This window comes from Mesorhizobium sp. M1406 (assembly GCF_040317555.1).
In the GTDB taxonomy this organism is placed as follows: domain Bacteria; phylum Pseudomonadota; class Alphaproteobacteria; order Rhizobiales; family Rhizobiaceae; genus Mesorhizobium.
In genome coordinates this window covers 1-113,173 of sequence record NZ_JAMYKW010000007.1, presented here as the reverse complement: position 1 = coordinate 113,173, position 113,173 = coordinate 1, and the positions used below count along the sequence as shown (strand labels likewise).

General features: G+C 64.0%; 109 protein-coding genes, 2 pseudogenes and 1 riboswitch (1 of these 112 cut by a window edge). Of the genes and pseudogenes, 57 read left to right on the top strand and 54 right to left on the bottom strand.

What is annotated here, in order from left to right:
- Together NKH03_RS09355 and NKH03_RS09350 are read right to left on the bottom strand one after the other, a co-directional pair.
- Positions 1-369, bottom strand: the 5' portion of a protein-coding gene (locus NKH03_RS09355; RefSeq protein ID WP_352867165.1) for a TetR/AcrR family transcriptional regulator. It extends 237 nt beyond the left edge of the window; 369 of the gene's 606 nt are visible here — the first part of the coding sequence; the start codon lies at positions 367-369; the stop codon falls past the left edge of the window.
- Between the two features lie 188 nt (positions 370-557).
- On the bottom strand, positions 558-2,198 hold the full coding sequence (locus tag NKH03_RS09350; RefSeq protein ID WP_352968170.1) for an acyl-CoA synthetase: 1,641 nt from the start codon (positions 2,196-2,198) through the stop codon (positions 558-560).
- A gap of 188 nt (positions 2,199-2,386) precedes the next feature.
- On the opposite strand from NKH03_RS09350, the gene NKH03_RS09345 reads away from it, so the two are divergent.
- The 4 genes from NKH03_RS09345 (at position 2,387) to NKH03_RS09330 (ending at position 6,153) form a co-directional block, all read left to right on the top strand.
- A complete protein-coding gene (locus NKH03_RS09345; protein WP_352968169.1) occupies positions 2,387-3,352 on the top strand; it encodes a sugar-binding transcriptional regulator in 966 nt (321 codons plus the stop codon).
- A gap of 90 nt (positions 3,353-3,442) precedes the next feature.
- On the top strand, positions 3,443-5,497 hold the full coding sequence (locus NKH03_RS09340; RefSeq protein ID WP_352968168.1) for a bifunctional aldolase/short-chain dehydrogenase: 2,055 nt from the start codon (positions 3,443-3,445) through the stop codon (positions 5,495-5,497).
- Positions 5,498-5,612: 115 nt separating this feature from the next.
- Positions 5,613-5,873, top strand: a complete 261-nt coding sequence (locus NKH03_RS09335; RefSeq protein ID WP_502913498.1) for a type II toxin-antitoxin system ParD family antitoxin — start codon at positions 5,613-5,615, stop codon at positions 5,871-5,873.
- Positions 5,866-6,153, top strand: a complete 288-nt coding sequence (locus tag NKH03_RS09330; RefSeq protein WP_352968166.1) for a type II toxin-antitoxin system RelE/ParE family toxin — start codon at positions 5,866-5,868, stop codon at positions 6,151-6,153. The genes NKH03_RS09335 and NKH03_RS09330 overlap by 8 nt, the downstream gene beginning before the upstream one ends.
- Before the next feature lie 15 nt (positions 6,154-6,168).
- Here NKH03_RS09330 and NKH03_RS09325 read toward each other — a convergent pair whose 3' ends face one another.
- From NKH03_RS09325 to NKH03_RS09310, 4 genes are all read right to left on the bottom strand, one after another.
- The gene (locus NKH03_RS09325) at positions 6,169-7,014 is read right to left on the bottom strand and encodes an acyl-CoA thioester hydrolase/BAAT C-terminal domain-containing protein (protein ID WP_352968165.1); all 846 of its coding nucleotides are present in this window, start codon (positions 7,012-7,014) and stop codon (positions 6,169-6,171) included.
- Positions 7,015-7,118: 104 nt separating this feature from the next.
- A complete protein-coding gene (locus NKH03_RS09320) occupies positions 7,119-8,171 on the bottom strand; it encodes a substrate-binding domain-containing protein (protein ID WP_352968164.1) in 1,053 nt (350 codons plus the stop codon).
- 49 nt (positions 8,172-8,220) lie between these two features.
- Complete coding sequence (locus NKH03_RS09315) at positions 8,221-9,216, bottom strand: ABC transporter permease (protein WP_352968163.1); 996 nt, start codon at positions 9,214-9,216, stop codon at positions 8,221-8,223.
- An 80-nt stretch (positions 9,217-9,296) separates the two neighbouring features.
- Positions 9,297-10,808 carry a sugar ABC transporter ATP-binding protein gene (locus NKH03_RS09310; protein WP_352968162.1) on the bottom strand — a complete coding sequence of 504 codons (1,512 nt, stop codon included), beginning with the start codon at positions 10,806-10,808 and terminating at the stop codon, positions 9,297-9,299.
- A gap of 135 nt (positions 10,809-10,943) precedes the next feature.
- Here NKH03_RS09310 and mtnK point away from each other — a divergent pair, with 135 nt between their 5' ends.
- Positions 10,944-12,218 carry an S-methyl-5-thioribose kinase gene (gene mtnK, locus NKH03_RS09305; protein WP_352968161.1) on the top strand — a complete coding sequence of 425 codons (1,275 nt, stop codon included), beginning with the start codon at positions 10,944-10,946 and terminating at the stop codon, positions 12,216-12,218.
- Positions 12,215-13,309: an S-methyl-5-thioribose-1-phosphate isomerase gene (gene mtnA, locus NKH03_RS09300; protein ID WP_352968160.1), complete on the top strand. Its 1,095-nt coding sequence runs from the start codon at positions 12,215-12,217 to the stop codon at positions 13,307-13,309. Before mtnK ends, mtnA begins: the two co-directional genes overlap by 4 nt.
- Before the next feature lie 18 nt (positions 13,310-13,327).
- Here the strand turns inward: mtnA and NKH03_RS09295 are convergent, their stop codons facing one another.
- A complete protein-coding gene (locus NKH03_RS09295; RefSeq protein WP_352968159.1) occupies positions 13,328-13,867 on the bottom strand; it encodes an Lrp/AsnC family transcriptional regulator in 540 nt (179 codons plus the stop codon).
- A gap of 48 nt (positions 13,868-13,915) precedes the next feature.
- Here NKH03_RS09295 and NKH03_RS09290 point away from each other — a divergent pair, with 48 nt between their 5' ends.
- The 3 genes from NKH03_RS09290 (at position 13,916) to fba (ending at position 17,135) form a co-directional block, all read left to right on the top strand.
- On the top strand, positions 13,916-15,091 hold the full coding sequence (locus NKH03_RS09290) for an MFS transporter (RefSeq protein WP_352968158.1): 1,176 nt from the start codon (positions 13,916-13,918) through the stop codon (positions 15,089-15,091).
- Between the two features lie 66 nt (positions 15,092-15,157).
- Positions 15,158-15,357, top strand: a riboswitch (FMN riboswitch).
- A 76-nt stretch (positions 15,358-15,433) separates the two neighbouring features.
- On the top strand, positions 15,434-15,907 hold the full coding sequence (locus tag NKH03_RS09285) for a 6,7-dimethyl-8-ribityllumazine synthase (protein ID WP_352968157.1): 474 nt from the start codon (positions 15,434-15,436) through the stop codon (positions 15,905-15,907).
- Between the two features lie 163 nt (positions 15,908-16,070).
- Complete coding sequence (fba, locus tag NKH03_RS09280; RefSeq protein ID WP_352968156.1) at positions 16,071-17,135, top strand: class II fructose-bisphosphate aldolase; 1,065 nt, start codon at positions 16,071-16,073, stop codon at positions 17,133-17,135.
- A gap of 123 nt (positions 17,136-17,258) precedes the next feature.
- On the opposite strand, the gene NKH03_RS09275 is transcribed toward fba, so the two are convergent.
- The 7 genes from NKH03_RS09275 to ftsZ form a co-directional block, all read right to left on the bottom strand.
- Positions 17,259-18,581, bottom strand: a complete 1,323-nt coding sequence (locus NKH03_RS09275) for an amylo-alpha-1,6-glucosidase (protein ID WP_352968155.1) — start codon at positions 18,579-18,581, stop codon at positions 17,259-17,261.
- 21 nt (positions 18,582-18,602) lie between these two features.
- Positions 18,603-19,643 (bottom strand): ABC transporter ATP-binding protein, encoded by a 1,041-nt coding sequence (locus NKH03_RS09270; protein WP_352867195.1) that lies wholly within the window; start codon positions 19,641-19,643, stop codon positions 18,603-18,605.
- Between the two features lie 21 nt (positions 19,644-19,664).
- Positions 19,665-20,510 carry a carbohydrate ABC transporter permease gene (locus tag NKH03_RS09265; protein ID WP_352968154.1) on the bottom strand — a complete coding sequence of 282 codons (846 nt, stop codon included), beginning with the start codon at positions 20,508-20,510 and terminating at the stop codon, positions 19,665-19,667.
- The gene (locus NKH03_RS09260) at positions 20,507-21,358 is read right to left on the bottom strand and encodes a carbohydrate ABC transporter permease (protein WP_502913497.1); all 852 of its coding nucleotides are present in this window, start codon (positions 21,356-21,358) and stop codon (positions 20,507-20,509) included. The genes NKH03_RS09265 and NKH03_RS09260 overlap by 4 nt, the downstream gene beginning before the upstream one ends.
- 82 nt (positions 21,359-21,440) lie before the next feature.
- The gene (locus tag NKH03_RS09255) at positions 21,441-22,709 is read right to left on the bottom strand and encodes an ABC transporter substrate-binding protein (protein WP_352968152.1); all 1,269 of its coding nucleotides are present in this window, start codon (positions 22,707-22,709) and stop codon (positions 21,441-21,443) included.
- A gap of 39 nt (positions 22,710-22,748) precedes the next feature.
- A complete protein-coding gene (locus tag NKH03_RS09250; RefSeq protein WP_352875547.1) occupies positions 22,749-23,792 on the bottom strand; it encodes a substrate-binding domain-containing protein in 1,044 nt (347 codons plus the stop codon).
- Positions 23,793-24,017: 225 nt separating this feature from the next.
- Positions 24,018-25,055, bottom strand: a complete 1,038-nt coding sequence (gene ftsZ, locus NKH03_RS09245; protein ID WP_352968151.1) for a cell division protein FtsZ — start codon at positions 25,053-25,055, stop codon at positions 24,018-24,020.
- 459 nt (positions 25,056-25,514) lie between these two features.
- On the opposite strand from ftsZ, the gene NKH03_RS09240 reads away from it, so the two are divergent.
- Both NKH03_RS09240 and NKH03_RS09235 read left to right on the top strand, forming a co-directional pair.
- Positions 25,515-26,213, top strand: coding sequence for a GntR family transcriptional regulator (locus NKH03_RS09240; protein ID WP_352968150.1), 699 nt, complete (start codon positions 25,515-25,517; stop codon positions 26,211-26,213).
- Positions 26,214-26,433: 220 nt separating this feature from the next.
- Positions 26,434-27,789: a glutamine synthetase family protein gene (locus NKH03_RS09235; protein ID WP_352968149.1), complete on the top strand. Its 1,356-nt coding sequence runs from the start codon at positions 26,434-26,436 to the stop codon at positions 27,787-27,789.
- Between the two features lie 104 nt (positions 27,790-27,893).
- On the opposite strand, the gene NKH03_RS09230 is transcribed toward NKH03_RS09235, so the two are convergent.
- Both NKH03_RS09230 and NKH03_RS09225 read right to left on the bottom strand, forming a co-directional pair.
- Positions 27,894-28,583 carry an SDR family NAD(P)-dependent oxidoreductase gene (locus tag NKH03_RS09230; protein ID WP_352968148.1) on the bottom strand — a complete coding sequence of 230 codons (690 nt, stop codon included), beginning with the start codon at positions 28,581-28,583 and terminating at the stop codon, positions 27,894-27,896.
- Positions 28,584-28,737: 154 nt separating this feature from the next.
- On the bottom strand, positions 28,738-29,598 hold the full coding sequence (locus NKH03_RS09225; protein ID WP_352968147.1) for a MurR/RpiR family transcriptional regulator: 861 nt from the start codon (positions 29,596-29,598) through the stop codon (positions 28,738-28,740).
- Between the two features lie 180 nt (positions 29,599-29,778).
- Between NKH03_RS09225 and murA the strand changes: the two genes are divergently transcribed.
- The 9 genes from murA (at position 29,779) to NKH03_RS09180 (ending at position 40,558) form a co-directional block, all read left to right on the top strand.
- Positions 29,779-31,035, top strand: a complete 1,257-nt coding sequence (gene murA / locus NKH03_RS09220; protein ID WP_352968146.1) for a UDP-N-acetylglucosamine 1-carboxyvinyltransferase — start codon at positions 29,779-29,781, stop codon at positions 31,033-31,035.
- Entirely contained in the window at positions 31,032-31,913 is an 882-nt protein-coding gene (locus NKH03_RS09215; RefSeq protein ID WP_352968145.1) for a glucosamine kinase nucleotide-binding domain-containing protein, read from the top strand. The genes murA and NKH03_RS09215 overlap by 4 nt, the downstream gene beginning before the upstream one ends.
- 172 nt (positions 31,914-32,085) lie before the next feature.
- Entirely contained in the window at positions 32,086-33,009 is a 924-nt protein-coding gene (murQ, locus tag NKH03_RS09210) for an N-acetylmuramic acid 6-phosphate etherase (protein ID WP_352968144.1), read from the top strand.
- 98 nt (positions 33,010-33,107) lie between these two features.
- Positions 33,108-34,628 carry an ABC transporter substrate-binding protein gene (locus tag NKH03_RS09205; protein ID WP_352968143.1) on the top strand — a complete coding sequence of 507 codons (1,521 nt, stop codon included), beginning with the start codon at positions 33,108-33,110 and terminating at the stop codon, positions 34,626-34,628.
- Positions 34,629-34,662: 34 nt separating this feature from the next.
- A complete protein-coding gene (locus NKH03_RS09200) occupies positions 34,663-35,622 on the top strand; it encodes an ABC transporter permease (protein ID WP_352968142.1) in 960 nt (319 codons plus the stop codon).
- On the top strand, positions 35,622-36,461 hold the full coding sequence (locus NKH03_RS09195) for an ABC transporter permease (RefSeq protein WP_352968141.1): 840 nt from the start codon (positions 35,622-35,624) through the stop codon (positions 36,459-36,461). The genes NKH03_RS09200 and NKH03_RS09195 overlap by 1 nt, the downstream gene beginning before the upstream one ends.
- On the top strand, positions 36,458-38,206 hold the full coding sequence (locus NKH03_RS09190; protein ID WP_352968140.1) for an ABC transporter ATP-binding protein: 1,749 nt from the start codon (positions 36,458-36,460) through the stop codon (positions 38,204-38,206). Before NKH03_RS09195 ends, NKH03_RS09190 begins: the two co-directional genes overlap by 4 nt.
- A 229-nt stretch (positions 38,207-38,435) precedes the next feature.
- Positions 38,436-39,443, top strand: a complete 1,008-nt coding sequence (locus NKH03_RS09185; protein ID WP_352968139.1) for a serine hydrolase domain-containing protein — start codon at positions 38,436-38,438, stop codon at positions 39,441-39,443.
- The gene (locus tag NKH03_RS09180; protein WP_352968138.1) at positions 39,443-40,558 is read left to right on the top strand and encodes an anhydro-N-acetylmuramic acid kinase; all 1,116 of its coding nucleotides are present in this window, start codon (positions 39,443-39,445) and stop codon (positions 40,556-40,558) included. Before NKH03_RS09185 ends, NKH03_RS09180 begins: the two co-directional genes overlap by 1 nt.
- Positions 40,559-40,625: 67 nt before the next feature.
- On the opposite strand, the gene NKH03_RS09175 is transcribed toward NKH03_RS09180, so the two are convergent.
- From NKH03_RS09175 to NKH03_RS09165, 3 genes are all read right to left on the bottom strand, one after another.
- On the bottom strand, positions 40,626-41,051 hold the full coding sequence (locus NKH03_RS09175) for a GNAT family N-acetyltransferase (RefSeq protein WP_352968137.1): 426 nt from the start codon (positions 41,049-41,051) through the stop codon (positions 40,626-40,628).
- 67 nt (positions 41,052-41,118) lie between these two features.
- A complete protein-coding gene (locus tag NKH03_RS09170) occupies positions 41,119-42,507 on the bottom strand; it encodes a sigma-54-dependent transcriptional regulator (protein WP_352968136.1) in 1,389 nt (462 codons plus the stop codon).
- Positions 42,504-44,315: a sensor histidine kinase gene (locus tag NKH03_RS09165; RefSeq protein ID WP_352968135.1), complete on the bottom strand. Its 1,812-nt coding sequence runs from the start codon at positions 44,313-44,315 to the stop codon at positions 42,504-42,506. Before NKH03_RS09165 ends, NKH03_RS09170 begins: the two co-directional genes overlap by 4 nt.
- Before the next feature lie 316 nt (positions 44,316-44,631).
- Between NKH03_RS09165 and NKH03_RS09160 the strand changes: the two genes are divergently transcribed.
- Positions 44,632-45,960, top strand: a complete 1,329-nt coding sequence (locus tag NKH03_RS09160; protein ID WP_352968134.1) for a dicarboxylate/amino acid:cation symporter — start codon at positions 44,632-44,634, stop codon at positions 45,958-45,960.
- A 77-nt stretch (positions 45,961-46,037) separates the two neighbouring features.
- Here the strand turns inward: NKH03_RS09160 and NKH03_RS09155 are convergent.
- The 13 genes and pseudogenes from NKH03_RS09155 to NKH03_RS09095 all read right to left on the bottom strand — a co-directional run.
- Positions 46,038-46,160 (bottom strand): annotated as a pseudogene (locus NKH03_RS09155) (ABC transporter); the annotation flags it as partial.
- Entirely contained in the window at positions 46,153-47,175 is a 1,023-nt protein-coding gene (locus tag NKH03_RS09150) for an ROK family protein (protein ID WP_352968133.1), read from the bottom strand. The gene NKH03_RS09150 and the pseudogene NKH03_RS09155, both read right to left, overlap by 8 nt.
- Positions 47,172-47,894 carry a ribulose-phosphate 3-epimerase gene (locus NKH03_RS09145; RefSeq protein WP_352968132.1) on the bottom strand — a complete coding sequence of 241 codons (723 nt, stop codon included), beginning with the start codon at positions 47,892-47,894 and terminating at the stop codon, positions 47,172-47,174. Before NKH03_RS09145 ends, NKH03_RS09150 begins: the two co-directional genes overlap by 4 nt.
- Before the next feature lie 8 nt (positions 47,895-47,902).
- Positions 47,903-48,724 carry an alpha/beta fold hydrolase gene (locus tag NKH03_RS09140; RefSeq protein ID WP_352968131.1) on the bottom strand — a complete coding sequence of 274 codons (822 nt, stop codon included), beginning with the start codon at positions 48,722-48,724 and terminating at the stop codon, positions 47,903-47,905.
- Positions 48,724-49,542 (bottom strand): sugar phosphate isomerase/epimerase family protein, encoded by an 819-nt coding sequence (locus NKH03_RS09135; protein ID WP_352867276.1) that lies wholly within the window; start codon positions 49,540-49,542, stop codon positions 48,724-48,726. Before NKH03_RS09135 ends, NKH03_RS09140 begins: the two co-directional genes overlap by 1 nt.
- Positions 49,542-50,618 carry a Gfo/Idh/MocA family protein gene (locus tag NKH03_RS09130; RefSeq protein ID WP_352968130.1) on the bottom strand — a complete coding sequence of 359 codons (1,077 nt, stop codon included), beginning with the start codon at positions 50,616-50,618 and terminating at the stop codon, positions 49,542-49,544. Before NKH03_RS09130 ends, NKH03_RS09135 begins: the two co-directional genes overlap by 1 nt.
- Before the next feature lie 11 nt (positions 50,619-50,629).
- The gene (locus tag NKH03_RS09125; RefSeq protein WP_352968129.1) at positions 50,630-51,451 is read right to left on the bottom strand and encodes a sugar phosphate isomerase/epimerase family protein; all 822 of its coding nucleotides are present in this window, start codon (positions 51,449-51,451) and stop codon (positions 50,630-50,632) included.
- 203 nt (positions 51,452-51,654) lie between these two features.
- Entirely contained in the window at positions 51,655-52,497 is an 843-nt protein-coding gene (locus NKH03_RS09120) for a carbohydrate ABC transporter permease (protein WP_352968128.1), read from the bottom strand.
- Between the two features lie 5 nt (positions 52,498-52,502).
- The gene (locus NKH03_RS09115) at positions 52,503-53,399 is read right to left on the bottom strand and encodes a carbohydrate ABC transporter permease (protein ID WP_352968127.1); all 897 of its coding nucleotides are present in this window, start codon (positions 53,397-53,399) and stop codon (positions 52,503-52,505) included.
- Positions 53,400-53,537: 138 nt separating this feature from the next.
- Positions 53,538-54,785, bottom strand: a complete 1,248-nt coding sequence (locus NKH03_RS09110; RefSeq protein ID WP_352867289.1) for an ABC transporter substrate-binding protein — start codon at positions 54,783-54,785, stop codon at positions 53,538-53,540.
- Positions 54,786-54,894: 109 nt separating this feature from the next.
- Positions 54,895-56,040: an ABC transporter ATP-binding protein gene (locus tag NKH03_RS09105; RefSeq protein WP_352968126.1), complete on the bottom strand. Its 1,146-nt coding sequence runs from the start codon at positions 56,038-56,040 to the stop codon at positions 54,895-54,897.
- Positions 56,041-56,130: 90 nt separating this feature from the next.
- Positions 56,131-57,081: a PfkB family carbohydrate kinase gene (locus NKH03_RS09100; protein ID WP_352968125.1), complete on the bottom strand. Its 951-nt coding sequence runs from the start codon at positions 57,079-57,081 to the stop codon at positions 56,131-56,133.
- Positions 57,082-57,084: 3 nt separating this feature from the next.
- Positions 57,085-57,885, bottom strand: coding sequence for a beta/alpha barrel domain-containing protein (locus tag NKH03_RS09095; protein ID WP_023756676.1), 801 nt, complete (start codon positions 57,883-57,885; stop codon positions 57,085-57,087).
- 161 nt (positions 57,886-58,046) lie between these two features.
- Between NKH03_RS09095 and NKH03_RS09090 the strand changes: the two genes are divergently transcribed.
- From NKH03_RS09090 to NKH03_RS09080, 3 genes are all read left to right on the top strand, one after another.
- Positions 58,047-58,808 carry a DeoR/GlpR family DNA-binding transcription regulator gene (locus NKH03_RS09090; protein ID WP_027036118.1) on the top strand — a complete coding sequence of 254 codons (762 nt, stop codon included), beginning with the start codon at positions 58,047-58,049 and terminating at the stop codon, positions 58,806-58,808.
- 267 nt (positions 58,809-59,075) lie between these two features.
- Positions 59,076-60,224, top strand: a complete 1,149-nt coding sequence (locus NKH03_RS09085; protein ID WP_352968124.1) for a Gfo/Idh/MocA family protein — start codon at positions 59,076-59,078, stop codon at positions 60,222-60,224.
- Positions 60,225-60,234: 10 nt separating this feature from the next.
- Entirely contained in the window at positions 60,235-61,224 is a 990-nt protein-coding gene (locus NKH03_RS09080) for an alpha/beta hydrolase (RefSeq protein ID WP_352968123.1), read from the top strand.
- Here NKH03_RS09080 and NKH03_RS09075 read toward each other — a convergent pair.
- Positions 61,184-62,218, bottom strand: coding sequence for a LacI family DNA-binding transcriptional regulator (locus NKH03_RS09075; RefSeq protein WP_352968122.1), 1,035 nt, complete (start codon positions 62,216-62,218; stop codon positions 61,184-61,186). The genes NKH03_RS09080 and NKH03_RS09075 overlap by 41 nt on opposite strands.
- Positions 62,219-62,475: 257 nt before the next feature.
- On the opposite strand from NKH03_RS09075, the gene NKH03_RS09070 reads away from it, so the two are divergent.
- The 3 genes from NKH03_RS09070 to rsgA all read left to right on the top strand — a co-directional run bounded on the left by NKH03_RS09070 (position 62,476) and on the right by rsgA (position 66,004).
- The gene (locus tag NKH03_RS09070) at positions 62,476-63,429 is read left to right on the top strand and encodes a tagatose kinase (protein ID WP_352968211.1); all 954 of its coding nucleotides are present in this window, start codon (positions 62,476-62,478) and stop codon (positions 63,427-63,429) included.
- Positions 63,426-64,709: a D-tagatose-bisphosphate aldolase, class II, non-catalytic subunit gene (locus NKH03_RS09065; RefSeq protein WP_352968121.1), complete on the top strand. Its 1,284-nt coding sequence runs from the start codon at positions 63,426-63,428 to the stop codon at positions 64,707-64,709. The genes NKH03_RS09070 and NKH03_RS09065 overlap by 4 nt, the downstream gene beginning before the upstream one ends.
- Before the next feature lie 257 nt (positions 64,710-64,966).
- Positions 64,967-66,004 (top strand): ribosome small subunit-dependent GTPase A, encoded by a 1,038-nt coding sequence (rsgA, locus tag NKH03_RS09060; RefSeq protein WP_352968119.1) that lies wholly within the window; start codon positions 64,967-64,969, stop codon positions 66,002-66,004.
- 32 nt (positions 66,005-66,036) lie between these two features.
- Here rsgA and NKH03_RS09055 read toward each other — a convergent pair whose 3' ends face one another.
- The gene (locus NKH03_RS09055; protein WP_352968118.1) at positions 66,037-66,570 is read right to left on the bottom strand and encodes a sterol desaturase family protein; all 534 of its coding nucleotides are present in this window, start codon (positions 66,568-66,570) and stop codon (positions 66,037-66,039) included.
- A gap of 172 nt (positions 66,571-66,742) precedes the next feature.
- Here NKH03_RS09055 and NKH03_RS09050 point away from each other — a divergent pair, with 172 nt between their 5' ends.
- Positions 66,743-67,213 carry an NUDIX hydrolase gene (locus NKH03_RS09050; protein ID WP_352968117.1) on the top strand — a complete coding sequence of 157 codons (471 nt, stop codon included), beginning with the start codon at positions 66,743-66,745 and terminating at the stop codon, positions 67,211-67,213.
- A 10-nt stretch (positions 67,214-67,223) separates the two neighbouring features.
- On the opposite strand, the gene pobA is transcribed toward NKH03_RS09050, so the two are convergent.
- Genes pobA through pcaD form a run of 6 tightly spaced genes read right to left on the bottom strand, consistent with a single transcriptional unit; the run spans position 67,224 to position 72,036 of the window.
- Positions 67,224-68,396 (bottom strand): 4-hydroxybenzoate 3-monooxygenase, encoded by a 1,173-nt coding sequence (gene pobA / locus NKH03_RS09045; RefSeq protein WP_352968116.1) that lies wholly within the window; start codon positions 68,394-68,396, stop codon positions 67,224-67,226.
- Positions 68,396-69,448, bottom strand: a complete 1,053-nt coding sequence (locus tag NKH03_RS09040) for a 3-carboxy-cis,cis-muconate cycloisomerase (protein ID WP_352968115.1) — start codon at positions 69,446-69,448, stop codon at positions 68,396-68,398. Before NKH03_RS09040 ends, pobA begins: the two co-directional genes overlap by 1 nt.
- Positions 69,449-69,467: 19 nt before the next feature.
- The gene (gene pcaG, locus NKH03_RS09035) at positions 69,468-70,082 is read right to left on the bottom strand and encodes a protocatechuate 3,4-dioxygenase subunit alpha (protein WP_352968114.1); all 615 of its coding nucleotides are present in this window, start codon (positions 70,080-70,082) and stop codon (positions 69,468-69,470) included.
- Positions 70,082-70,837 carry a protocatechuate 3,4-dioxygenase subunit beta gene (gene pcaH / locus NKH03_RS09030; RefSeq protein ID WP_352968113.1) on the bottom strand — a complete coding sequence of 252 codons (756 nt, stop codon included), beginning with the start codon at positions 70,835-70,837 and terminating at the stop codon, positions 70,082-70,084. Before pcaH ends, pcaG begins: the two co-directional genes overlap by 1 nt.
- Complete coding sequence (pcaC, locus tag NKH03_RS09025; protein ID WP_352867322.1) at positions 70,827-71,234, bottom strand: 4-carboxymuconolactone decarboxylase; 408 nt, start codon at positions 71,232-71,234, stop codon at positions 70,827-70,829. The genes pcaH and pcaC overlap by 11 nt, the downstream gene beginning before the upstream one ends.
- Positions 71,227-72,036 carry a 3-oxoadipate enol-lactonase gene (gene pcaD, locus NKH03_RS09020; RefSeq protein ID WP_352867324.1) on the bottom strand — a complete coding sequence of 270 codons (810 nt, stop codon included), beginning with the start codon at positions 72,034-72,036 and terminating at the stop codon, positions 71,227-71,229. Before pcaD ends, pcaC begins: the two co-directional genes overlap by 8 nt.
- Before the next feature lie 93 nt (positions 72,037-72,129).
- Between pcaD and pcaQ the strand changes: the two genes are divergently transcribed.
- The 9 genes from pcaQ to NKH03_RS08975 all read left to right on the top strand — a co-directional run bounded on the left by pcaQ (position 72,130) and on the right by NKH03_RS08975 (position 80,398).
- Positions 72,130-73,047 (top strand): pca operon transcription factor PcaQ, encoded by a 918-nt coding sequence (pcaQ, locus tag NKH03_RS09015; protein WP_352867327.1) that lies wholly within the window; start codon positions 72,130-72,132, stop codon positions 73,045-73,047.
- A gap of 128 nt (positions 73,048-73,175) precedes the next feature.
- On the top strand, positions 73,176-74,492 hold the full coding sequence (locus NKH03_RS09010) for an ABC transporter substrate-binding protein (protein ID WP_352968112.1): 1,317 nt from the start codon (positions 73,176-73,178) through the stop codon (positions 74,490-74,492).
- An 18-nt stretch (positions 74,493-74,510) separates the two neighbouring features.
- Positions 74,511-75,254: an ABC transporter ATP-binding protein gene (locus NKH03_RS09005; protein WP_352968210.1), complete on the top strand. Its 744-nt coding sequence runs from the start codon at positions 74,511-74,513 to the stop codon at positions 75,252-75,254.
- Positions 75,251-75,979 carry an ABC transporter ATP-binding protein gene (locus NKH03_RS09000; RefSeq protein ID WP_352968111.1) on the top strand — a complete coding sequence of 243 codons (729 nt, stop codon included), beginning with the start codon at positions 75,251-75,253 and terminating at the stop codon, positions 75,977-75,979. Before NKH03_RS09005 ends, NKH03_RS09000 begins: the two co-directional genes overlap by 4 nt.
- Complete coding sequence (locus NKH03_RS08995) at positions 75,976-76,872, top strand: branched-chain amino acid ABC transporter permease (RefSeq protein ID WP_352875623.1); 897 nt, start codon at positions 75,976-75,978, stop codon at positions 76,870-76,872. The genes NKH03_RS09000 and NKH03_RS08995 overlap by 4 nt, the downstream gene beginning before the upstream one ends.
- On the top strand, positions 76,869-77,924 hold the full coding sequence (locus NKH03_RS08990; RefSeq protein ID WP_352968110.1) for a branched-chain amino acid ABC transporter permease: 1,056 nt from the start codon (positions 76,869-76,871) through the stop codon (positions 77,922-77,924). Before NKH03_RS08995 ends, NKH03_RS08990 begins: the two co-directional genes overlap by 4 nt.
- A 2-nt stretch (positions 77,925-77,926) precedes the next feature.
- On the top strand, positions 77,927-78,712 hold the full coding sequence (locus NKH03_RS08985) for a coniferyl-alcohol dehydrogenase (RefSeq protein ID WP_352968209.1): 786 nt from the start codon (positions 77,927-77,929) through the stop codon (positions 78,710-78,712).
- Positions 78,713-78,752: 40 nt separating this feature from the next.
- Entirely contained in the window at positions 78,753-80,198 is a 1,446-nt protein-coding gene (locus NKH03_RS08980; protein WP_352968109.1) for an aldehyde dehydrogenase, read from the top strand.
- Positions 80,199-80,224: 26 nt separating this feature from the next.
- Positions 80,225-80,398: a hypothetical protein gene (locus NKH03_RS08975; RefSeq protein WP_352875628.1), complete on the top strand. Its 174-nt coding sequence runs from the start codon at positions 80,225-80,227 to the stop codon at positions 80,396-80,398.
- 83 nt (positions 80,399-80,481) lie between these two features.
- Here the strand turns inward: NKH03_RS08975 and NKH03_RS08970 are convergent, their stop codons facing one another.
- Positions 80,482-80,733: a hypothetical protein gene (locus NKH03_RS08970; RefSeq protein ID WP_352968108.1), complete on the bottom strand. Its 252-nt coding sequence runs from the start codon at positions 80,731-80,733 to the stop codon at positions 80,482-80,484.
- Positions 80,734-80,788: 55 nt separating this feature from the next.
- Here NKH03_RS08970 and NKH03_RS08965 point away from each other — a divergent pair, with 55 nt between their 5' ends.
- From NKH03_RS08965 to NKH03_RS08930, 8 genes and pseudogenes are all read left to right on the top strand, one after another.
- Positions 80,789-81,580 (top strand): FadR/GntR family transcriptional regulator, encoded by a 792-nt coding sequence (locus NKH03_RS08965; RefSeq protein WP_352867342.1) that lies wholly within the window; start codon positions 80,789-80,791, stop codon positions 81,578-81,580.
- Positions 81,577-83,290: pseudogene (locus NKH03_RS08960) on the top strand (IlvD/Edd family dehydratase). The gene NKH03_RS08965 and the pseudogene NKH03_RS08960 overlap by 4 nt, the downstream one beginning before the upstream one ends.
- 11 nt (positions 83,291-83,301) lie before the next feature.
- Positions 83,302-84,078 carry an SDR family NAD(P)-dependent oxidoreductase gene (locus tag NKH03_RS08955; RefSeq protein WP_352875633.1) on the top strand — a complete coding sequence of 259 codons (777 nt, stop codon included), beginning with the start codon at positions 83,302-83,304 and terminating at the stop codon, positions 84,076-84,078.
- Between the two features lie 32 nt (positions 84,079-84,110).
- The gene (gene araD1 / locus NKH03_RS08950) at positions 84,111-85,109 is read left to right on the top strand and encodes an AraD1 family protein (RefSeq protein ID WP_352968107.1); all 999 of its coding nucleotides are present in this window, start codon (positions 84,111-84,113) and stop codon (positions 85,107-85,109) included.
- A gap of 52 nt (positions 85,110-85,161) precedes the next feature.
- On the top strand, positions 85,162-86,187 hold the full coding sequence (locus NKH03_RS08945) for an ABC transporter substrate-binding protein (protein WP_352968105.1): 1,026 nt from the start codon (positions 85,162-85,164) through the stop codon (positions 86,185-86,187).
- A gap of 75 nt (positions 86,188-86,262) precedes the next feature.
- Positions 86,263-87,366, top strand: coding sequence for an ABC transporter ATP-binding protein (locus tag NKH03_RS08940; protein WP_352968104.1), 1,104 nt, complete (start codon positions 86,263-86,265; stop codon positions 87,364-87,366).
- Positions 87,363-88,235: an ABC transporter permease gene (locus NKH03_RS08935; RefSeq protein ID WP_352875639.1), complete on the top strand. Its 873-nt coding sequence runs from the start codon at positions 87,363-87,365 to the stop codon at positions 88,233-88,235. The genes NKH03_RS08940 and NKH03_RS08935 overlap by 4 nt, the downstream gene beginning before the upstream one ends.
- Positions 88,232-89,032 (top strand): ABC transporter permease, encoded by an 801-nt coding sequence (locus tag NKH03_RS08930; RefSeq protein ID WP_352875640.1) that lies wholly within the window; start codon positions 88,232-88,234, stop codon positions 89,030-89,032. The genes NKH03_RS08935 and NKH03_RS08930 overlap by 4 nt, the downstream gene beginning before the upstream one ends.
- 15 nt (positions 89,033-89,047) lie before the next feature.
- Here NKH03_RS08930 and NKH03_RS08925 read toward each other — a convergent pair whose 3' ends face one another.
- From NKH03_RS08925 to NKH03_RS08895, 7 genes are all read right to left on the bottom strand, one after another.
- Positions 89,048-90,451 carry an FAD-binding oxidoreductase gene (locus tag NKH03_RS08925; protein WP_352968103.1) on the bottom strand — a complete coding sequence of 468 codons (1,404 nt, stop codon included), beginning with the start codon at positions 90,449-90,451 and terminating at the stop codon, positions 89,048-89,050.
- Between the two features lie 146 nt (positions 90,452-90,597).
- Positions 90,598-91,857 carry an ABC transporter substrate-binding protein gene (locus tag NKH03_RS08920; protein ID WP_352968102.1) on the bottom strand — a complete coding sequence of 420 codons (1,260 nt, stop codon included), beginning with the start codon at positions 91,855-91,857 and terminating at the stop codon, positions 90,598-90,600.
- Positions 91,858-91,906: 49 nt separating this feature from the next.
- Complete coding sequence (locus NKH03_RS08915; RefSeq protein WP_352968101.1) at positions 91,907-92,335, bottom strand: DUF4440 domain-containing protein; 429 nt, start codon at positions 92,333-92,335, stop codon at positions 91,907-91,909.
- Positions 92,332-93,387, bottom strand: a complete 1,056-nt coding sequence (locus NKH03_RS08910; protein WP_352968100.1) for an aldo/keto reductase — start codon at positions 93,385-93,387, stop codon at positions 92,332-92,334. Before NKH03_RS08910 ends, NKH03_RS08915 begins: the two co-directional genes overlap by 4 nt.
- Positions 93,384-93,737, bottom strand: coding sequence for a TIGR04076 family protein (locus NKH03_RS08905; RefSeq protein WP_352968099.1), 354 nt, complete (start codon positions 93,735-93,737; stop codon positions 93,384-93,386). Before NKH03_RS08905 ends, NKH03_RS08910 begins: the two co-directional genes overlap by 4 nt.
- Position 93,738: 1 nt before the next feature.
- Entirely contained in the window at positions 93,739-94,221 is a 483-nt protein-coding gene (locus NKH03_RS08900; protein WP_352968098.1) for a DUF3830 family protein, read from the bottom strand.
- Entirely contained in the window at positions 94,218-94,952 is a 735-nt protein-coding gene (locus NKH03_RS08895; RefSeq protein ID WP_352968097.1) for a GntR family transcriptional regulator, read from the bottom strand. Before NKH03_RS08895 ends, NKH03_RS08900 begins: the two co-directional genes overlap by 4 nt.
- Before the next feature lie 127 nt (positions 94,953-95,079).
- Here NKH03_RS08895 and NKH03_RS08890 point away from each other — a divergent pair, with 127 nt between their 5' ends.
- From NKH03_RS08890 to NKH03_RS08870, 5 genes are read left to right on the top strand one after another with little or no spacing between them, the layout of a single operon-like run.
- Positions 95,080-95,880, top strand: coding sequence for an ABC transporter ATP-binding protein (locus NKH03_RS08890; RefSeq protein ID WP_352968096.1), 801 nt, complete (start codon positions 95,080-95,082; stop codon positions 95,878-95,880).
- Entirely contained in the window at positions 95,877-96,626 is a 750-nt protein-coding gene (locus NKH03_RS08885) for an ABC transporter ATP-binding protein (protein WP_352968095.1), read from the top strand. Before NKH03_RS08890 ends, NKH03_RS08885 begins: the two co-directional genes overlap by 4 nt.
- Positions 96,623-97,531 (top strand): branched-chain amino acid ABC transporter permease, encoded by a 909-nt coding sequence (locus tag NKH03_RS08880; RefSeq protein ID WP_352968094.1) that lies wholly within the window; start codon positions 96,623-96,625, stop codon positions 97,529-97,531. The genes NKH03_RS08885 and NKH03_RS08880 overlap by 4 nt, the downstream gene beginning before the upstream one ends.
- Positions 97,528-98,511, top strand: coding sequence for a branched-chain amino acid ABC transporter permease (locus tag NKH03_RS08875; protein WP_352968208.1), 984 nt, complete (start codon positions 97,528-97,530; stop codon positions 98,509-98,511). The genes NKH03_RS08880 and NKH03_RS08875 overlap by 4 nt, the downstream gene beginning before the upstream one ends.
- A complete protein-coding gene (locus tag NKH03_RS08870; RefSeq protein ID WP_352968093.1) occupies positions 98,508-99,812 on the top strand; it encodes an NAD(P)/FAD-dependent oxidoreductase in 1,305 nt (434 codons plus the stop codon). The genes NKH03_RS08875 and NKH03_RS08870 overlap by 4 nt, the downstream gene beginning before the upstream one ends.
- Before the next feature lie 8 nt (positions 99,813-99,820).
- Here the strand turns inward: NKH03_RS08870 and NKH03_RS08865 are convergent, their stop codons facing one another.
- The 4 genes from NKH03_RS08865 to NKH03_RS08850 are packed head-to-tail and all read right to left on the bottom strand — an operon-like array spanning position 99,821 to position 104,152.
- Positions 99,821-100,477: a GntR family transcriptional regulator gene (locus NKH03_RS08865; RefSeq protein WP_352968092.1), complete on the bottom strand. Its 657-nt coding sequence runs from the start codon at positions 100,475-100,477 to the stop codon at positions 99,821-99,823.
- Between the two features lie 13 nt (positions 100,478-100,490).
- Positions 100,491-101,795 carry an aspartate aminotransferase family protein gene (locus tag NKH03_RS08860; protein WP_352968091.1) on the bottom strand — a complete coding sequence of 435 codons (1,305 nt, stop codon included), beginning with the start codon at positions 101,793-101,795 and terminating at the stop codon, positions 100,491-100,493.
- Positions 101,796-102,842 carry a phosphotransferase gene (locus NKH03_RS08855; protein WP_352968090.1) on the bottom strand — a complete coding sequence of 349 codons (1,047 nt, stop codon included), beginning with the start codon at positions 102,840-102,842 and terminating at the stop codon, positions 101,796-101,798.
- An 8-nt stretch (positions 102,843-102,850) separates the two neighbouring features.
- Entirely contained in the window at positions 102,851-104,152 is a 1,302-nt protein-coding gene (locus NKH03_RS08850; protein WP_352968207.1) for an ArgE/DapE family deacylase, read from the bottom strand.
- Between NKH03_RS08850 and NKH03_RS08845 the strand changes: the two genes are divergently transcribed.
- Positions 104,075-104,260 (top strand): hypothetical protein, encoded by a 186-nt coding sequence (locus tag NKH03_RS08845; protein WP_352968214.1) that lies wholly within the window; start codon positions 104,075-104,077, stop codon positions 104,258-104,260. The genes NKH03_RS08850 and NKH03_RS08845 overlap by 78 nt on opposite strands.
- Positions 104,261-104,363: 103 nt before the next feature.
- On the opposite strand, the gene NKH03_RS08840 is transcribed toward NKH03_RS08845, so the two are convergent.
- Both NKH03_RS08840 and NKH03_RS08835 read right to left on the bottom strand, forming a co-directional pair.
- A complete protein-coding gene (locus NKH03_RS08840; RefSeq protein WP_352968089.1) occupies positions 104,364-106,010 on the bottom strand; it encodes an acetolactate synthase large subunit in 1,647 nt (548 codons plus the stop codon).
- Positions 106,011-106,223: 213 nt separating this feature from the next.
- Positions 106,224-107,132 carry a LysR family transcriptional regulator gene (locus tag NKH03_RS08835; RefSeq protein ID WP_352968088.1) on the bottom strand — a complete coding sequence of 303 codons (909 nt, stop codon included), beginning with the start codon at positions 107,130-107,132 and terminating at the stop codon, positions 106,224-106,226.
- 102 nt (positions 107,133-107,234) lie between these two features.
- Between NKH03_RS08835 and NKH03_RS08830 the strand changes: the two genes are divergently transcribed.
- The 6 genes from NKH03_RS08830 to NKH03_RS08805 all read left to right on the top strand — a co-directional run bounded on the left by NKH03_RS08830 (position 107,235) and on the right by NKH03_RS08805 (position 113,055).
- A complete protein-coding gene (locus NKH03_RS08830) occupies positions 107,235-108,224 on the top strand; it encodes a zinc-dependent alcohol dehydrogenase family protein (RefSeq protein WP_352968087.1) in 990 nt (329 codons plus the stop codon).
- A 271-nt stretch (positions 108,225-108,495) separates the two neighbouring features.
- The gene (locus NKH03_RS08825; RefSeq protein ID WP_352866913.1) at positions 108,496-108,789 is read left to right on the top strand and encodes a TFIIB-type zinc ribbon-containing protein; all 294 of its coding nucleotides are present in this window, start codon (positions 108,496-108,498) and stop codon (positions 108,787-108,789) included.
- 71 nt (positions 108,790-108,860) lie between these two features.
- Entirely contained in the window at positions 108,861-109,853 is a 993-nt protein-coding gene (locus NKH03_RS08820; RefSeq protein WP_352968086.1) for a Tim44 domain-containing protein, read from the top strand.
- Positions 109,854-110,183: 330 nt separating this feature from the next.
- The gene (locus NKH03_RS08815; protein WP_352968085.1) at positions 110,184-110,735 is read left to right on the top strand and encodes a MaoC family dehydratase; all 552 of its coding nucleotides are present in this window, start codon (positions 110,184-110,186) and stop codon (positions 110,733-110,735) included.
- 2 nt (positions 110,736-110,737) lie between these two features.
- Positions 110,738-111,898 (top strand): CaiB/BaiF CoA transferase family protein, encoded by a 1,161-nt coding sequence (locus NKH03_RS08810; protein ID WP_352968084.1) that lies wholly within the window; start codon positions 110,738-110,740, stop codon positions 111,896-111,898.
- Positions 111,895-113,055, top strand: coding sequence for an extracellular solute-binding protein (locus NKH03_RS08805; protein WP_352968083.1), 1,161 nt, complete (start codon positions 111,895-111,897; stop codon positions 113,053-113,055). Before NKH03_RS08810 ends, NKH03_RS08805 begins: the two co-directional genes overlap by 4 nt.
- The last annotated feature ends 118 nt before the right edge of the window (positions 113,056-113,173 follow it).

Sequence of the window (113,173 nt, the reverse complement as noted above, 5' to 3'; positions counted from 1 at the left end):
CCGTTCGAGTGCGACGACGACCATCTCGTGGACCTTCTGCTCGTCGAGCATGACCTCCATGGTCATCTTGTATTGGGCGTGCACGTAGCGCCGAAGGCGCTCCTCGGCGCTGATCGGCAGGTGGGCAATCTCGTAGGCCATCTTGTAGCTCGCGCCGAGCATCCGGCCGCAGACTGCCTGGTGGATTTCCACCTTGGAGGCGAAGAAGCGGTAGATGTTGGCCGGCGACATGCCGAGTTCGCGGGCGATGTCGGCGACATTGGTCTTGCCGTAGCCATAGTGGCGGAACAGGCGCTCGGCGCAATCGAGAATGCGCGTCACATTTTCCTGTCGGGCGGCGTCGGCGACGATGGTGGCGGCTTCGGACATGATCCTCTATCGATTTACGAGTGACGAATTTCAATTTTCATCACTCGTAAATCGAAATGGGCGGCCTGTCAATGCGATTTCAACGTACTTGTACGATTGGTGACAGATGGTGACATTCGATAGACGTCACGAAGGCACCCGAGGATGCGGACTGCTGAAAATATTTTCCGCGAGAGGCCGTCGGCGTTTCAGGCGACCTTTGCCATTTCGCGCAGCCGGAACTTCTGGATCTTGCCGGTCGAGGTCTTCGGGATTTCGGCGAAGATCACCGCCTTCGGCACCTTGAAGCGGGCAAGCAGCGCGCGGCAATGCTCGATGATTTCGGCTTCGGTCGCGGCCCTGCCGGGTTTCAGCTCGACATAGGCGACCGGCACCTCGCCCCATTTGTCATCGGGCCTGGCGACAACACCGCAAGAGCCGACGGCAGGGTGTTTGTAGAGCGCATCCTCGACCTCGATCGAGGAGATATTCTCGCCGCCCGAGATGATGATGTCCTTGGAGCGATCCTTGAGCTGGATGTAGCCATCGGGATGCATGACGCCGAGATCGCCGGAATGGAACCAGCCACCGGCAAAGGCTTCGTCGCTGGCCTTGCGGTTCTTCAGATAGCCCTTCATGACGATGTTGCCGCGGAACATGACCTCGCCGATGGTCTGGCCGTCCGCTGTCGTCGGCTGCATCGTCTCCGGATCCATGACGGTCAGGCCTTCGAGTGCCGCGTAGCGTACGCCCTGCCGTGCCTTCTTGGCGCTGCGTTCGCCCTTTTCGAGATCGTCCCAGGCGCCGTGCCATTCGTTGACGACCGCCGGGCCATAGGTCTCGGTCAGGCCGTAGAGGTGGGTGACGGCAAAGCCGGCATCGGCCATCCCCGACAGCACGGCTTCCGGCGGTGGTGCGGCGGCCGTGTTGAAGGTGACCGTCTGCGGGAATTCCCGCTTGTCCTCGTCCTTCGCATTGATCAGCACCGACATGACCACGGGCGCGCCGCAGAGATGGGTGACGCCGAGATCGGCAATCGCATCGTAGATCGGCTTCGGCCGCACCCAGCGCAGGCAGACATGGGTGCCGGCCTGGACGGCGAGCGTCCAGGGAAAGCACCAGCCATTGCAGTGGAACATCGGCAGCGTCCACAGATAGACGGCGTGCTTGGCCATGCCGGCATGGATGGTGTTGGTGTAGGCCATCAGGGCGGCACCGCGATGATGGTAGACGACACCCTTCGGATTGCCTGTGGTGCCGGAGGTGTAGTTGAGCGAGATGGCGTCCCATTCGTCGTCGGGCATCGACCAGGCGAAGTCCGCGTCGCCGCCGGCGACAAACGCCTCATAGTCGAGCGTGCCGATCCGCTCGCCTTTGGGATAGGGCGCATCGGCGGCATAGTCGGGATCGTCGTAATCGATCAGCAGCGGCCTGACCTTGGCCAGCGTCAGCGCTTGCCGAACCACGCCGGCGAATTCGCGGTCGACGATCAGCACCTTGCTTTCGGCATGATCGAGCTGGAAGGCGATGACCGCGGCATCGAGGCGTGTGTTGAGCGAATGCAGCACCGCCTTGGTCATCGGCACGCCGAAATGCGCCTCCAGCATCGGCGGCGTGTTGGACAGCATGACCGTGACCGTGTCGCTCTTGCCGATGCCGCGCTTCTGAAGCGCCGAGGCGAGCTTCAGCGACCGCTGCCAGAAATTGCGATAGTCGATGCGCTGGCGGCCATGGATGATGGCGATATGATCGGGATAGGTCCTGGCCGCGCGCTCCAGGTAGGTGAGCGGCGTCAGCGGCTGATGGTTGGCCGCGTTCTTGTCGAGATCCTGTTCGTAAGGATTGCCCATCCCATGCTCCCCGCGTTTTCTTTAGACCTTCTAATCTCAGGCTCGGGCCGCGTCACCATCAACGATGCCCCGTTGAAGCGCATTTGGCGCAATGATGATCCAGATTTGCCGCGCCAAAGGGCATCGCATACCCTTGTCCAGTTTGACTTTTGTCGAGAGCCGTGAATAATGTCAGCCGAGGAGACGGCATGGCGATCAGACCGGCAGAACAACTTATCCACAAGGCCGCCTGGCTCTATTATGCCCATGGCCTGCGGCAGGACCAGGTGGCAAGCCAGCTTAACATTTCCCGTGCCTCGGTCGCCATGTATCTGCGCAAGGCGCGCGAGACCGGCATCGTCAACATCTCGACCTCCACCCAACTTTTCACCGACGATGTGCTGGCACGTAAGGTCGAGGATGTGCTGGGTCTCGACGCCGTCTGGATCGCGCCGGAAAACGACCATATCGCCGACCCATCGACGGAAATCGCCGTGCTGGCGGCAAGCGTCTTTCTCGAACTGGTCAAGAAGGGCGACCGGATCGGCGTCGCCTGGGGCCGCACCGTCTACATGATCGCCGACATCATGTCCTATGCCGACCTGCAGGATGTCACGGTGGTGCAGCTCTGCGGCAATCTCGGCGCGCCCTATTCCTATCGGCCCGATCAATGCACGATGGAGATCGCGCGGCGCCTCAACGCCAAGGGGCTCAACTTCTACGCACCGCTGGTGCTGTCGACGGAAGAGCTGGCACGCGCGCTGCGGGCCGAACCGGTGATCCGCGAACAATTGTCGGGCGTCGGTGAATGCGATCTGGCGCTGTACTCGGTCGGCGCGGTCGACGCCGACAGCCACCTCGTCAAATGCGGCGCGCTGACACGAAGTGAAATGACGGAGTTGCGCGGCCGAGGCGCCGCCGGCGTCATTGCCGGGCAGATCATCGACGCCGACGGCAAGGTGCTCGACTGCAGTTATAACAGGCGGGTGATTTCCGCCGAGCTTGCCTCGCTGCGTGCCATCGCCCGGCGGCTGATGGTCGTGCAGGAGGACAGCAAGTTCGAACCGCTGCTCGCGGCGATCGCCGGCGGCCTTTGCACGCATCTGGTGGTCGGCGCGCGCATGGCGCAGCGGCTCTTGGATCATGCGGCCGCCGCGACAGAAAAGGCCTCCTAGGAAACACCATCTCCGCCGCCGGCGCATTGTCATCAAAGCGTCGCGGCATTCCTGTTTCACCATCAAAGACAGCAACCGGACGAAGCGAACATGAAGAACCTGTGGAATGACGAAGCCGCCGAAAGGCTCGTTGCCGACTATGCAAAGAAGGGTGTCGGCCGCGACCTGGCCTTGCGCGTCTACACGACCCGGCTGCTGGGCGGCGAACCAAGGCTGGTCCTGCATGGCGGCGGCAACACCTCCTGCAAGACGACGGCCACCGATCTTGTCGGTGACGAATGGGATGTGCTGTGCGTCAAGGGCAGTGGCTGGGACATGGGCGTCATCGAACCGCAGGGCTTGCCGGCGGTCAAACTCAAGCCGCTGCTCAAGGCGCGCGCGCTGAACAGATTGGCCGACGAGGACATGGTTGCCCTGCAACGCGTGAACCTGATCGATCCGTCATCGCCCAACCCCTCGGTCGAGACGCTGCTGCATGCCTTCCTGCCGCACAAATTCGTCGACCACACGCACTCGACCGCCATCTTGGCCATCGTCGACCAGGAAGATTCGAAGCCGCTGGTGAAGACGGTGTTCGGCAGCAAGATGGGCTATGTGCCCTACATCATGCCCGGCTTCGACCTCGCCAAGGCGGCGGCCGACATCTTCGACGCCGACCCCACGGTCGAGGGCCTGATCCTCGACAAGCACGGCATCTTCACCTTCGGCGACGATGCCAAACAAGCCTACGACCGGATGATCCATTATGTGAACGTCGCCGAGGACTTCATTGCCGCAAGTGGCAAGCCCAAGGCAGCAAAGCAGCCCCTGCCGGCAAGGCTCGCGACACCAGCGTCCATTGCGCCGACGCTTCGCGGCGCCGTCGCCGTGGCACGCGGCGAAGGCCGCTTCGACCGCATGATCAGCGACTTCCGCACTTCGGACGCAATCGTCGATTTCATCAATTCGGCCGAGATTGCCGACTATGCCGGACGCGGCGTGTCGACGCCCGATCTGTCGATCCGCATCAAGACGGGACCGATGGCGCTGCCGGCGCCCGATGCCGACAAGGCCGACGACTACAAGGCCGTGATCAAGGACCACGTCGAAGCCTTCGCCAAGGACTACCGCGCCTATTTCGAAACCAATGACGCGCTCGACGACGTCAAGCGCACCATGCTCGACCAGATGCCACGGCTGACGCTGGTGCCGGGCCTCGGCATGTTCGGCCATGGCCGCACGCTGAAGGACGCGAAGATCGCGTCCGATGTCGGCGAAATGTGGATCGAGGCGGTACGCGGCGCCGAGGCGGTCGGGCGATTTCATCCGCTCTCCAAGGCCGATCTGTTCCCGCTGGAATACTGGTCGCTGGAACAGGCCAAGCTCGCCTCCAACAAGCCGAAGCCGCTGACCGGCCAGGTGGTGCTGATCACCGGCGGCGCCGGCGCGATCGGTGCGGCGACAGCAAAACTGTTCGCCGACAATGGCGCCCAAGCCGTCGTCGTCGATCTCGACGCCGAAAAGGCCACCGAGGCCGCCAAGAAAGCCGGCAACAATTCGATCGGCGTCGCCGCCGACATCACCGATCCGGCACAGGTGCGCGCCGCCTTCGACAGAGCGGTCGCCGTGTTCGGCGGTGTCGACATCCTGGTGTCAAATGCCGGTGCCGCTTGGGAAGGCCGCATCGGCGAGCTCGACGACGCGCTTCTGCGCAGGAGTTTCGAACTCAACTTCTTCGCCCACCAGTCGGTGGCGCAGAACGCCGTGCGCATCATGCTCGAACAGGGCACCGGCGGCGTGCTGTTGTTCAACACCTCAAAGCAGGCGGTCAATCCCGGCCCGAAGTTCGGCGCCTATGGCGTGCCGAAGGCGGCGACGCTGTTCCTGTCCAGGCAATACGCGCTCGACTATGGCGCGCACGGCATCCGTTCCAACGCCGTCAACGCCGACCGCATCCGCTCGGGCCTTTTGACCGACGCCATGATCGCCAGCCGTTCGGGCGCGCGCGGCGTGTCGGAGAAGGACTACATGTCCGGCAATCTGCTCGGCCAGGAAGTGACGGCACAGGACGTGGCGCAGGCGTTCCTGCATCACGCGCTGGCTGATCGCACCACCGCCGACGTGACGACGGTCGATGGCGGCAACATCGCGGCGGCACTGCGGTAGGGAATCTTGTCTTAATCACCCTGCTGCCTCGAGGCAGCGGGGTGAGCCCGAATCCTAACAAATATTGTTAGTTCTTGTGATCCGTGATACATTGGTTGGCATGAAAACCGAACCGATGCGTACCCTTACCATATCCCTCACCCCTCAGCAGGTTGCTCGCCTGCAAAGCGCCGTCGAAGGCGGAGGTTATGCCTCCAACAGCGAGATTGTTCGCGACGCCCTTCGTCTGTGGGAGCAGCGCGAAGAATTGCGAGCCTTGGAACTTGAACATTTGAAACGGGCCTATGCCGACGGCATGGCCAGCGGCAAGCCGGTGGAAGTCGAACCCGCTGAGTTTATACGCGGCCTGAAGGCAGAACGCCGCGCTCGTGGCTAGATATCGGCTCACACCACGCGCCTCGCAGGATTTGCGAGATATCTGGCACACCATAGCAATCGACAATGAAAAAGCGGCGGACAAGCTGCTGATGCGCATTTTTGACAAGCTGGGATTGGCGGCTCAACACTCCAAGATGGGCACCGCCCGGCCCGAATTGAGCGCAACGGCCCGTGTGCTCATAGAAGGCCGTTATGTCGTCATTTACGAACCGCAATCGGATGGCATCCTAGTCGTGGCGATTGTCCACGGGATGCGCGATCCGGAACACTGGCTGTAGCCCGAAACCGGTCTGCTACAGCAGTTCCCGGATGCCTTCCCAAGCCTTTCTGCCAAGCCTTGAATCAGCCTCGTCATTGCCGCCATGCGCATGCAGTGCCGAGCGTGGAGTGTTTTCGCCTGGCAGGAGAATGCGGTGACCCGCATCCGGCGATGAAACGAGACGGGTGACCTTACCGGCTTCGCCGCGCCGCCGAACAATCTCCGTGGCGAACCACAGGGAGGGCCACAGCGCGTCATCGCCACCTGCGACAAGCAGAATCTCGGCCGATGCGGTCTCAACGGGGATGGTCGCCGCCTTTGCTTCCCGTTCGAAGGCTTTCAAACAATGCTCGAAGTGTTCTCGGTAGGACACAAGGCCATCCACATACTCTCGGCCCCAATTCGGGTCCGTCGGCACAAACGGCAGGGGAATACCGTCGAGCGACCATGAGGATCGTTCAGGCCAGCTGACGCCATCCCGGCCCGCACCGATATTTCCCCAAACCACCGATGACGGGCTGATAGCGACCACAGCGTTGATGCGCTGGTCATGGACCGCCGCAAGCAGTGATGCCTCGGCACCCTTGGATGTGCCGACATAGACGATGCGTCGGCATCCTGTTTCAATGAGATAATCGGTTGCCGCAAAGAAGGTTTCGAGGGGAATTTCGCATATTCCGGGAGCCTGGTCCTCACCGCCAAACCACTGCAAAGCCAAGGCTGAAGAACCCTCGTTTGCAAAGAGCCGTGCGCGCCCGACATCGACGCGGCCGCTCGATCCACCCAACACCACGACACCGGTGGTGGCCTGCGGGCATCGAAGCAATGTTCCGGCGACGGCGCCGGACAGGTCTTCCTCGATTACCGCCTGTGCTTCCATATACGCACCGAACCTTGGGCCGGCACCTACGAGCCAGCTCTACAAATATTCGGCAAGAAGGCCACCTGCAACAAGCTGCTGCAAGCGGCCTTCGATAGCGACGCCTACTTCGCGTTCGGGTTCGGCATCCAGGCCGGCATCGCGACATCGGCATGGGCGAACTGCGGCAGCTTGGCCGACAGGTCCTCCATGTTCTTGATGTCCTTGTCGATGAGGTCCTTCTGCGTGATCAGCGTTGGCGGCACAACGACGTTGTGGCCGGGGTCCTCACCGGCCAGCAGCTGTGCCAGCGCGCGCACCGAGACCTGGCCAACGACGGCCGGGTTGGTGGCGGCCGTGGCAGCCCAGGCGCTGTCGGGCTCGCGCATCGCTGATATATCGGACGTCGAGATATCGGCCGAATAGATCTTGATGCCCTTGTTGAGGCCCGCCTCGTCGACGGCGATCTTCACGCCCTTGGCGAATTCGTCATAGGGCGCGAACATCACCTTGATGTCGGAGTGAGCCGACAGCACCGAGCGCGCCTGGTTGGCGACCGAATTGGCGATCGGATTGTCGAGCGTGCCGAACATCGCGACTTCCTTGATGCCGGCATACTTCTTCTTCACGTCGACCCAGGTCTCGTTGCGGCGGTCGAGCGGCGCAATGCCGGCGACATAGACATAGCCGGCATTCCAGCTCTCGCCATTGTCCTTGACGGCCTGTTCGAGGGCGAGGCGCGCCAAGTCGCGGTCGGACTGTTCGACCTGCGGGATCTTGGGGTTCTCGACGTTGACGTCGAAAGCCACCACCTTGATGCCTGCGTCGACCGCACGCTGCGCGGCGTCCTTCATCGATTCCGTCAGACCGTGCTGGATGATGATGCCCTGCACGCCGAGCGCGATGGCCTGATCGACCATATCGGATTGAAGGGCAGCATCCTGGCGGCTGTCGAGCACGCGCAGGTCGATGCCGAGCGCCTTCGACTGTGCTTCGACGCCCGAGAGATAGGCCTGGAAGAAATCACCGGTCGAGAGATAACGCACCAGCGCGATCTTGACGCCGGGCTTGTCGAATGGCGCCGGCTTGTCCGCGGCAAAAGCCGGGACCTGCATCAGCATGGTCGCGCCGGCCAATCCGAGCGCCACCTTCCCTAGAAGTCTTCTTGTAATGCTCACTTTGTTTTCCTCCACTCTTGTTGAACCCAAAATCCTGTTCCGGTCGAAACTACCTCCTGCCCCTGCCCGAGAGCGCAAAGGTGAAGACAAGGGCGACGACCAGAACCACGCCCTTGACGAAATCCTGCGTGTAGTAAGGCGCGTTCATCATCGTCAGGCCTTGCAGCAAGATGCCGACGAACAGCGCGCCGATGGCGGTGCCGAAGGCGTTCGGCTTGGCGGCGCCGAGCACCGCGTAGCCGATCAGCGCCGCGGCAACCGCATCGAGCAGCAGATTATTACCCGAGGCGATGTCGCCGCGTCCAAGCCGGGCGGCGAGCAAAATGCCGCCGATCGAGGCAAAAACTCCTGAAATAACGTAGGCCCAGATCTTGTATGCCTTGACAGGCGCGCCGGCGAGTTCGGCGGCGCGCTCGTTGCTGCCGACCGCATACATCATGCGGCCGAAGCGGGTGTATTCGAGGAAGAACCAGATCAGCACGGCGAGCACGAGCAGCACGACGACCGACACCGGAATGAGGTTGGGAATGAAGAAATCGAAGCGGTGGCGGCCAAGCGCCAGGAAGGCGTCGCTGAACTTGCCATTGGCGACCGAACCGTCCGGCATCGTCATGCCGGTTGCGATCGAGCGGCCTTCGGTCGGGATGCGCTGCAGGCCGACGAGCAGGAACATCATGCCGAGCGTCGCCAGGAGATCGGGCACGCGCATATAGACGATCAGCCAGCCGTTGATCAGGCCGACAATGGCGCCGATCAGCAGGCAGACGACGACCGCGACGAGAGCGTTCTGCTCCAGCACCACCATGACATAGGCCGCCGCCATCATGGCTGATGTGGCGACCGAGCCGATCGACAGGTCGAAGCCGCCGACGACGAGCGTGGCGGTGACGCCGAGCGCCAACACGCCGGTGATGGCAACCGACTGGAAGATGAAGACGGCACTTTGCGGCGAGACGAAACCGCCGGCGGCGATCGCGAAATAGGCGACGAGCCCGAACAGGAGCACGATGAAGCCGTAGCGGATGGCGTGGTCGCGCAACGTCATTCAGCGCTCCCGCGCGCTGGTGCCGTCTTTACCCAACTCGAACCCATGGTCTCTCCGTTCCAATTCATATTACGCGCTCTTCAGGCGGCGCTGTGCAGCGGTCCGCCGGCGACCTCGGCCAGCAGGCGATCGAGATCGACGTCGGCATTGCGGTGCTCGCCGACGATGGTGTGCTCCGACATCACCAGGATGCGGTCGGCGGTCTCCAGCGCCTCGTCGAGTTCGGTGACGAACAGCAGCGTGGCGCGGCCGTTTGCACTGGCCCTGAGCTTGGCGGCAATGTCGCGCCTGGCGGAAATGTCGACGCCCTGAAACGGCTCGTCCAGAATGAACAGTCTGGCATCCTGGGCCATCCAGCGGGCGACCATCACCTTCTGCTGGTTGCCGCCGGACAACTCCGACATTTCGTCCTTCTCGGAGCGGCAGACGATGCCCAGTTCCTGGATTTGCCGGCGCGCGGTAGCGCGTTCCAGACGGCGCCTGAGAACAGCGAAACGTGACATGCGCTTGTGAAACGGCAGGCTGATATTTTCCTGGATGTTGAAGCCGCCGACGATGCCGTTCTCGCCGCGATCCTTGGCGACGAGGAACACGCCGGCGGCGATCGCCTCGCCGGCCGATCGCGGCGCATAAGGCTTGCCGTTCATACTCATGGTGCCGGCGAGCGGCTTGCGCACGCCAAACAGTGTCTCGGCGAGCGCCGTCTTGCCAACGCCGACGAGGCCGGTGATCGCAACGACCTCGCCGTCGCCGAGCGTCAGCGAGATCGGCTTGGCACCCTGCGCGATGCGCAGGCCCTCGATGTTCAGGATTGCCTTGGCCGAATTCCTGACAACGATCTGGTCGAGATGGATCTTGCGGCCGAGCATGGCGTTGACCGCGCCTTCATAGTCGAGCGGCTTCTTGTCGAAAATGCCTGAGATGATCCCGTCGCGCATGGAGACGATGCGGTCGGCAAGCCGCCTGATATCCGACATGCGATGCGAGATGTAGAGGATCGCCACGCCTTGCTCGCGCAGCCTGTCGATCAGCGCAAACAGCCGATCGGCCTCGGTGCTGGAGAGCGATGAGGTCGGCTCGTCGAGGATCAGCACTTTCGGCTGGTGCGCCAGCGCGCGGGCAATCGCCACCATCTGGCGATCGGCCAGCGAAAGATCGCTCACCCGCGCCTTCAAATCGATGGCCAACCCCATGCGGTCGGCGACTGTCTTGGCCTCCCGACGCACGCGGACCGGATTGAACAGGGTCGGCGCGCCTTTGCCGCTCAGCCTGTCGAGGGTCAAATTGGTGGCGACGTCGAGATCGGCGACGACACCGTCGTTGATGTTCTGGTGAACGGTGACGACGCCGGCGCGGATCGCCTCAGCCGGGGTTTTCGGTGCAAAATCCTGGTCGGCGAGCGCCATCGTGCCGCCGCCGCGCTCGTAGACGCCGCTGATGATCTTGACGAGGGTGGACTTGCCGGCGCCGTTGGCGCCCATCAGGACGGTCGCTTCGCCCGCATGCAATTCGAGCGAGACGCCGCCAAGCACCTCGTTATGGCCAAAGGATTTCCTCAGTCCCTCTACGCGGAACACGGCATTGCCGACCATGCGTTCCTCCCTGACATGACGCTATGGGCTACATCGGCAATTGTCAACACGATTGACAATTGCCAGATCGCTTCCTAGCTTGGCCCGGCCGCCATGCCTCAATTATATTCGGAGGGCATATGCGGGAGGATCACGATGACTGAAGAATTGCCGTTCGAAGCACTGTCGGTGGAGACCTTGGCGGCCCGCCTCGGCATGAACGAGGCGCTGTGCGCGAAGATCGGCAAGGACACGACACGCTGGAAGGTCCGCGAGGTCGGTGACGGCAATCTCAACCTGGTGTTCATCGTCGAAGGCGCCAGCGGTGCCGCGGTGGTCAAGCAGGCCCTGCCCTATGTCCGCCTGGTCGGCGACAGCTGGCCGCTGCCGCTGAAGCGCTCCTTCTTCGAATATCATGCGCTGACAAGGCAAGAAGCACGCGCGCCCGGATCGGTGCCGGCCATCCATCATTTCGATGAACGCCAGGCGCTGATCATCATGGAATATCTTGCGCCGCCGCACGTCATCCTGCGGCGGGCGCTGATCGAAGGCCGGCAGCTGCCGAACATTGCCCGAGATATCGGCCTGTTCATGGCTCGCACGCTGTTTCGCGGCTCCGACCTGCACATGGCGGCCAAGGACCGCAAGGCGGACCTGGCGCTGTTCGCCGACAATGTCGAACTCTGCGACATCACCGAGAACCTGGTGTTTTCCGACCCCTATTTCGACGCCAAGATGAACCGGCATACCTCGCCGCAGCTCGACGGCCTCGTCGCAGAACTGCGCGCCGACCGCGACCTCAAGGTCGAGGCGCAGCGGCTGAAGCACATCTTCGCCGCCAATGCCGAAACGCTGCTGCATGGCGACCTGCATTCCGGTTCGATCATGGTCACCGATAGCGAAACCCGGATGATCGATCCGGAATTCGCTTTCTATGGTCCAATGGCCTTCGACGTCGGCATGCTGCTCGCCAATTTCTGGATGTCATTCTTCTCGCAGCGCGGCCACGAGCAGGAGGGCAAGCGCGATGCCATGCGCGCCTATCTGCTCGGTGTGACAGTCGAGACTTGGTCAGTGTTCCGCGCCGAGTTCTCCCATCTGTGGCGCACCGAACGCACCGGCATGCTCTACCAAAAGAGCCTGTTCGAGGATCAGGGCGACAGGCTCGGTGCCGAGCAGGCGCTCGACCATGTACTGCACCAGATCTGGACCGACCTGCTCGGCTTTGCCGGCATCGAGGTTCACCGGCGCATCCTCGGCCTCGCCCACAATGCCGATTTCGAGACCATTGCCGACGAGGATTTGCGCGCCAGTTGTGAGGCAAAGGCGCTAAAATTCGGCCGTCACATCGCCGTCAACCGGCGCCAGATCCACAGCATCGACGAGGTCAACAATCTGGCCGCGCTGATCGAACAGGAGAGCAGCATTTGAACGTCGGCGACCGCCACTATCGCACCATCTGGCTGAGCGACGACGGGCGTTCGGTGGAGATCATCGATCAGCGCTGGCTGCCGCATGATTTCCGCATAGAGACGATCGGCACGGTTGCCGGCATCGCCACCGCCATCCGCGATATGTGGGTGCGCGGCGCGCCGTTGATCGGCGTCACCGCAGCCTATGGTGTCGCCATGCAGATGGCCGACGATGCGTCGGATGCAGCGCTCGACGCCGTCTGGGAGACCTTGCACGAGACGCGTCCGACAGCGATCAATCTGCGCTGGGCGCTGGACGAGATGCGGCGCTTCCTCAAGCCGCTGCCAACGGAACAACGCGCCGAAGCCGCCTATCGCCGCGCCAAAGAAATCGCCGACGAAGATGTCGGGCTCAACCGCGCGATCGGCGAGAACGGTCTCGCCATCATCAAGGCGATCGCGGCGCGCAAGCAGCAGGGCGAGCCGGTCAACATCCTGACCCATTGCAATGCCGGCTGGCTGGCCACCGTCGATTATGGCACCGCCACCGCGCCGATCTACCTGGCCACGGAGGCCGGGATTCCGGTCCACGTCTATGTCGATGAAACACGGCCGCGCAACCAGGGCGCCCAGCTGACCGCCTGGGAGATGGCCGGCCACGGCGTGCCGCACACGCTGATCGTCGACAATGCCGGCGGCCATCTGATGCAGCGCGGCGAGATCGACATGGTCATCGTCGGCACCGACCGCACCACCGCCGACGGCGATGTCTGCAACAAGATCGGCACCTATCTCAAGGCACTCGCCGCCGCCGACAATGATGTGCCGTTCTATGTCGCGCTGCCGTCGCCGACCATCGACTGGACGGTGCATGACGGTCTGGCCGAAATCCCGATCGAGCAGCGCTCGGCCGACGAAGTGTCGCTGGTCTGGGGCAAGACCGCTGCCGGCGAGATCGCTCAGGTCCGCATTTCGCCGGAGACGACGCCGGCGGCGAACCCGGCCTTCGACGTGACGCCGGCGCGGCTGGTGACCGGGCTGATCACCGAACGCGGCGTCGCCAAGGCGTCGCGCGAGGGCCTGAAGGCGATGTTTCCCGAGCGCGGGTAAGAGCCGACCGTCGAACCCCTAATACAGCGGCTTGGCCATATGCCTTGGCGTTGGCCACTCTGTGGTGGTGCCGGGCTGCACCGGCCGCTCGAGATAGGTCGACAGCACCACGTAACTGCGCGTCGAGGTGACGCCAGGCGTTTCGTAGAGGCGCGACAGCAACCCTTCGAGCGCCCTGGTGTCTTCGGTGCGGACCTTGAGCAGCATGCAGCTGTCGCCGGCAACCGAATGGATCTCCTCGACTTCCGGATACTCCGAGACTGCCATCAGTTCCGGGGTCTTTCCCCAGCCCTTGGTGTCGATATGGACAAAGGCAAGCAAAGGCTTTTTCACCGCCCGGGGATCGATGATCGCCGCGGTGTTGCGGATGGCGCCGCTGCGCCGAAGGCGTTTGACCCGCTCATGCGCGGCAGGAGGCGACAAGCCCACGCGATCGCCGAGTTCGGCGTAGCTGATCGTGGCGTCATCGACCAGGACGCCTAATATTCTTCGGTCTATCGCGTCGAGGTCGCGGGCCACAGCCTTGTTCTGCGGAATACCATCTGTTTCTTCATCCATGGCTAATTTCCCGATTGCAGCTGAATAAAATACGGCGATTATGACGATATGTCGAACGCGGATCAAGTTGCACCATTGGCGCCAAGCGCCCGAGCCCCTATCCCGGCGCTTGCTTACCTGCTGACCGGATGCATCGCCGTCATCGGCTCGAACTCGCTTGTGCTGGGCCCGATAGCCCCAGCCGTGGCCGCGTCGTTCGGTACCAGCGTGCCGGCCGTGATGATCGCGGCGGCCGCGTTCGGCCTCGGCACCTCCGCAAGCGCCCTGTTCCTTGCCCGCTACATCGACCGGCTCGGCGCACGCCGGATGCTGCAGGGCCCACTGTTGCTGTTGGCACTGGCGCTTGTCGCAAGTGCCGCGGCGCCAACAGTGATGATGCTGGTCGCGGCACAGTTGCTTGCCGGCATCGCTGCCGGTATCGCCATGCCGGCGATCTATGCCAGCGCCGCCGCCATCGCACCGCCGGGCAGAGAGAGCGGCACGATCGGCGTCGTGTTGACCGGATGGACGCTCAGCATGGTGGCCGGCGTCTCGCTGTCGGCCGTGCTTGCCGATCTGGTGCATTGGCGTGCCGTTTTCGCCGCAGTCGCGTTGCTGGCAATGCTTGCATGGGCGGGGCTTACAATGACGTCGCTCAGCGACATCAGGAAGGCCGGGCCGGCGCCCGCCCCGCTGGAAGCGCTCGGCATTCCCGGCATCGTGCCGCTTCTGATCGCTTGCGCCGCCTTCATGACCGCCTTCTACGGTGTCTATGGCTATCTCGGCGACCATCTTCATGTCGGGCTGGGAGAGCCGGTCAGCGCCAATGGCCTGGCGGCACTTGCCTATGGCATAGGCTTCGGCACGGCTGCTCTCCTCGATGGTGTCATCGACCGGCTGGGCGCGCGGCGCGTCATGCCATTCGCCTATCTTCTGGTCGCCGTCGTCTATGTCGCCATGGCCGCGACGAGCGACAGTTTCGGGCTAACCTTGACCATGGTGGCGGTCTGGGGACTGGCCAATCATTTCGGATTGAATGTCCTGGTGACGCGCCTGTCGGCGCTCGATCCGTCGCGGCGCGGCACGATCATGGGTTTGAACAGCGCGGTGACCTACCTCGCGGTCTTCGTCGGCACCACCAGCTTCGGGCCGCTTTATTCCAGCTTTGGTTTTGCGACATGCGCGGCCGTTGCAGCACTGCTCATGCTGATCGCCGCATCGGCGGCGGCGTGGCGCACGAGGTAGTCGAACGGGCTTGGCCCAACCTTCTCACGGTTGACAGCAGCGCCCCGCCCTTTCATACAAAGCCGTTAATGTTCTCAGGGCGGGGTGAAAGTCCCCACCGGCGGTAAGGACTCTTAGTTGCGCATGATTCCTTTCCGAAAGCCGTTCCGGTTTTCGGGGTCATGCGCGGGACCCAAGCCCGCGAGCGCTTTCCGGTTTCGGAAAGGTCAGCAGATCCGGTGTGATTCCGGAGCCGACGGTTAGAGTCCGGATGGAAGAGAACGAACGGAAGATGGACCGCCTCGGCGGGCCGGCTTGCGTATCGTGCGTCCTGATTCTGGTTCGAAACGGAAGGATGGACCCATGAATCAGCATTCCCATAAAGACTACGGAACTGTTCGCATCGCCGTCATTCGCGCGCGCTGGCATGCCGACATCGTCGACCAGTGCGTACAGGCCTTCGAGGCGGAACTGGCTGACATCGGAGGCGACCGCTTCGCCGTCGATGTCTTCGACGTGCCGGGCGCCTATGAAATTCCCCTGCATGCCAAGACCCTGGCCGGGACCGGCCGCTATGCCGCGATCCTCGGCACCGCCTTTGTCGTCAATGGAGGCATCTACCGGCATGAGTTCGTCGCCAGCGCGGTGATCGACGGCATGATGAACGTGCAGCTGTCGACCGGCGTACCGGTGCTGTCGGCGGTGCTGACCCCGCACAACTACCACGACAACGCCGAGCATCACCGCTTCTTCTTCGAACACTTCACCGTCAAGGGCAAGGAAGCGGCCAATGCCTGCGTGCAGCTCCTGGCGGCGCGGGAGTTGATCGCGGCCTAAGATCGCCAAACAGGCCGGATTTCAGCCCTGCAACAAGAATTGCGATCAAGAAGAACTCAGAAGGTTGCGGTTCCGCTGAAATCCGGCCAGAAGCATCAAGGGCCGGCCGGCGAACGGCCGGCCCGCGACGTTGCGCTTGAAACCAGATACGGGAGACTATTGGGTGGCTCGCATAACACTGAGACAATTGCTCGACCACGCCGCCGAATACGGCTACGGCGTGCCCGCTTTCAACATGAACAATATGGAACAGGGCCTCGCCATCATGGAGGCCGCCGAGGAGACCAAGTCGCCGGTCATCCTGCAGGCAAGCCGCGGCGCCCGCGCCTATGCCAATGACGTGGTGCTGGCCAACCTGATCGACGCGCTGGTCGAAATCCACCCCGACATTCCGGTCTGCATGCACCTCGACCATGGCAACAATGAAGCCACCTGCGTCACCGCCATCCAGTACGGCTTCACCTCGGTCATGATGGACGGATCTCTGAAGGAAGACGGCAAGACGCCGGCCGACTACGCCTACAATTCGGGCATCACCAAGCGCGTCGTCGACATGGCGCATTGGGGCGGCGTGTCCGTCGAAGGCGAGATCGGCGTGCTCGGCTCGCTGGAGAGCGGCGGCGGCGAGCAGGAAGACGGCCACGGCGTCGAAGGCGCCATCAGCCACGACCAGTTGCTGACCGATCCCGAGCAGGCCGTGGAATTCGCTAGGGATACCCATGTCGATGCGCTGGCGGTGGCCATGGGCACCAGCCATGGCGCCTACAAATTCTCGCGCAAGCCGGACGGCGCGGTGCTGGCCATGAACGTCATCGAGGAAATCCACCGCCGCCTGCCGAACATGCATCTGGTCATGCACGGCTCGTCCTCGGTGCCGGAGGATCTGCAGGAGATCATCAACAAATATGGCGGCCAGATGAAGCCGACCTGGGGCGTTCCGGTCGAAGAGATCCAGCGCGGCATCAAGCACGGCGTGCGCAAGATCAACATCGACACCGACAACCGCATGGCGCTGACCGGCGCGATCCGCAAGGTGCTGACCGAGAACCCGAGCGAGTTCGATCCGCGCAAATATTTGACACCAGCCATGGCTGCCATGCGCAAGCTGTGCAAGGAGCGCTTCGAACAGTTCGGCACCGCCGGCAACGCGCAGAAGATCAAGCCGCTGCCCGTCGCCGAAATGGCCAAGCGCTACAAGTCGGGCAGTCTCGATCCGAAGTTCGGGTGAGTGGCTGACGCGGCCTTCCCTTCTCCCCTTGTGGGAGAAGGTGTCACCGCAGGCGACGGATGAGGGTGTTCCAGGGAACACTAACGCCTCACTCCGCTGGAAGACCCCTCATCCGTCTCGGCGCTATCGCGCCGATCCACCTTCTCCCACAAGGGGAGAAGGCAAGAGAGGTGCCCCCCTCAAAAACTCGATCACCATCGCCGCCGTCCAGGTGAAGCGGCCGCCGCCGAGGGGCTCGCCGGTGAGTGGATCGTAATATTCGGCAAAGCCGCTTTCCCGGATCAGATCCAGGCTGGATTGCGTAATGCGCCGTGCCGCGTCATCGTGACCAGCGACGGCAAGGCCGTCCGCGATCATGTAATTGACGACCAGCCAGACAGGGCCGCGCCAGTAGCGTTTGGCGTCGAAACGTGGATCGTCGGGATCATGCGACGGCACGACGTAACGCGCCTTGGCGGCTAGGCGTTCGACGGTTGCGGCCAGCGCAGCAGTGCGAGGCCCGGGAATGGCCGCGAAGGCCGGCAGGATGCCGCCGACGGAGGCGCTGTCGACCAGTCTGCCGGTGACGCGGTCGAGGCAGAGATACTGGCCTCGCGCATCGCTCCACAGCCGCTCCATCGCCGCCAGGCCCTTTTCAGCACGGGCACGATTGGCGCGAGCAATCCCGGTTTCGCCCAGCGCCTCCGCAAGATCGGCAAGATCGGTCGAGGCGCGGATCAAAATGGCGTTGAAGCCGGGATCGACGACCTGGAATGGCGAGGCGTCATGCAGCCTGGCATTGTCCCAGCCAAGCCCGCGAAAAAGCTGCAGCAGCCAGATGTAGCGGTCGTACTGCCCTTGTGTCGGACGGTGCGCAGGGTCGGCATGCAGGATGTCGCGGCGCGTGTAGGGCTCGACACCTTCGGTCGGCACGCGCTCGAAGGCATCGTCCCAGTCGATGGAATTGTCGCGGCCGGACTCCCAGGGATGGATGATAGCGACCAGCCCCTCGCCTCTCGGGTCGCGGTTTTCGTAGAACCAGCGGTGCCAGGCGTCGATTTTCGGCAGCAGCGCGCGGGCCCGCTCCGCAGCCAATTTCTTGTCCTTTGCCCGGTCGAACAGGCGGCGTATGGCAAAGCCTGCAACAGCCGGCTGGGTTATGCCTGAAGTGGCCGTCGGGCGGCCGGTCTGCCAGACCTCCGGCCCGGGAAAATAGCCGTCACTCCAGACATGGAAGACGATGTGCGGCACCATGCCGTCCGGCCACTGATGCGCGAACAATGTCTCGATCTCGGTCCAGGCGCGCGTTTCGTCGTAGTGGGCTAGGCCGAGCGCGGTGAGGCAGGAATCCCAGTTCCACTGGAACGGATAAAGACCCTTTGTCGGGATGGTGTAGTTGCCCTGGTCGTTCTCCTTCAGCACCTCGATGGCACGGGCAATGATGTCACTAGTGGCGGAAGCGGTCATGGCAGTTCAGGGCTTTCGGTATCAAAGGGCATTGGTGGTTTCGGGATCGAACCAGCGGATGCGGTCGGGTTTGGGCGCGAGCCGCAGGTGATCGCCGACCTGGACGCCGGCATTCGAGTCCAGGATGGCGCGGAACAGGCCGCCCTCGACATCGCAGGTGACCAGCGTGTGCGGGCCGAGCGGCTCGATGACGCGCACGGTGGCGTGCAGACCCTCGCCGCCGGCATCGACGTCCTCGGGGCGGATGGCGAACTCTATTCTCTGCTTGTCCGATTTGGGGCCGGGCAGCGTCAGCCCGGCTACGGTCCAGTCTCCATTCGCGGCCTTGGTCGCCGGGATAAAATTCATCGGCGGATTGCCGATGAAGGAGCCGACGAAGCGCGCGGCCGGATTGCGGTAGACCTCGACCGGCGATGCGGCCTGGACGATGCGGCCCTGATGCATGACGGCGATGCGGTCGGCGAGACTCATCGCCTCGACCTGGTCGTGGGTGACATAGATGGTGGTGGTCTTCGAGGCGGCAAGCACGCCCTTGAGCTCGGCACGCATCTCCAGCCGCAGCAGCGCGTCTAGGTTCGACAGCGGCTCGTCCATCAGGATGACGTCGGGCTCCATGGCGAGCGCACGGGCGACGGCAACGCGCTGGCGCTGGCCGCCGGACAGCTGGCCCGAATAGCGTTTCAGCAATTGCTCGATATGCATGAGTTCGGCGGTGCGGGTGACACGACGCTCGACATCGGCCTGCGGCAATTTCTTCATGCGCAGACCGAAGGCGATGTTCTCGAACACGGTCAGGTGCGGAAAGACGGCGTAGTTCTGGAACACCATGGCGATGCCGCGGTCGCGCGGCGGCAGATGATCGACGCGGCGGCCACCAATCCAGACCTCGCCCTGGCTCGGTGTCTCCAGCCCGGCGACGATGCGCAGCAGCGTGGTCTTGCCGCAGCCAGAGGCGCCAAGCAGCACCATGAATTCCTGGTCTGATATGGTGAGGTCGACCTGATGCAGGGCGGTGAAACCGCCGAAGCGTTTTGCCACGCCCTTGATCGCTATTTCAGCCATGAGCGGTCTCCATGTCACGCGTCATCGGTTGGCGATCCCCCACATGGCGAACAGGTATTTTCGAACGGCGAAGATGAAGATCAGCGCTGGCACGACCAGTGCGGCGCCACCGGCGAATTTGAGATAGAGCGGCGATTCGCCGAGGCTTTGCAGCAGGAAGGCAGTCAGCGTGCGGTTCTCGATGGTGAGCACAGCGGCTGCGAATACCTCGTTCCAAGAGATGGTGAAGGCAAACACCGCCGAGGCGGCGATGCCCGGCAGCGCCAACGGCAGAATGACCTTGCGAAAGGCCTGCCATCGTGTGCAGCCGAGCGTCCAGGCGGCCTCCTCTAGCTCGACCGGAATGCCCGAGAACAGCGAGAAAGTGATCAGGACGGCGAACGGCAGCGCCAGCGTGGTATGGACCAGCGCCAGCCCGATGGCGGTGTCGTCGAGGCCCGTGCGGATAAACATCACCGCCAGCGGCAATGCCAGCAGCGGCAGTGGAAAGGCGCGCGTCATCAGCACCAGGAAGCGGAAGGCCTCCTTGCCCGGAAAGTCGAAGCGCGACAGCGCGTAGCCGGCCGGAGCGCCGAAGCCGATGGACAGGATCATCGTCAGGGTGGCGACGAGGACCGAGTTCCACAGTGCCCTGGCGACGCCGGCGAATTCGATGAAGAAAGACAGGCTGCCGAGATCAAAGGACGGCAAGAAGCGCTTGGGAAAGGCGGTGACCTCATCCGGTGACGACAGCGCGTTGACGATCAAGAGATAGATCGGCAGCAGCACCCAGACGCAAAGCAGGATGGCGGTGGCGATCAGCAGCCAGTCGCCGGCCTTGCGCGCATCGGTGGTCGCGGCAACCGGTGCTTGCGTGACCGCGCTCATATCCGGGCCTCCTTGGGCACCCGCAGCACACGCAGGAAAAACAGCGTGAAGCCGATCGAGATGGCGAGGATGAGCAGCGCCGAGGCGGCGGCGACATTGCGATCCTGCAGCGTGAATTGCCAGTTGTAGGTCTCGCCCATCAGCACTGGCAGATTGGTGCCGCCAAGGGCTGCGACCACGGCGAAGACCTCGAAGGCGAGGATGACGCGCAGAATGATCGCCGTCTGCAGGCTGGGGCGCAGCAATGGCAGCGTGATGCGCACAAAGCGCTGCCATGGGCTGGCGCCAAACACCTCCGCCGCCTCATAATATTCCTTGGGGATCAGGCCCATGCCTGCGACGAGGATGACCATCATGATCGCGGTGGCCCGCCAGATCTCGGCCAGCGCCACGGCGATGAAGATGGTCAGCTTGCTCTGGTAGCCGAGGAACATGATTGGCTTGTCGACGACGCCGAGGCTGGAGAGCAGCGTGTTGAGGAAGCCGGACTGGTCGAAGATAGCGAGCCAGATCAGCCCGGCGGCGAGATCGGAAATGCCGAGCGGGATGGCGAAGACATAGAGCGCGGCACTGCGCCCGGTCTCCAGCCGCGACACCACGCTCGCCATCATCAGCGCCATGCCGAGTTGGATCGGTACGACGATGGCTGCCAGCAGCAGCGTGTTGCGGACCGTGACCGGGAATTTCCAGCTGCCGGCCATGGTGCGGAAATTGTCGAGGGTGAAGGCGCCGTCGCGGGTGATCGCCTCGAAGGCGACCAGCGCGAACGGGTAGAGGAAGAAGATGCAGAGGAACAACGTCGCCGGCATCAGCAGCAGATAGGGCAGAGCCTTGCCGTGCATGGTGATGTCCTTTGCGTGCGGTGGCCATGTGCGTGCGGGTCTGGGCGCCCGAAGTGCAACAAACTCCGGGCGCCCCCTCGGGAGGATTTTAGTCGACGGGGCAAGCGCCAGTGGATGGCTTGTCGGGCGCCCAGCATGGCGCCTTGGCCTGGTCGATGAGAGCCTTGAGCACTGTTGCTTCTTCGCCGAGCACGCCATGCACGTCCTCGCCGCCGAGCACGATGCGCTCGAAACTGTCGGTATAGACCTGGTTGAATTTGCCGCCGAGGTCGCCGAGCCCCATCGGCAGCAACGCCGGCAGTGCATCGGGCGCACCGGTCATGGTGGCGATCGCCGGGCCGAAGGCCTTCACCGAGGCCGGCATGTCGTCTGGCAGTTTGACGTCGACGACCGGGAAGAAATTGGTTGCCTTGAGCGTCGCGATCTGGGTTTCCGGCTTCAGCATATAGGCGACCAGCGCCTTGGCCTTGTCGATGTCGGGCGAGGTCTTCGGAATGGCGACGCCAGCCACGACAGGCATGAAGCCGCGACCGGCGGGGCCGGCCGGCGCCGGGAAGGCAACGAATTCGTCCGGCTTCTTGTTGAAGGCGTCGGCAAGGCGCGCGACATGGTCGAACGCCACCCAGACCTCACCTGAAAGCAACGGCTCCTGCATGAAGGCGTAGTTGGTCGAATTCGGGTTGGTGTACTGCCAGAGTTCCCTGAACTTGTTCCAGGCGACCTCGGCTTCCGGTGAACGGAACTTGGTCACCATCGAGCCGGTGTAGGACGGATAGAGGAACCCCTCGAAGAAGCGGTGCTTGAGCCCCTTGGGACCGGCGGGAAAGCCGAATTTCGGCGAGCCGGTCTTCTCGGCGATGTTCTTCGACCATTCGATAAGCTGATCGTAGGTGATGGTGTTGAGATCGACGCCTGCCGGCAGATATTGCAAGGCCTGCTTGTTGGCCGCCATCAAATAGGTGGCCTGCATCCAAGGCAGGTATTTCTGCTCGCCGTTGCCGAGCATGCCGAGCTTCTTGTAGGCCTCGTTGACCTTGACGCCGCCGATATCGACGCCGGACAGATCGGCAAGGTTCGCTCCGACCGTCGAGAAATCGCCGTGCAGCCCACCCAGCAGGCCGATGGTGCCGGTGCCGGCCTGCAGTTCAGCCTGAAGGCGGGTGAGCCAGGGACCGTCCTCGGCGACCTGATAGTCGACCGGGCCGTCAAAACCTTTCAGCACCTCGTCGCGCATCTTCTGGGTTTCCTCGACCGGACGCGCCTGCGTCGACCAGAACAAAACCTGCTGGGCCTGCGCGCCGCCCGAGGCGATCGTTAACGCCAGCGCGGCGCCGATCAGTGTCTTCAATGCTTTCATCACGGTCTTCCTCCCTGGATAGGCGCCATCATTTCGGCGTCAGCTTGTTGTCCGCGGTGCGGGTCCATGGCTTGCGCGCGCAACCAGCGTCGGCCGGATCAGCCGCGTCAGCGGCTCGGCGGGCTTCTCGGCGATCACGGTGAGCAGCATGTCGGCGATCTCGCGCGCGCATTGGCGGATCGAGGCATCGAACGTGGTCAGGCCCGGTGGCGCGTAGCCCGAAGCGGCAATGTTGTCGAAACCGATGACGGAGAGGTCGCGCGGCACGCCGAGGCCCGCGCGGGCGGCCTCCTCCATCACGGTCAGAGCCAGTTCGTCGAACAGAGCGACGATGGCGGTCGGCCTGTCAGGCCGCTGCAGCATGCGGTTGACGGCCTGGATGCGGGCCTCATGGTCGAAGCGCGGCGCCGTCACCACGTCGAGCCGCACCGACGGATCGCCCCGACGGGCAATGGCTGCGGCAAGGCCGTCTTGCCGCAGATGCCGGAAGGTCATCAGCTCGGAAATCGTCACCAGGCCGAAATGGCGGTGGCCGAGATCGTAGAGCATGTCGAAAGCCTCGCCGAAGGCGTGCGCGCCGTCGGTATCGAGCCAGTTGTAGCCGAACTCGCTGTCGAGAAGCCGGCCGTGGGCAACGAATGGAAAGCCACGCTCGCGCAGATAGGCGAGCCGCTCGTCAACCTCGGCGATACGCGTGACGACAACGCCATCGGCCCGCCCGGATTCGACGACATGGCGCAGCACCGACAGTTCCGAATGGCCGAAGGCCGCGGTGGCCAGGATCAGGTCGGCGCCGTGCGACACCAGCCCTTCGCCGAGCCCGGTGACGAATTCGCCAAGGAAAGAATCGACAAGGTTCGGCCCGCGGATCGGTAGTACGAGGCCGACGAAACCACTGCGGCCGGAGACAAGCGTGCGCGCCGCGGTGTTGGGCACGTAGCCAGCCTGACGCGCCGCTTGCGCGACACGCTCGCGCGTCTTCAGCGCGATCTGTTCATGGCCGGCAAGCGCCCGCGACACCGTCGTGATCGACAGGTCGAGGCCTGCGGCAAGCTCCTTGAGCGTGATGACGCGGGTCGTCATCGCTCCTCCCTCGAACAAGTTTGAAACGTTTGTAATTGTCTTTCGCAAAATTGCAAACGTTTTAAATTTCTGGCCCTTGGATTGATCCGAGGCTAGCCTGCCTTCCACCCTGCGGTGCAGTTTCGGTCAAGTTGCAATCGAGATAAAGCTTGGCAGCGGCCACCATGCGGCCAGCCCAGGCCTCCGTGCGGTGCTACTATCGCTCCGCACTCCGAGCGGCGGATCCTACTGAAGCGTTCGCGCCGGCGGCTGGCCGGCATGGTCCCGGGGGGTGCCGGCATCGCCATCCTCTGCTCCAGAAGCACGGTCGAGGCCTGTCGCCACCACCGAGACCCTGAAGCGGCCTTCCATGCTCTTGTCGAAGATCGCGCCGACGATGATGTCGGCGTCCTCGTAGACCTCTTCGCGGATACGAGTAGCGGCCTCGTCGACCTCGAACAGGGTCATGTCCCTGCCGCCCGATATCGAGACCAGGACACCCTTGGCGCCCTTCATCGACACTTCGTCGAGCAGGGGGTTGGCGATCGCGGCTTCCGCCGCCTTCATCGCCCGGCCCTCACCGGAGGCCTCGCCGGTGCCCATCATGGCGCGGCCCATGTCGCGCATCACCGATTTGACATCGGCGAAGTCGAGATTGATCAGGCCTTCCTTGACGATGAGATCCGTGATGCAGCTGACGCCGGCATAGAGCACCCGGTCGGCGATGACGAACGCATCGGCGAAGGTGGTCTTGGCATCGGCGATCCTGAACAGGTTCTGGTTCGGGATGACGATCACCGTGTCGGCGCTCTCGCGCAGCCGCTCGATGCCCTCTTCGGCCATCTGCATGCGGCGCCGGCCTTCGAAGGTGAACGGCTTGGTGACGACACCCACCGTCAGGATGCCGGCCTTGCGCGCCGCCTGGGCGATGATGGGAGCAGCACCGGTTCCGGTGCCGCCGCCCATTCCGGCGGTTACGAAGCACATATGCGTGCCGGCCAGATGATCCATGATCTCGTCGAGCGATTCCTCGGCCGCGGCCCGGCCGATCTCGGGAAGCGATCCGGCGCCCAATCCCTCGGTGACATGAGAGCCAAGCTGGATCAGCCGCGTTGCCTTCGACATGGTCAATGCCTGGGCGTCGGTGTTGGCGGCGATGAATTCCGTGCCCTGAAGCTGCTCCGCGATCATATTGTTGACGGCATTGCCGCCGCCGCCGCCAATGCCGATGACGGTGATCTTGGGTCTCATCTCGGAGATTTCGGGCTTCTTGAACTCGGCCATGCCTGTTTCTCCTTCGCCAATTGCGCGCGCTTCACGACCCACCCTCGGACTGCCTTGGGAACATTGCAATCGAGCGGCATGACGCGAATCAGTCCGTTCGCATGGGTACCCCAAAAAGCCAGAGAGCGGCCAGAGGTGCAAGTGCGCGCAAGGTCAAGATTTGTGATGACGGTTTTGCACAGTGGAATTGTGGAGGTGTTCGAGAGCCGGCGCGATACACCAGACCGAATCCCGATGCGGTTGCGATAGCGCCGGAAGAACCGCGACCGTGTCTGGAAAAGTTTGCTGGCTGCAATGGCCGGCAGGGTGACGAGCCGGCTTGCCGCAACGATCGAAGCGTCTATCATGCGTCGATAAATCGCTGACTTGGCGTTCTCGCCGCGATCGGCCAGGCAGGATTATCCGCGGCTGTTGTCGTCAGGGTAGATTTCAGAACGAGTGAAGCAGCGCCCCCCGCCAATGGCCGACAAAACACAATTCGGGTTGACCGCCGTCGACACCGTTCCCTTACATGAGAAAGTCTATCTGGAACTCGTGCGGGCGCTGATGTCGGGCCAGTTCACGCCGGGCCAGAAGCTGACTTCACGCAAGCTCGCCAAGGAACTCGGCACCAGCGACATGCCGGTGCGCAGCGCCTTCATGCGGCTTCAGGCACTGCGGGCGCTCAGCCCCATGCCGAACGGCAGCGTCGAAGTGCCGGTCATTTCGGCCGAACGGTTTTCACAGCTGACCGCCGTGCGCACGATCCTCGAAGGCTCGGCGACCGAGCTTGCGACAAAACGCATCAACGGCAACAATCTGCGGACGATCCGACGCCACTGCACCGACCTGACCCTGGCGGCGCGCAAGGGCGATATCGACGATTACCTGCGCAAGAACCACGACTTCAAATTCTCGATCTATCGCCATTGCGGCAACGAGCAGATGATCTTCCTGATCGAGACCGTCTGGATGCAGGTCGGCCCGTTTCTCAGGAACCTTGCCATGGGCTTCGAGGATGACCTCGCCTCCATTCTCGACATCGACCATCACGAGGAAGTCGTCGCGGCGATCGAGGCCCAGGATGGCGAGCGAGCGCGTGCGGCCATCGTGCGTGACATCGATGAAGGCGCCGCGCACATCCTGCAGCAGGCCAGATTTCCGGAAATCAGAACCTGAAGTCGCCCCTTGGCTTTCCGCCCTCTTACCTCTATGTTGCGATCGCAGATCGCGCAATTGGTTTTGAAATGCCTCCCGACATCCCAGCTAGTGAATTGAAAAAATAAGGAAAAAGCCCTTGGCGGCAGCCAGGTCTGTTTTCCAAAACTCACAAGCTATCTTTACCAGGGACAGTGCAGCCGATGAGGCTGCGGCACCTTCAAAAACCAGAGGTTATAAATTGAGCGATGCAATTGCGGACGTTTTGAACTGGCTTGAAAGCAGGACCGACATCCAGAGTCTGAGGGCGGCGGTGTGCGACCTCAACGGCATCATGCGTGGCAAACGCATTCCGGTCGAGCAGGCAAGGAAGGCGCTGGAAGGCAAGCTGCGCATGCCTTATTCGCTGATCGGGCTCGACATCTGGGGCGAGGATATCGAAGGCAACACCCTGGTGTTCTCGACCGGCGATGCCGATGGACTGTGCCAATGGACGGGGCGCGGCATTCTGCCGGTCGCTTGGACGGCGCATCCGACGGCGCTCATCCCGCTCTGGCTTGCCGACGAAACCGGCGCGCCCTATCTCGGCGACCCGCGACGGGCGCTGGCCCGAATCCTCGATCGCTACAAGGCTTTGGGCCTGACCCCGGTCGCGGCAACGGAACTCGAATTCTACCTCGTCGATCCGCAATCGCAGCGGCCGGTCGGACCTGTCTCGCCGGTGACCGGGCGCCGTCTCGATTCCGACGCGGCGCTGTCGATCGACGAGATCGACGACTTCGAATCCTTCATCCATGACGTCTACGAGGCTTGCCGGACGCAAGGCATTCCCGTCGACACGGCCATCGCCGAGAACGGTGTCGGTCAGTTCGAGATCAATCTGAACCATGTCGCGGACGCCTTGCGGGCTGCCGACGATGCGGTGCTGTTCAAGCGCACGGTGAAGGGCATTGCCCGCAAGCACGGCTTTGCCGCCTGCTTCATGGCCAAGCCGTATGGCGACCGGGCCGGCAACGGCTTTCACGTCCATTTCAGCCTGGTCGACGCCGAAGGGCGCAACGTCTTCGACGACGGCACCGACCAGGGCTCGGAGATCATGCGCCATGCGGTCGGCGGCCTGCTTGCGGCGATGGCCGAGAGCACGCTGGTGTTCGCACCACACTTCAATTCATACCGCAGGCTACGCCCACGATCCTATGCGCCGACCGCCGTCGCCTGGGGTTATGAGAACCGCATGGTGGCGATCCGCATTCCCGGCGGACCGACCGGTGCGCGCCGTATCGAGCATCGCGTTTCGGGAGCGGACGCCAATCCCTACCTGGTGCTTGCCGCCATACTGGGCGCCGCACTGACAGGCATTGAAAGACAAATATCGCCAGGCGATCCGATCCGCAGTGACGGTCAGGGACTTCCCCCGGCAAAGCTGCCGCCGGACTGGGCGTCGGCGATCGCCGCCTTTGAAAGCGGGGCGCATGTGGCGGAGATCTTTCCGGCGATCCTGCGCGACTCCTTCGTTGCCTGCAAACGCCAGGAGCTGAATACGTTCGCGCTGAATGTCAGCGATTTCGAGATCGAGACCTATCTCGAAAGCGTTTAGGTCCGACTGACCGAAAGCGCCGGCATTCGGTCCGGCCACCCTCCGAGTCGCTGAAAAGCAAGTGCTTGCACGACGCGGTCGCCCCTGGGCGATCCGCTGAATCGTCAAAACGTCTCGACCCAGGGCCGCAGCTCGAGCTCCGAGCTCCAGGCGCTGCGATGCTGGCGATGGGTCGCGAGATAGGCCTCGGCGATGGCGTCCGGCGACAGGCGGCGGTCCGGCCGGTCGGGATCGGCTGCCTGACCGGGCGGCTCGATCACCCCGTCGATGATGAAGTGGGCGACGTGGATGTTCTTCGGGGCGAGTTCGCGGGCCATGGACTGCGCCAGGCCGCGCAGGCCGAATTTCGGCATGGCAAAGCCGGCCGAGCCGGAAAATCCCTTCACACTGGCTGTGGCGCCGGTGAACAGGATCGATCCGGAACCCCGGACCAACAGCCGGCGCGCCGCCTGCTGGCCGACCAGGAAGCCGCCATAGGCGCCGACCAGCAATGCCTGTTTGACCGCTTCGGTATCGAGTTCGGCGATCGGGCCGCGCGTGCGCGCGCTGGCATTGAAAACCACGAGCGCCAGCGGGCCGGCCTTGTCGGCGGCGTCGAACAGCTTGGCGACGGACGCGGCGTCGGCGACATCCGTCTCGACGGCCAGCGCACCGGTCTCGTCGACCAGAGCGCTCAGCTTCTCCACGTTGCGGGCGGCCAGAACCACGCGAAAGCCTTCCCGGGTGAGAAGGCGCGCAAGCGAAGCGCTCAGACCAGCGCCGGGGCCTGCAATGACGGCCACATCGGATGTCATGATTTTTCTCTCCCTGCGGATTTCGGCGGATGCGTTTCGCCTGATCAGGCAGGGTCGCGCCTTTGCGGGTGACAGGCAAGAGATGGCATTGCTGCAGCTGTTGCGCCAGACGGCCGCAGGACCGGCGTTGCGCGGTCCGGTATCGTCTATGGCGTTACGAAGGCCGTTCCGCCTTCAGCACCGAAACCGCCACTTCGCTGTTGTGAACGTACTCATTGGCATCCGGCTGCTTCTGTACCAGCAGGATGAACAACAGGTCCGTCAGCGTCAGCTGTGCGTCGCGCGCGGTGATGGAGGAGGAGCGCGCACGCTCCTCGTCGGCGATGGTGTAGAGGCGGATGTCGGCGACCCGGCTCAGCGGATTGTCGTGCAGGCCGGTGACGGCGATCACCATCGTGCCGCGCTTGCGGGCAAGCTCGGCGATGCGCAAGGTTTCGATGCTGGCGCCGGAATAGGAGAGTGCGAACAGCACGTCATCAGGCCCGAGCGTCGAGACATTGGCCATCTGGATGTGGCTGTCGCTGTCATGCATGACATTGCGGCCGAGCTTCATCAGCTTGTAGGAGAAATCGCGCGCCACCAGCGAGGAAGCGCCGACGCCGACCAGATGGATGCGGCGCGCGCCATCCAGCAATTCCAACGTCCTGGAGATGATGCGCTCGCTGTTGGCGACGATCGTCCGCTGCATCGACAGGAGCTTGCTGCCGATCAGCTTCTTCAAAATGACCTGATGGTTGTCGCCGACCTCGATCGAGCCGTGGATCATGCCGGCCGGCACCTGCCACTCCCGCGCCTTGGCCTCGCTGACGGCGAGCTTGAGCTCCTGATAGCTGGCATAGCCGAGCTTCTGGCTGAACTTGACGACGCTCGACTGGCTGCGTCCGATCTCGGCCGCGAGGGCGGCCGTCGACAGGCGCAGCATCTGGTCGGGATTGTCGACGATGTACCGGCCGATCTCACGATCGCCGGGCGCCATGCCGTCGAGCTTCACATTGATCCTGTTCAGGACGGACACGGGATTTCCTCGCGCTTTCAGGTGCCGGCTCAAGGAATAAAATATTCCAATTCCGATTGACAGCCAAGAACGTAGAATTAATTCTCGAACTGGGCCGAGCCAACATCCGGGATTCGGAGCAGTATCTCCGGAGAAAGCCGCCCGAGTATGGCCGGCTTTCGTCGCACAAGGTTTCAGCCCATGGACAGATTGCGGATCGTCGGCGGACAAAGATTGGAAGGCGCGGTCACCATATCCGGCGCCAAGAACGCCGCCTTGCCGCAGATAGCGGCGGCGCTGCTCAGCCCCTACCCGCTCGAACTGACCAATCTGCCTGATGTGACCGATGTCGAAAACATGCTCGGCGTGGTGCGGCTTCATGGCGCCGAAGTGACACGATCGGCGCATGCCGCGACGATCGACACCAGTGCCGCCGTTTCCAAGGAGACGTCCTACGATACGGTCAGGAAGATGCGGGCGACGGTGCTCGTCCTGGCGCCGCTGCTGGGCCGGTTCGGCCATGCCCGGGTTTCGCTGCCGGGCGGCTGCGCGATCGGCGCGCGGCCGGTCGACATGCATGTCGCGGCACTCGCCGCACTGGGCGCTGGGATTGCCATCGAGAACGGCTCGATCGTCGCATCAGCGCCGAACGGGCTGACCGGCACGCGCATTGTCCTGAGCTCACCGTCGGTCGGCGCGACGGAAACCGCCATGATGGCCGCGACCACGGCCAAGGGAGAAACCGAGATCCTCAACGCGGCGCGCGAACCCGAAGTGGCTGATCTCGCCGCTTGCCTCAACGCGATGGGCGCCAGCATCGAAGGCGCCGGTACGCACCGCATCCTGATTGCCGGCGACACGATTTGGCATGCGGCCAGGCACGACATCATCCCGGACCGGATCGAGGCCGGCACCTATGCCATCGCCGCTGCGATCACCGGCGGCCAGCTCGAACTGACCCATGCCCGGCTCGAGCATATGGCCTCGGTGGTGCAATTGCTCGAGGCCACCGGCGTCAGCGTCTGGCCTGGCGACCGCGGGCTTATCGTCTCGCGCGATAGGCCGCTCAAGGCTGTCGATCTCACCACGGAACCCTATCCGGGGTTTCCGACCGACCTCCAGGCGCAGTTCATGGCGCTGATGTGCTGCGCCGACGGTGCTTCGCTGCTGCGTGAAACCATCTTCGAGAACCGCTTCATGCATGTTCCCGAACTGATGCGGCTTGGCGCCAACATCAAGCTGCAAAGCACCACGGCGCTGGTGCGCGGCGGCGAGAAACTGCATGGCGCGCAGGTGATGGCCACCGATCTGCGCGCATCGGTGTCGCTGGTGCTGGCGGCGCTTGTTTGCGAAGGCGAAACCACCATCAACCGGGTCTATCACCTCGATCGTGGTTATGAACAGCTGGACCGCAAGCTGCGCCTGTGCGGCGCCGACATCGAGCGGCTGAGCACATGAGCAGCGGCGCGGATTATTTCCTCGGCGTCGACGGCGGCGGTACCGGTTGCCGCGCCCGCATCGAGGACTCGGATGGAACCGTGCTGGGACATGGACTGTCGGGCCCGGCAACGACGCGGCTCGGCATAGACGTCGCCTGGGCGTCGGTCGCGAAGGCGTTTGGCACGGCGGTCGAAGAGGCGGGTTTCGGGGCTGCGGAGATCGCCCGGACCCACGCCGGCATCGGCCTTGCCGGCATCGGCCGCAAGGGCGCGCTGGAAGCCCTCAGGGCAATCTCGCATCCCTTCGCCAGCATCGATTTCGTCAGCGACGGAGTCGGCGCCTGCCTCGGCGCGCATTCGGGCCAGGACGGCGCCATCGTCATTGCCGGAACGGGCTCGATCGGCCTTGGCTTTGTGGAGGGCCGCGACCTGCGTGTCGGCGGCTACGGCTTTCCGATCTCCGACGAAGGCAGCGGTGCCGATCTCGGCCTGAAAGCCGTGCAGCTGGCGTTGCGCGCCCATGACGGCCGGCATGAGCGGACGGCACTTCTGGCCGAGGTAATGCAGCGTTTCGAGGACGATCCGATGGAAGCCGTCGCCTGGATGGACCGCGCCAGTCCCACGGACTATGCCGCGCTGGCGCCGATGGTGATGCGCCACGCCGACCAGGGCGATCCGGTCGGACGGCGCATCGTGCAAAGTGCGGCCGAGCAGATCGATACGCTGGTGCGGGTGCTGTTCGAGAAAGGCGCGCCGCGTGTGGCCTTGCTCGGCGGCCTCGCCAGCCCGCTCGAGCCCTGGCTCTCCCCCGATGTCCGGCGTCGCCTGAAGCCCGCCGACGGCGACGCGGTGTCGGGCGCGATCATCCTTGCCAAAAGACTCCTCGACGGACGGTAGTGTCTTGTCAGCGAAGGAATAAAATATTCCCAATTTCTGTTGACGATATGAATATTCAATTCTAAAAAGTTAACAGAGAAAACAGGGTAGCGACGACGGGTCCGTGTGCGTTTGCGCCGATCAGCGAGCCATGCTCATCCGGCTGTGCCGCATGGTTTTTGAAAGCATTGGGATGACCGAGCAAGGGTTGATGTCCGAGCTGGACCGGCTGGTTTCCGAGGGCCGGAACTCGAGGACGATGGACATCGATCTGCTGCCGACCGTCGACGTGCTGCGCAAGATCAACGACGAGGACAGGGCCGTCCCGGCGGCTGTCGAAAAGGTCGTGCCTGAAATCGCTGCCGCGGTGGACCGCATCGTGCTTGCCTTCAAGAAAGGCGCGCGTCTGATCTATATCGGCGCCGGCACCAGCGGCCGGCTGGGCGTTCTCGACGCCTCGGAATGCCCGCCCACCTTTGGTGTGCCCGAAGGCATGGTCGTCGGTCTGATCGCCGGCGGTCCCGACGCTCTGGTGCGGTCGACGGAAGGCGCCGAAGACGATCCGAAGATGGGCGCCAGGGCATTGCAGGACATTGACCTCACATCAGACGACGTCGTGGTCGGCATCGCGGTCAGCGGACGCACGCCCTATGTCATCGGCGGGCTGAACTATGCCCGGCAGGTGGGCGCAACGACGGTTGCCCTGTCCTGCAATCCGGCCTCGACGATTGCCGGCATCGCCCACATCGCCATCTCGCCGGTCGTCGGCCCGGAAGTGCTCACGGGCTCTACCCGGCTGAAGTCGGGAACCGCGCAGAAGCTGGTGCTCAACATGCTGACCACCGCTTCGATGATCCGCATCGGCAAGAGCTATCAGAACCTGATGGTCGACCTTAACCCGTCGAACAAGAAGCTTGTCGCCAGGGCGATCAGGATCGTCATGCAGACGACCGGCTGTGGGGCGCAGCAGGCCAAGCAGGCGCTCGGCCAGACCGGCAACGATGTGAAGCTGGCGATCCTGGTGACGATCACCGGCATGGGTGTCGAGGAGGCGCGAGCGGCTCTCGGCAAGGCCGGAGGCTTCCTGCGAAAGGCAATCAGCGACAAGACAGCGTGAAGCCGCATAGACTGGGCCGATAGTCCAAAGCATGAGTGTCTTGGAAGCAGTCGGCGGAAACCGCAAGGCATCGAGTTCAAACAAAATGGGAGACGAGAATGGTTCATCTCACAAGAAAGCTGCTGTCGGGCATTACGCTGGCCGCGATGCTCGGCGTGGCCGCGGTCTCAACGCAAGCGAGTGCTGCAACGCTGCATATGGCCTGGTCGCAGGACGCAACCGGGCTTGACCCGCACAAGCAGACGGCGTTTTCGTCGCTGCGGCTCTTGGAGCTGATCTATGAGCCGCTGGTGCGTGTCGATGCCAGCCTGCGGATCATCCCCGCCATCGCCACCTCCTGGGAGTTCTCCAAGGACGGCAAGGAGCTGACCTTCAAGCTCGACCCCAAGGCAAAATTCCAGGACGGCGCCGCCGTGACCTCGGCCGACGTCAAGGCATCGTTCGAGCGTATCCTCGACGAGAAGACGGGGGCTGCGGCACGTGCCAACTTCCTGTCGATCGCCAGCATCGATACGCCGGATGCGGCGACCGTCGTGTTCCAACTTTCGCAGCCGGATGCGCCGATCCTGACGGCAATGAGCGACGTCAACGCGGCCATCGCCCCGGCAAGCGAAATCAAGGCCGGCTCGATCGGCACCAAGGCTTTGGGCTCCGGACCCTTCAAGCTCGACAAATGGGACCCCAATGCCAAGGAAGTCTTGAGCGCCAACAAGGATTGGGCCGGGGGTGCGACCGGCGTCGACGGCATCGAGATCAGCGTGCTGCCGGACGAAGCGGCGATCCTGGCCGCCATGCGCACCAAGCAGATCGATTTCGCGCTGCTCAACGACCCGCTCGTCGCCACGCTGGTGCCCAGGGAACCCAGCCTGCAACTGAACCGGGTGCCGGTGCTCGCCTACCACGTGCTGCAGCTCAACCCGTCGCGCAAGCCGATGACCGAGCTCAAGGTGCGCCAGGCCATCTCCTGCGCCATCGACCGGCAGGAGGTGCTGGATACCGCTTCGCTCGGCGAAGGCAAGGTGACCGGACCGCTGACCATCCCTGCTCTGGCGACCGACCCAAGCCAGTTGTTCTGCTACAAGCGCGACGTCGAAAAGGCCAAGAAGCTGATGCAAGAGGCCGGCTATGCCGACGGCTTTTCGGCGACGGTGATCGGCGCGACCGGCGAACCGCCGACGGCGGCGGCGGAAGCCCAGGTCATCCAGTCGCAACTGGCTGAAATCGGCGTCAAGCTGGACATCAAGATGATGGAGCTCAACGTCTATGTCGACGCCTGGCTGAAGGGCGACTTCGACATGGCGATCGCCTTGAACGGCGGCCGCGCCGATCCCTACACCATGTACAACCGTTACTGGACCAAGGCGGGCAATCTGCAGAAGGTGGCGAACTACATCGACGACACGCTCGACAGCCAGATGCAGCAGGGCCGCGCCGAGACCGATCCGGCAAAACGCAAGGCGATCTTCGCCGCGTTCGAGAAGCACCTCGCGGAAATGTCGCCGTGGATCTGGCTCTACACGTCCTACAGCTATACGGCCCAGCAGAAGAACATCGCCGGGTTCGTGCCGACGCCAACGGGTACGCTGTTCAGCCTGAGCAAGGTTACCATCCAGCAGTAGCCGCCGCAGGCATTGGACGAGAGGACTTCTTCGCGTGAACTATCTGATGCGACGACTGGCGACGTTTCCTCTCGTCCTGCTTGGCGTGTCCATCCTGGTCTTCGTGGCGATCCGGATGGTGCCGGGCGATTCGATCACGGCGATGCTGGGGACCGAAGCCGGGCTGCTGACGCCGGCACAGCGCGACTCGCTCGCCGCCTATTTCGGCATCGACCAGCCCTGGTTCGTCCAGTACTGGCGCTGGATAGGCGGCATCCTGCATGGCAATCTCGGCATCTCGGTCACCTATGGCAGGCCGGTGCTCGACGTCATCATCGAACGCTTCCCACTGACGCTCGAACTGGCCGTTCTGTCGATGGTCATCGCGCTCGCGGCCGGGCTGCCGGCCGGGATCTATGCCGCCACACACAATGAGAAACTGTCCGATCTGGGCGTGCGCATCGTGGCCATGATCGGCCAGTCGACGCCGAGCTTCGTGCTGGGCCTGCTGATCATCTACACGCTGTCGGCCGGCTTCGGCGTGCTGCCGGCGATGGGCGAATTCGCGCCGCTCTGGCAGGATCCCTTGCGCAATCTCAGCCAATTGATCCTGCCCGCCATCACGCTCGGCTTCGCCTTCGCCGCGTCGGTCACCCGTATATCGCGTTCGGCCATGCTCGACGTGTTGAGCGACGACTATGTGCGGACCGCGCGCAGCAAGGGCGCCTCGGCGCGCAGCGTCATCTGGCGGCACGCTCTGCCCAACGCGCTCATCCCGGTCGTGACGCTGAGCGGCATCGAGTTCGGCTACCTCCTGGGCGGCGCCGTCATCGTCGAGCAGATCTACGCCCTGCCCGGCCTCGGTCGCATGGTGCTGGATGCGATCCAGCAGCGCGACTACGCGCTGGTGCAGGGCAGCGTGCTGTTCATCGCCTTGAACTTCATGATCGTCAATCTCCTGGTCGATCTCGCCTATGTCGCGCTCGACCCGCGCATCCGGCTGGGAGAGTCCTGATGCGCATCCTGCGCGCCATCTTCGGCCATGGCAGCGGTCGCATCGGCGGCGTCATCGTCGGCGTCTATCTCACGGTCGCCATCCTCGGCATGCTGGGGCTGACGCCGCACAATCCCATCACGCAGTATCGCGTCGACCGGCTGCATTCGCCCAGCGGCGCCTATTGGATGGGCACCGATTTGTTCGGGCGTGATGTGGCCAGCCGGCTGATGGCAGGCGTCGGCCAGTCCTTCACGGTCGCCTTCTTCTCCGTGGCCTTCGCCACCCTTGCCGGCACCGTGCTCGGGCTGGCCGCCGCCTGGCTCGGACGCCGCTGGGACGGTGTTGTCATGCGGATCATGGACGTGCTGCTCGCCTTCCCGGCCATCCTGCTGGCGCTGCTCATCGTCACCGTCGCCGGACCCGGCACCTGGACCAGCATCGTTGCCATCGGCATCGTCTACACGCCGATCTTCACCCGCGTGGTGCGCGGCCCTGCTCTGTCGCTCAAGGCGCGCGAATTCGTCGATGCCGCACGCACCTTCGGCAGCAGTTCGAGCTACATCGTGACGCGCCACCTGCTGCTCAATCTGGTGGCGCCGTTGACCGTGCAGGTGACCCTGGCGCTGGCGTGGTCGCTTCTGACCGAAGCAGGCTTGAGCTTCCTTGGCCTTGGCACGCAGCCGCCGGCGGCCTCGCTCGGCCTGATGCTGAGCGACAGCCGCAATCTGATGGAGACCGCGCCCTGGCTGATGATCTTCCCGGGGCTGACGATCATGATCAGCATTCTCGGCTTCAACCTACTGGGCGACGCCTTGCGCGACATCCTCGACCCTAGGATGCGGAGGGCGCCGGCATGACCCCGCTGCTCTCCGTTCGCGACCTACGCGTCGGCTTTGGCCGCAATCCGCAAGCCAATGAGGTGGTGCGCGGCGTCAGCTTCGATCTCGCCGATGGCGAGACGCTGGCGATTGTCGGCGAAAGCGGCTCGGGCAAGTCCGTCACCGCGCTCTCGATCAATCGGCTCATCGATTTCGGCGGCGGCCGCATCACTGGCGGCGCCATGAAACTGAAACGCGCCGACGGCAGCCTTTTCGACCTGATGACCGCGACCGAGCCGCAACTGACCGGCATTCGCGGCGCCGAGATCGGGATGATCTTCCAGGAACCGATGACCTCGCTCAACCCGGTGCTGACCATCGGCTGGCAGATCGAGGAATCCTTTCGGCTGCACCGCGGCCTGACCGGAAGACAAGCCACGGCGGCGGCCAAGGATGCGCTCGACCGCGTGCGCATTCCCGATGCCGCGCGGCGGCTGAAATACACGCCCAACCAGCTGTCGGGCGGCATGCTGCAGCGGGTGATGATCGCCATTGCGCTGGCCTGCAATCCGCGCCTGCTGATCGCCGACGAGCCGACGACGGCACTCGACGTGACGGTGCAGGCGCAGATCATGGCGCTGCTTGCCGAACTGAAGCGCGAAACCGGCATGTCGATGATCTTCATCACGCACGACATCGGCCTGGTGGCCGGCATCGCCGACAAGGTGATGGTGATGCAGAACGGCCAGGCCGTCGAGCAAGGCGAGTTGAACCAGATCCTCGACAATGCGCGGCATCCGTATACGCAGCATCTGCTGCAGGACGTGCCGCATTTCACCAATGGCAGCACGACGCGTTCGGACGGACGGCGCGACAAGGGCGCGAGCCACGAGCCGGCCTTGAAGGTCGACGGCCTCGTGGTGCGGTTTCCGCTCAGGAGCAATTTCTTCAGCCGCGCCACGGGCGCGGTGCATGCCGTTGACGGCGTCGATTTCGACCTGATGCCAGGCGAGACGCTGGCCATCGTCGGCGAAAGCGGCTCGGGCAAATCGACCACCGCACGTGCGGTGCTGGGGCTGGTGCGGTCGACGCGCGGCAGCTTCTCGGTTGGCGCAAGAGAAGCTTCTGCGCAACAAAGCGCCCTGCCCGTGCAGATGGTGTTCCAGAATCCCTACGCCTCGCTCAATCCGAGGCTCAGCATCGAGAGCATTCTGGCCGAACCGGTGATCGCGACCGGCGGCCGGGTGGATGCCGGAACGCGGGCCAGGATGGCGAGCCTGCTGGAACGCGTCGGCCTGCCAAAAAACAGTCTCGAACGCTATCCCCATGAATTCTCCGGTGGCCAGCGGCAAAGGCTGTGCATCGCCCGCGCGCTGATGCTCAACCCTTCCGTCGTCGTTCTCGACGAAGCCGTGTCCGCCCTGGATGTCTCGGTACAGGCGAAAGTGCTGGAGCTTCTGGTCGACCTGCAGCGCGAGTTTGGGCTGGCCTACCTGTTCATCTCGCACGACATGGCGGTCGTCGAGCGGATCGCCCATCGCATTGCCGTCATCTATGCCGGCCAGATCGTCGAGATCGGCGACGCGACCTCGGTGCTGTCGAAGCCGAAGCATTCCTATACGAAGAAACTGATCGCCGCCGTTCCGACCATCGACCGGCGCCACGAACATTTCGAGCTCGACACGCGCCAGGTTCCCTCGCTCGTGCGCCCGCAGGGGTATGAGCCGGCACCGGCGAGGTGGGAGCAGTTTGGGCTGGATCATATGGCGAGGGTGGAGGTGTGATGAGTGGTGCGCAGGCACTTCTAAACTCGGAGGGACAGCACCCCCCTCTGCCCTGCCGGGCATCTCCCCCGCAAGGGGGGAGATCGGATGTCGCCACGGCTTTCGCCAATCTCCAACATTGGAAGGTTGGCGGAACATCAACGCTGCCAATCTCCCCCCTTGCGGGGGAGATGTCCGGCAGGACAGAGGGGGGTGTGACGGATCGCGGCCTCTCGGACGGAGGCCGACATTGAGCGACCTCCCCGAGCTCTTCAATCGCGCCTTCCAGCCCCTCGCAGCAGCGGTTTCCGCCAAGCGCATCCCCGGCGGCGTGCTCGGCATTGTCGACAAACATGGCGAACGCATCATCCGATCGATCGGCTCGGCGCAACTCGTGCCGAAGCCCCGCCCCATGCAGGACAACACCTGGTTCGACCTGGCATCGCTGACCAAGGTCATCTTCACCACACCGCGCATCCTGACGCTCGCGCAACAGGGCGTCATCGATCTCGATGCGCCGCTTACTTCCGCCCTGCCCGACCTTCGCCAGTATGATGCAAAGGCCTGGGAGCGGAACGTGACGTTTCGCCAGTGCCTCGGCCACCAGACGCCCTTTCCGGCTGTCGAGCCGATCTACACTTACGGGCGCGATCCCGACCTGCTGCGCGCCTTCATCCTGCAGCGCGAGTGGCGGGCCCGCGACCCCGTCTATTCCGACATCAACTTCATCCTGCTCGGTTTTGCGCTGGAGCGGCTGTCGGGAAAGACGATCCGGGAAATGGATCCCGGCCCCGGCTTTGCGTTCTCCGCCGACGCCGATGCGTCAGCGGCGACCGAGGACTGCACCTGGCGCCACCGCGTGCTGTCCGGCGAGGTCCACGACGACAATTGCTCGGCGCTGCAGGGCGCGGGTCACGCCGGCCTGTTCGGAACGGCCGCTTCGGTGCTGGATTTCGCGCAAGGACTATTGGATGGCAACGGCGCGTCCGAGCGTTCGATCGCGCTGATGCGCACGCCCTTGTCCGCCACCCGCACCCATGGCTGGGAGCGCCCCTATGCGGGCTGGTCCGGCGGGGCCTTGTGCAGCCCGGGAACCATCGGCCACACCGGCTTTACGGGCACCGGGCTGTGGATCGACTTCGACAGTGGCAAGGCCTGGACCTTGCTCACCAACCGGATCCATCCGACACGTCATTTCGATAGCGGCATCGTTTCGCTTCGGCAGGCGGTCGGCGATCTCGTCAATGGAGCTCAATAATGGAACCAATCTGGGCCGTCGGCCTGATGACCGGCACCGTGCTGGACGGAAACATCGACGTCGCGCTGATCAAGACCGATGGCGAACGGATCGACGATTTCGGCACCTATCGGCTGATGCCTTATCCCTCGTCGATCCGCACCCTGCTGGAAGAGACGCTGAAGCAGGCACGGGCCTGGAATTTTGTCGGGCCGGAGCCGGCGATTTTTCGCCAGGCGGAGGAAGCCCTGACGCGTGCCCAGTCGGCGGCGGTCAAGGAGCTGGTCGAAGGCTATGGCATGACGATGGCCGATATCGGCGTCGTCGGTTTTCACGGTCAGACCGTGTTGCATCGTGCGCCGCAGGTTGGACGTCTCGGCCAGACCCGGCAGCTCGGCGATGGCGAGCTGATGCACGCCCTGTTGGGCACCAAGGTCGCCTATGACTTCCGCTCGGCCGACATGCGCGCCGGCGGGCAAGGCGCGCCCTTGGCCGCGGCCTATCACACCGCGCTGATGCGCAGCGCCGGCGCCAATGGCGAGGTGGCGGTGCTCAATCTCGGCGGCGTCGCCAATATCACCTGGTGGGACGGAGCCGACAATGTCGTTGCCTTCGACACCGGCCCCGCCAATGCGCCGCTCAACGATTTCATCAAGTCGAAGGGACTGGGCGAAATGGACCGTGACGGCACGCTTGGCCAGGCGGGAACGGTGGACGAGGCAAGGCTCGCCAGGCTGTTGGAGCACCCCTATCTGAGCAAAGCCTATCCCAAATCACTGGACCGTTTCGACTTCGGCGCCGCGATGGCCGACGGCCTGGGCGCCGAGAATGGCGCGGCGCTGCTCACCGCCTTCACCGCCGCCGCCGTCGGCAAGGCGCTCGACCTTTTGCCGCACCGGCCGAAAAAGCTCGTGGTCAGCGGTGGCGGCCGTCACAACCCGACGATGATGGCGATGCTGGCCAGCCGAGCCGGCGTCGAGGTGGTGCAGGCGGAAAGCCTGGGCTGGAGCGGTGACGCGGTGGAGGCGGAGTGCTTCGCCTTCCTCGCGGTTCGCGTGCTGCGCGGCCTGCCGATCAGTTTTCCAAGCACCACCGGTGTGCCGCAGCCGATGCGCGGCGGAAAGCTTGCCGGATAAAGTCTTTTTGTTTGACGCAATTCCCAAGGGAAGGCCGCTTTACACTTTTCCTGGAATTGCTGATCAATCAGCCAACCAGCTTCTTCTGCAGGAAAATGCGGCTGCGGCCGACGGGAAAATCGGCAAGCGCGCCAAACGGCTGATAACCCTGGCGCTGATAAACCTTGGCGGCATTCGGATTGAAGGTATCAATCCAGGCGTTCTGGCAGCCGCGCACCATCGCTTCCTGCTCAGCCGCGTCGAGCATCTTGCCGGCCATGTGCTGGCCGCGCAGCCTTTCATCGACCCACAGCCATTGCACGTAAAGCCAGCCCCAGGCGGTGTAACCCGAAATGCCGGCGACGACCGCGCCGGCGTCGTCGCGCACGAACACCGCCAGGGCCTTCCTTTCGGAAGCGCCGATATCGCTGTCGTTGAACGCCGTCAGACGCTCGCCGAGAAAGGCGAGTTCTTCCGGCAAGGGGTTTGCCGTCGTTTCAAGTGTCGTGTTCATGGCTCTTTCCGAAATGCGCGACGGGATAAAAACTAGCGTTACGAAGGGCAGCGCACTTGCGCAATTTCTATATCTGTCCGCGAGGTTGCGCATCCGCGTCGCCGCCATTGCGGAATTCAGACGCGGCGATGCCGTAGCGCTTGAGCTTGTCGTAGAAGGTCTTGCGCGGTACGCCGAGTGCGTCGATGGCGCCGCGCACATCGCCGCCATGGTCGCGCAGCGCATCGCGGATGAGTTGCGCCTCATAGTGACCGACCCGTTCGGGCAGTGTTGCCGCGAGCTCCGGCAAGTGTGCGGAGGCCGCTTTCGTCTCATCCTCTGGACCAAAGCCGAGTGCGACGCGATCGGCAAAATGGGCAAGCTCGCGCACATTGCCCGGCCAGGCGTGCGACTGGAGATGATCGCTGACCGCGGCGTTCACCTTGGCGATTGGCCGGCCGAACCGTTCCGAGGCCTTGCCGAGGAAATGCCCGAACAGCATCGGGATGTCGCCGCGCCGCTCGCGCAGGGGCGGGATGCGCAGCGTCACCACGTTGAGGCGAAAATACAAATCCTCGCGAAAATCGCCGCGCTGGTCCGGCCGGCCGAGATCGACCTTGGTCGCCGCGACAACCCTGAGGTCGACGCGGCGGGTCTCGTTCGAGCCAAGCGGGGTGACGCTGCGCGTTTCGAGGACCCTCAGCAGCTTGACCTGGAGGGCCGGCGGCATGGATTCAATCTCGTCGAGAAACAGCGTGCCACCGCTGGCATGCTCGATGCGGCCTATCCGCCGCCGCTGCGCGCCGGTGAACGCGCCGGCCTCATGGCCGAACAGTTCGCTTTCGATGACTGTCTCCGGCAGCGCGCCGCAATTCAGCGCCACGAAGGGTTTTGCGCGCCGCCGCCCCCATCTGTGCAGGAGGTCCGCCACCACTTCCTTGCCGGTTCCGGTCTCTCCTTCGACCAGCACGTCGACATCCATGTCGGCGATCTGGCGCAAAGTCTCGCGCAGGCGGCGGATGGCAGGCGCTTCACCGATCAGCGGCAGACCGTCGGCGGCTTGTGCGGCGGCCTCGCGCAGGCGCCGGTTCTCCATCACCAGCCGCCGCTTCTCCGATGCCCGTTTCAGCGCCTCGACAAGGCGATCTCCGGCATAGGGTTTCGGAATGAAATCGTAGACGCCGTCCTTGAGCGCGGCGACCGCAAGATCGACATCGCCATGCCCGGTGACCAGGATCACGGGTATGTCCGGATCGATCGCCTTGATGCGGTCGAACAGCTGCAGACCGTTCATGCCCGGCATGCGGATGTCGCTGACGACCACGCCTTCGAAATTCCTGTCGACGACACCAAGCGCGGCCTCGGCGGCATCGAGCGCGACCACGGTGAAGCCGGCAAGCTCCAGCAATTGCGTGGTGGCGTGAAGCAGATCCGCATCGTCGTCGACGAGTGCCACTAGCCCTGATCGGTCCGTCATTCTATCCGCCTCAGGTCGATGGTGAAGGATGCGCCGCTGGCGCTGGCGGGATCGAGCCGCAGCGTGCCGCCCAGTTCCTGGGCGATCTCCTGCGAAATCACCAGCCCGAGACCGAGCCCCTTCTCCTTCGTGGTCTGGAACGGCATGAACAGATTGCCGGCCGCCTCTGGACCGAGACCAGGGCCGTTGTCGCGCACCGAAATCAGCACCCGATCGTCGCGCTCGGCCAGTTCAATCTCGATGCGGGGATCAGGCTGGTCCTTCATGGCGTCGAGCGCATTTTGCAATAAATTGACCAGGATCTGCTCCAGCCGGATGCGGCTCGCCATGACGACCGGCGACGCGTTGCCGCGCGGCTTGACGATGGTCACGCCGGAATCGCGGATGCGGCCGGACAGCAGCGACAGCGCGCCGTCGATCGCCTCGCGCACCGGTAAGGGCGAGGCAGCGACACCCGGCCGGCGGGCAAAGGTGCGCAATGTGCTGGTGATCGCGCCGATGCGTTCGGTCATCGACACGATCGACGTCAGATTGCCGCTGGCCGGTTCGGTCTTGCCGCTGTCGAGAAAGCGGCCGGCATTCTCGGCATAGGTGCGGATGGCGGCGACCGGCTGGTTGATTTCGTGCGCCACGCCGGCCGCGATCTGGCCGAGAATGGAAAGCCGGTTGGCCTGGGCGAGATCGTCGCGCAGCCGGCGGACCTTGGCTTCGGCATTCTCGCGCTCGGCGATTTCGCCGGCAAGTGCGGCGTTGGAGCGCGTCAGCTCGGCCGTCCGCATGCTGACCCGGCTCTCCAGTTCGACATTCATCCGCGCCAGCGCTTCCTGTCTCAGCAGGCGGGCGCGCCGGCGCCGGGTCAGCACGAAGGTTAGCAAGCCCATCAGCAGCAAGCCGAGCAGCGTGGTGAGGCGCGCCGTGTTGGCGGCGGCGGAGAGTGCCGCATCGGCGGGCGTCAGCAGCCAGAGACGCCAACCGGGGACAGCACCGGGCAGGTCCTGCACCACCTCAACGAACCGACGCTGCTTGCCGGCGCTGTCGATCGTGGCCAGACCGTCACCAGCGCCGCGTCGGATCGGCAAGGGTTCGAAGCCGGCATCGGCCAGCTGAAGCTGCTCGTGGGCAGCGGCCGCGTCCTTCGCCGACAGTGGCGCCAGAGCATGAAACCGCCAGTCGGGCTGGCTGGTGGCCAGCACCACGCCGCGTTCATCGGTGACGAAGACGAGAAAGCCGCTGGATCGCCAATTGGCTTCGACGCGGTCTAGCTCGACCTTCAACACCGCAACGCCAAGCGGCTTGCCGCCATCGTCGACCCGGCTGGCTAGGTAAAGGCCTGGCTTGCCACTGATCGTGCCGAGGCCATATTGGCTGGCGGCACCCTTCGCCATGGCCTCCTGAAAATAGTGCCGAAAATTATAGTCGATGCCGACAAAGCTGGTCGGCTCACCGGCATTGCTGGCTGATATGGCGATGCCTGCCGTATCGATGACATAGATGGCGGACGCCGAGGCATCGCCGGCAATCGCCTTGAGCTTGTCGTCGAGGGCCTTTTCTTGCATTTTTCCGGCTCGGCGCAGAGCGCCCCGCACAGCGTCGTCTCGTGCCAGCACCAACGGAACCAGACGCTGCTTTTCGATTTCGCCGGTCAGCGTCCCCGCCGCCAGCGGCAGGGCCGCAAGCGCTGTGTCGCGCAGATTGCCTGCCGCTTGGCCGGAGGCAATGCTCCCGGCAATTGCGATCGCGCCGGCCAGAAATACGAGGGCGACGACCACGACAAGCCAGCGGCCATCGCGCGCGGCCTCGCGCAGCAATTCACGGCCGGCAAATCCAGGGGAGCCACTGTCGGTACCTGCTTGCGACGTCTGCCCTCTCCTCTTCCTCCCAGCCCTCCGGCTTCGCGGCCAGTGTAATGCGAAAATCCGCCCAGGCAAACGCTGCTTGTGCGGAAATCCGCACAGGCATTGCCCGCATGGCCTCTGACAAAGGCGGAAACCCTGGGATTCCGGCCTTTTCCCGATCTGGCACGACGCTTGCAAAAGTCCTTGCAGCGGCGTGCGACCGGAGCGCCGCGATGGGAGAAGTCACGCAGGGCGGTCCATTTTCGCCCATCCGGCCAGGGAGAGTTCGATGCACATCGCAGATCATTCAGGCGCGGCTTCCGCGCGGCGCAAGCCTTTCTATGCCCAACTCTACGTGCAGGTGCTCGTCGCGATCACCGTCGGCATCCTGCTCGGTCACTTCTCTCCGTCGGTCGGCGAGAGCATGAAGCCGCTCGGCGACGCCTTCATCAAGCTGGTCAAGATGATCATCGCCCCGGTCATCTTCCTGACGGTGACGACGGGAATTGCCGGCATGAGCGACCTGCAGAAGGTCGGGCGTGTCGCCGGCAAGGCGATGCTCTACTTCCTCACCTTCTCGACGCTGGCGCTTGTCATCGGCCTTGTCGTGGCCAATGTCGTGCAGCCGGGCGCCGGCTTCAACATCGACCCGGCGACGCTCGATGCCTCGACCGTAAGCACCTATGCCGCAAAGGCGCACGACCAGTCGGTCACCGGCTTCCTGATGAACATCATCCCGACGACGATCGTCGGTGCCTTCGCCGACGGCGACATCCTGCAGGTATTGTTCTTCTCGGTGCTGTTCGGCATTGCGCTGGCGCTGGTCGGCGACAAGGCAACGCCCGTCCTCAATTTCCTGCAAGCGCTGACGACGCCGATCTTCAAGCTGGTCAGCGTGCTGATGAAGGCAGCCCCTATCGGAGCCTTTGGCGCCATGGCATTCACCATCGGCAAATACGGCATCGGCGCGGTCATCAACCTCGCCATGCTGGTCGGCACCTTCTACGTGACGTCGTTTCTGTTCGTCTTCGTCGTGCTGGGTGCTGTCTGCCGCTACAACGGGTTCTCGATCCTGGCGCTGATCCGCTACATCAAGGAAGAGCTGCTGCTGGTGCTGGGCACCTCCTCGTCCGAGGCAGCCCTGCCCTCGCTGATGGAGAAGATGGAGAAGGCCGGCGCCAAGCGCTCGGTGGTCGGTCTGGTCATTCCGACCGGCTATTCCTTCAACCTCGACGGCACCAACATCTATATGACGCTGGCTGCGCTGTTCATCGCGCAGGCAACCAACATTCACCTGTCGATGGGCGACCAGATCCTGCTGCTGCTGGTTGCGATGCTTTCGTCCAAAGGCGCCGCCGGCATCACCGGGGCAGGCTTCATCACGCTTGCCGCCACGCTTTCGGTGGTTCCGGCGGTGCCGGTCGCCGGCATGGCGCTGATCCTCGGCGTCGACCGCTTCATGTCGGAATGCCGGGCGCTGACCAACTTCGTCGGCAACGCCGTCGCCACGCTGGTGGTGGCGCGCTGGGAAGGCGAACTCGACGAGGCCAAGCTGGCGAGAGCCCTGGCGGGCACGGCGGACGACAGCCTTCCGGCGGACGTCGTTCCCGCCGAGTAATCCGTGCGGTTTGATACCAGCAATGGCCGGAGGCATGCTGCCTTCGGCCGTTGTCGTTCAGGTCGCAGCGTCGACTATCCGCAGCCCGACGGGCCGACGAAGACGACGAACTCGCGGTCGCCGACATCGAGGTCGACACCCTTGAACACCTCGGCATTGCCATAGGACTTGCGCACGCCGCGCAGCTTGAGCTCAGCCATTGAAGTCCCTCCTCGTGTCCGGAAATGTGCTTGGGCCGACAGGCATGCGGGCGGCAATCGTGCCCACATCATCGAACAGGATGAGGCTGGCGGCGCCGACCAGCCCGGCATGGCGGCCGAGCTGAGCCTGAACGACCGGCACGTCGCGATAGGCGCGCATGGCGCGCTGCCTGATAGTAGCCTCGATGGTCGGCAGCATCAAGTCGAGCCCATTGGCAATGCCGCCGCCGACGACCAGCACATCGGGCGAATAGAGATGCAAGAGGTTGGTGAAGCCAATGCCCAGCCAGCGAGCTTCCTCGTCCAGCAAGGCCGAGGCAAGACCGTCCCGCAGCCGTGCCGCCTCGACGACATGGCGGCCGGTCACCTCGGCGTCGCCTGAAAGGTGCCGCAAGCTCGAGCCATCGCCGGCGGTTGTCGCAGCGGTGGCGCGGCGGCCGAGCGCTGTGCCCGAGGCGATCGCCTCGAAGCAGCCGACGACGCCGCATATACAGCGTTCGCCTTCATTGGTGATGGTCATATGGCCGATCTCGGCGGCAAGGCCACGGCGGCCATGCAGGATGCGCCCGTTGACGACGACACCGCCGCCGATGCCGGTAGAAACCGTGACGAAGACCAGCGAGCGCGCGCCATGGCCGGCGCCGAAGCGCCATTCGCCGAGTGCGGCGGCATTGGCGTCGTTCTCCAGCCGCACCGGCAGGCCGAGCCGCCGTTCGAGGATGTCGGCAAGCGGTACGTCCAGCCAGCCGGCGAGTGTCGGCGGGCCAACGGCGATGCCGGCCAGCGGATCGAGCGGTCCCGGCGCGCCGACGCCGACGCCGACGACTGCAAGCGCCGGCGCCTCGGCATGGACGGTTGCCGCCAACGCCTCGATCTGGCCGATCACCACATCGGGGCCGGCCTGCGCCTGCGTCGGCACCGCCGCGAATGCCAGGATCTTGCCTTCGCGGTCGACCAGGGCGGCGCGAAGCTCCGTCCCGCCAAGATCGATTGCAAGGGCGGCTTGTATCGTCATGCCGCGACCTTCAGTCCGTGCAGCCAGCGGATGCGGCCGGCGAGATCCTTGTCGCCGAAGGCGAGCGAACCGAGAACCACGGTTTCGGCGCCGGCGGCACGCAGCAGCGGCACGGTCTCATGGCGGATGCCGCCGTCAGCCGCCAGAACCACTCCCGCCTCGCGGTCGGCCTGCCTCAGGATGGCGCGGGCAGCGCCCAGCCTGTCGCAGGCCTTGTCCGACAGGCTCTGCCCCTTGACGCCGATCGCCGTTCCCAGAAGCGTGACGAACGCGACCTCCGAGACGAAAGGCGTCGCCGCCTCGACCGGCGTCTCCAGCCTGAGCACGACACCGGCCTCGGCGCCGAGTTCCCGCGCCAGCCGCACGGCGCGCAATCCCGCTTCGCCATTCTCGGCATGGACGCTGATCATGTCGGCGCCGGCCTCGATGAACTGGCGCGTCTGCGCCTCGACGATTGCTTCATCGACCATCAGATGGACATGGATAGGCTTGGCCGTCAGCCTGGCGATGCGGGCGACGAGATCGGGGAAGAACAGGAAGGACGGGGCGAAATGCCCATCCGCCACATCGATGTGATGAAGATCGACATAGGGCTCGATGCGCCTGAGATCGCTCTCGAAATTGACGAGGTCGGCGGACCACAGCGAGAATTCGGCGATCATGCGATCGCGTGGCAATGCGGCGATAGCGGCCGGGCCTGAGACGAGTTTCGAGATCATGACTGGTCCTAGTTGTTGAAATTTGTGTCGAGAAAGTCCGCGATAGCAGCGCGGATTTCGGCGAAATGGCGATCCTTGTCGGTGGCCTTCGGCGTCACCTCGACAAAGGCGGCGTTGGGAATAGCGTCGGCAAGGCTGCGGGCGGTCGCCAGCGGATGGACGAGATCGACACCGCTGCCGATGACGAGTGTCGGGATTGCAAGGCCGGCGGCCGCCACCCGCGTGACGCTAGGCCCATCCTCTGCGATCGCCTGCATCACCTCGGCGAAGACGGCCGCATTCTCACGCGCGAAGAAGCCAAGCAGCGAGGCGAGATTATCCGGCGCCTCTTTGCGAAAGCGGGCGGCAGTCGCGGAAGCCGCGAAGATATCTCGTGCTTCATCCAGTGGACGGTCGCGAATGAGTTCCGCCACTTCCACATAGGGACGCATGTTTTGCGGCGCCGCATCGAAAGCCCAGGCCGGGCGCACAAGCACGAGACCTGTGACCCTATCGGGATGCCGGGCGGCAAGCTGCAAGGCGATGGCCGCGCCCATCGAAATGCCGCCGACGACGAAGTGCTCGACGCCAGCCGCATCGGCGGCGGCCAGCACGTCATCGGCGAACATCGCGATCGAAAAGGGCCGTTTGGTGCCGGCGCCGGAATCGCCCTGCGCGCGGCATTCGACGGTGAGCCGGCGGTATGAGGGCCTGTTGGGAAAATTCTGCGCGACCTGCGCTGCATCACCGCCAAGGCCATGCTGGAAGATGACGGGAAGCCTGCCCTGCCCCGTGTCGAAGACACGAAGCGATGCATCATCGCGCAGCAGGATCGACGGTGCGGCGCCCATCAGAGCAGCCCTCGCAGGAAGGCAGCGACGCCGGGGGCTTCTTCCGCGGACAGGCCGTGGGTGACGAGCGGGCCGTCGAAGCCCGCTGCCTTCAGCCGCGCGACAAAATCCGGGAAGTCGACGATGCCTTGTCCTGCGGTGGCAAAGCGGCCGTCGCCAAAGCGGTCCTTGGCGTGCGCCATGGCGATGTGGCCGGCGGCCCCGTCGATCGCGGCGGCGACGATGGCGCGCGCCTCGTCGGGCGTGGCTTGTTCGAACAGGTTTGCCGGATCAAGCACGATCTTCAGGTGTTTCGATCCCATCTCGGCGATCAGCCTTGTCGCGTCCCTGGCGGAAGTGACGATGTTGGCTTGCTCAGGCTCGATGCCGAGATCGACGCCGGCCTCTTCGGCCAGCGCCAGCGCCTTCGCCATCTCGATGGCCATGTCGGACCACGCGGCCGGCGTGGCATTGTCGGGGTGATACGCCCACTGATCGGCTGCGTTGCGCGAGCCGGTGCAGAGTGTGACCAGCGGGATGTCCAGGGCAGCAGCAACCTCGATGACGACGGCGAGACGCCGAAGGCCATCGTCGCGCACTGCCTTGTCGGGATGCGCCATGTTGTAGGTGCCGGAAAGTGCTGCAAGTGAGACGCCGCTCGATTGCGCGGCAGCGCGGATGGAAGCGACGGCATTTGCCGGCATCGCATCCGGCATCGACGGCAGGCCGGCGCAGGCGAGATTGAATTGCGTCGTCTCATAGCCCGCTTGCCGAACGGCCGCGAGCACCGCGGCCGGCTCGGTACCGGGAAAGGTCTTGGCGAAGATGCCGAGACGCATCAGACCGCTCCCGAAACCGAAGCGAGTTCGAGCCGCTCGCCAGTCTCCACCGAACGCGCGATAGCGACCATGGCGCGGATCGACGCGATGCCGTCCTCGACATTGGCGCCGCGCATCGGCGTGCCTTCCAGTACGGTTTGGGCAAGACCTTCCAACTGGCGGCGGAAGAAATGGCCGTCGGCGCCGAGCGGCTTGTGGGCAGTGGCGGTCTTCTCGTGAAAGATCTCAACCTCACTGGCACGGAAGTACCAGGGGTTGAATGTCTTGGCGATGACCGAACCGTTCTCGCCATAAAGCTGAAAACCTTCGTGCCAATCCATCCGTACGGCGACGGTCAGGTCGAGATGGCCGAGCGCGCCGCTGGCGAACTCAGTCTCGACGAACCAGCAATAGGCACCGAAGCGTTCGTTGAGCCGGGCGCGCACGGCGACGATCTCGCCGCACAGGAACCGCGCCGTGTCGACGAGATGCGAGCCGTGCGCCAGCATGAAATACTGCCGCAAATCGGCCTTCGGATTGCCTCCCGGTTTGCGCGCCAGCTTGCTGGTCACGGGCAGCGGCTGAACGGCGTCGGTGTTGGTGTAGCGATGGGTGGAATCGCAGTACCACGCCTTCAGCGCCAACACCTCGCCGATCTCGTCGCGGACAAAATCGCGCGCGGCCTCCAGCGCCGGGTCGAAGCGCTTCATGTGGCCGACCTGCAGCACCTTGCCAGAGCGCCTGACTGCTTCGGCCAGCGCCTCGCCTTCTTCCACCGAGGTGCCGATCGGCTTTTCGCACAGAACATGCTTGCCGGCGTCGAGCGCCTTGATCGACATCGGCACGTGATAGGCGTCCGAGGTGGCGACGACCACCGCCTCCAGTTCCGGATCGGCGAGCATCTCGTCATAGTCGCCATACATTTTTTCGGGCTCGTAGGTGGCGCCCATGCGCGCGAGCAGGTCGGGTGCCGCGTCGCAGATGGCGTAAAGGTCGGCATTGCCGGCTTTGACGCAGGATTCCAGATGCGCGAACTGCGCGATGGGGCCGCAGCCGAGCACGCCGACCCTGAGGCGTCTGTCCTGTTTCTTGATCATCGTCTCGTTCTTCAGGCGCCGTAGGAGCGCATTGTCTGGCGGTTGGTCTTCACCGCGCCGGCGGGATCGGCGGCGGCCGTGTCGGATTCTTCCTCCAGCACCAGCCAGCCGTTGAAGCGTGGCGCGGTGCCGGCAATCTCGATGACATCTGGCGTGTCGCAGACGCCCTTGCCGAGCATCGCCCAGGTGCCGTTGGCATCGACGTCCTTGAGGTGGATGTAGCGGATGCGGTCGCGATAGGTGCGCAGCGTGTCGGACATGTCCTTGTGACCACGCAGGATATGGCCGGTATCCGGCACCCAGCCGACCAGATCGCGGTCGAGCAAGGCAAAGATCGTGTCGTAGTCGGCGCGGTCGAACAGCAGCGTGTTGTGGTGCGAACTCGGATGCACCGCGACATCCACACCGGCCTTGCGGCCGATCTCGGCGGCGCGGTTGTAGAATTCGGCTGCGATGGCGAACTTATCGTCGCGCGGGCCGTCGGACACCACGGTTGCCGAGCCCATCGAGACCAGCGCATTCGGGAAGGTGGCGGCGAAGTCGATCCAGACTTTGGCGGTCTCGAGATCGGCGCCGATTTTCTCCTTCAGCGTAAAACCGCTCTTCGAACCGAAGGCGAAGGAGACCAGCGTCAGCCCGGACGACTTGAGTGCCGCGGCGAATTGCGACGGCCTGTCGGCATAGTGGCCGATCATGGTGTCGGTGATTTCGATGCCGGCGTAGCCGCCATCGGCGATCGCCTTCAACAGATCGTCCGGGCCGCCGGTGAACCGGTCTCCCAGCATTTCCCAGGTGAAGGTCTGGCAGCCGACTTTGAGGTCTTTCACGTTCATCCTTTCATTCCTTGCCTATTCCTTGATGCGCCCTGAGTCAGCCGTTCGATGATGTGGCGCGGGAAGAGAGCAGCACGAGCACGATCGGCGGAACAGTGACGACGGCCGCGGCCGCGGCGATGCCGCCTGCCAGCAGACAGGGCCCAATCATCGATTGAGATAGGCGGAGGCCTGCTCCTTCGGTTCTCCTTGGGATGGACATCCTACTTGACCGAGCCTGCGGTCATGCCGGCGAGGAAATACCTTTGGGCAACTAGGTAGATGAGCAAGAGCGGTAACGAGCCGAGCACGCTCATCGCCATCATCTGGTTCCATTCGAAGGCGTGCTGCCCCATCAACAGCTGGATGCCGATCGGGACGGTGCGCATGGACGTTGACTTCGTCAGCGTCAGCGCAAAGAGAAATTCGTTCCAGCACAACAGGAAGGTGTAGACCGACGTCGCCACGATACCAGGCAGTGAAATCGGGACGATCACCCGCCAAAGCGCTGTCCAACTGGTGCCGCCATCGACAGCCACGGCTTCATCGAGATCGCGAGGCAAGGTGTTCAGATATCCCGTCATCAGCAGGATCGCGTACGGCAGTGTAAACACCAGGTAAGTCAGGATCAGTGCGACGTAGGTATCAAAGATACCGTATGAGACGACAAGCCCGAAGAAGGGGATCAGAAGTGTGATAGGCGGAATCGTCTGCGTGCTGATGATGAGTGTGTTCAGGCTGCCCTTGCCGCGGAAGTCGAAGCGGCTGAACCCGTAGGCTGACAGCAAGGCGATCAGCACCGTCAGCACGGTCACCGCTCCCGCCACGAAATAGCTATTGAAGAAGAAGCGCAGTTTTACCGGGTCGCCAAGGATGGCTGCATACGCTTCCAGGGTGAAGGCCTTTGGCAGGATGGTTGGTGGCAGGGCAAAGATTTCGGTATTCGATTTGAACGAACTGCTCAGCATCCAGTAGATCGGGAATGCCGCGAAAAAGAGCCCCGCAGCAAGCGCTAGATGGAGCGCGACGGTGATCAGCCTGTCTTTCGGCGTATGCCTTTTCCTCATGGTGACTACCGAGCCTTTTGATAGCGAATATAGAACAGCGTCAGGCCGAGAGAGATCAACAAGATGACCACAGCGCTCGCCGAAGCCTGCGACAGGTTGTAGCTCGAAAACGCCAGCTTGTACGTGTAGGTGCTGAGGACCTCGGTCGAGTAGATCGGGCCACCGCCCGTCGTTATCCAGATTAACGGGAAGACCTGCATGGTCCAGATGAAGTCGAGCAGCGAGATGCTGATGATGATCGGCATCAGCATCGGAATGGTGATGAAGATCAGCTTCTGGTAGGCTTTCGCCCCGTCGATATCGGCGGCCTCGTAGAAATCCTTGGGAATGCCCTGCAAACCCGCGAGCAGGCTGACCATGAAGAGCGGATAGCCCGCCCAGATATTGGCGAAGGTGACGGCGTGCAGCGCGGTCTCAGGCGAGGAAAACCATTCGACCTTGGAACCGATGATGCCAATTTGCATGAGAATGCTATTCACGACACCGTTCGGCTCAAGCAGGAGGCGCCAGATCACGGCGATAATCACCGCGGTGAACAGCCAGGGCAGTATGTAGAGCACGCGCAGAATATTGCGCAGCGTCGGATTGATGCGGTCGCTGTTCAGCATGAGCGCGAAGACCATGCCGATGGTCATGTGGAAAATGACACTCATGCATGTGAAGTAGAGCGTGTGCCACAGCGAAGCCCAGAACACGGGATCGTCGAAGATCGCCTGGTAGTGTTTCAGTCCGGCAAAGGATGGGTCACGACGCAGAACCGCGCTGTTCTGGAACGAGTAGGCAATCACCGTCACCATCGGCAGCAGCATCAGAAGCCCGATTATGAGCAGCGAGGGCGACAGATAGAGGTAGGGTGCGACCGCTCGTTTCAGCTTGTGGTGGGAGCGCTTTTGCCGGGTCATGTGCCAACCTTGGGATACGCCTTCAAGAGAAGGCAAGCTTCGGAAACAGGTCCAACTCGAATTGCCGATCCGTTGTTGCCGGGTGGCCTGCCCGAAGTCAGGTCACCCGGTCGAAGATAGCAAACGGGAACTGGCCGATCAGAATTTCGCCATCCAGCCCTTCTGAGCGGTGGCTGCGGCCTGTTCCGGAGACTGCTCGCCGGCGAGCATCTTCTGGGCTTGCACGTCGAACTGGGTCATCAGGTCTTCAGCCACCGGCAGGCCCGTGAACTCATTGGCGAGATAGCCGGTCTTGAAGATTTCAAAAGCCTTGCCGAAAGCCTTGTCCGAGGTCACGAAATCGGGCTTGGCGTTGACGTTGCCCGGGAAGGCGTTTGCAAGCGACACGAGCTTGGCGTTCACCTTTTCACTCATCAGATATTGGACGAGTTTCCAGGCCTCTTCCTGATGTTTCGAGGCAGCAGAGATGCCGATGCCCCAGGAGGCATAGGGAAGGCCGCGCTTGCCGGTATAGTTCTCCACGACCGGGACCGGGATGAGGTCGAAGTTCAGCTTGGGATTGCGCTTGCGTATGAGGTTCACATGCGCGAGCGAGTCGATCATCATCCCGACGCGGTCGTTGACGAATTCCTCGACCTTTTCCTGCTCGGTCTTGGTGGCAATGCCGGGCGAGATGGTGCCGGCGTCGTTGAGTGATTTGACGAAGGCGAGCATATCCACCACCGGTTTGCCCTCAAGGTCCGGCTTGCCGCTCGCCATCATCGACTGACCCGAAGCCCAAACCCACGACATCATGTCGTTCTGGACGCCGGATGGCGTTTGCAGCGACAGGGGCAGCACCCAGCCATACTGGTTCTTGTCGGCGTGCGTCATCTTCTTGGCGGCTTCGAGAAACTCCGCACGGGTCGACGGCAGCTTGGTCACGCCTGCCTGGGCGGCGAGGTCCAAATTCACGAAGACCGGATAGACGAAGGAAGCCACGGGAAACATCACCGCCTTGCCGTCCACCTTGATGATGTCCGCGACCTGGCTCTTGTCGAAACCGCTCGCATCCATCATCGGATTCATGTCGGCGAGCGCGTTCTGCGCATTCAGATTGTTCACCCAGGCACCGTCGAGGCCGACGACGTCGCTGAGCGTTCCGGTTGCCGCACCAACCGAGATCTGGTCTCGCGTGGTCGCATAGGGACCGCTGACCAGCGTCACCTTGATACCGGGGTTTGCGGCCTCGAAGTCATCCATGATTGCCCTGAGCGAGCCAGCCGGCAATTCGGGCTCCCACCATTGGGTGAATTCCAGCGTCGTATCCGCCATGGCTCCGGTTGCGCCAAGCAACCATGCGGCCGCGGCTATTTTCAGCATCGTGGGCTTTATACGAAACGTCATTTTCTCCTCCTTCTTTATATTCGACCGCACAATGCGGCCGATCGTCTGTTATTCAGAAGTCTTCTTATGCAGGCGCCTCACCCTCGCCCGCGGGTCTTGTCGCGGATATTCAGATCGCCAGATGCGTCTCGGGATCGAAGAAATGGAGCTTGGCGTCATCCAGGGCCAACCTGATTTCCTCGCCGGAGCGGACTGTGCTGACCGGTTCGAATTTCGCCACCGCATTCGACGCCAGGCCGAAATCCTGCACCGCGTCAGGGTCGCCGGAGTCCACCCGGACCGCGTCGATGTTGAGATGGACGATATGTTCGGATCCGAGTTCTTCGATCGAGGTCACCTTTGCCGGCATCGTCTGATACTTGCGGCCGGATTCGAGGCTGCTGTCATAGAGATCCTCCGGTCGTATCCCGAACACGACCTTGCGCCCCGCATACGACCTCAAGCCCGGCCTGCGGACGAAGGCTGCATCCTGCAGCCGGATGGCTAAGGCGCCGGACATCAGTTCGTCGCCCGTCAGGGTCGCCTCGAAAAGGTTCATCGAAGGAGACCCGATGAAGCCGGCAACGAAGGCGTTCACCGGCGATTCATAGAGCCTCTTGGGTGTGTCGACCTGCTGCAGCACGCCGCCTTTCAACACCGCGACCCTGTCGCCCATCGTCATGGCTTCGGTTTGGTCGTGGGTCACATATATGGTCGTCACGCCGAGCTGCTTTTGCAGACTGGTGATTTCGGCGCGCATTTGAACACGCAGTTTCGCGTCCAGATTGGAAAGGGGTTCGTCCATGAGAAAGGCTGCCGGCTCGCGCACCATGGCGCGGCCCATGGCAACCCTTTGACGCTGTCCGCCTGAAAGGTTCGCGGGTTTGCTGTCCAGCAGAGACGTCAGTTGAAGGGTTTTGGCGATCTCGCCCACGCGCTTTTTGCGCTCGGCCTTCGGCTTGCCTGCCAGCCGCATCGAAAAGCCGATGTTTTCGAACACCGTCATATGCGGATAGAGGGCGTAGCTCTGGAAGACCATCGCGATGTCGCGGTCCTTGGGCGGCATGTCGACAACGTCGACTCCGCCGATTCGAAGGCTGCCGCTGGTGACGTCCTCCAGTCCCGCGATCATCCGCAACGCGGTGGATTTGCCACAGCCGGACGGCCCGACGAGAATCAAAAACTCGCCGTCCTCGACCGACAGGTTCAATTGGTCGATTGCGTGAAAATTGTTCCCGTATGTCTTGCAGATATTCTCAAGAACGACTTCTGCCATATTCCTCCCTCTCACAAGTCTAAGCCACTGATTTTTATGATTGTCCTCTGCTTATGTTCACCTGCGAAATATTTCCTCGGATAGTTCGGGCTATGTTCCGGTATGGAGCCGCGCATACTTCAGTTCGACTGCCGACGGCGCGTTCGTCGATGCCAGGAGTTCCGTGACCTGGTCGTTGTTCGGAAGCGCCTCGCGCCCGCCCCGCCCCGTTATCGAAAGGGCCGCCGCCGCGGCCGCGAATGCGACCCGGCCTGCGGTGTCGGCCCCGCGCGTCAATGCAAGGGCATAGGCGCCATGAAAGCAGTCACCGGCGCCGGTCGAGTCGACGACGGCAACCCGGTACGGAGGCAAGTGCCAGAGCCCTGTCTCGCCGCGTCCGCGATAGAAGACACCCCTGCCGCCATCCGTCAGAACCACGGCGGACCGCGACGGCAACCACAATGCATCTAGTATCTCGGCCGGCGAGCGGCGGCCCGTGGCGGCCCGCGCAAAGCCGAGCGGAAGAATGACATGGTCGCAGAGCCCGATCAGTCTCTCGGTGGCTGGGCCGCGGCTCCATTCGACATCGCCGAGGATCGCAAGGCCGAGATCGCGAGCCCGAGCCACGACATCCAGCGACCCGATCCCGTAACTATCGACGATCAGGACGGTCGCGCGGCTGAGAACCTCGTCCGGAAAGTCCGGCGCGGTGCCCAGCATCGCTTCGTCGTCATACGCGATGAACCGCTCCCCATCCGAACCGACGGTGATCCGCGAGCGCACCGGGCGCGCGTGCGGGTGGCGCGGCGCGAACGCGGTTTCAACGCCGCTCGCAACGAGATCGCACAACACGGCGTCGTCGGCGGCGCTGCCCAGCCATCCGACGAAGCCGGCGGTTCCGCCGAGCCGCGCGACGGCGGCAAGTGCCGTCGCGACATTTCCCCCGAAAGCTCGGGCACTTTGCAGAACCTTCCCCTTGCCCGCCGACAACGGCTGATCGACATAGACGATGTCGTCGATCGCAATAGCTCCGAAGCCGAGGATTGAAGGGACGGTGGGCATCGTTCAGGCACCCGCCTTCGCCAAGGCGTCTTGCGCCGAAAGGCCGTCGTGGATGACGCCCCGAAAGGCAATCGCTGCCTTTTCCGGATCGCCATGCCCCCAGAGATTGCGGCCCACCACGGCACCGCGTGCGCCGGCACGGATGGCGTCCGCCGTCTGCTGAAGGGCGCCGAGCAGCGTGTCGGTCTTCGGACCACCGGCGATCACAACCGGCACCGGACAGGTCCGAACGGTCTCTCGAAAGGACTCGAAATCGCCCGTGTAACCGATCTTGATCACGTCGACGCCGGACTCGTAGCCGATGCGTGCCGCATAGGCGATCTCGTCGGGGGTGAAGACGATTTTTGCCCCGTCGGTGAAATCACGAGGGTAGATGTGCGCCACCACCGGCATGCCGTAACGGGCCGCCGCATTCACCGAATCGGTCAGCCAGCGTATGTATTTGCCCTCGGTCGCGCCACGCACCGGAATGGCCACGGCCAACGCATCGGCGCCAGCGCGCACCGCATCCTCGGGCGTTGCAATCAGTTCACTGATGCGATCGTCTGGGGTGAAGCAGCCGGCCTGGATCACCAGGGAAGCCTTGCCCGCGTATTGCGGCCACAGATGGCGCGCGGTGCCAGGCTGGATGCTGACGTAGTCGGGTTTGCCTACCATGACGCGTGCAAGCGCGCCCGGCAGGTCGGCAAGACCTCCTTTGCGCACGTCGCCATAGCCGACAAAGTGGTCGACCGCGCCGCCAAAAAGATTCCCAGATGGATGTGAGAAGAGGCGCGCCAGGCGCACCTTGGTTCCGAGGCTCATGAGTCCAAAACTCTCCAATCGATTGATTTCAAAATCCTGGACCAGTGTTTGCGAAAGAAAGGATAAATGCAATCTTTCGAAATCTTTCGAATTCGCGTATTTTTGGTAGAGTGAACCGAGGCCAGGGCGATCGCCTGGCACATGGAGGCAAGGACAGGGCAATGTTGTCAGAGCAGAGACGCCAATCGATCCTGGGTGAAGTGCAACGCAGCGGACAGGTTCGCATCAAGGACCTGTCAGACGATTTTGGCGTGTCGGAAGTCACGGTGCGCTCCGACCTCGAGATACTGGACCGCAAGGGACTGCTGACCAAGACCCGTGGCGGCGCGGTGACCCGGACCACAGATTCGACCACGGCCGCGTTCGCCAGGCGGATGCAAACGAACCTCGATGCAAAGAAACGCATCGCCCGGGCAGCGATAGAACTGTTCGAGGACAACCAATCGGTCATCTTCGACGGCGGCTCGACATTGATGCAGGTTGCCATGCTGTTACCGCCGCTCAGCAATGTCGTGGTCGCGGCCACGGCGATGAATATCGTGCAGCATCTGATGCATCGGCCCGGGCTCGACGTTCACATGATCGGTGGTCGGGTGTATCCAGACACGGTGAGCACGCTGATCACCGATGCCGACACGGCTCTCGGCGGCTTGGTAGCGCATCAGGTCTTTGTTGGAGCGCATGCGATTGACTCGTCACTGGATGTGGTCGACGTGAACGAAGACATGGCGCGAACGAAGCGCAACCTCGTGCGCATGGCCCGGCGCGTTGTCCTTCTTGCGGATTCGAGCAAATGGGGCGTCAGCGGGACCTCCAAGGCCTTTTCGCTGTCGAGCGTCGATGTTGTGATCACCGACGATGGCCTGTCCGGCCCGATACGCAGCCAGCTTGATAGGACCGGGGCCAAGGTGATCTATGCCTGACCCCGTCGCCGTCCCTGGCCGCGACGGAAATATCCAATGCGCTCATGACCCACGGGCTTAGTACCGGCGGTCGGCCGTTTTTTCATGTCTGTCATTTTCTCCTCCTAGGGCTGGCAGCCTCCCGGTATCGCGCCAGCATTTTCGCATGTTGTATAAAAATTTTACGCGCGTCAATATTTAAAATGTTGTATAGCCCTTGAGAAGGCGATCCGTGGCCGGCTGGGCGGATCCGGCAGACCATGACCGCGTCGGGAGGTACGATCGAAAATGCACGGGAAAACAAAGACGAAACTCGGGATCGGCGTCGTCGGATGCGGCAATATCTCGATGACCTACCTACGCAACGCCGCCCTCTTCGGCGGGATCGAATTGCGCGCCTGCGCCGATATCTCGGCCGACATGGCGGCATTGCGCGCGAAAGAATATGGCATCCGGGCGCTCGGCGTCGATGCGCTGCTGGCCGACACCGAGATCGATCTTGTCCTCAACCTGACCATTCCGGCGGCGCATTTCGACATTTCGTTTTCAGCACTTTCCGCCGGCAAGCACGTCTTCACCGAAAAGCCGCTCGCCACCTCGGCCGCCGACGGACAGCGCCTGGTCAACGAGGCGAGGTCGCGCGGCCTGCTGCTCGGCTCGGCGCCCGACACCTTCCTGGGTGCCGCCGGACGCCGGGCGCGCCGCCTGATGGACGAGGGTGCCATCGGTCGCCCGGTCACCGGCACCGCCTTCATGATGGGCCGCGGCATGGAGCACTGGCATCCCAACCCGCAATTCTACTACCAACCCGGTGGCGGTCCGGTGTTCGACATGGGCCCCTACTATCTGACCATGCTGGTCAATCTGCTCGGTCCAGTCGAGCGCGTCATGGCGATGGCGACACGCGGCCAGGAGGAGCGGCTGATATCCGCCGAAGGGCCATTCAAGAACACCACATTCAAGGTCGGCACGCCGACCAACGTTTTGTCGCTGCTCGAATTCCGCTCCGGCGCGACTGTCACCTTCGGCGCCTCATGGGATGTCTTTCGCCACTCCAACCATCCGATCGAGCTGCACGGCACGGACGGCTCGCTGCGCCTGCCCGACCCCGATACGTTCGGCGGCACCGTGTCGCTGTCCGAACGCGGCGCCGGGTGGAAGGATTTCGCCAGCGAAGGCGAGTTCTATGGCGCTCGCAACTGGCCTTATGCGGCACCCGATCGCGCCAACTATCGCATGCTCGGCGTCGCCGATCTGGTGCGCTCGCTTCAAACCGGCAACACGCCACGCGCCTCTGGCAGCCTCGCGCTGCATGTGCTGGAGATTATGGAGGCGATCCTGCGCTCCGGTGAAACACAGGGCTCGGTCGCCGTCTCGGGCGATGTCGTCCAACCGGCCCTGCTGACCGAGGAAGAGGCAAGCGACCTGCTGGCCTGAGGACATGACCATGACACTCGATCCGGATGCTCGGCGCGTCCTCGAAATCGGCCGCGCCGCCGGCGGCGAGCCGTTCGAGAACGGCAGCGTGGCGGCGGCGCGCGCCGCGTACAACGCCTCCTTCCCGACACTGCAGGGCGAGCATGAGCCGGTCGCCGCGACCTTGGAACAGCAGATCGACGGGCCGAACGGCGCCATCACTGTCCGCATCCATCGCGGCATTGGCGCACTGCCGAGCGGGGCGCCGGCGCTGCTCTATCTGCATGGCGGCGGCTGGGTCATCGGCAATCTCGATTCGCATGACGAGATCTGCCGCTGGCTGGCCAATCTCGGCAACGCCGTCATCGTCTGCCCCGACTATCGCCTGGCGCCGGAGCACAAATTTCCCGCCGGGCTGGAGGATGGGCTGGCGACACTGCGCTTCATGGCGCGGAACGCCGCCAATCTCGGCATTGACCCGGCCCACATCGGTGTTGCCGGCGACAGCGCCGGCGGCAATCTCGCCGCCGTCCTGGCGTTGCTCGCCCGCGATGGGCTGGCACCACCGCTTGCCGCGCAGATCCTGATCTATCCCAACACCGACGCACGTCAGATGGCAGACAGCTACCGGCGTTTCGGCGACGGCTTCGGGCTGACCGCAACCACCATGGCATGGTTCCGCGACCGCTATGTGCGAACGCCCGACGACACGCTGGACTGGCGCGTCTCGCCCCTGCTGGCGTCTGATATCGCCGGTGTCGCACCGGCGTTCGTGGCGCTTGCGGGCTTCGACATACTCGCCGACGAAGGGGGAGCCTATGCCGCGCGCCTGCAGGCCGAAGGCGTGCCAGTGATCCTGCGGCAATGGCCGGGCCAGATCCATGGTTTCGTCTCGATGGGACGCCATATCCCAGCCGCGCGGCAAGCGGTGGCCGAGGCGGTGGCTGCCTGGCGCCATTTCGACCCAGGGTCGCTGACGCTTAGGCCGACTGACGCATCACTAGGGTGGCATCGAGCTTGACCGTGCGTGCCAGGCTTTGCTTCGGCGGATCGGCCTCGTCCAGCAGGGCCAGCAGGATCTCGACGCTGCGGCCGGCCATGGCGGTGAAATCCTGCGCCATGGTGGTGAGCGCCGGACAGGTGTAGCGGCTCAGCGGATGATCGTCATGGGCGGCAACGCGCAGATCGCAATCGGACCTGCGGCCGACCTTCAGGCCGCGCGAATACGCGGCAGCCATCACGCCAAAGGCGAGACGATCGTTGGCGCACAGGATGGTGCGGCCGGGCAAGTTGCCGGCCTCCAGCATTCTTTCCATCTGCTCGTAGCCGACCCGTTCGAAGTCCCAAGTGTAATCGCGCGCGGCCTCGATCACGACCGGCTTGAAGCCGGCGGTTTCCATCGCGACGATGTAGCTTTCCTGGCGTTCGCCGGAGTTGTGGTTGACATGCGGAATGTCGAGATAGGCCGGGGGCTCACCCGACCGGCACAGATAATCGACGATGGTCGACACGCTCTGCCGGTTGTCGTTGCCGACGAACGGCGTATCGCCCTCGATATAGGTGTCGAAATAGACGATCGGAATGTCCTGCCCGAGCTTGTCGAAAACGCTTCGGTCGGAGGCCAGGCCGAGCGGAGCTATGATCGCGCCGGCGACCTTCAGTGACAGCAGCGTCCTGACCGACTCCGCCTCCAGCTTCGGAGAGCCATGCGAGGAGATGACGATCGGCCAGTAGCCTTCGTCGCGGCAGCGAAATTCGATGCGGCTGACCATCTCGGCATAGAACGGATCGGTGATCGTCGGCACGACGATGCCGATGTTACGGGTGCGCTTGCGGTTGAGGTTGCGGGCGAAAAGGTTCGGCTGATAGTCCGAGGAGCGCAGGGCTGCTTCGATCCGTGCCCGCGTCGCCGGCTTCACGCTCGCCGGGTCGTCGAAATATTTGGACAGCGTCGGCCGCGACACGCCACATGCCTGGGCGAAGTCATCCATCGTGCGGTGTGTCTTCTCCGCCATCGATACTCCTGATCCCCTTGCCGTCATCGCCGACCGGACGCGAGCCATCACCAGTCATGCGGCCGTTGACCGGAAGCAGCAATGCTTGACCGAACTTATTCAGTCAAATTTTCACAGTTCCCAATACAGCGCAAAAACATTACGTGCGTCAAATTATTTATTGACGCTCTAAAATTGAAGACGTAGGGTTCGGGTTGGAAAAGCGGAGCATGGTGCAGCCGGGCGAGCCCAACGCCATCCAGCGACATGGTGAGAACATGAAGAAACTGGTTTGCGCCGGCGAGATCCTGGTCGAGATCATGGCCGAGCGGATCGGCCAGAGTTTCCTCGCTCCCGGCCCGCTCATCGGCCCGTTTCCTTCCGGTGCACCGGCGATTTTCGTCGACCAGGCGGCGCGGCTCGGCCAGCCGGCAGGCCTGATCGCCGCGGTCGGCGACGACGATTTCGGACATTTGAACATCGAGCGCCTGCGTTCCGACGGCGCCGATATCTCGGCCATCAAGGTGCATCGAGGCGCGGCGACGGGAACGGCCTTCGTCACCTACGAGACGGATGGCAGCCGGCACTTTGTCTACAACATCAAGCAGAGTGCCGCCGGCCTGATCGAGATCGGCGCCGAGGCGCGCGCACTGCTGGCGAGGGCTGATCATTTTCATGTCATGGGCACGTCGCTGTTCTCGCCAGAAATGATCGAGGTGGCCCGCACCGGTATCGAAGCGGTCAAGGCACGCGGCGGCACGGTCTCCTTCGATCCCAACATCCGCAAGGAGATGCTCGATCTGCCCGGCATGCGCCAAGCGTTGAGTTTCGTGCTGTCGCGGACGGATCTTTTCCTGCCCAGCGGCCCGGAACTGTTCACCTTCGCCAAGGCCGCCGACGAGGAAGGCGCGGTGCACGAAATGCTGGAACGCGGCATTTCGGCGGTGGTCATCAAGAAAGGCGCGCAGGGTGCCGTTCACTACGACCGTGCCGGGCGCACCGTATCGCCCGGCTTCGTCGTCGACGAGATCGACCCGACCGGCGCCGGTGACTGTTTTGCCGCGGCCTTCGTCTCCTTCTGGCTGCGCGGGGCAGTACCTGAAAAAGCGCTCAAGGTCGCCAATGCCTGCGGCGCGCTGGCCGTGACCAAAAAGGGTCCGATGGAGGGCATAGCTTCCCTCGCCGCTGTCGAAGCGTTCATCGAGACTGCCGAGACCGGAGCGCCGGCATGAGCCAGGCGACGGACAGGCTGGCCGCCATCGCGACGCGTCGCGCGGCCGGCGAACGCCGCGGCATCACCTCGGTCTGTTCGGCCCATCCGCTGGTCATCGAGGCGGCGCTGCGGCATGGCAAGGCACGTGGCGCCGACGTGCTGATCGAGGCGACCTGCAATCAGGTCAACCACGAGGGCGGCTACACCGGCATGACGCCCGGCGATTTCCGCCGCTTCGTCGAGGTCATCGCCGACAAGGTCGCCTTTCCCCTGGACAGGCTGGTGCTCGGCGGCGACCACCTCGGGCCCAATCCGTGGAAGGACCTTCCGGCGCCCGAGGCCATGCAGAACGCCTCGCGCATGGTAGACGCCTATGCCGAGGCCGGCTTCACCAAGATCCATCTCGACGCCAGCATGGGCTGCGCCGGCGAAGGCGCGGCGCCGCCCGACGCGACGATTGCAGAGCGCGCCGCCGAACTGGCCGCGGTGGCGGAGGCTGCGGCCGACCGAACGGGCGGCGCCAAGCCTGTCTACGTTATCGGCACCGAAGTACCGGTGCCGGGCGGTGCCCTTGAAGCGATGGACCATCTGGCGGTGACGACGCCCGAGGCGGCACTTGAAACCGTCCGCATCCACGAGCAGGCGTTCAGCCGCCGCGGTCTGGACAAGGCCTTTTCGCGTGCGATGGGTATCGTCGTGCAGCCGGGCGTCGAATTCGGCAATGCGGAGGTGATCGCCTACAGGCCGGAACGCGCCCAGGCGCTGGCCGGCACGCTGCGCGACCTGCCGCAATTCGTCTTCGAGGCCCATTCGACCGACTACCAGCCGGTGACGGCGCTGGCCGCACTGGTCGACGATGGCTTTGCCATCCTCAAGGTCGGGCCATGGCTGACCTTCGCGCTGCGCGAGGCGCTCTATGGCTTGAGCCACATCGCCGATATCCTCGTTCCCGACCCGGCGCGCGAAAGCCTGCCGGCGGCGATGGAGCGCGCCATGCAGGCGGCACCCGGCAACTGGAAGAACCACTACCACGGTTCCGAGACCGAGCAGCGGATAGAGCGGCATTTCTCCTACAGCGACCGCATCCGCTATTACTGGCCGGCGCTGGCGGCCCGGCAAGCCACGGACGCGCTGATGCAGGCGCTCGGTGACCGGGACATTCCCCCACCCCTCATCAGCCAGTATCTTGGCCGTCTCGACGCAGCGGTGGCGAACGGGTCCGCGGCGCCAAAGGCCAGGGAGCTGCTGATCGGCAGCGTGGCGGAAGTGCTCGACATCTACGCCGGTGCGACGGGCTGACCGCCGGCCACGGCCTCGGCAGCAAGGCCAGCTACCCGCGATAAGCGAAGCGGCGCCGGCAATTGTCGGCGAGGCGAAGACCGGCAGTTCGATGCCGCGCTTTTTGGTTCCGAGCTGAAGCTTGCGGCTCGGCTATCGGCCATGGCCCTGCTTGCCAAAAGTCGCCGCGCCGCCCATACACGACTTGCGCAATCGCCCAACCGAGGTCCGCCTCTCCTTCGACTTTGCCAGGGATACTGTCCAATGTCCGCGACGCCGTGGTCAAAGCCTTGACGGATCACTCCAAGCCATCGCTCGCCAGCCTCGGCTGGACGGATTTCTTCGGCGACCAGCTCGAGCCCGGCGAAGCCAAGCTCATCCCGACGCGTATCGCCACGGTCCATCGCGACCGCCTGACCGGCCTGTCCCAGGCAGGGCCAGTCGATCTGACGCTGCCGGCGCAAGCGAACACTGGTGATTATGCCGTCGGCGACTGGGTGCTCGTCGACGCGCATGACAAGCTTGTGCAGCGCCGCCTGACCCGCAAGACGGTGCTGGAACGCCGCACCCAGGGCGGCAGGGTGCCGCAACTTGCCGCGGCCAATGTCGACACGCTGTTCATCGTCACCTCCTGCAATGCCGACTTCAATCCCGCCCGGCTCGAGCGCTATCTGGCGCTCGCCAACGAGGCAGGAACGACACCGGTGATCCTGCTGACCAAGGCAGACACGGCTGAGGACGCCGAGGCATACCAGAAGCAGGCTGCGGCGCTGCAGCGTGGACTGGCCGTCGTGACGCTGAACCCGCGCACCGCGGATGCCGCGACCGCGCTGGCCGCCTGGTGCGGCGCCGGCCAAACGGTGGCGCTGATCGGCTCTTCCGGCGTCGGCAAATCGACGCTGGTCAACACGCTGGCCGGACCGGCGCAGCAATCGCCGCAACAGACCCGAGGCATTCGCGAACACGATGCCAAGGGACGCCACACCACCACGTCGCGATCGTTGCACGCCATCGCAGGTGGCGGCTGGGTGATCGACACGCCCGGCATGCGGACGTTGCACGTCAGTGATGTCGCCTCCGGCATCGACACCCTGTTTGCCGAAATCACCGAACTCGCCCCGCTCTGCAAGTTCCGCGACTGCACGCATGTGCATGAACCGGGCTGCGCGGTGCAGGCTGCCTTGAAGGCCGGGACGCTGGACCCGGAGCGTCTTGCCCGCTGGCGCAAACTGTCCGACGAAAACCAGCACAACACGCCGGTTCAAAGCGGGCCGCGCGGGGCCAAATCTCCCGGCGGTCGCGGAAAGAGGCGTTAAGCAGCGAGGACTGGGGTGCCAAGCCCCTGGATTCAGAGCCGCGCCGTACCGAAGACCCGATCCCAAAGTGCCGACGTAACACCGAAATTGGCCGATTCGTCGATGTGATGATGCACGGCGTGGCGGCGTTTGAGCGTGTAGAGATAGCTCGGATGGCTGGGATGCCAGTGATGGATCATGTGGTGGATGCTGATGTACCAAAGGTACCCCAGCATCAGCCCGCAACTTACAGCACTTGCGGTTGCGAAACCTGAGACCATCCAGACGGGTACAAACGCAACCAGCGCATGCACCCCAAGGCTGAGCCAGGTCGGCGTGCCCACCGAATCGCGCTCGTCTACATGGTGACGATCGTGCAGGTCCTTGATGTAGGGAATGTGATGAAGCACGAACCTGTGCAGCACGTATTCGGTCAGCGTCCAGAGCAAGAGACAGGCGAGGACCGTGCCGATCCAGCCTGGCGCATTGTCTTCGCCGGCCTCGATCAGCCCTGCAACTGCCAGTGCGGCGATAACCAGCGGATAGACCACGAAGTCGCTATAGTAGCCAATAAGACCGAGTTGCATCGTCACCTAGCCTTCGAGCCGCCAAATAAGCGATGGTATCAGTTTGCCGGACTCGTGGGTGAGGCGCAATGCAGACGCACCTGACATAGCGTCGCAATCCCTAGGTGCAAGGTTCGCGTCAACGATTCAAGGACCATCGGCAGGCTGCCGGCTTCGCAAACGGACGTTCAAAATGGCAAAACGCAGTGCGGGATTGCTGATCTATCGCCGCGGCGACGGCGATCTCAAGGTGTTGCTGGTTCACCCGGGCGGGCCGTTCTGGGCGAAAAAGGACGACGGTGCGTGGTCGATACCGAAGGGCCTCGTCGGCGAGAACGAGGACGAGTTGGCGGCAGCGCAACGCGAAACCGAGGAAGAGCTCGGCGTCAAGATCGACGGATCCTTCACGCGTCTCGGCGACTACAGGCAACCGGGGGGAAAGATCGTCACGGCCTGGTCTGTCGAACCGGCCTTCGACATCGATGTGGCTGCCATCAAGAGCAACATTTTCACCATGGAATGGCCGCCAAGGTCGGGATTCCTGAAGGAGTTCCCGGAAGTCGACAAAGCGGGCTGGTTCACCTTGCCCGAGGCCGAGGTAAAGATCCTCAAGGGGCAGCACCCGATCCTGTTGGATTTTGCCAGGCAGCAAGGCGCCGGATGATCCGCGGCCCTCAGTAAGGCAGGCCGACATAGTTCTCGGCGAGCGCGGTCGACGCGGCTTGCGAATGGACAAGATAGTCGAGCTCGGCCTCCTGAATGCGCTGGCCGAACTCGCCGGTGTCGGGAAAGCGGTGCAGCATCGTCGTCATCCACCAGGAGAAGCGCACCGCCTTCCAGACCCGTGCCAGCGCCTTGCCTGAATAGGCGTCGATGCCGGCGTGTGATTTCTCGACATAGAAGTCGCGCAAGCCGGCGAAGAGATAGCGCACGTCGCTGGCGGCGAGGTTGAGCCCTTTGGCGCCGGTCGGCGGCACGATGTGGGCGGCGTCGCCGACCAGGAAAAGCCGGCCGAAGCGCAGCGGCTCGGCAACGAAAGAGCGCAGCGGCGCGATCGACTTCTCGAAGGATGGCCCCGTGACGACGCTTGCCGCTGTTTGCTCCGGCAAGCGGCAGCGCAACTCGTCCCAGAAGCGGTCGTCGGACCAAGCTTCGACACGATCGTCCTGCGGGCACTGTACATAGTAGCGGCTGCGATGCGTCGAGCGCATCGAGCACAGTGCGAAACCCCGTTCGTGATTGGCGTATACCAGTTCGTGATGGGCCGGCGGCACTTCGGCCAGCAGGCCGAGCCAGCCGAACGGATAGTGCCGCTCGAAGGTCTTCAGCGCATCCGCGGGCACAGATTTGCGGCTGATGCCGTGATAGCCGTCACAACCGGCAATGAAGTCGCAGTCGATACGATGCGTGGCGCCGTCCCTGTCATAGGTGACGAAAGGTGCCTCACCATCGAAATCGTGCGGCGCGACATCAGCCGCCTCGTAGATCGTGGTCAACCCTGCCGCATCGCGTTCATCCATCAAATCATGTGTCACTTCGGTCTGACCGTAGACGGTGACATGCTTGCCGCCGGTGAGTGCGGTAAGGTCGATGCGGTGCAGGCGTCCGTCGAAGGCCAGCGAGATGCCGGAATGCGGCAGCCCCTCGGCATGCAGCCGTGCCGCGGCACCCGCTTCCTCCAGCAATTCGACAGTGCCTTGTTCGAGCACGCCGGCGCGTACGCGGCCAAGCACATGCTCGCGGCTCGCGCGTTCCAGAATGACCGTCTCGACGCCGATGCCGGCCAGCAGCTGGCCGAGCAGCAGGCCGGACGGTCCCGAACCAATGATAACGACCTGGCTGCGCATCAGTGGCCGAGACTTTCGACCTGTGCGGCCAGTTCGGCGGCAAGGCGCAGCGACGCGGCGGTCGCGACGGCCATCTGCGGCAGCAGCAGCCATTCCAGCGTCCATGCCGCGCCCGAGCGTTCCTGTTCATGCACAAGTGCCTGATGCATGCCGGAAAGCTGCGTGGCGTTGAAGCGGGCGAGCGCCACCAGCGCCTCGGCCTTCACCGGGTTCTGCTTGTGCTGCATGGCCGACGAGCCGCCGCCACCCGACAGTTCGATGTCGGTTCCGCCTTGCGCCATCAGCGCGATGTCCTGGCCGAACTTGCCAAGGCTGCCCGTGACCAGCGACAGCCAGCCGGCAAAATCGGCGAGCGCGTCTCGCTGGCTCTGCCACTGCCGGGCGTCGCCAAGGCCGAGTTTCGCGGCAAGGGCCGCGCGCACCGCCGGCCCCTTGTCATCAAACTTTTCCAGCGTGCCGGCGGCACCGCCAAACTGCACCACCAGCAGACGCCTCGACTGCTCCGACAGCCTTTCCTGATGCCGTTGCAGCGGCGCCCGCCACGCTTTGACGCGATCGGCCACTTGGATCGGAATCGCCGGTTGCATGCGCGTCATTCCGGTCAGCGTCCTGCGGCCAAAATGCTCTTCGAGCGCGGCGAGGCGCATGACGGTTTCGGTCAACAGCAGATCGAGATGCTCGACGATGGATTTGAACCGAAGCATCAGGCCGGTGTCGATGACATCCTGGCTGGTCGCGCCGAAATGCACTTTCGTCCCATGCGGTTCGCCGACCGCTGCCCTGATCTGGCGCACCAGTTCCGGCACCATGACGCCGTCCCTGGCGACAGCGGCCCGCAGCGGGGCGGTGTCGGGCCGGAACGTGGCAAGTGCGGCCACGATCACCGCCGCCGCGTCGCTGGCGATGATCCCGGTTTCGGCCTCCGCTTCCGCCAGCGCACGCTCGAAGGCCAGCATCGCCTCGATTTCCGCCTCGACGGAAAAATGCCTCGCCGCTTCCTCGTCGCCGAGGAGAGCGGAGAGCAGTGGATGGTCGAAGGGTGATACGGTCATGGCGCGAGTCTCCTGAGCATCAGCTGTCGAAGAAGACCGTTTCCTTCTCCCCCTGGAGATGGACGTCGAAGACGTAGATATCGCCCTTGCGCTCGGCGATCAGCGTCGGCACCCGGATGCGGTGCTCGATCCGTGCCAGGATCGCATCCCCGGCATTGGCCTTTTCCTCGTCGGAAAAATAGAGCCGTGTGTGAAGGCCGAGATTGATGCCGCGCGCGATAATCCAGAGCGTGATGTGCGGCGCCATCAGGCTGCCATCCCTGAACGGCACCCGGCCCGGCTTGATCGTCTCGAACGTGCACAGGCCGGTGTCCATGTCGGTCGGACAACGGCCCCAGCCGAAGAAGTTCGGATCGGCGGCACCGCGCGGTTCTGCCGGCGAATTGTAAAGCCCATCCGCATCCGCTTGCCAGATCTCGATCAGCGCGTCCTTGAGCGGCGTGCCGGTGCCGTCGAGCACCCGGATGCGAAGACCGATGCGCTCACCCTTGGTCTTGTCGTTGACCATGGTCGCACCAAGGTCGGCCGGGTAGACGCCGCCGATGCCGCAGAAATTGGGCGTCAGCCCGATATGGACATACGGTCCCGCGGTCTGTGAAGGGCTCTCCTTCAGCCGGTCGAGCGATTGAGCCATCAATTGCCCTCCAGCCTGCTTTCGAACAGCGACGCGCGCCGCCCGCGCAGCACGATGTCGAACTTGTAGGCGCGCGCGTCGAAGGGGATCGTCGCTTGCATGTCGAGCGCGGCGATCAGCGTCTCAACGGCTGCCTTGTCGGGGATGCCTCGCGCGATCGGGCACTGCCAGATCAGCGGGTCGCCCTCGAAATACATCTGCGTGATCAGCCGCTGGGCAAAGCCGTGGCCGAACACCGAGAAATGAATATGCGAGGGGCGCCAGTCGTTCGGCCCGTTCGGCCAGGGATAGGGACCGGGCTTGACGGTGCGAAAGGCATAGCCGCCATCCTCGCCTGATATGGCACGGCCGCAGCCGCCAAAATTCGGGTCGAGCGGCGCCAAGTAGCCATCCTTCTTGTGACGATAACGGCCACCCGCATTGGCCTGCCAGAATTCGAGCAGAGCGTCGGGCACGCCAACACCGCGTTCGTCGAGCACCCGCCCATAGACGATGATGCGCTCGCCAATGGCGCTCTCGCCGGGTTTGGCGAAATTGTGGATCAGGTCGGCGTCGAGTTCGCCGAGCATGGCGTGGCCGAAGACAGGACCTGTTATTTCCGACAGCGTGTTGTCGAAGGCAAGCAGCGCCTTCCGCGGCGAGCGCAGCACGGAGGTCTTGTAGTTCGGCGTCAGCGCCGGCGGATGCCAGGTCCGGTCGCGCTGGAAGAAGGCGCCGGTCTCGGGTCTCTGGTTCGAGCCGGACTTAGCGGGCATTCTTGGCTCCGTCCATTTCCGAAAACACGTCCTTGGCGATCTTGAAGGCACGGTTGGCGGCCGGCACGCCGGCATAGATGGCGACATGCAGGAACGCCTCGCAGATATCGTCGCGCGAAGCACCGGTGTTGACGGTGGCGCGCACATGCATGGCGACCTCCTCATCATGGCCGAGTGCGGCCAGCAGCGCCAGCGTGACGATCGAACGTTCGCGCTTGCTGAAGCCCGGCCGCGCCCACACGGTTCCCCAGGCGGCCTCGGTGATCAGTTCCTGGAAAGGCTGGTCGAAATCGGTGGCGGCGACCTCGGCCCGGTCGACATGCCGGTCGCCGAGCACTGAGCGCCGCACCGCGAGACCCGTGCGATATCTGGCTTCGTTGCCGGGGACTTCATCCATGGGGTTCTGCTCCAGGGGCAAGCGATGCGATAAAATCGCGGATCAAGGCGGTCAGCGCTTTCGGTTGTTCGACACAAGGAATATGCCCGGCGTCGCGAATGATCTCGAAGCGCGCGCCGGGGATCAGGTCGGCCAGCGAGCGGACGAGATCGGGAGGCGTCGAGCCATCCTGGTCGCCGGCGACGCAGAGCGTCGGCACCGCGATGTGGCGCGCGGCATCGGTGAAATCCGCATCGCGAACCGCCACGCAAGTCCCGATGTAACCCGCAAGCGCTTGCCTGGTCATCATGTTCCAGTAGCCGTCCAGCTCGGCCAGACGCGCCGCGTGGAAGGCGGGGGTGAACCACACTTTGAGCACTCCGTCCGCAATGGCCTGGATGCCCTTGCTTTCGACCGTCGCGATGCGTGTGTTCCAGCTGTCTGTCGTGCCGATCTTGTGGGCCGTGTCGCACAGGATCAGGCCTTCGACCATTTCTGGGCGCCTGCGATAAAAGCCTTGTGCGATCAGGCCACCGACCGACAGGCCGCACAGCACGACCTTGCTCAGCCCGAAATGATCGATGAGCGCCGAGAGATCATCGACATGATCGTCGATCGACCTGATGTCGCCGATATCGGACAGCCCGTGACCGCGCTTGTCATAGACCAGCACCGGCATTTCACCATCGAGCGCGGAGACAATTTCGTCCCAGATCCGGAAATCGGTGCCCAGAGAATTGATGAATATGATCGGGCGCGCATTGCCGGCCGCCTTGATGTGGCGATGGTGCAGCGTGATGCCGCCAATGGTGACGAATGGCACGATTTCGATCCTCCATCCCCACATTGCACAAGGCGTTTGGTTCGGTAAAATGATATTTTGCACCGTTTCATTAACTCAGGGGTTATCAAATCCATGTCCGTAGGCCGCATCCGGTTCCGCCACCTGCAGGCATTCCTGGAAGTTGCGCGGCAGGGAAGCGTGGCGCGGGCGGCCGACTTGCTGCACGTCAGCCCGCCGGCGGTGACCAAGACATTGCGCGAACTGGAAGAGGCGCTGGGTGTGGCGGTGGTCGAACGCGACGGCCGGGGCATCAGGCTGACGCGCATCGGCGAAATCTTCCTGCGCCATGCCGGCACGGCGATCACGGCGCTGAAGCAAGGCGTCGATTCCGTCAGGCAGGACGGAGCGGTCAACCGGCATCCGATCCGTATCGGCGCGCTGCCGACAGTGTCGGCGCGGGTCATGCCGCTCGCCATGACCTTGTTTCTCGAAGAGGGCACTGGTGCTGCGATCAAGATTGTTACCGGCGAGAACGCGGTGCTGCTCGAACAGTTGCGCACCGGCGCGCTCGATCTCGTCGTTGGACGGCTGGCGGCGCCGGAGAACATGACCGGCTTCTTCTTCGAGCACCTCTATTCCGAACCGGTGCTGTTCGTGGTGCGGGCGGGACATCCACTGCTTGACCCGGGACAGGATGTGTTCGCACGGCTCGACGAATTCCCGATGCTGATGCCGACGCGGGAATCGGTTATCCGTCCCTTCGTCGACCGCCTGTTCATCACCAATGGCATGACGGCGCCGGCAACCGAGATCGAAACCGTCTCGGACTCCTTTGGTCGCGCTTTCCTGCGGCAGAGCAATGCGGTCTGGATCATTTCGGCCGGGGTCGTTGCCAACGAACTCGGCAGCGGCGCCTTCGTCGCCTTGCCGGTCAACACAGAGGAAACCAAGGGCCCAGTCGGCCTGACGATGCGCACGGACACCGCGCACTCGCCGGCTTTCTCCATCCTGCTGCAGACCGTCCGCGAAGCGGCAAGGCAAGGCAGCTAGGCTCGAGATAGCCGCTGTTGGTCCCGAATTTCCTAACCCAGGGGTTAACGAAACACCGCAAAATATCATTTTACCGAACCAAACCGCTGGTGCACTGTGACGACTGAGGAGCACAGAGGGAGGAACGTATGACTCACGCTATCGGCAGCAAATCCAGTATTCCAGGCATTTCGCGGCGCCAGTTCATCGCCACCTCGATCGCTGGCGGCGCAGCTCTCACGCTTGGCGGCCGCGGCGCCTTTGCCCAGGCAGGCGACACGCTCAAGGTCGGCTTCGTCAGCCCGCGCACCGGGCCGCTCGCCGGCTTCGGCCAGACCGACGGCTACGTGCTCGACCTGGCCCGCAAGGCGCTGGCCGGCGGCCTCGACATCGGCGGCAAGAAATACAGCGTCGAGATCCTCGACCAGGACACGCAGTCCGACCCGTCACGCGCCGGTCAGCTGGCCAAGGACCTGATCAACAACCAGGCCATCGACCTGATGCTGGCGGTATCGACGCCGGAGGTGATCAATCCCGTGGCCGACGCCTGCGAGGCCGCCGGCGTGCCATGCCTGTCGACGGTCATGCCGTGGGAAGCCTGGTATTTCGGCCGCGGCGCCAAGCCCGATGCGCCCTCGCCGTTCAGGTGGACCTATCATTTCGGCTTCGGCGTCGGCGAGTTCTTCAAGGCCTATATCTCGCAATGGAACCTGATCGAGACCAACAAGAAGGTCGGCGTCATGTATCCCAACGATGCCGATGGCAATGCCATCCGCGCCCATTTGGCGCCGCTGCTGGCCAAGCAAGGTTTCACCATTGTCGATCCCGGCGCCTATGAGACCGGCACCACCGACTATTCCTCGCAGATCGCGCTGTTCAAGCAGGAAGGCGTCGAGATCTTCAATTCCTTCCCGATCCCGCCGGATTTCGCGGCGTTCTGGCGCCAGGCGGCACAGCAAGGCCTGATCAAGCAGATCAAGATCTGCCAGGTCGCCAAGACCGGGCTGTTCCCGTCCGACATCGAGGCGCTCGGCGATCTCGGCGTGAAGATTTCGAGCGCCGCCTATTGGCACAAGGCCTTCCCCTACAAGTCGCCGCTGACCGGCGTTTCGGGCATCGAGCTGGCCGATGGCTACGAGGCGGCGAGCGGCAAGCAGTGGACGCAGCAGCTCGGCGCCTCTATGTCGCTGCTCGATGCCGGCTTCGAAGCGCTGAAGGCAAGCACCGATGCCAAGGACAAGGCAGCGGTGGCCAAGGCGCTGAGCTCGCTGAAAACCGAGACGATGGTCGGCAAGGTCGACTTCACCAGCGGACCCGTGGCCAATGTCTCGCCCGGCCCGATCATCGGCACGCAATGGGTCGCCGCCAAGGAAGGAGCCAAGTTCCCGCTCGACTATGTCGTGACCGAGAATGCCACCGACCCCAACGTGCCTGTCGCAGCCAAGCTTCTGCCTTACAACGGCTGATGGACCGCTGAGGATCGCCTGGTGACCCATCCGCAACAACAGGCGATCCTCGCTGCCGCCGGTATCCACAAGCGCTTCGGCGCGCTTGTGGTGCTGGATGCGGTCGACTTCACCATGGCCGCGGACGAGGCGGTCGGTATTGTCGGCCCGAACGGCGCCGGCAAGACCACTCTGCTCAGCGTGCTGGCCGGGGCCTTTCCACCGAGTTCGGGCACGGTCAGCTTCAAGGATAGCGACGTGACGCCGCTGACGGCGACGCAGCGCTGCCGGCTCGGCCTGGTGCGAACGCACCAGGTGCCCAAACCGTTCAGCGGCATGACCACCTTCGAGAATGTCTTCGTCGCCGCCTCGCATGGCGCCGGCCTCGGCCGCGACGAGGCTTATGAGGAAGCGCTCGGCTCGCTGAAACTGTGCGGCATGCTCGGTGTCGCCAACCGGCGCGCCGAAACGCTCGGGCTGCTCGACCGCAAGCGGCTGGAACTGGCGCGCGCGCTGGCGGCCAGACCGACGCTGCTTTTGCTGGACGAGATCGGCGGCGGACTGACCGACGGCGAAGCCGGCGAACTGGTCGACACGATCAAGGAATTGCGCCGGCGCAAGATCGGCATCGTCTGGATCGAGCACATCGTCCACATTCTCCTGCAGGTGGCCGAGCGGCTGATCTGCATGGACGCCGGCAGGATCATCGCCGACGGCGACCCGCAAACAGTGATGGCCGACCCCGAGGTCGTACGCGCCTATCTGGGCGGAGGCCCGAGATGAGCCTGCTTGCGGTCGAGAAACTGGTTGTCCGGCACGGCCTGCTGCAAGCGGTGCGCGGCGTCAGCTTCGGCATCGAACGCGGCGAGACGCTCGCACTGGTCGGCGCCAACGGCGCCGGCAAGACGACGCTGCTGAGGGCGATCGCCGGCGCGCATCAGCCGGCTGCCGGCCGCGTGCTGCTGACCGGCGCCGATCTGACGGATGTGCCATCGCACAAACGCGTCGGCATGGGCATTGCACTGGTGCCGGAGGGGCGAAGACTGTTCGTGCGGATGACGGTCGAGGAAAACCTTCTGCTGGGCAAGACCACCGGCCGGCCGGGCGACTGGAGCGTCGACAAGGTGCTGGAAATGTTTCCCAATCTGAAGCCACGCCGCCATGCCAAGACGGGCCACCTCTCTGGCGGCGAACAGCAGGCGACGGCGATCGGCCGGGCGCTGATGAGCAATCCGGACGTGCTGCTGCTCGACGAGGTCTCGCTTGGCCTGTCGCCGCTGATCGTCGACCGCGTCTATACAGCACTGCAAGGGCTGATCGCCTCGGGCACCACGATCATCCTCGTCGAACAGGACCTTAACCGGGCGCTCGCGGTTTCCGACAGGATCATCTGCATGCTCGAAGGGCGTGTCGCGCTAGAAGGGCCGAGCAAGGCGGTTTCGCGCGAGGAGGTGACGAAAGCCTATTTCGGCCTGCACCGGAAAAGCCCCGGGAGCGTTCCCGTATGAGCAACCAGATCATCCAGGGCATTCTGCTCGGCGGCTACTACGCGCTTATCGCCTGCGGCCTGTCGTTCATGTTTTCGGTGATGCGCATCATCAACCTCGCCCATGGAAGTCTTGCCGTGTTCGCCGCCTTTGCGCTGTGGTGGCTCGCCTCGCGGTTCCACATCTCGCCCTTTGTCGGCCTACTCATCGTCCTGCCCTTGATGGCGGCGATCGGCTGGGCGCTGCAGCGCTTCCTGCTCGAGCGCAGCGCGCGCGGCGGCGCGCTGCTGCCGATCCTGACGACGTTCGGCCTCGCCATCGTCATCGACAATCTGCTGTTCGAGCAGTTCGGCGCCGACACCCGTTCGCTGGCGCCCTATATCGGCAGCCTGTCCTATGATTCCTGGGAATGGCCGGGCAGCATCTATGTCGGCAAGCTCGCCGTGATCATGTTTGCCACCGCCGTCATCCTGCTGGGCGGGCTGCAATTGTTCCTGACCCGCACAAGGCTTGGCCGCTCGATCCGCGCTACATCGGAGGACCCCGACACTGCCGGCCTGGTCGGCGTCGATGCACGCCGCGCCAATGCCATCGCCGCTGCCATCGCCATGGTCACGGTCGGCCTTGCCGGCGCGTTCCTCGGCATGCGCGCCACCTTCGATCCCTATGCCGGCGCGCCGCAATTGCTGTTCGCCTTCGAGGCTGCGGTGATCGGCGGCGCCGGTTCGCTGTGGGGAACGCTGATCGGCGGCATCGTGCTGGCGCTTGCCCAGACGCTCGGTGCGCAGGTGCATCCGCAAGGGTTTCTGATCGGCGGCCATGTCGCATTCCTGATCGTCCTGTTCGTGCGGCTCTCCACGTCGGGCCTCGGCCTGCGCGGCCTGTTGCGCCTGCCATCCCGGAGCGCATCATGAGCGCCGTCTCGGCCTCACCGGTCATCGAGCGCGGCACAGCGACGTCGCGGATCGCCGCGATTGCGGTCGCGCTGGTCATCGCGCTGCTAGCGATTGCACCACAGTTCCTGTCGAACGGCGCTGTCGACCGGATGACCGCGCTGTTCATCTATGTGATCCTGGCGGCGATGTGGAACGCGCTGGCCGGCTTCGGCGGCCTGGTCTCGGTCGGTCAGCAAGTGTTCTTTGGGCTCGGCGCCTATTTCGCCATCCGGCTCGCCGATGCCGGCCTCAACCCGTTCCTCGCGCTCTTCGCCTCTGGAATTGTCGTTGGCGCCGTCTCCTGGCCGCTCTCGCTGTTCATGCTGCGGCTGAGGAATGGCGAGTTCGCTATCGGCATGTGGGTGATCGCGGCGCTGACTCATCTTCTGGTCAATCTCGACCGTCTGGTGCAGGGCGAAACCGGCACATCGCTGATCTCGCTCAACGCCTACGACGCGGGCGCCAGGCGGGCAGCGATCTACTGGCTGGCGCTGGCGTCGATGACCGCCCTGCTCGCCATTCTGTTTGGCCTGCTGCGCGGCAGCACAGGTGCGGCGATCCGCGCGATCCGCGACAATGAGGATGCCGCCGCATCGGTCGGCGTGCGCGTCACCGGCACCAAGCGGCTGCTGTTCGTGCTTGCCGCCTTCGGCATCGGCATTGCCGGCGCGCTGTGGCTGGCGACCTCGATCACCTTCCAGCCGAAGACCTATTTCAACGTTCAGTGGACCGCCTACATGATTTTCATGGTGCTGGTCGGCGGCATCGGCACTTTCGAGGGCGCCATTTTAGGCGCGCTGCTGTTCTTCCTCATCGAGACCTGGTTCGGCGGCACCGGCGTCTGGTACCTGATCGGGCTTGGCGCCACCGCCGTGCTGTTCTCGCTTTTCCTGCCGCGCGGACTGTGGGGGACGATCGAGGAGCGCTTTGGGCTCCGCCTGCTGCCGGTCGGCTATCGCGTCAGGCTCTCAACCGATGGCGATGCGACGCCTGCGCCACAACGAGCCACGACACATCGGGAGAAGGCATGACCATGCTTTTCGGCAAGACGATCCTCATCACCGGCGTCGCCTCAGGCATCGGCGCGCGCACGGCGGAACTTGCCGGCCAGCTTGGCGCCGACGTGATCGGCGTCGATGTTCGAGAACCAGCCGCGGCGGTCGGCGGCTTCGTCAAGGCCGACATCTCGTCGAAGGCGGGCGTCGATGATCTCATCGCGCGTCTGCCGCAGCGCCTCGACGCGCTCTGCAATGTCGCCGGCCTCTCCGGCAACACCGGCGCGGCGTCGACGCTGGCCGTCAACTTCTTCGGGCTGCGGGCGCTTTCGGAAGGCCTCGCGTCAAAAATCCGCGAGGGCGGTGCCATCGTCAACGTCGCCTCCATCGCCGGCTATGGCTGGCGCGCCAATCTCAATCGCGCCGCCTCGATGGTCGGCATCGAGGGTTTTCCCGATGTCGCCAAGGTCGTCGCCAACCACCAGGTGAAGAACGAGGAAGGCTATCCCGTTTCAAAGGAACTGCTTCTGCTGTGGACTTTCCGCGCCGCGCATCAGGACCTGTTCAAGAGCCGTGGCATCCGCGTCAATGCGGTGAGCCCGGGGCCTGTCGAAACGCCGATCCTGAAGCAGTTTCGCACCGTGCTCGGCGACGCCCGCGTCGACAGCGACATTGCAAGGGTCGGCCGCGCCGGCACATCGGGCGATATCGCCCCAGTGGTGCTGTTCCTGTGCTCGGACGGAGCGCGCTGGGTCAACGGCGCCAATGTGCCGGTCGATGGCGGCCTCGAAGCATCGATCAATGCCGAAGTGCTCGGCTTCTAAACCTCAATCAGCAGCTCCAACCGGAGCAGTGGAGACTACAATGGATATCGGACTTCTGATCGACGGTGACGAACGGGCAGCCTCGGGTGCGGCGTCCTACGAGCGCATGGACCCGTTCACCGGCAAACTAGCGACGCGTGCCGCGGCAGCGAGCATTGCCGATGCCAATGCCGCCGTCGAAGCCGCCGCGGCCGCCTTTCCGGCGTGGTCGAAGGCCGGGCCCGGCGAGCGCCGCGCCTTGCTGTCGAAGGCTGCTGAAGTCATGGCCTCCAAGGTCGGCGAGTTCACCCGGCTGATGATGGAAGAGACGGGAGCGACCGGTCCCTGGGCCGGCTTCAACGTCATGCTGGCGGCCAACATGCTGCGTGAGGCGGCGGCGATGACGACGCAGATCTCGGGCGAGGTCATTCCGTCCGACAAGCCGGGCACGCTGGCCATGGCGATCCGCCAGCCCGCCGGCGTGTGCCTCGGCATCGCGCCGTGGAACGCACCGGTCATTCTCGGCACCCGCGCCATCGCGATGCCGATCGCCTGCGGCAACACGGTTGTGCTGAAAGCATCCGAAATGTGCCCCGGCACGCACCGGCTGATCGGCCAGGTGCTGGTCGATGCCGGGCTGCCCAAGGGCGTCATCAATGTCGTCACCAACGATCCCAGGGATGCCGCCGGCATTGTCGAGGCGCTGGTCGCGCATCCCTCGGTCAAGCGTGTCAATTTCACCGGTTCGACCAAGGTCGGCAGGATCATCGCCGAACTCGCCGGTCGGCACCTGAAGCCGGCGCTGCTCGAACTCGGCGGCAAGGCACCGCTGCTGGTGCTGGACGATGCCGACATCGACGCCGCGGTCAACGCGGCCACCTTCGGCGCCTTCATGCATCAGGGCCAGATCTGCATGTCGACCGAGCGCCTGATCGTCGACGACAAGGTCGCCGATGAATTCGTTTCCAAGCTAGCTGCCCGCGCCTCACAACTGCCGGCGGGTGACCCGCGCGGCCATGTCGTGCTGGGCTCGCTGATCAGCAGCCAAGCCGCCGACAAGATGGAGGAGTTGGTCGCCGACGCGGTCGGCAAAGGCGCCAAACTGGTGGCCGGTGGCAGGCGCACCGGCACCGTTGTCGAGGCGACGCTGCTCGACCATGTCACACCGGCGATGCGCGTCTATTCGGAAGAGTCCTTCGGGCCGGTCAAGCCGGTGATCCGGGTCAAGAGCGAGGACGAAGCCGTGCGTGTCGCCAACGACACCGAGTACGGCCTGTCGTCAGCCGTGTTCAGCCGCGACATCAAGCGTGCCATGGCGGTTGCCGCGCGCATCGAGGCCGGCATCTGCCACATCAACGGTCCGACCGTCGGCGACGAGGCACAGATGCCGTTCGGCGGCGTCAAGGGTTCGGGCTATGGCCGCTTCGGCGGCAAGGCCTCGATCGCCGAATTCACCGATTTGCGCTGGGTGACGATCGAGGATCCGGGCCAGCACTACCCATTCTGATCCGGCCTCGCATTGGGCGGTTCGACATGGGCGATCAGACCGCCTGCGACGGCGTGAAGCGAACGCTTGCGGATCGCATCTGCCCGGGTGCCAATACGATGCATCCGGTATCGATGCCCGCGTCACCCCTGCAGTTGAAGGCGTCGGTGATGTTGCTGACCGGCTCGGCGCAAAAGAACGGCTCGCCGGGCGGCGTGTAGAGGACGAGGAAATCGAGTGGGGCCTCGGCCTCGATGTCCAGCTGCCGCCCATGCTCCGGCCAGGAAATCCGAGCGCGGCGCGCCTATCCGGTGAAGACCGTGTCGAAGTCCGTCTCCGACACGCCGAAGCCCGTGGTCGGGTTGGAGCCAGCGGGCGGCAGGACGTGCCGGGTGGGCAGGATTTCCGCATCGCCGGATCCGTTTTGCCGCCAGCGATAAGACGCCAGCGCGCCGCCGCCAGCCGGCGCAATTTCAACCTTCGCAATGCCGTCGCTGATCGAGACCAGCTCTTGATGCTGCTCGGCAACGGCAGCCGAATTCTTTGTCATCGGCACTCCGTCGTCCCTTGACTCCAATCGCCACGCCTATAAGACATATCATATGAATAGTATGAAGAATAAAAAGTCTTTCAGCACGGCGCGCACGTCAAGGGTCACGGTGGCGGTTTCCAGCGGCTCGACGGCACTGCATGCGACGGTCGTCGAGCAGATCGGATTGCGCATCGTGCAAGGCGATTTCCTGCCCGGTGAGGCACTGCCCAATGCCGACGATTCCAGCGAGATGCTGGGCGTCAGCCGCACGGTGCTGCGCGAGGCGATCAAGGTTCTGGCCGGCAAGGGGCTGGTCGAATCGCGGCCGAAGACCGGTACAAGGGTGCGTCCCCGCTCCGACTGGAATTTCCTCGATCCGGACGTCCTGTCGTGGCGCTATGCCAGCGGTGTCAGCGCCGAGGATGTCCGGGCGCTGTTCGAACTGCGCCGTGCCATCGAGCCGATGTCGGCCGCGCTCGCCGCCAAGCGCGCCACACCGGCGCAGATTGCCGAGATCAATGCCGCGCTGGCCGAGATGGAAGCCGTTGTCGACGATGGCGACCGCTTCGCCAAGCCCGACCTTTTGTTCCACCAGACCATCCTGCGCATGACCGGCAACGAGCTGATCGGCTCGCTGGCCGCACTTGTCGAAACCGCGCTGGTGATGAGCTTTCGCCTCTCCAACGACAATCCGGAAGGGCAGCGTCATTCTTTACCGCTGCATCGGGAAGTGGCCGAAAAGATTGCATCCGGCGACGCGGCAGGCGCGCAAAAAGCGCTGCTGGTGCTCATCGACAATGCCGAGGAAGACGTGCGCCGCAGTGTCGAGAACCGCAACAAGCGCCGCCAGGATCGGGAACAGACATCGTGACCGAGACAAAACGCAAGCTGCGATCCGAGGCCTGGTTCGGCGGCGAAGGCAAGAACGCCTTCATGCACCGCAGCTGGATGAAGAACCAGGGCATCCCCGCCGACGCTTTCGACGGCCGCCCGGTGATCGGCATCTGCAACACCTGGTCGGAATTGACCCCGTGCAATGCGCATCTGCGGGCGCTCGCCGATCACGTCAAGCGCGGCGTCTATGAAGCCGGCGGCCTGCCGCTCGAATTCCCGGTGATGTCGCTGGGCGAGAGCAACATGCGCCCCACCGCCATGCTGTTTCGCAATCTGGTCAGCATGGATGTCGAAGAGTCCATCCGCGGCAATCCGATCGACGGCGTCATCCTGCTTGTCGGTTGCGACAAGACCACGCCGGCGCTGCTGATGGGAGCCGCGTCGTGCAATCTGCCGACCATCGCTGTTTCCGGCGGACCGATGCTCAACGGCAAGTTCCGAGGACAGGATATCGGCTCGGGCACCCATGTCTGGAAATTCGCCGAGGAAGTGAAGGCCGGCCGCATGCCGGTCGCCGACTTCCTCGCCGCTGAGCAGGGCCAGAGCCGGTCGGCGGGCAGTTGCATGACGATGGGCACGGCTTCGACCATGGCCAGCATGGTCGAGGCACTGGGCATCGGCATGCCGGACAATGCCGCGATCCCGGCTGTGGATTCACGCCGTGGCGTGCTCGCGCAGATGGCCGGACGCCAGATCGTCGATCTCGTCCGCAGGGACGTGACGATCGCGCGGATCCTTACCAAAGAGGCGTTCGAGAACGCCATTCGCGTCAATGGCGCGATCGGCGGCTCGACCAACGCGGTGCTGCATCTGATCGCCATCGCCAACCGGGTCGGTGTCGATCTCAGCCTCGATGACTGGGACCGCCTTGGCCGCGACGTTCCAACCATTGTCGACCTGATGCCGTCGGGCCGGTTCCTGATGGAAGATTTCTACTACGCCGGGGGGCTAGCCGCGGTCATGGCGTCGCTTGATGAAGTGGGGCTTCTTCATCGCGACGCCATGACCGTCAGCGCCAAGACCATCGGTGAATTGATCGACGGCGCGCCCAACTACAACAGCGAGGTGATCCGACCGCTGAGCCAGCCGCTGACCAAGGAGGGCGGCATCTCCATCCTGCGCGGCAATTTGGCGCCTGACGGGGCGGTCATCAAGCCGTCCGCGGCAACGCCGGAGCTGATGCAGCATCGCGGCAAGGCGGTGGTGTTCGAGAACATCGAACACTACTACGCGCGCATCGACGATCCGGAGCTGGATATCGACGCCTCCTCGGTGATGGTGCTGAAGAACTGCGGGCCGCGCGGCTATCCCGGAATGGCCGAGGTCGGCAACATGCCGCTGCCTGCGAAACTGCTGAAGCAAGGCATCTCCGACATGGTTCGCATTTCGGACGCGCGGATGAGCGGCACCGCCTACGGCACCGTGGTTCTGCATGTGGCACCGGAAGCAGCCGCGGGTGGCGCGCTGGCGCTGGTGCGCGACGGTGACCTTATCGAGCTCGATGTCGCCGGCCGCCGGCTGGAGCTTTTGGTATCGGATGAGGAGCTGGCAATCCGCCGGCGTGACTGGAAGCCGCCGGCGCCGCCGCAAGGCGGCTATCAGAGCCTTTATGTCGAGCGCGTTCTGCAGGCCTTTCGACTTTCTCGTCGGCAGGCGCGATGCCGGCATTCCTCGGCATTCGCACTAGAGAGGCGCGCGATGACGGATGAAATCGGCTACGCGATCTATCCAAGCCTCAAGGGCCGCAGCGTCTTCATTACCGGTGGCGGCAGCGGCATCGGCGAAAGCCTGGTGCGCCATTTCTGCGCGCAAGGCAGCCGTGTCGCCTTCGTCGACATGGCCGAGGAGCCTTCACGGCGTCTGGTCGATGCGATCGCGGCCGAGGGACATGCCGCACCGCTGTTCATTCCCTGCGACCTGCGCAACGTCGAAGAGTTGCAGACGGCAACCGTGCAGGCGATGCGGCACAATGGCCCCATCCAGGCCCTGTGCAACAATGCCGGCAATGACGACCGCCACCAGACCAAGGATGTGACGGTTGCCTATTGGGACGACCGCATGGCGGTCAATCTGCGCCACCAGTTCTTCGCGGCGCAGGCGGTGCGTCCGCAGATGAGCACGCTGGGCGGCGGCTCGATCATCAATTTCGGCTCCATCACCTGGATGGTCGGCGATCCGGATTGCCCAGCCTATGTCACCGCGAAAGCCGCTGTTTACGGAATGACGCGGGCGCTGGCCCGCGAACTCGGCCCCGAACGCATCCGCGTCAACTGCATGGTGCCGGGCTGGGTGATGACCGAGCGCCAGATGCGCCTGTGGCTGAACCCGGCCGGCGAACGCCAGATCGCGGAGAGGCAGTGCCTGCCCGACCGGCTGCAACCCTCCGATATAGCGCGCATGGCGCTGTTCCTCGCCGCCGACGACAGCCGCATGTGCACGAGCCAGCAGTTCATCGTCGATGCGGGCTGGGTGTGACCCGTACGGCTTCAAAGGAAGAAGGTTAGTTCATGCGTCTTGTTCAGTTCAGAATGGCCGACGGCAGCAGACGGGTTGGCCGTGTCTCCGATGACGGCAATCATCTGCACCCGCTCGAAAAGACCAGCACCGTGCTGGAACTTGCCGAAGCGGCGATCGCCCAGGGCACGTCGATCGCAGCGCTGGTCGAGAAGCGGACCGGCAGCGCGACGATCGACTACGACCAGCTGTTGCGCGATGGCCGCGTGCTGGCCCCGGTCGACCATCCGGAACCGGCGCGCTTCCTGGTCACCGGCACGGGCCTGACCCATACCGGAAGTGCCGCCGCACGCGACAAGATGCATGTGCTGACCCATGGCGAGGATGCCGAGGAATCGGATTCGCTAAAGATCTTCCGCATGGGTCTGGAGGGCGGCAAGCCCGCCGCCGGGCAGATCGGAATCCAGCCCGAATGGTTCTTCAAGGGCGTCGGCACCTGTGTCGTGCCGCCAGGTGCGCCGCTGCCGATGCCGGCATTCGCGCTCGCCGGGGCCGAAGAAGCCGAGATCGTCGGCCTCTATCTCAATGGGCCGGATGGCCGCCCCCACCGCATCGGCTATGCGCTCGGAAACGAATATTCCGACCATGTGACGGAGGCCGAGAATTACCTCTATCTCGCCCATTCCAAGCTGCGCTCCTGCTCGATCGGGCCGGAGCTGCTGATCGGCGGCCTGCCCGACGAAGTGCGCGGCCATTCGCGCATCCTGCGCGACGGCACCGTTATCTGGGAGCAGGAGTTCCTGTCGGGCGAGGCGCACATGTCGCACTCGATCGCCAATCTAGAACACTTCCATTTCCGCTACCCGATGCACCGCAGGGCGGGCGACCTGCATGCCTATTTCTTCGGCGCGGCGGTAATGAGCTACGCCTCCGGCGTCAAGACGGCTTCCGGCGACGAATATGAAATCCAGGCACAGACATTCGGCAAGCCACTGCGCAACCGGATGGTGTCGGTGCCGGACGAGGGACTGGTCGCGGTCACCCAGCTGTGACGGCAAAAGTCCGGAAACTGCGGTCCACCAGAATGACAATGGGAGATTGAAAATGGGACTGAAAAAACTGTTTCTAAGAATGGCAACGATCGGGCTCGGCATCGGCCTGATGACATCGGCGGCGCTCGCCGCGAACCTGCGGGTTCTGGCCTGGGACGGCTACGCCGACGCCGACTGGGTCAAGGACTTCACCGCTGCGACCGGCATCGGCGTCGATGTCGTCTTCATCGGCAGCGACGACGAGATCTGGGCCAAGATCAAGGGCAGCGAAGGCCAGGACTTCGATGTTTTCGCGGTCAACACCGCCCAGCTGCAGCGCTATATCAAGGCCGACCTGGTGTCGCCGATCGACGTCACCAAGCTCGCCAACCAGAAAGAGGTGCTGCCGCGCTTCCGTGATCTGACCGCGGTGAGCGGCGTCACCAAGGACGGCAAGGTCTACGGCATTCCGTTCTGCTTCGACTCCATCGGCCTGATCTACGACACCGACAAGGTCAAGCCGGCGCCGGCCTCGATGTCGGTCCTGTGGGGCCCGGCATACAAGGGCAAGGTTCTGGCCTACGACAATGGCGAGCACAATTTCTCGTTCACCGCACTGACGCTCGGCTACAAGGATCCGTTCAACCTCAACGAAGAGCAGATGGCGGCGGTCAAGGCCAAGCTGGTCGAACTGAAGCGCAACGTGCTGAGCTTCTACACCACCGCCGACGAGGCGCAGCAGATCTACCAGAACAATGATGTGGCCCTGATCTGGGCCAATTACGGCCAGCAGCAGGTCAAGGCGCTGCAGAAGATCGGCGCTCACGTCGCCTACGTCAATCCAAGCGAGGGCGCGCTTGCCTGGCTCGACAACTGGGTCATTTCCAAGGGCGTCCGCGACAATGCGGCGGCCGAGAAATGGATCGACTTCATGCTGAGCAAGAAGGTCAGCGGCGAGCTTTCCGAGCGCACCGGCTTCGGCAACACGGTGACGGAAACCGGCAGCGCAGGCGGCAACGACAAGCTGGTCTGGCTCAACAATGTCGAGGACCCGCTCAAGCGTTCGGACATGTGGAACGAGGTCAAGGCGACGCCCTGATCTTTCCGCCCCATGCCTTCGAAGGACCCGGCGGTCCGGAGTTCCGGACCGCCGAAGCGTATGCGAGAGTATTTCATGAACCAGAACGCCGACCTGCTGACGCTGCGGTCCGTCTCGAAATCCTACGGCACGGTCCCCGTGCTGCACGACATCGACCTGTCGATCCGGGACGGTGAGTTCCTCACCGTTCTCGGGCCGTCCGGCTCCGGCAAGACAACGGTGCTGCGGCTGATCGGCGGGCTGGAGCCGCTGACATCTGGCGAGATCCGTCTGGACGGCCAGGACATCAGCCGCATGCCGATCAACCGGCGGCCGTTCAACACCGTGTTTCAGGACTACGCGCTGTTTCCGCATCTGACCGTTTCAGGCAATGTCGGCTACGGGCTTTCGGTTCGCCATATCCAGCGCAAAGAGATCGCGCGCCGTGTCGCGGAGGCGCTGGACCTGGTTCAGCTCGGGCGTTTCGCCGACCGATTTCCGGCACAGCTCTCCGGCGGCCAGCGCCAGCGCGTCGCGCTTGCCCGTGCGCTGATCTGCCAGCCGCGCCTGATCCTGCTCGACGAGCCGCTGGCGGCGCTCGACCTCGAACTGCGCCGGCAGATGCAGGTCTTCCTGAAATCCATCCAGCGCGAAATCAAGACCACCTTCCTGTTCGTCACCCATGACCAGGAAGAAGCTATCGGCATGGCCGACCGGATCTGCGTCATGGAAGCCGGCCATATCCGCCAGCTCGGCACGCCGCACGACCTCTACTACAAGCCGAATTGCGAGTTCGTCGCGCGCTTCTTCGGCGAGAACAATCTAGTGGCGGGAAAACTTGGGGCCGTCCAGGGCGAGCTGCGATCGATCGAGACGGCGCTCGGACGCCTGGTCTGCTCGATCAGCAACCAGCCGCATTTGAAGGCCGCAACGGATGGCGCCAGCGCCTACGCGGCGTTCCGTCCCGAGGCCTTACATCTTGCGGATGCAAAGGACACCGACAACCGTTTTTCCGGCACGATCTCCGACATGGCGTTTGCCGGCTCGTCGACCGTCGCCACCATCACGGCCGGCGCCGACAATGCCGCGCAACGCTTGCGGCTGCGCGTGCCGAGCCGGGTCGACGGCAGCGCGCTGAAACCTGGCGAGACGGTGTCGCTTTCGTTTGCGCCGCATGAAGGCCATCTGGTGCTGGCATGAGCGAAGCCGGCTCGACACAGCCTGCGGAAAGACGGCTGTCGCTGCTGGTGACAGTGCTGGCGTTCGCCTTGCCGGTGGCCTTCGTCCTGGTGCCGCTGGCGATCTTCCTCGGCTACAGTTTCTTCAGCGTCGACCAGGGCACGATCGTCTACGGCCTGTCGCTGGGCAACTATGTCAGGTTCTTCACCGATCCGATCTTTCTGCCGGTGTTCTGGAACACCATCGTGCTGTGCGTCTCGGTGGCCATCATCTGCATTCTGCTTGCCTATCCCGCCGCCTATTTCCTGACGACGCTGAAAGGGCGCTGGCGCTATGCCTTGCTGATGCTGCTGCTGGTGCCGTTGCTGATGAGCTACGTCATCAAGATCTATGCGATCCGCAGCATCCTCGGCCTCAACGGCTTTCTCAACAAGGCGCTGGTGGCGGTCGGCATCCTGCAGCAGCCGTCGACGCTTTTCGTGTTCAACATGAACGCCATCCTGCTGACGCTGACCCTGCTCTTGATCCCCTTTGCTATCCTGCCGATCTTCCTGTCGCTGGAGCGGATACCGCAGGTGCTGCTGCGTGCCTCCGACGATCTCGGGGCGAGCGGCTGGCAGACATTCCTGCGCATCACCTTGCCGCTCAGCCTGCCCGGCGTGGCCTCGGCGGCGAGTTTCGTCTTCGTGCTGGCGATCGGCGATTTCCTGACGCCGCAAATGGTCGGCGGGATCAGCGGCTTCACCTTCGGCCGCATTCTCTACAGCCAGTTCGGCACGGCCTATAACTGGCCGTTCGGCGCCGCACTATCGGTGGCGCTGGCGGTCGTGGTGATCGCGGCAATCCTCGTTGGCGAACGCTTCGGGCGAAATCGAGGGACTTCGGTATGACCACCCTGCCCCGGTTGTCCACCGTCCTTCTGGCCGCGATCACGACGCTGGTTGCCGTGCTGCTCTACAGCCCGCTGTTCGTCCCGATCGTGTCGTCGTTTTTCACCATTGCGCGTGGCAATGTCGACTGGTCGTCGCCGACCTTCGCGACCTATGTCGCGCTGGCCGAAAATCACGACATATTGGTCGCCTTGCGTACCACGCTGATCGTCGGTGTGTGCACCGTCATCCTCTCGGTGGTCAGCGGAACGCTGCTGGCGCTCTACTATCACGGCCGCCGCTCCGGGCGGTCGATCCTGCAGTTCATAATCTTCCTGCCGTTCCTGATGCCGCCCATCATCAGCGGTCTGGCGCTGCTGATCTTCTTCCGCGAAATCGGCCTCGAACGCTCGCTGCTGACGATCGTCATCGGGCATACGGTTTTCGTGCTGGCGATCGTCTACCGCACAGTGCTGATGCGGCTGCAGTCGATGAGCCGCACGCTGGTCGAAGCCTCCTACGATCTCGGCGCCACGGGCTGGCAGACGTTCTGGCGCATCATCCTGCCGAACCTGTCGAGCGCGATGGTCGGCGGCGCCATCCTGGCCTTCGCGCTGTCGTTCGACGAGACGATGATCACCATCCTGGTCACCGGCACCCAGAGCACATTGCCGGTCAGGCTGTGGGCGATGATGCGGCTTGGCTTCTCACCCGACATCAATGCGCTGGTGGCGCTGATCCTGATGTTCACCGTGCTGCTCTGCGTGCTTGCCGCCCGCTTTCTCATCCCCAGGCAAGTCGCGACTGAACGGACCTGAGTTACCGGGCAATCGTCATCGGGAGAAGGCGGTTGGGTTGAGGTCGAAGACCCGTCCCGGATTGAGGATGTTTCTGGGGTCGAATGCGGCCTTCAGCCGCCGCATCGTGGCGATTTCGGCGTCACTGCGGACCAGATGCAGCCACTTCTTCTTGTCGAGGCCGATACCATGTTCGGCCGAAACGCCGCCGCCGGCCGCCGCGACGCCGCGATAGACGATGTCGTATGCCGCCGCCGGATCGACCGTGCGGACCTGGTAGTGCAGATTGCCGTCGCCGAGATGGCCGAAGACATAGATGTCGGCGCCGGGGTCGACGGCATGGATGGCGGCGTCCGCCGCTTGCAGGAATGCTCCCATGTGGGCCAGCGGGATGCTGATGTCGACGCCGATCAGACCCTTGATCGAGAACAGGATGCGATTAGCGTCTTCCCGCACGTCCCACAGCGCCCGGAATTCGCGCGGCGACTGCGAGACGACCACATCGTCGATGACACCGTCCTCGACCGCCTGCATCAACACCTCGGCGAAGCGTTCGCCGTCACGTTCCGGCTCGCTGCCCTGGATCTCGGCCAGCACATAGACGGGCGAGCCAGCCGGCAGCGGCGCCAGCATGGCCATGCTGGCGACCATGACGTCATAGAGCGGTGCGAAGTTGACCTCATAGGCGGACAGCAGCGGGCCGAGCTTTTGCCGCAGCAGGCCAAGCAGCGCGATCGCCGCATCGAGCGAGGAGAGCGCGCAGAAAGCGTTGACCTCGGACGCCGGCTTGGGATGCAGCCTGAGCGCGGCGCGTGTGACGACGCCGAGCGTTCCTTCCGAGCCGATGAAGAGTTGGCCGAGGTCGTAACCGGAATTGTCCTTGGGCAGGCCCTTGAGCGAGGTCAGCACGCTTCCGTCGGCAAGCACGGCCTCCAGTCCCAGAACCTGAGCGCGGTACATGCCATAGCGCAGCACACGGATGCCGCCGGCATTGGTGGCGATGTTGCCGCCGATCGTCGCGGAGCCGCGCGCGCCGATATCGACGCCGAACATCAGCTCGGCGCCGTCGGCGGCCTCCTGCACCGCCTGCAGCGTCACGCCCGCTTCGGCAACGATGCTGGCAGCCTGCCGATCCGGAACTGCGAGGCCGGTCATGCGCTCCAGCGACAGCACCACCTCACCCGGCTGCACACGCGCGGCGCCTGCCAGGCTGGTGCGTCCGCCCTGCACCACAACCGGCTGGCCAAGATCGTTGCATGCGGCGAGTGCCGCCGCCACACCCTGGGTGTCGCGGGGGCGCAGCACCGCTTCGGGAAACGTGCCGAGCTTGCCGTCGGGATCGTCGCGATAGCGCTGATCCACATCCGGGCCGGCGAGCACGCCGCCCGTACCCAGCCGGTCGCCGAGCGCGGATAGGAGCTGTTGGATTTCAGGCGACATCGGCCGATCCTATCCATGATCGCCTGCCGGTCAACGCTCGCCCACGCAAAGCGACGTCGTCCGTATCCGTGGGTAATGCAGAACAGGACAATCGTCCGGTATCGATCATGATGAGGTCGTGATCGATACCGGAAAATAGGGTTGTCTTACTGAAGTTTCGCCTGCAGGGCGTTGACATCGTCGGTGGTCATTTCCCCGTCGGTCGTTACCTTGCCGTCGACGATCTTCCACAGCCGGAACGGGCCGGTGATGTCGCCATATTTGTCGAAGGCGACCGGGCCGATGACGCCTTCATAGCGGATCGGCTTGCCGTCCTTGATCAGGCCGAGCGCCTTGGCGAACTCTTCCTTGCCGGCAAAGATCGGCGTGCCGGCCGGGTCGACCGCCTTGTACATCGCGTCCTTGATCTTGGCCGGATCCTCCGAGCCGGCAATGCCGATGGCAAGGCCAACGATGGCGCCCGCATCATAGGAACGGTCAGCCGCCGGATTGGACGGTTCGATGCCGGAGAATTCCTTGTAGTTCTTGGTGAAATACTCCGTCGAGGCGGTCGGGCTGGTGCCGGATGACGTGCCGTAAGCTTCCTTCAGATAATCGGCGCCTACCGACTCGATGAAGTCCGGGCTGTTCATGCCGTCATTGAGCAGGAACTTCTGCACGCCGCCTTGCGAAATCCAGGTGCGGGCAACCGTTGCGCCGTCGACCGGCGTGCTGACGAGATAGAGCCCGTCGGGTTCGCCGGCCATCGCCGCCGTGACTTCCGAGGCATAGCTCGACTGCTTCTCGTTGTAAGGCGTGTCGGAGACGATGGTGCCGCCGAGCGCTTTGTAGGCACGCGAGAATTCGGCCACCATGTTGACGCCGAAATCGTTGTTGACGTGGATGACCGACAGCTTCTTGAAACCCTTGTCGATCGCGTATTTGGCGGCGGCGACGCCCTGCAGCGCATCCGAGGTGATGGTGCGGAAGAAGATGCCGTTGGTCTTGCCATCGCGGCCGAGCGCCGTCAGCGTCGGCGAGGAGGACGCGGGCGACACCTGGACGATCTTGGCGGGTGCGGTCACAGAGGTCAGGATCGGGATCGACACCGACGAGATGATGCCACCTATGATCACCGGCACTTTCTTGACCTGAACCAGCTGGGTGGCGGCGTCGACCGCGATGTTGCCCTGGCTCTGGCTGTCGCGCGTGTCGGTGACGAGATCGCAGCCGCGCACACCGCCGGCGTCGTTGATGTCGCGGAAGGCCATCTCGACCGACTTGGCGCCAGCCTGGCCGTATTCGCCGGCCGGGCCGGTCAGCTCCATGACGAGGCCGACGGTGATCTTGCAATCCGCGGCCTGTGCCGCACCCGCCATCGTCACGAGAGCAAGTGCCGTGGTGAGTTGAAGTATCGTCTTTGTCATTGTTGTTCCCCTTTCGTTACTCAACTGTATTTGATCTCTGGAGCCTGTTTCAGCGTTCCGGCACCTGCAGCCAGGTTTCATGCAGATGTCGCCATTCGACCCCGTTGGGCGCCGATGAACTGGTGGTGAAGACGGCACTCGACTGGCGGCGGCTGTGCTTGCCGCCGCGCAGCTGTGCCTCGACGTAAAGGACGACGATCGTGTCCGCGTCCTGCCAGCCGGGCCGGATGTCCTCGATCGAAATGGCAAAACCGTCGTCGCAAGAGGCGCGGCTTGAGCGGACATGGTCGACGATCGCTTCGCGATCGAGGACCTGCCCGTTCGGTGCCACCATGCTGAGGTCTTCGCCCATGGCGCGTTCGAAGCGGCCGAAGTCCACCGTGTTGGCTCGCGCGGCGACGAACCAGTCGACGAAGAAGCGATGCAGGTCGATGACCTCGGCGCTGGCGCGTGAAAACAGGGAGGGTTCGCCGCTCATTTCTTCCCCGCATTGAGGTTGTAGTGCATGATCGAGCCGTGACGGCCGTGACGGTCGCGCTCCAGCGTGTAGACGTCACCCTCGAGGCCGGTGCCTTGCGCGATGACGGCCGCAATCCGCGCCCGATCCTCGGCATCGAGCGCGACGTCCATGATTTTTGCATTGGCCAGCGCATGCGCCTGGTTGCGGGCGCCGACGATGACGGCCGCCACTTGCGGCTGCTCCAGCACCCAGGCGCTGGCGATGGTGGCGATGTCAACGCCGTGGCGGTCGCCAACGGCCTTCAGCGCCTGAAGCAGCTCCTGGAACAGGTCCCAGCCGCCGAAATCGTCGATGACCAGCTTGTATTTGACCAGCGAGCGGTTTTCGAGTGGCGTGGCGGGCTCGGCCACACCACGCCATCTGTCGCTGAGAAAGCCGCCGGCGACGGAGCCGTAGCAGAGGAAGCTGACGCCGTTCTGTTTTGCCAGTGCCGCCAGGCTGTTGCCCGGCCGCTGATCGAGCACAGAATATTGCAGTTGCTGGCTGACCAGCGGGATGCCGGCGGCGAGGATTTCGGCAAGCCGCGGCGTGTCGAAATTGGTGGTGCCGAGATTGCGCACCTTGCCTTCCAGCCGAAGCTCGTCCAGCCAGCCCATCGCCTCGACATAGCGGGGCTGGTCATAGTCCCACCAGTGGAACTGCACGAGATCGAGCCGCTCGGTCTTGAGCCGCCGCAGCGACTGGTCGACGATCCCCCTGATATAGTCGCGGCTGATGGTGGCCAGCCGTTCGAGGTCGGGCACCAGCTTGGTGTGCACCTTCATCCTGGCCGCGACGTCGAGGCCGCGCTCGCTGGCCAGCCGCAGGCGCGCCGCGCCAATGAGCTCCTCGACACCGGTGTAGATGTCTGCGCAATCATAGGTCCAGATGCCGGCATCGAAGGTGGCGATCAGATCGGCAACTGCTTGGCCGCGGTCGATGGTGCCGTGGCCGCCGGCCAGCTGCCAGCCGCCGCGGATGACGCGCGAGATGGTATAGCCGGGGCCGAGTTCGAAGGACTTGGCGATCATGTCAGGTCATCCTCCTCCGGCAGCGGCACGGCCGTGGTCTCGGCATGGCTGAACCGCCGCTTGGCCACCCTGACGATCCGGAGCCGGCTGGCGCAATTGGGATCGGGACAAGCGATCTCGGCGTCAGAGGTCATCCAGTCGTTCGCGTGGGTAGGGCGCTGCTTCGCCGCCAGCAGCGGCAGCACGGCGGCGAGCGAATAGATCGAAAACCCCTGCCCTGCCGGCATCGACAGCATCTCGCCCTTGAGCTCGAAATAGTCGCCGGCCTTGGCGCCGCAATAGATCGGTTTGCCCTCAGGAATGACCGCCTCGACGCGAAGGTCGAACAGCTCGAAACTGTCGTCGGCCATTTCAGGCCTCCACCAGGCTGAAAGTGACGTCGCAGGCGCCGTTGCGCCGGATCACCCCACATGCGGCGGCGAACTGGTCACGCTCTTCGGCACGCACTTGCGCCACCACGCTGCCGGCGAGCCAGCCGATCGGAAACAAGAGGCGCGCGCCCTGCCCGTAGTAGAGGCCGATGTCGAAGATCGCATTGGGGTTGCCGCCCCACATGCGCGGCGGCACATAGGACAACACGATGTCGCCGGGCTGCGGTGTCAGCGTGGCGTTCTCGGCCGGCAACGGCCTGGCATAGGCCTGGCCCTCGAGATCGGCCGCCGGAACCGGACAGGAGATTTCCGGCCCTGTCCACATCGCATGGATGCCAGGGACGACACGTGGCGTGCCGAGGTACGCCGAGAGGAAGGCGGCGTTCTCCGGCGCCTTCCCAGGCAGCAGGAGCGCAGTCACGGAAAGCTGCGAGCGCGGCTCGGTGATCCTGATGGAGGTCATGTCTGGTCTTTCGCGGCGACAGCCTGCAGCTTGCTGCGCAGGAAGGTGAAGGGTCGGCTGATGTCGGCGACCAGCGATTCACGCGCCGCCTGCGCATCCTGCGTGGACAGCGCCGTGACGATGCGGCGGTGATACTGGGCGGTGTCGACCTCGCCGGCTTCCGAGAAGGCGTAGATGGCGACACGGATGCAGGGGCCCGATTGCAGCCACAGACTCTCGATCATCGGGATCAGCACGGCCGAGCCGCAGGAGCGGTAGATCTCGAAGTGAAAGCTCTGGTTGAGCGTCACTTCGCGATCGACGTCCTTCTTGTGTTTCAGCGCCCGCATCTCGTCCCATTCGCCGAGAATGGTTTCGATGGTGGCGATCTGGCGCGGACCCATGCGGGCGGCTGCCAGCGCGATCGCCTCGCCCTCGATCAGGATGCGAGCGCGCAAGAGATCGTCGAGGCGCTCCAGCGTGATCGGCGGCACGCGCACCGAACGGTTGGGCAGCGCCTCCAGCGCCTTTTCCGTGATCAGCCGGCCGAGCGCCTCGCGCACCGGCATGGTCGAGGTGACCAGCGCATCGGCCAGGCCACGGATGGTCAGCACTTGGCTTGGTTCGAACAGGCCGCCAATCAGGGCACGGCGCAGTTCGGAATAGACACGATCCTGCACCGTTTCGCGACCGACCGGCGCCAGTTGAGCCGCGATAGCCTCGTTGCTCTTTTCGGTGGCAGCCTTTTGCATGGAATTCCGTTCTTGGCCGGTTTTCGGCTTGCGGACGAAATTAAAGCCGAATAGCGTGATCAAAGCAACTGTGATCACAAATCAATAATCAGAAGACGGCAACGATCGTCTTCGGCCAGAGGGTTTGATGAGCGAGGCAACCAAACGGCAAGGGCAAGAAACCCGCGCCCCGGTTCTGACGGCAAGGAACGTCGTCAGGCGGTTCGGCGGCCTCGTCGCCGTCAACGATGTCTCGTTCGACGTCAGGGCTGGAGAAATCCTCGGTCTCATCGGCCCGAACGGCGCCGGCAAGACGACGATGTTCGATCTGCTCGCCGGCAGCATCCTGCCGACCGGCGGCGAGATCCTGCTCAATGGCACGCCTGTCTCGGGCGAAGCCGCGCATCTGCGCATCGGTCGAGGCCTTGGCCGCACCTTCCAGATCCCGCGCCCGCTGCCCAACCTGACGCTGATCGAAAACATCATGCTGGCGGCACAGGGCCAGGCCGGCGAAAGGCTGCTCGCCAATTTCGTCACCCCATGGCGCGTGGCGGCGCAGGAACGGGCAGCCAGGACAAAGGCGCTCGAACTGCTGGAGCTCGTCACCCTCACCCATCTCGCGCATGAGCCGGCGCGCGTGCTTTCCGGTGGCCAGCGCAAGCTGCTCGAACTCGCCCGCGTCATGATGGCCGATCCGGCGATCATCCTGCTCGACGAACCGGCGGCGGGCGTCAACGCAACGCTGCTCGAAGTCATCATCGACCGCATCCGCGATATCAACGCGCGCGGCATCACCTTCCTCTTGATCGAGCACAACATCGACATGGTGACACGGCTCTGCCATCGCGTCCTGGTCATGGCGAGCGGCCAGTTGCTCAGCGAAGGCACGGCGGAACAAGTCGCCCGCGACCCGCGCGTCATCGAGGCCTATCTCGGAGGCACCGCATGAGCGCGACCGTCCTCGACGTCCGCGATCTCGAAGCCGGCTACGAGCCCGGCGTGCCGATCGTGCGCGGCGCCTCGATCACCGTCGGCAAGGGCGAGATCGTCGTCGTGCTCGGCCCCAACGGCGCCGGCAAGTCGAGCTTCATCAAGGCGATCGCCGGCCTCGTCCCGATCACTCGTGGCACCGTGTTTCTGGACGGCAAGGACATCACTGCCGCGCCGGCCCACACCATGGTGCGGCTCGGCCTGGCGTTCGTACCGCAGACCGAAAACATCTTCCCGCTGATGTCGGTCGAGGACAATCTCAAGGTCGCCTGCGGCATCCTCGAGCGGCGCGAAATCCCCGCCCGCATCGAGGAGATGTATGCGGCCTTCCCCGACCTCGTCCGCCAGCGGCGGACCGCCGCCGGCAACCTTTCGGGTGGACAGCGGCAGATGCTGGCCGTCGCACGGGCGCTGATAGTCCAGCCCAAGGTGCTGGTGCTGGACGAGCCGTCGGCCGGCCTGTCGCCGAAATTCGTCTCGATGGTGTTCGAGATGCTGGCCGGCATCCGCAGATCCGGCGTCACCATCCTTTTGGTCGAACAGAATGCAAAGGCAGCGCTTGCCATCGGCGACCGCGCCTATGTGCTGGTCGAGGGCAAGGACCGGCACGAGGGCGTCGCCTCCGAACTGTGGAACGATCCGGTCGTCGCCGAGCTCTATCTCGGCCAGCGACCCCGTAAGTCCGACACAGGAGGTGGGGGATGAGCCTGCAATTCGTCGTCGACGGACTTTTGACGGGCTCGATGATCGGCTTGGGCGCGATCGGCGTGACGCTCACCTATTCGATCCTGCGCTTCTCGAACTTCGCCCATGGCGATTTCATGGCCTGGGGCACCTATGCGACATTGGCCGTCGTCAGCGCCATCGGCGCTACCTTCGGCAAGGTGGCGCCGATCGCGCCGTTGTCCTTCGGCTGGCCGCTCATTGTCGCGCTGATCGTCGGCATGGCCTTCACCGCCCTCTTGGCGCTGTTGCTCGACAAGGTGCTGTTCGCGCGGCTTCGCTCGCAAGGCCAGGCGATCATCGTGGTGATGGCGAGCTTCGGCGCCTCGATGGCGCTGAGAAGCCTGCTCGAATTCACCTTCAGCTCGCGGCCGACCTATTTCAGCCGGGCGATCCAGATAGCCATGCCGGTCGGATTCGGCATCCGCATCACGCCCGACCAGATCGCGCTTTTGCTGTTGACCGCCGTGCTGGTGCTCGGCGTGCATCTGTTGATGACGCGCACGCAGACCGGCCGCTCGATGCAGGCCCTGAGCCAGAACGCGGCACTGGCCCGCATCGTCGGCATCGACGTCGCCAGCGTGGTGCGCATCACCTGGGTCATCGGCGGCGCGCTCGCCTGCGTGGCCGGCGTGATGATCGGCATTCTGGTGCAGATCCGCCCGTTCATGGGTTTCGACATGCTGCTGCCGATGTTTGCCGCCGCCATTCTCGGCGGCATCGGCAGCATCCCAGGGGCGGTGCTCGGCGGGATGATCATCGGGCTGGCCGAAGCCGGCGCGGTGCAATTGATCGGTGCCGAATGGCGCGCCGCGATCTCCTTCATCATCCTGATGGCGGTGCTGTTCGTGCGGCCGATCGGTCTGTTTGGTGTGAGGGAACGCTGATGGACCTGCTTGGCTACGGCGCCTTCTTCCTGACCACCGCGCTGATCTTTTCGCTGGTCACGCTGGGGCTCAATTTACAGTGGGGGCTGACCGGCCTGTTCAATGTCGGCCTCGCCGGCTTCGTCGCCATCGGCGCCTATACATCCGCGCTGCTGACGACACCGGACGACGCTGCACGACTCGGCGGCTTCGGCCTGCCGATCCTTGCCGGCTGGGCGGGCGCCATGGTCGTCGGCGGCATCGCCGCGGCCCTTACCGGCATGGCGACGCTGCGGCTCAGGTCCGACTATCTGGCGATCACCACCTTTGGCGTTGCCGTCGTCGTGCAACTGGTCGCGCTCAACGCGCAGAAACTGACCGGCGGCCCATTCGGCATCGGCTTCATTCCGCGCCCCTTCGGCGGCCTTGCCGAGACGCCACTGCTGTTCAACCTGTCGAACCTCGCCGTCGTCTCGGCCGTGACGCTGATCGCCTATCTCGCTTTGGAGCATCTGTCGCGCAGCCCGTGGGGACGCGTGCTGAAGGCACTGCGCGAGGACGAGCGGGCGGCGATCTCACTTGGCAAAAGCGCGCGTTTCTATCGCGTCCAGGCCTTTGCCGTCGGCGGCGCCATCATGGCACTGGCCGGCGCGCTGCAGGCGCATTTCACCGGCTTCATCGCGCCGGACAATTATCTGCCGATCCTGACCTTCCAGGTGTGGGTGATGCTGATCGTCGGCGGCTCGGGCAGCAATCTCGGCGCCGTCATCGGCAGCATCCTGGTGTGGGCGATATGGGCCGGATCGGGCACGCTGACCAGCATCCTGTTCCAGCCCGAACAGCAGGCGCGCGCCGCCGCGCTGCAGATCGCCGCGATCGGCGTCATGCTCTGCGTCATCCTGCTGATCCGGCCAAACGGCCTGTTCGGCGACAGGCCGCGGCGGCCATGGTTCGGCAAGCGGGCGAAGATCGCTCAGGCCAAGAGCAGTTCCGGGTCATGAATGCCGTGGTCCGGCAGGAAGCCCATGACGCTTCGCTCTGGCATGCGGTCAGCCGCAATCGCCGCGAGCGGCCGGCGCTGCAAGGCGGGCTCGATGTCGACCTCGCCATAGTCGGCGGCGGCTTTTCCGGCCTTTCAACCGCACTGCACGCCGCCGAGAAAGGATTTTCCGTCGCCGTTCTCGAAGCCGAATTCATCGCCTGGGGCGCGACCGGCAGGAATGCCGGCTTCGTCGTGCCGAACTTCGCCAAGATGGACCCGGCCGACATACTGGCCCACCTCGGACCTTCGCGCGGGGAAAGGCTGATCGATTTCGCCGCCGGCAGTGCCGATCTGGTGTTCCGCCTGATCCGGCAGCACGGCATCGACTGCGACGCGGTGCAGAGCGGATGGATCCAGCCGGCGCATTCGCTTGCCGCCTTCGAGAAGGTCAAGTCACGTGCCGGGCAATGGGCGCAACGTGGCCGGCCGGCAGTCACATTGGATCGGCAGGAGGTCGAGGCGCTGACGGGCGTGCCAGGCTATGTCGGCGGCTGGATGGATCGTTCTGGCGGCGTGCTCAATCCGGTCGAATACGCGCGCGGGCTCGCCGATGCGGCGGAGAAAGCCGGCGCGAATATCTTCGAGCGGACGCGCGTCACCTCGGTTGATCGCATGGCCGATGATTGGATGCTGAAAACGCCTTCGGGATCGGTGCGCGCCGCCAAGGTGTTGATCGCCACCAACGCCTATGGTTGGTCCCTCGATCCGTCATTGCAGCGAACCTATTTTCCGCTGAAAGTCTTCCAGATCGCGACAGCGCCACTGCCTCGTGATGTGCGCAGCCGGTTGCTTCCCGGTGAGCAAGGCGTCGGCGACACCAGGCGCAATCTCTTCACCTTCCGCTTCGACGCCGAAAACCGGCTGATCAGCGGCGGAATGCATATTCTTGGCGCCGGCGCCGACACGCGTGTACCGCGGACGATCTGGCGAAGGCTTGGCCGGCATCTCGGTCTGCCTGACCTGCCACCGCTCGCCTATAGCTGGTCGGGAATGGCTGCGGTCGAACCGGATTTCCTGCCGCACCTGCTCGATCTCGGGCCGGGCCTGATCGCCGGTCGTGCCTGCAACGGCCGTGGCATCGCCATGACGACGGCGATGGGCAAGGTGCTGGCCGACTGGGCCTCTGGAACCGACGCCCGCGACCTGCCGCTGCCCTTCGCGCCGCCGGCGCCGATCCCGTTCCATGCCATGCTGCGGCATGCGCCCAACATGTTGCTCGGCTGGAGCATGCTGCGCGACCGTTTGGACGAGACGCGATAGGCGAACAGTCAGCTGGCCGCGCCAAGGTTGGCCGACAAAACCGCGGCCGCCATTGCGATGTCCTCTTCTATGAAAATCCGCACAGTGGAACCGCTGCGCTGCTCCAGTGCGGCGACGATCTTGCGATGCGAGTCATTCGACTGCGGAATGTAGCGATCGGCCCGCATCAGCAGCTTGAGATAAGGCCCGACCCGACCCCAAAGATCGCGGATCATGTTCAAAAGGATCGGCGCGCCGGCGTGCTGGTAGATGGCGAAGTGGAAGGCCTCGTTGAGCGTCAGATAGGCCCTGGCGTCGCCGGCCTCGATGGCACGCTGCATGCCGGCAAGGATCGCCTGTATGTCAGCCAGCCCGCTTTCGCTCATCCTGGTCGCCGCCACCTCGCCCGCCAGCCCCTCGACGGCGATGCGGATGCGCGTCAATTCCTCGAAGGCGGGCGCGGACAGCAACGGCACGATGACCGAGCGGTTGTTCTGCATCTCCAGAAGCCGCTCGGCGACAAGCCGTTGCAGCGCCTCGCGGATCGGTGTCGTCGAGATGCCGAACGTCTCGGCGAGCTTGCGGATGACCAATGTCTGGCCGGGGCTGAAGCCACCCGAAATCAATTCCTGCTTGAGCGCGCCATAGGCGCGGTCATTCAGGGTTTGATGTTCGAGCTTCAGCATGCGTTCGGTCCGCTCACCAGTTCGACAGGGCGCGATCGAGCGTCTCGGCCAGTTGCTCGGCATTGTCCCTGGCAAACGGCAGAGGTGGCCTGATCTTCAGCACATTGCCGCGCGGACCGCAGGACGAGATCAGAACGCCGTCTTCGCGCATGGCTTCGACAACCCCCGATGTCTTGGTGGCAGCCAGAGCCTCGCCGTCCGCTGTCAGCTCGACACCGAAATAAAGACCGTTGTGCCTGATATCCGCGACCGCGCCATGCCGGCTCTGCAGGGTGCGCAGCAGGTCAGCCGTATAGGCGCCAACATCGCGCGCATTCGCGATCAGCCCCTCGCCTTCGATCACGTCCAGCACGGCGAGGCCGACGGCCGCCGCGACCGGATTGCCGCCGAAAGTGTTGAAATAACCGGTGTTCGAGCCGAATGAGGCGACAAGCCGCGGCCGCACGAGCACGGCGCCCATCGGGTGCCCATCGCCGATCGGCTTGCCCATGGTGACGATGTCCGGCTCGAGGCCATAGTTAGCAAAACCCCACATGCCCTGGCCAAGCCGGCCGAAGCCGGACTGAACTTCATCGGCGATGACGATGCCGCCGGCCTTTTTGACTATATCGGCCGCCTCCCGCATCACCGCCGCATCGGGAAAGAAGATGCCGTCGCTGGAAAAGGCCGAGTCGAGAAGCAGCGCTGCCGGCTTGATACCTTTTGCGCGCATGCCCTCGATGGCCGTGGCGACGTTCTTGGCGAAATCATGCGCGGCACGGCCATGGTCGCGGAACGTGTCCGGCGCCGACACGGTCCGATGCTGCGCGGGCACGCCCTTTGCCCCGACCGCCGCGGGCGACAGTTGAGCCGTCGCGATCGTGGCGCCGTGATAGGCGAAATCGGTGATGATCACCCCGGTGCCGCCGCTGGAATTCTGGGCGATGCGGATGGCGAGGTCGTTGGCCTCGCTGCCGGTGCAGGTGAACATGGCGTGGCCGAGATGGGCCGGAACGGTGCCGAGCAGTTTCTCCGCGTAGTCGAGGATGATTTCGCTGAGATAGCGCGTGTGCGTGTTGAGCGTCGCGGCCTGCCCCGACAGCGCCTCGACCACGCGCGGATGGCAGTGCCCGACCGAGGCGACATTGTTGTAGGCATCGAGGAACTTGCGGCCCTGGGCGTCGTAGAGCCACACGCCGCTGCCGCGCACCAGATGGATCGGGTTGCGGTAGAAGGCGCGGTAGGTCGGCCCGAGCAGCCTGGCTCGGCGTTCAAGCAGCGCGCGCTCCGATGCCGCGTCGGCATTTGCAGGGTAAGGCGAGGACTGGGACACGAGCATCTACTCCGGATTGGAATGGTCGAGGAAATAGCGGCGGGCGTCAGTGGACGAGAGTTCGTCCAGCCGTTCGAGCGAGGCCCACACTTCGGTGGCGAGACGCAGCACATAGTCGCGCTTGGCCGGGAAGCGCTCCGCCTGCCAGCTGGCGATGTTGGCGATGAGCGCAAGACGGGCCCGGATCAGATCGAAGAGAATGCCGATCTCTTCGGCCTCGAGCGGCTGCACGGATTGATAGCCGGCGACGAAGCGCGCGGCCGGCGCCAGCGGATGGCCCTCCGCCGGCCAGCGGTAGACGGCGCCGATGGCGAGGTCGCAGATCAGCGGCGAATGGATCATGTCGCCGAAATCGAGGATGCCGCTCACGACTTCCGGCCGCGAAGCATCCATCACCACATTGTAGGAGTTCATGTCGTTGTGGACGATCTGGGCGCGCAGTTTCGGGATGACCGGCGCCGCATGCTCCTCGAAGGAGTCGATTGCGCGCTCGACCATGGCCCGCCGACCAGCGTCAGGGATATGCGCCATCATCGGTCGCGTCTTGGCGACCTTGCGGATATCCCAAAGCAGGTCGCTGCCGGCGGCCGGATGGAAGAAACCGCGCAGCGCCCGGCCAAGGCGAGCGAGAAAAATACCGAGATTGCGGTCCTGCGCCGCTGACGGGGGTGAGCGCGACAGCAACTGGCCGGGCAGATAGGTGACCAGCCGGATGATGCGCGGCGCCGATCCACCGACGCTGACCGTGAATTGCGCCTCGCCCTGCAAGCTTTTGCGCACCGAGGGAACCGGCAAGGCAGGGTCGACCGCGAGGATGTGGTCGAGCGCCTTGTTCTGGAAGTCGGTGAAGCCGGCCTCTTCCGCCGGATGGGAGATCTTCAGGACGAACTCGCACTCACCGTCGGTCTGGATGTGGAAATTGTGGTCGCGTTCGCCAGGCAAAGGACGCGCGGCGCCGGTGAGCCCGTAGTGCCGGCGCAGGATGGCGAGCGCGTCGGCGGTCGAGACGTCAGGCGCGTCCTCGGCGAGTGTTTCGCCGAAAGCATCGGACATCGCGGCGCTCATGACCTGACCTCGGGATCGATGGGTTCGAGGCCGCACCAGTCGGCAATGAACAGCGCGATCGTCTGGGTGACCTTGCGCACCGAGTCGAGATCGACTGCCTCGTCATAGCCATGCGGCATGCGGCAGATCGGGCCGTAGACGATCGCCGGCGTGTCGGCGTAGAGGCCGAAGAAACGCGCATCGGTCGTCGCCGAGGTGATGTGTTCGGTCAGCGGCTCGCCCCAGACGGCGGTGTGGCTGCGGCGCAGCACAGCCTCCATCTTGTCGGCGCCCTCCAGCACATAGCCCTCGGCCATGAAGCCATTGTAGGTGAGGGTCGGCGGGCGATTGGCCAGGAACGGGTCGGCGCGGGCCGCATCGGCGATGCAGGCCTCGAGCTCGGCTCTCGCATCCTCGAGCTTCTGGCCGGGATAAGTGGCGACGCGCATCTCGAAGACACAGCGCGCCGGAACGCTCGACGTCCACTCGCCGCCTTCGATCTTTCCGAGGTTGAAGCGGATCGGATGCGGGTGGCCGTGGAAATGCTTGTCATCGACCTTGCGCGCGTTCCAGACGATTTCGAGCTGCTTCAGCGCCTGGATGATGACGAAGGCCTTTTCGATGGCATTGGCGCCGGCGGAGAAAGCCCCGGATGCATGCCGCGGATCGCCGTCGACCTCGACCCGGAACCAGATCGGACCGACCTGTGCACGCATCAGTCGCGGTTCCAGCGGTTCGGGAATGAAAGCGGCGTCGGCGCGGTAGCCGCGCTGCAGACAGGCGAGCGCGCCATTGCCGGTGCACTCCTCCTCGACCACCGACTGCAGGTAAACGTTCGCGGCCGGCTGGTAGCCGAGACTGCGCAAGGCGGTCAGCGCATAGCGGCAGGCGGACAGGCCGGCCTTCATGTCGCCGGCGCCGCGGCCATGCATCCAGCCATCTTCGATCGCCGGATCGTAGGGGTCGCGCACCCAGCGGTCGAGCGGCCCCGTCGGCACGACGTCGATATGGCCGTTGAGGATCAGCGAGCGGCCCAATGCGTTTCGCGGCGTATGCGTGGCAACGACATTGAAGGCATCGTTATAGGAGACGGCCACGGGTGAAAAACCCGGCAGGTCGCGAATCGCATCGACATCGACGCGCCACATGTCGACCGCATAGCCATCCGCTTCGTACGCGGCGGCCATAAAGGATTGTGCGGCATGTTCCTCGCCACGCTGTGAGGGAAAACGCACGAGGTCTTGCAGAAACGCGACCTGTCGCACGAAGCCGTCATCGACCGCGCTGAGAATGGCCTCGTCCGCAACCCGCTTAGGCATCATATTTCACTTTCACTTGTCGGCAAGGCGGCGGCCGACGGCATCGGCTACGAGATCGCTAGGGATTTCGGCACCATCGTACCGGTGACACCTTACTGCAAGGTCTAGGAACTTCGGCTGCGCGGCACATCGAACCTTGTCCGTGCCACGCAGCCATCTGGCGGTCGATCTGGATAGGTCGACAATCCTGGCGGCGGCGTTGTTGCCGCCGTCAGGGCGCCTGGGTCGCCGGCAGCCGCTCGCGCAACTCGTCGACAAGCACCCTTATGTTTTCGGAATAGTCGATAGGCACGACGACGAGATGCACGCCGCCGCCGGCGAAGGCCTGTTCCAGCGCTGGTCGCAATTCGGCGATCGCGCCAACCCTGGTCCCCTTGGCGCCATAGGCCTCGGCGTATTTCACGAAGTCGGGATTGCCGAAGGTCATGCCAAAATCCGGAAACTCGTCGACCGCCTGCTTCCAGCGGATCATGCCGTAGGCGTGATCCTCGAGCAACAGAACGACGAGGTTGAGCTTGAGCCTGACGGCGGTCTCCATTTCCTGGCTGTTCATCATGAAGCCGCCGTCGCCGCAGATTGCCATGACACGGCGCTGTGGATAGAGCAGTGCCGCCATCATTGCCGACGGCAAGCCCGCGCCCATGGTGGCCAACGCATTGTCGAGCAGCAGCGTGTTTGCCATCCGCGTCCGGTAGTTGCGCGCGAACCAGATCTTGTACATGCCATTGTCGAGGGAGAGTATGCCGTCCGCCGGCATCACGGCGCGAACGTCATGCACGATGCGCTGCGGTGTGAAGCGATCTTCGGTAGCGCGCGCGGCGATCCGGCTCAAAATACCCTCACGCAGCGGCAGAAGGGCCTGCGCGTTGGGGATATTGCCCTCGATGCGGTCGGCCAGCAGCGCCAGCGAAGGCCCGAGGTCGCCGACGATTTCGGCCTGTGGGAAATAGACCTGCTCGACATCGGCCGTTTGATAGCCGACATGAATCACCTTCGGGCCCTTCGCCCCCATGATGAAGGGCGGCTTCTCGACCGTGTCGTGACCGATGGTGATGATCAGATCGGCCTGTTCGATGGCCTCGTGCACATAGTCGCGCTCCGAAAGGGCTGCTGTTCCCATATAGAGCTCGGTGCCGCCGGGCACGGTGCCCTTGCCCATCTGCGTGGTGAAATAGGGAATTTGCGTGCGCAACACGAACTGCGCGAGATCGGAGGTCAAGCGCGGCCGCGACGCCGCCGCGCCGAACATCAACAGCGGACGCCTGGCTTCCATGATCATACGGGCGGCGCGATCAAGCGCGCCCGGGCTGGCCAGCGGCAGTTCGACCGGGTGCGTCGGCACCAGTGCGATCGGCTCGCACTCCGCCGCTGCAATGTCTTCCGGCAACTCCAGATGCACGGGCCCCGGTCGCTCTTCCTGGGCGACACGGAAAGCTTCGCGCACCAGCGACGGGATCATCTTCGGCGAGACGATCTGGCGCGACAGCTTGGTCAGCGGCTTCATCGCCGCGATGATGTCGACGATCTGGAAGCGCGCCTGCCGGGATGACAGGATGCCTTTCTGGCCGGTGATCATGATCATCGGCATCGCGCCGAGCAGCGCATAGGCCGAACCGGTAGAAAGATTGAGCGCACCTGGGCCAAGCGTGGTGATGCAGACTCCGGGCTTGCCGGTCAGCCTGCCATAGGTGGCGGCCATGAAGGCAGCCGCCTGCTCGTGGCGGGTCAGGATCAGCTGGATCGAGGAGCGGCGGATGGATTCGACGATATCGAGATTTTCTTCGCCCGGAATGCCGAAAATCCGTTCGACCCCTTCGTTCTCGAGGGCCGCGACGAACAGATCCGAACCTTTGGTCATAAACCGTCCCTCCCGCAATGCGCTCAACAGTCGGCCACTTTCATATGGCACTGGAACGCGACGCCTCAAAGACCCAGAGCGTGCACTCTTTCATCGGCTTTGCAGAAGCAAGCTGAGGTGTGTCCTTGTTGTCGACGCGTGGCGGCGACGAACTGATCGTCGACCGTGCCGAGGTCAAGGAACATCGGCGCGATCTTAACCGAGAGGCGGACGCTACGGCCAGGCCATCATTTTCGGCAGGGCGGCGGCCAGCGCATCGACGGCAAGCCGCACCTTCAGCGGCAGATGCGGCGTCTGCGGCCAAAGGGCGTGGCAGTCGTAGAGGTACCGCGGCTGGTCCGGCAGCAGCGCGACCAGCGCGCCGGTCTGAATGCGGTCACGCACCAGCCAGTAGGGCAGCCAGGCGACCCCCATGCCCTCGGCAGCCGCGTCGCCTATGGCATCGAGATCGTCGAGCCGCAACCGGCCGGTCGGCATGATCTCCTGCGTCGGTTGCGCCTCGCGCGCAAACAGCCAAGGCTGAACGATCTGGCCGAGCCGGCGGTAGACAATGGCATGATGGTCGGCGAGATCCTCGATCCGCAGGGGTTCGCCGTGACTTTGGAGATAGGCGGGCGCGGCGCAGACGACCATATCCTGGCGAGCGACGCGACGGGCGATCACCCCCGCCTTGTCGTCCAGGGTACCGGTGCGGATGGCAAGGTCGTAGCCGTCCTCGGCGAAATCGGCGAAGCGGTCGCTGAGCGACAGGTCGAGTTCCAGCATCGGATATTGCCGCGCCAGCCGCAGCAGCACCGGCGTCACGCAGTGACGGCCGAAATGCGCCGGCATGGTGACGCGCAGCTTGCCACGCGGCTCCGAGAACTGGTCGGCGGCGAGCGTATCGGCGGCCTCGGCCTCGGCCAGCACCACCCGGCAGCGTTCATAATAGGCGCGTCCGAAGTCGGTCAGGCTCTGCCGGCGTGTGGTCCGGTTGAGCAGCCGCACACCCAGCCGCTCCTCGAGAAACCGGACATGCTTGCCGACCATCGGGCCGGATAGGTCGAGCGCGATCGCCGCGGCCGCGAACGAGCCGAGGTCGACGGCTTTGACGAACACGGCCATGCTCTCAAGCCGATCCATATTCGAAACTCCTGGTTCCTACTGCTCTCCCTTTGCAGCCATTTATCCCCGACGAGCCTAGCTGCATAGCTCATTCGGTTCAGATAACTTGGAGTCTCCCGAATGGTACATGTGGTTCGCTTTCACCAGCATGGTGGTCCCGAGGTTCTGCGCATCGAGGATGTCGAATTGCCCCGACCGGGTCCGGGCGAAGTCCAAATCCGCGTCAAGGCGCTCGGCCTCAATCGCGCCGAGGCGCTGCTGCGCGCGGGCGCCTATATCGAGACGCCCACCCTGCCTTCCGAGCTTGGCCTGGAAGCGGCGGGTATTATCGAGGCCGTGGGCGAAGGCGTGAACGACTTTGCACCGGGGGACGCGGTCAGTGTCATCCCGCCGCGATCGATGGTTCGCTGGCCAGCTTATGGCGAGGTGGTCACCTATCCCGCTAGGCTCATCGTCAAGCATCCGCCGTCACTTGACTGGCAAACGGCGGCGGCCGTCTGGATGCAGTATCTCACCGCCTATGGCGCGCTAATCGATATTGCCAGGCTTAGCGGCGGGGATGCCGTTGTCATCACCGCGGCCTCAAGCAGTGTCGGGCTTGCCGCCGTCCAGATAGCAAATAGTGTAGGCGCGACAGCGATCGCGGTGACGCGAACGTCAGCCAAGAAGCAGGCTCTGCTCGACGCCGGAGCGGAGCATGTCGTGGTCTCGGCCGAGGAGAACCTGGCGGCGCGATTGAACGAGATCGCCGGACCGCAAGGTGTGCGCGTCGTCTTCGATGCGATCGGCGGCCCGATCTTCGAGCCGTTGACAGCGGCAATGGCGCGTGGCGGCATCCTGATCGAATATGGTGGCCTCAGCCGCGAGCCGACGCCGTTCCCACTGTCCGCCGTGCTGGGCAAGACACTGACGCTGCGCGGCTACCTCGTCCACGAGATCACCGGCAACCCGGCGAAACTGGAGGCCGCCAAGGCGTTTATCCTCGAAGGACTTGGGACTGGGGCTCTAAAGCCGATCATCGACCGGACCTTTTCGTTCGACCAGATCGTCGAGGCGCACCGCTACCTGGAGTCGAACGAGCAGTTCGGCAAGATCGTGGTGACGATCTGAGATCGTGGTGACGATCTGAGATCGTGGTGACGATCTGAGATCGTGGTGACGATCTGAGATCGTGGTGACGGTTTGAGCAGAGATGGCGAACAAATCAACATTGCCGGCAACATCGCCCTTGAAGGCACGGCTCCGCACTCCTAACTGTCCCGTGCGGGCCGGGCCCCTCTGACACTCGCTTTTGGCGATTGTGATGTCGGACCGCTTTAACGGGCCCGTTTCCACCCTTTTCGGTCAAGCGGGCTCAATCGTTTTTGGTTTGGAGCCCCACATGACATCTTCCCTTCTTGGTATGGTTTGCCCCTCCTGCCGCGTCGCGCTCGTGATGAGCGAACGCCAGGGTATCGAGATCGATTACTGCCCGCAGTGCCGCGGCGTCTGGCTTGATCGAGGTGAACTCGACAAGATCATCGAGCGTTCCGGCAGGGAGGCGTCGCCAGCACCGCAGCCGGCAGCATTCTCCCAGCCGCAACAGGGCCAGGGGCGCGATGACGATTATTCCCGCTCGCAGGGCCACCGCTATCCGAAGCGGAAGAAATCATTCTTCGAAGAGTTGTTCGATTGACCGCATGACGCCCGGCACCCGGGCCGGCGTTTGCTGAAACTTCAAAACCGCATCGATAAAGGTCCATCCCGATGATTTCCCGCACAAGCCGATTTGCAGCCCTCTTTGCGGGACTGTTCCTCGCATTCTCCATGGTCGCGATGGATCATGCCGAGGCCCGTCGCGGCGGCAGTTTCGGCAGTCGTGGCATGCGTACGTTCCAATCGGCACCGCCGACCAGAACCGCGCCAGCGCCGACCGCTCCCGTCGAGCGTTCGATGACGCCCAACGCCGGTGTGAACAACGCGGCCCGGCAGCCGCAGGCCGGCTTGCAGCGGCCGGGCTTCATGAGTGGCCTCGGTGGAACGATGATGCGCGGCCTGCTGCTAGGCGGCCTGATCGGCCTGCTCGTCGGCCAAGGCTTCGGCGGCCTCGCCGGCATGTTCGGTTTCCTGCTTCAGGCCCTGCTTATCGGTGGCGCAATCATGCTGGCCATCAGGTTCTTCCGCTCGCAATCCGCGCGCGGTCCCGCCCCTGCGCTGGCCGGCGTCGGCAATGCCCAGGCGTCGCGGTTTGAGAACCGTGCGACGACACAGCAGCAGACGGACACTGCACGCCCTTTCACGATTCCCGGCTTTGGCGGCGGTTCGAGCGGAGGCTCTCCGGCCACCGGTTCCGAGGAGATCACGCTGGCTCAGACCGACCTCGACGCATTCCAGCAGTTGCTGACTGATGTCCAGGAAGCATTCGGCCGCGAAGACCATGCCGCTCTGCGCCGCGCAACGACCCCCGAGATGGTGTCCTATCTGTCGGAGGAGTTGGCCGACAATGCCCAGAAAGGTCTTAGGAACGAGGTAACGGACATCACCTTGCTGCAGGCCGACATCGCGGAAAGCTGGCGCGAGGATGACCGCGACTACGCCACGGCCGCATTGCGCTACGAGTCTCGTGACGTGACGCGCGAACGGTCCAGCGGCAGGGTCGTCGAAGGCGACGATGATCACCCGACCGAGACGACCGAGCTGTGGACATTCGTGCGTGAGAATGGCTCGAACTGGAAGCTCTCGGCAATACAACAGGCTTGAGCTGAGTGCGAGCCTCGATGCGGCTGCGTGCGGGCGCTCAGCGCACCAACGGACAGCCGCGTGCCGATCTCTCTGGCGTGCCCGGTATCGCGGTCCAGGCTGCTGACAAATACCAGACAATCTTTGCGCATGAATTCCTCCCTCCCCGCCGCCTCTTCGGGCGCGCGGGAGCGGCTGAACTTTCGCCTCTTCGTGCTTGCATCGCAATCCCATATGTGAAAAGAATATTTACAAGAGAAGATTGACGGGAGGAGACGTCGTGCATTCAGGCGCCTTGACGCGTGTTCAAATGGCTGCGCGGAACCTCCTCCCGAACCGGCAGAGCCAGCCATGAACGATTTCGCGCCCACGGTCGGCGTCGCCTCGACGCACCCCGAAAACATGCCGGCGGATCATGCCGCGCTGCCGGTGTGGAATGCCGAAAACTGGTTCTACGAGGACTGGCCGGTCGGCCAGAAGATCCGTTCGCTACGGCGCACGATGGCCGAGGGCGACAGCCATTTGTTCAACACGCTGGTGCTCGACATCCACCCATATGTGCAGGACCAGATGTTTGCCGAGAGCGAAGGGATTTTCGGCAAGCGGCTGATCGCCGGCGCTTTCGTCTTCTCGGCCGGCCTCGGGCTGGTCGCCACCAATTGCATCAACGCCTTTTCCTATGGCTACGACAAGCTGCGTTTCATAAAGCCTGTCTTCATTGGCGATACGATCTATTCGATCCGCTCCAACCTCGACAAGAAGCCCCGTTACAAGGAGATGGGGCTGACCCGCGCCAGCTATGAGGTGTTCAAGGGCGAAGGCGAGCTCGTTCTCTACTGCGAACACCTGCAGACGGTGAAGTACCGCAACCCTGCCGACTTTGTCGGCAAGACGGAGAAATAACGATGCCGGCTGCAGCCGAATTGCCGCTCGCCGGCCTTGTCGTCGTCGACATGAGCCAGTTCCTGTCGGGCCCGTACTGCTCGCTCAGATTGCTCGATCTCGGCGCCCGTGTGATCAAGATCGAGCGCCCCGACGGCGGCGACCTGTCGCGCCGGCTCTATCTCAGCGACACCGAGATCGGCGGCGATTCCACCATCTTCCATGCCATCAACCGGGCGAAGGAAAGTCTTGCTATCGACCTCAAGAACGACGCCGATCTCAAGGTGTTGCGCGGGCTGCTGGCCAAGGCCGATGTGCTGATCCAGAATTTCCGACCGGGCGTCATCGAGCGGCTCGGCTTCGGCTATGAGGCGGTCCGCAACATCAATCCGCGGCTGGTCTACGCCTCGATCAGCGGCTATGGCGAGGACGGCCCTTGGGTCAAGCGGCCGGGCCAGGACCTTCTGGCGCAGGCGCGTTCCGGGGTGATGTGGCTGAATGGCGACGAAGACCAGGGGCCGGTGCCGTTCGGGCTCGCCATCGGCGACATGCTGGCCGGTGCTGCCTGCGCGCAAGGCATTCTGGCGGCACTGGTGAGGCGCGGCATCACCGGCCAGGGCAGCCATATCGAGACCAGCCTGCTGGAAGCGCTGGTCGATTTCCAGTTCGAGGTGCTGACCACGCATCTCAATGATGGCCGCCGCTTGCCCAGGCGCTCCAGCTTCCGCAGCGCGCACGCCTATCTGTCGGCGCCCTATGGCGTGTATCCGGCCAAAGACGGCTATCTCGCCATTGCCATGACGCCGATCCCCAAGCTCGCCGACCTCTTGTCGCTCAATGAGCTGGCACCCTATCGTGACCAGCCTGCATCCTGGTTCACCGCGCGCGACGACATCAAGGCGATTATTGCACAACGGATCGCCACTAAAACCATCGACGAATGGCTCGATATCCTTGAGCCGGCCGACATCTGGTGCGCCAAGGTGCTGACCTGGCCGGAGATGCTGGCGAGCGAGGGGTTCCAATCGCTCGATATGCTGCAGACGGTGACGCGAGAGGACGATGTTTCGATCCTGACCACCAGTTCGCCGCTCCGGGTCGATGGTGTCAGAGCCAAGGTCGACCGGGCGGCACCGCGCATCGGCGAGCATAGCGCTGCAATCCGCGAGGAGTTCGGCCTGTGAGCGTGCCCACACTCAAGGGCATGACCTGGAGCCACCCGCGCGGCTACGACCCGATGGTCGCTTGCTCATCCCTGTGGAAGCAAAAGACCGGCATCACCATCGAATGGGACAAGCGCTCACTGCAGGATTTCGAATCCTTCCCGGTCGAGGAACTGGCGCGTGCCTATGATCTTATCGTCATCGATCATCCGCATGTAGGCCAGATCACGGCGGAGCGCTGCCTCGAGCCACTGGATGTCGCCGGTCGCGAGGCGGAGCGCGCCGCGCTCGCCTCGGGCAGCGTGGGCCAGTCCTATCCGAGCTACAACTGGCAAGGGCGGCAATGGGCCTTCCCGATCGACGCGGCCAGCCAAGTCCAGGCGTGGCGGCCGGATGCGCTCGATGCGGCGCCGGCGCGCTGGAGCGATGTGCTCGATCTCGCCCGGCAAGGCCGCGTGTTGTTGCCGCTGCGCCCGCCCCATGTGCTGATGGCGTTCTACACGCTGGCCGGCAATCTCGGCCATGCCTGCACAACCGATCCGTCCCACGATCTGATCGATGTGGAGATCGGCGGCGACGTCTTCGAGGCAATGCGCGAGATTGCGGCGCTGGTCGAGCCGGCCTGTTTCGAGATGGATCCGATTGCCGTCTCGGAGCGCATGGCGGAGGCCGATTCCAGGATCGTCTGCGCGCCGCTGATCTATGGCTATGTCTCCTATGCGGCGGCTGGTTTTCGTCAGAACAGGCTGGCTTTTGCGGACATTCCGGTGATCGGTTCCGCCGGCCCGATCGGTTCGGCGCTCGGTGGCACCGGCATAGCCATTTCAGCCTTCTCCAAGGCCAGGAATGCCGCGATCGACTTCGCCTACTGGGTCGCCAGCGGCGATGTCCAGCGCGGTCCCTATGCCGCCGCCGGCGGCCAGCCCGGCCATGCCGCGGCCTGGGGGGACCAGACCGTCAACGACGCGACTGGCAATTTCTATCGGAATACGCGCGCGACGCTGGAAGGCGCATTGGTGCGGCCACGCCATGACGGCTACATGGCGTTCCAGCAGGCGGCGTCCGACCGCATCCTTTTCGGCATGACCTCCGGGCATCAGGCACGGCGGGTCGTTGCCGATCTAAATCGCCTGTTTCGGGAAAGTTCCCCGGCGCCCGGCGCTGCCCGTAAAGCATGAACGAGCCCGCCTAGTACCTCTGCACAGGGATTGTGACTCTTTGGCCGTTGGCTTTGGATAGGCCTTGGCCAATTTAAGGCGCGCTTGTTCGGTTGAGAACATCCAGTTGATGCGGGCG

Bases quoted from the DNA above. Each gene is read 5' to 3' on its own strand.
- NKH03_RS08980 (WP_352968109.1), top strand. From the start codon at position 78,753: ATGGATATCGGACTTCTGATCGACGGTGACGAACGGGCAGCCTCGGGT.
- NKH03_RS09090 (WP_027036118.1), top strand. From the start codon at position 58,047: ATGTTGTCAGAGCAGAGACGCCAATCGATCCTGGGTGAAGTGCAACGC.
- NKH03_RS09150 (WP_352968133.1), bottom strand. From the start codon at position 47,175: ATGACGATACAAGCCGCCCTTGCAATCGATCTTGGCGGGACGGAGCTT.
- araD1 (WP_352968107.1), top strand. From the start codon at position 84,111: ATGCGTCTTGTTCAGTTCAGAATGGCCGACGGCAGCAGACGGGTTGGC.
- NKH03_RS09195 (WP_352968141.1), top strand. From the start codon at position 35,622: ATGCGCATCCTGCGCGCCATCTTCGGCCATGGCAGCGGTCGCATCGGC.
- NKH03_RS08940 (WP_352968104.1), top strand. From the start codon at position 86,263: ATGAACCAGAACGCCGACCTGCTGACGCTGCGGTCCGTCTCGAAATCC.
- NKH03_RS09325 (WP_352968165.1), bottom strand. From the start codon at position 7,014: ATGGAAGCACAGGCGGTAATCGAGGAAGACCTGTCCGGCGCCGTCGCC.
- NKH03_RS09140 (WP_352968131.1), bottom strand. From the start codon at position 48,724: ATGGGCGCCGCACCGTCGATCCTGCTGCGCGATGATGCATCGCTTCGT.
- NKH03_RS08860 (WP_352968091.1), bottom strand. From the start codon at position 101,795: ATGCTCGTGTCCCAGTCCTCGCCTTACCCTGCAAATGCCGACGCGGCA.
- NKH03_RS09295 (WP_352968159.1), bottom strand. From the start codon at position 13,867: ATGGATGAAGAAACAGATGGTATTCCGCAGAACAAGGCTGTGGCCCGC.
- NKH03_RS09310 (WP_352968162.1), bottom strand. From the start codon at position 10,808: ATGGTCGGCAATGCCGTGTTCCGCGTAGAGGGACTGAGGAAATCCTTT.
- pcaQ (WP_352867327.1), top strand. From the start codon at position 72,130: ATGTCCGTAGGCCGCATCCGGTTCCGCCACCTGCAGGCATTCCTGGAA.
- NKH03_RS08985 (WP_352968209.1), top strand. From the start codon at position 77,927: ATGCTTTTCGGCAAGACGATCCTCATCACCGGCGTCGCCTCAGGCATC.
- NKH03_RS09080 (WP_352968123.1), top strand. From the start codon at position 60,235: ATGACACTCGATCCGGATGCTCGGCGCGTCCTCGAAATCGGCCGCGCC.
- NKH03_RS09255 (WP_352968152.1), bottom strand. From the start codon at position 22,709: ATGAAAGCATTGAAGACACTGATCGGCGCCGCGCTGGCGTTAACGATC.
- NKH03_RS09215 (WP_352968145.1), top strand. From the start codon at position 31,032: ATGAGCAGCGGCGCGGATTATTTCCTCGGCGTCGACGGCGGCGGTACC.
- NKH03_RS09085 (WP_352968124.1), top strand. From the start codon at position 59,076: ATGCACGGGAAAACAAAGACGAAACTCGGGATCGGCGTCGTCGGATGC.
- mtnK (WP_352968161.1), top strand. From the start codon at position 10,944: ATGACTGAAGAATTGCCGTTCGAAGCACTGTCGGTGGAGACCTTGGCG.
- NKH03_RS09350 (WP_352968170.1), bottom strand. From the start codon at position 2,198: ATGGGCAATCCTTACGAACAGGATCTCGACAAGAACGCGGCCAACCAT.
- NKH03_RS08840 (WP_352968089.1), bottom strand. From the start codon at position 106,010: ATGACCAAAGGTTCGGATCTGTTCGTCGCGGCCCTCGAGAACGAAGGG.
- NKH03_RS08900 (WP_352968098.1), bottom strand. From the start codon at position 94,221: ATGACCTCCATCAGGATCACCGAGCCGCGCTCGCAGCTTTCCGTGACT.
- NKH03_RS08910 (WP_352968100.1), bottom strand. From the start codon at position 93,387: ATGATCGCCAAGTCCTTCGAACTCGGCCCCGGCTATACCATCTCGCGC.
- NKH03_RS08890 (WP_352968096.1), top strand. From the start codon at position 95,080: ATGAGCGAGGCAACCAAACGGCAAGGGCAAGAAACCCGCGCCCCGGTT.
- NKH03_RS09145 (WP_352968132.1), bottom strand. From the start codon at position 47,894: ATGATCTCGAAACTCGTCTCAGGCCCGGCCGCTATCGCCGCATTGCCA.
- NKH03_RS09100 (WP_352968125.1), bottom strand. From the start codon at position 57,081: ATGCCCACCGTCCCTTCAATCCTCGGCTTCGGAGCTATTGCGATCGAC.
- NKH03_RS09285 (WP_352968157.1), top strand. From the start codon at position 15,434: ATGAATCAGCATTCCCATAAAGACTACGGAACTGTTCGCATCGCCGTC.
- NKH03_RS09315 (WP_352968163.1), bottom strand. From the start codon at position 9,216: ATGACGTTGCGCGACCACGCCATCCGCTACGGCTTCATCGTGCTCCTG.
- NKH03_RS08955 (WP_352875633.1), top strand. From the start codon at position 83,302: ATGACGGATGAAATCGGCTACGCGATCTATCCAAGCCTCAAGGGCCGC.
- NKH03_RS08915 (WP_352968101.1), bottom strand. From the start codon at position 92,335: ATGAGCGGCGAACCCTCCCTGTTTTCACGCGCCAGCGCCGAGGTCATC.
- NKH03_RS08935 (WP_352875639.1), top strand. From the start codon at position 87,363: ATGAGCGAAGCCGGCTCGACACAGCCTGCGGAAAGACGGCTGTCGCTG.
- NKH03_RS08835 (WP_352968088.1), bottom strand. From the start codon at position 107,132: ATGGATCGGCTTGAGAGCATGGCCGTGTTCGTCAAAGCCGTCGACCTC.
- NKH03_RS09065 (WP_352968121.1), top strand. From the start codon at position 63,426: ATGAGCCAGGCGACGGACAGGCTGGCCGCCATCGCGACGCGTCGCGCG.
- NKH03_RS09190 (WP_352968140.1), top strand. From the start codon at position 36,458: ATGACCCCGCTGCTCTCCGTTCGCGACCTACGCGTCGGCTTTGGCCGC.
- pcaH (WP_352968113.1), bottom strand. From the start codon at position 70,837: ATGCCCGCTAAGTCCGGCTCGAACCAGAGACCCGAGACCGGCGCCTTC.
- NKH03_RS09265 (WP_352968154.1), bottom strand. From the start codon at position 20,510: ATGAGCGCGGTCACGCAAGCACCGGTTGCCGCGACCACCGATGCGCGC.
- NKH03_RS08965 (WP_352867342.1), top strand. From the start codon at position 80,789: ATGAAGAATAAAAAGTCTTTCAGCACGGCGCGCACGTCAAGGGTCACG.
- NKH03_RS08975 (WP_352875628.1), top strand. From the start codon at position 80,225: ATGGGCGATCAGACCGCCTGCGACGGCGTGAAGCGAACGCTTGCGGAT.
- NKH03_RS09205 (WP_352968143.1), top strand. From the start codon at position 33,108: ATGGTTCATCTCACAAGAAAGCTGCTGTCGGGCATTACGCTGGCCGCG.
- NKH03_RS09290 (WP_352968158.1), top strand. From the start codon at position 13,916: ATGTCGAACGCGGATCAAGTTGCACCATTGGCGCCAAGCGCCCGAGCC.
- NKH03_RS09130 (WP_352968130.1), bottom strand. From the start codon at position 50,618: ATGATCAAGAAACAGGACAGACGCCTCAGGGTCGGCGTGCTCGGCTGC.
- NKH03_RS08930 (WP_352875640.1), top strand. From the start codon at position 88,232: ATGACCACCCTGCCCCGGTTGTCCACCGTCCTTCTGGCCGCGATCACG.
- NKH03_RS08855 (WP_352968090.1), bottom strand. From the start codon at position 102,842: ATGTCCGATGCTTTCGGCGAAACACTCGCCGAGGACGCGCCTGACGTC.
- NKH03_RS08850 (WP_352968207.1), bottom strand. From the start codon at position 104,152: ATGCCTAAGCGGGTTGCGGACGAGGCCATTCTCAGCGCGGTCGATGAC.
- NKH03_RS08865 (WP_352968092.1), bottom strand. From the start codon at position 100,477: ATGCTGAAGCTCGAACATCAAACCCTGAATGACCGCGCCTATGGCGCG.
- pobA (WP_352968116.1), bottom strand. From the start codon at position 68,396: ATGCGCAGCCAGGTCGTTATCATTGGTTCGGGACCGTCCGGCCTGCTG.
- NKH03_RS08945 (WP_352968105.1), top strand. From the start codon at position 85,162: ATGGGACTGAAAAAACTGTTTCTAAGAATGGCAACGATCGGGCTCGGC.
- NKH03_RS08830 (WP_352968087.1), top strand. From the start codon at position 107,235: ATGGTACATGTGGTTCGCTTTCACCAGCATGGTGGTCCCGAGGTTCTG.
- NKH03_RS09160 (WP_352968134.1), top strand. From the start codon at position 44,632: ATGCACATCGCAGATCATTCAGGCGCGGCTTCCGCGCGGCGCAAGCCT.
- NKH03_RS09040 (WP_352968115.1), bottom strand. From the start codon at position 69,448: ATGACCGTATCACCCTTCGACCATCCACTGCTCTCCGCTCTCCTCGGC.
- NKH03_RS09135 (WP_352867276.1), bottom strand. From the start codon at position 49,542: ATGCGTCTCGGCATCTTCGCCAAGACCTTTCCCGGTACCGAGCCGGCC.
- NKH03_RS09170 (WP_352968136.1), bottom strand. From the start codon at position 42,507: ATGACGGACCGATCAGGGCTAGTGGCACTCGTCGACGACGATGCGGAT.
- NKH03_RS08895 (WP_352968097.1), bottom strand. From the start codon at position 94,952: ATGCAAAAGGCTGCCACCGAAAAGAGCAACGAGGCTATCGCGGCTCAA.
- NKH03_RS08810 (WP_352968084.1), top strand. From the start codon at position 110,738: ATGCCGGCTGCAGCCGAATTGCCGCTCGCCGGCCTTGTCGTCGTCGAC.
- NKH03_RS09075 (WP_352968122.1), bottom strand. From the start codon at position 62,218: ATGGCGGAGAAGACACACCGCACGATGGATGACTTCGCCCAGGCATGT.
- NKH03_RS08885 (WP_352968095.1), top strand. From the start codon at position 95,877: ATGAGCGCGACCGTCCTCGACGTCCGCGATCTCGAAGCCGGCTACGAG.
- NKH03_RS09000 (WP_352968111.1), top strand. From the start codon at position 75,251: ATGAGCCTGCTTGCGGTCGAGAAACTGGTTGTCCGGCACGGCCTGCTG.
- murA (WP_352968146.1), top strand. From the start codon at position 29,779: ATGGACAGATTGCGGATCGTCGGCGGACAAAGATTGGAAGGCGCGGTC.
- NKH03_RS08925 (WP_352968103.1), bottom strand. From the start codon at position 90,451: ATGTCGCCTGAAATCCAACAGCTCCTATCCGCGCTCGGCGACCGGCTG.
- NKH03_RS09340 (WP_352968168.1), top strand. From the start codon at position 3,443: ATGAAGAACCTGTGGAATGACGAAGCCGCCGAAAGGCTCGTTGCCGAC.
- NKH03_RS08820 (WP_352968086.1), top strand. From the start codon at position 108,861: ATGATTTCCCGCACAAGCCGATTTGCAGCCCTCTTTGCGGGACTGTTC.
- NKH03_RS08920 (WP_352968102.1), bottom strand. From the start codon at position 91,857: ATGACAAAGACGATACTTCAACTCACCACGGCACTTGCTCTCGTGACG.
- NKH03_RS09250 (WP_352875547.1), bottom strand. From the start codon at position 23,792: ATGACGACCCGCGTCATCACGCTCAAGGAGCTTGCCGCAGGCCTCGAC.
- NKH03_RS08870 (WP_352968093.1), top strand. From the start codon at position 98,508: ATGAATGCCGTGGTCCGGCAGGAAGCCCATGACGCTTCGCTCTGGCAT.
- NKH03_RS09095 (WP_023756676.1), bottom strand. From the start codon at position 57,885: ATGAGCCTCGGAACCAAGGTGCGCCTGGCGCGCCTCTTCTCACATCCA.
- NKH03_RS08815 (WP_352968085.1), top strand. From the start codon at position 110,184: ATGAACGATTTCGCGCCCACGGTCGGCGTCGCCTCGACGCACCCCGAA.
- NKH03_RS09175 (WP_352968137.1), bottom strand. From the start codon at position 41,051: ATGAACACGACACTTGAAACGACGGCAAACCCCTTGCCGGAAGAACTC.
- NKH03_RS09105 (WP_352968126.1), bottom strand. From the start codon at position 56,040: ATGGCAGAAGTCGTTCTTGAGAATATCTGCAAGACATACGGGAACAAT.
- pcaG (WP_352968114.1), bottom strand. From the start codon at position 70,082: ATGGCTCAATCGCTCGACCGGCTGAAGGAGAGCCCTTCACAGACCGCG.
- NKH03_RS09180 (WP_352968138.1), top strand. From the start codon at position 39,443: ATGGAACCAATCTGGGCCGTCGGCCTGATGACCGGCACCGTGCTGGAC.
- NKH03_RS09345 (WP_352968169.1), top strand. From the start codon at position 2,387: ATGGCGATCAGACCGGCAGAACAACTTATCCACAAGGCCGCCTGGCTC.
- NKH03_RS09110 (WP_352867289.1), bottom strand. From the start codon at position 54,785: ATGACGTTTCGTATAAAGCCCACGATGCTGAAAATAGCCGCGGCCGCA.
- NKH03_RS09270 (WP_352867195.1), bottom strand. From the start codon at position 19,643: ATGGCTGAAATAGCGATCAAGGGCGTGGCAAAACGCTTCGGCGGTTTC.
- NKH03_RS09070 (WP_352968211.1), top strand. From the start codon at position 62,476: ATGAAGAAACTGGTTTGCGCCGGCGAGATCCTGGTCGAGATCATGGCC.
- NKH03_RS08825 (WP_352866913.1), top strand. From the start codon at position 108,496: ATGACATCTTCCCTTCTTGGTATGGTTTGCCCCTCCTGCCGCGTCGCG.
- murQ (WP_352968144.1), top strand. From the start codon at position 32,086: ATGACCGAGCAAGGGTTGATGTCCGAGCTGGACCGGCTGGTTTCCGAG.
- NKH03_RS09055 (WP_352968118.1), bottom strand. From the start codon at position 66,570: ATGCAACTCGGTCTTATTGGCTACTATAGCGACTTCGTGGTCTATCCG.
- NKH03_RS09240 (WP_352968150.1), top strand. From the start codon at position 25,515: ATGGCCGACAAAACACAATTCGGGTTGACCGCCGTCGACACCGTTCCC.
- NKH03_RS09275 (WP_352968155.1), bottom strand. From the start codon at position 18,581: ATGACCGCTTCCGCCACTAGTGACATCATTGCCCGTGCCATCGAGGTG.
- NKH03_RS08880 (WP_352968094.1), top strand. From the start codon at position 96,623: ATGAGCCTGCAATTCGTCGTCGACGGACTTTTGACGGGCTCGATGATC.
- NKH03_RS08995 (WP_352875623.1), top strand. From the start codon at position 75,976: ATGAGCAACCAGATCATCCAGGGCATTCTGCTCGGCGGCTACTACGCG.
- NKH03_RS08990 (WP_352968110.1), top strand. From the start codon at position 76,869: ATGAGCGCCGTCTCGGCCTCACCGGTCATCGAGCGCGGCACAGCGACG.
- pcaC (WP_352867322.1), bottom strand. From the start codon at position 71,234: ATGGATGAAGTCCCCGGCAACGAAGCCAGATATCGCACGGGTCTCGCG.
- NKH03_RS09050 (WP_352968117.1), top strand. From the start codon at position 66,743: ATGGCAAAACGCAGTGCGGGATTGCTGATCTATCGCCGCGGCGACGGC.
- NKH03_RS09010 (WP_352968112.1), top strand. From the start codon at position 73,176: ATGACTCACGCTATCGGCAGCAAATCCAGTATTCCAGGCATTTCGCGG.
- NKH03_RS09125 (WP_352968129.1), bottom strand. From the start codon at position 51,451: ATGAACGTGAAAGACCTCAAAGTCGGCTGCCAGACCTTCACCTGGGAA.
- ftsZ (WP_352968151.1), bottom strand. From the start codon at position 25,055: ATGGCCGAGTTCAAGAAGCCCGAAATCTCCGAGATGAGACCCAAGATC.
- NKH03_RS09335 (WP_502913498.1), top strand. From the start codon at position 5,613: ATGCGTACCCTTACCATATCCCTCACCCCTCAGCAGGTTGCTCGCCTG.
- NKH03_RS09230 (WP_352968148.1), bottom strand. From the start codon at position 28,583: ATGACATCCGATGTGGCCGTCATTGCAGGCCCCGGCGCTGGTCTGAGC.
- NKH03_RS09115 (WP_352968127.1), bottom strand. From the start codon at position 53,399: ATGACCCGGCAAAAGCGCTCCCACCACAAGCTGAAACGAGCGGTCGCA.
- NKH03_RS08905 (WP_352968099.1), bottom strand. From the start codon at position 93,737: ATGGCCGACGACAGTTTCGAGCTGTTCGACCTTCGCGTCGAGGCGGTC.
- NKH03_RS09120 (WP_352968128.1), bottom strand. From the start codon at position 52,497: ATGAGGAAAAGGCATACGCCGAAAGACAGGCTGATCACCGTCGCGCTC.